Raw genomic sequence first — 89,229 nt, 5'->3', positions numbered from 1 at the left:
AACCCACACCCACGACGAATCCGTCGCGGCCTAACATCGCCCTCCGAAAATCCCAGGCCGATTCAATCTGCGTGTCTGGCTGCCCTACCTCACGGCGTTCATGGGCCACGACACGTACACCTCTACCGCGTACTACATCCATCTGCTGCCTGAACGCCTCGCCGCGACCGGACTCACTAGCGCGGCTGGCATCATTCCGGAGGTAACACCATGACCAAACACACCGACCACTTCTACCGCTATCTACGAGAGTGGTTCACGGTCTTCCTGCCCCACCAACGAGGGGCGAGCCTGCACACGATCATCGCGTTCCGCGACGCCTGGAACCTGCTGCTCCGCTACGTCACCGACACTCGCCAGATCCCCCTAGAGCAGATCACCTTTAGCGTCATAGACCGGGAGCTCGTCTCCGAGTTCCTCGACCACATGACGACCACGCGCGGATGGAGCGCGAGCACTCGCAATCAGCGACTCGCCTGCATCCGTTCGTTCTTCCGATACGCCGCTTCTGCAGAGCCAACCCTCGCCATGCACCTTGCCGCGGTCGCCATGATCCCGCAGAAGAAGCAGCGGGCGGGCACGGCGATCCGTTACCTGACAGCCGCGGCTGTCACAACGCTGCTCGCGACCCCCGACCCTCTCACACGGACCGGGCTCCGTGACCAGTTCTTCATGATCCTCATGTATGACCTTGCCGCTCGCGACGCGGAGATGCTCACCCTGACCGTCGGCGCTATCGACGCAAAAAGACGAACCGCTGAACTGATCGGAAAAGGTGCTAAGCCGCGAAGGCTCCCGATCACGGCAGAAACCGCGGAGCACTACCGTCGATACGCGGGGGCGTTCCACCCCGGCTCAGAACCAGGCGACCCACTCTTTTACACGACCCACAATCATCGCAAGACGCCCATGTCCGATGACAACGTCGCGCGCTTCCTGCACCAATACGCGGCCACGGCGCACCAGGCCAACGTCGAAGTGCCCGAGCGAGTTCATCCGCACATGCTCCGCCACTCCAGAGCGATGCACCTTTACCAAGCCGGGATGCCCCTCGAGATGCTCACCGAATGGCTCGGCCACGCTGACCCCGAGACGACGCTCATCTACGCCCACGCGGATACCGAGATGAAGCGCGACGCGCTGGCGAAGATCACCATCGACATCGGTACTGACCCAGCACGGATCCCCATCTGGCGCGACCGAGAGGACATCATCCAGCGACTCTGCGGACTCGCCAGCTGAAGGTGTTATCCCGATCTTCGGTCGTTGCGATATGCCGGCGCCCCCGCAACTGCCCGTCAGCACGCCGCAGGTCGACCGGAGATCGGCATAACCCAAGAATCGGAACAATCCACGCTATTCCGAGGTCGGAATAGCCTCGACCTGCACTACTTCATGGCCCACGACCACGGGCTCGACGAGGAGAAGGCCCGCGAGGTGCCGATCTGGCGCGAGTCCACCCGATTCACGCACCGGGAGCGGCTCGTGATGGAGTACGCCGAGGCGATGAGCCTGACGCCGCCCGCGGTCACCGATGAGCTCTCCGACGAGCTGCTCGCGGAGCTGGGCGCGCCGGCGCTGCTCGAGCTCGCCGCGAAGGTCGGCTACCTCAACGCGACCGCCCGGTCCAACATCGCCCTCGGGATCCACTCCGACGGCTTCGCGGACGCCTGCGGGCTCGCCCCCCTGGCGACACGGGGCGAGACCCGCGTAACGTCGCCGGCATGAGCGACGTGAGCCGGCCGGCGCCCGAGGATCCGTTCGTCACGCACCGCGGCCTGTTGTTCACGGTCGCCTACGAGATGCTCGGATCCGTGGCCGACGCCGAGGACGTGCTGCAGGAATCGTGGCTGCGCTGGTCCGCCGACGACCGCGGCGACGTGCTCGACCCGCGCGCCTATCTGGTGCGGATCGTCACGCGGCAGGCGCTCAACCAGCTGCGGACGGCCTCGCGCCGTCGCGAGCAGTACGTCGGCCCCTGGTTGCCGGATCCGCTGCGCACCACGCCGGACGTCGCGGACGACGTGGTGCTCGCCGAGAGCGTCTCACTCGCGATGCTGACCGTGCTCGAGACGCTCGGACCGACCGAACGCGCGGTGTTCGTGCTGCGCGAGGTGTTCGACGTCCCGTTCGACGAGATCGCCGACGCGGTGGGCAAGACGCCCGCGGCCGTGCGCCAGATCGCGCACCGCGCCCGCGATCACGTCGCCGCCCGGCGTCCGCGCGTCGAGGTCGACGCTTCCGAGCACGACCGCGTCGTACAGCGCTTCATCGCGGTCATGAACTCGGGCGACGTGCAGTCGCTCATGGACGTGCTCGCGCCCGACGTGGTGTCCGTGACCGACAGCGGCGGGCTCGTCCGGCACGCCGCCCGGCGCCCGCTGCACGGCGCCGAGCGCGTCGTGGCGTTCCTGCGGGGCAGCATCGCCAAGCTCGACACGGCTTTCGCCGTGAGACCTCTCCGGATCAACGGCACGCTCGGCGCGGGCATCGAGGTCGGCGGTGCGCTGATCGCAGCGGTCAGCTTCGCGGTCGAGGGCGGCCGCATCACGCAGGTGTTCTCGGTCGCCAATCCGGACAAGCTCTCGGGCCTCGACGCGGAGGCGCCGCTCGCCCGGTGAGCCCGTATTCCGGACCATTGCGCAGGGAGGCCTGGTCGTTCTGCAGGGTCAACCGGCCGAATCCATCCATGGCCCGCGCGTTTCCGGTGCGCAGGTGCTCGGGCGCTCGGTCTCTCCCTGCGGAACGTCCCGCGCTCCCTGCATAACGGCGCCGTCGCTCGGTGTCCCGGAAACACGAAAGCGCGGTCCCCTGGAACGGGAACCGCGCTTCGGCGACGGGCCGGATCAGGCGCCCTTCAGGCGCTCCGACAGGTAGGCGTCGAGCTCGGCGAGAGGCACGCGGGCCTGCGCCATGGTGTCGCGGTCGCGGACGGTCACGGCGTCGTCGTCGAGCGAGTCGAAGTCGATCGTGACGCAGAACGGCGTACCGATCTCGTCCTGGCGGCGGTAGCGACGGCCGATCGCGCCGGCGTCATCGAAGTCGATCGCCCAGTGCCCGCGCAGGTCGTCGGCGACCTTCCTCGCGAGCGGCGAGAGGCGCTCGTTGCGCGAGAGCGGCAGCACGGCCACCTTGACCGGGGCGAGGCGCGGGTCGAGCTTCAGCACGGTGCGCAGGTCGGTGCCGCCCTTGGCGTTCGGCACCTCCTCCTCGACGTAGGCGTCCACGAGGAACGCCATCATCGCCCGGGTCAGGCCGAACGAGGGCTCGATCACGTACGGGATGTACTTCTCGCCCGACGCCTGGTCGAAGTAGGTGAGCGACGAGCCGGATGCCTCGCTGTGGTTGGTGAGGTCGAAGTCGGTGCGGTTGGCGACGCCCATGAGCTCGCCCCACTCCTTGCCGGCGAACCCGAACCGGTACTCGACGTCGATCGTGCCCGCAGAGTAGTGCGCGCGGTCGTCCTCGGGGACGTCGTACTGGCGGATGTTCGCCGGATCGATGCCCAGGTCGATGAACCAGTCCCAGCACGCCTGCACCCAGTGCTCGAACCACTCCTGCGCCTCGGCGGGCGGCACGAAGTACTCGATCTCCATCTGCTCGAACTCGCGCGTCCGGAAGATGAAGTTGCCCGGAGTGATCTCGTTGCGGAACGCCTTGCCGACCTGGCCGATGCCGAACGGCGGCTTCTTGCGGCTCGCGGTGAGCACGTTCGAGAAGTTCACGAAGATGCCCTGCGCGGTCTCCGGGCGCAGGTAGTAGAGGCCGGATTCGTCGTCGACGACGCCGAGGTAGGTCTTCACCAGACCCGAGAACGCCTTCGGCTCGGTGTACTCGCCCTTGGTGCCGCAGTTCGGGCAGGGCACGTCGGCGAGGCCGTTCTCGGCCGCGCGGCCCTTGCGCGCCTCGAAGTCCTCGATGAGGGTGTCGGCGCGGAACCGCTTGTGGCACTGCAGGCACTCGACGAGCGGATCCGTGAACGTCGCGACGTGTCCGGATGCCTCCCACACGCGCTTCGGCAGGATGATCGACGAGTCGAGGCCGACCATGTCGCCGCGTCCGCGCACGAACGTCTGCCACCACTGCCGGCGGACGTTCTCCTTCAGCTCCGTGCCCAGGGGCCCGTAGTCCCAGGCCGAGCGGGAACCGCCGTAGATCTCACCCGCTTGGAAGACGAACCCGCGGTGGCGGGCGAGGGCGATGACCTTGTCGAGGCGGGACTGTTCGGCCACGGTGGCTCCAATGGTCGCGATGAAGCGGGGAATATCCCAGAAGTCAGCTCCGTGACAGAGTTTTGGGACAGGTCAATCCTATCGGCGCGGATCCAGCGGCGTAGGCAGGCGTCGTTCCTCGTTCGGGGAGCGATGTTCGTCGCGGATCCGGCGCGTCACGCGGGCGCGCGAACGGCGATGCCCGCGGAGGCTGAGGCGTCGGCGAGGCGATCGTCATACGTCCAGAGCTCTCCCGCGCCGACCGCGATCGCGGTGGCCAGATGGATCGCGTCAAGAGATCGGAGCGCCGGAGGGTCCGCCGAGCGCGCGAGCTCGATGACCACGTCAGTGATCGGCGCCACGGCCAGACCCTGCAGCGCATTCCGGTATGCCCTCGCGACGTCCCCCTGCAGTTCGTTCTCCCGACGTCGCAGCGCCCGACCCGCTTCCACGCGCGTCAGCGCCGACGTCACCAGCGTGCTGCCCTCTGCGACCGCACGCCCGAGCGAATCGAGGAGCTTCGCGGACTGTGCCTCGGGGAGCGTTCGCTTCACGACCGCGCTGGTGTCGAGATAGACGATCACCATCAGAACCGGTCCTCCCCACGGTCGATGAGCTCGACCACGGTCATGCCGTCGGGAAGCACGAGGGACGGCTCAACCCGGCGATACGGTTCGGCGGCAGGGATCACCCAGTCCGGCAGTCTCTGCTGCGTGTCTCGCGGAACCAGCCCGAGGTGCTCGTCCACGGCGCGGCGCAGGATCTCCTGCTGGCTGAGCCCGGTGCGCTCGGACTCGGCTTTCAGCGCCGCCGCCGCCTCGGGACGCAGCCTCAGATTCATCGCCATAGAGCCATGGTACCGCCGATACCCGACATTGGTACCACTACTGACTTTTATCTGGGAGTGACGATCCCGGTCTTTCCACGGCCTGCGCCGGCGCGGCATACCCTGGAATGATGAGCACCGCGCAGGAGACGACAGAGCATCGCGACCACGACACCGGATTCTTCGGGCAGCCGTGGGCGCTCGCCCACCTCTTCGGCGTCGAGATGTGGGAGCGGTTCAGCTTCTACGGCATGCAGGGGATCCTGCTCATCTACCTGTACTACTCCGTCAGCCACGGCGGTCTCGGCCTCCCGCAGGCGGTCGCGGGCGGAATCGTCGGCGCGTACGGCGGATCGGTGTACCTGTCCACCATTCTCGGCGCGTGGATCGCGGACCGGATCCTGGGATCCGAGCGGGTGCTGTTCTTCAGCGCCATCGTCATCATGGCGGGCCACGTGGCTCTCGCCGTGCTGCCCGGCGTCGCGGGCGTCGGCGTCGGCCTGGTGCTCGTCGCGATCGGATCCGGCGGTCTGAAGGCGAACGCGACCTCGGTCGTCGGCACGCTGTACTCCACGGAGGATCCCCGCCGCGATGCCGGATTCTCGCTGTTCTACCTCGGGATCAACCTCGGCGGGTTCTTCGGCCCGATCCTCACCGGCCTGCTGCAGAGCACGATCGGCTTCCACTTCGGCTTCGGACTCGCGGCCGTCGGAATGGCCGCAGGACTCGTGCAGTACTCGTTCGGGCGCCGCATGCTGCCGGCCGCGGCGAGCCGGGTCGCGAACCCGCTGCCGCGCAACCGCTATCTCACCGCCGGGATCATCGCGGTCGTCGCGATCCTGCTCCTCGTCGTGCTCGTGCTCACGGGCGTGATCCGCGCCGACAACCTGTCCACGATCGTGATCATCGCCGCCGCGGTCGCGGCGACCGCCTACTTCGCGGTGATCCTGACCAGTCGCCGCATCGACGCCACGGAGCGCTCCCGCGTCTGGGGATTCCTGCCGCTGTTCATCACGAGCGTCGCCTTCTGGTCGCTGTATCAGCAGCAGTTCACGGTGCTCACCGTGTATTCCGACACGCGTCTGGACCGCACGCTGTTCGGCTGGGAGATGCCCGTGTCGTGGGTGCAGTCGATCAACCCGGTCTTCATCATCGTGCTCTCCGGGGTGTTCGCCGCGCTCTGGACCAAGCTCGGGACCCGCCAGCCGTCCACACCGGTGAAGTTCGCGCTGGGTGCGATCGTGATGGGCGCCGCGTTCCTGCTGTTCCTGCCCTTCGCGAACGGCGCGCCGCACTCCACGCCGCTCCTTGCGATCGTCGGGATCCTGCTCGTGTTCACGATCGCCGAGCTGCTGCTGTCGCCGATCGGACTGTCGGTGGCCACCAAGCTCGCACCCACCGCGTTCCACACGCAGATGGTCGCGCTGTTCTTCTTGTCAGTCTCGCTGGGCACCGCGATCTCGGGCTGGCTGGTGCAGTTCTACGACCCGAAGAACGAGGTGCCCTACTTCTCGATCCTGGGCGGGATCGCGATCGTGGTCGGGCTCGGGCTGGCCCTGTCGGTCAAGCCCGTGCTCGGCCTGATGAAGGGCGTGCGCTGAGGCTGGCGCGCTGAGGCTGGTGCCGGCGCTTCTCGCGAGTGCACCGGATCTTGTCGAGTGCACGACCTGTTGACGTCAGCAACCCGTGCACTCGGCAGCAAGCCGTGCACCCGCGGTGAGCGGATGGATCAGCGTGGACCGATCAGCGTGGATGGATCAGCGTGGACGGATCAGCGCGTGAAGGTGCGGCCGTCGGGGTCGCCGACGCGCGGCGGGCGCAACTGGGGCGGGATCGGCCAGGCGAGCGTATAGCGCTGCGCCGGCGGACGCTGCATGTCGCCGAAGTCGTCGACCTTGACCGTGATCCGGCCCTCTCCCTCCGGCACGACCTCGACGATCTGCACCCGCAGCGGCTCTGCGGACTCGCCATCGAGGATCCACGGATCCGCGAGCCAGCCGATCCCGTGCTGCTCGAGCACCGCCTCCGCATCGAGCCATTCGATGCCGCCGGTGACCTCGCGGCCGAGCACGTCGACGGCGAGCCAGTCCTCGCCCTCGGGGCGGATCCAGCCCAGCAGCTCGCCATCATCCCGGCGATGCGGGGTCCAGTCTGCGGGGATCATCCGACGAGCCTAGCCGCGCACAGCTCTCGGTTCGGCTCCGGACTCGGTCCCCAGGGATGGAAACCGTCGCCCGCAGCGCCGCCGGAGCAGCGCGATCCATCCCCACGAGCTCCACGGCCGTCATCCGGCCGCCGCCGTGACGTCGAAGATGCCGTGGGCTCCGCGTTCGGCGTCGAGCATGTAGTGCGAGACGAACGGGTAGTGCCCGGCCTCGGGGAACGCCAGCTCCACGAACCCGCCCTGCGCGGGCTGCAGTCCGAGCGCCTGCGAGCCGGTGTCGGTCGCGTGATCGACGAGATACCGTCCCTCCGACCAGACCGTGTCGAACTGGCCGCCGACGATGTGGAACGAGCTCGCCCGTTCCACGCCCGCATCGAGCACCCACACGCGCACCCGCTCACCCACCACCGCGGTGAGCGGAGCATGGTCGTACTGGTTCGCGTAGCCGTTGAACACGACGAGGTCGGGCGTGCCCGCGACGAGCTTGGCCGTGTCCACGCTCCCGCCCTGGTGGTCGCCGAGGTAGTACTCGCCCTGCACCAGCACGTAGCTGCGCGCCACCGCGGCGAGGTCTTTCGGTTCCACGACCACGGCGCCGTACATCCCGCTCGCGATGTGCGCGCTCATCGGCATCGTCGAGCAGTGGTACATCCAGATGCCGGAGTGACCGGCCGTGAACCGGTAGGTGAGACTCTGCCCCGGCGCGATCGTGCGCATCGGCTCGTCGGGGGCGAGCTCGCCGGCGTGGAAGTCGATCGAGTGCCCCATGTCGCTGTGGTTGACGAGCGTCACCACGAACGTGTCGCCGACTCTGCCGTGCAGGACCGGGCCGGGAGCCGTGCCGTTGTACTCCCACAGCGTCTGCGTGACGCCCGGTGCGACCTCGACCGTGCGATCGGCCACCGTCATCGTGATGTGACGCGTGACGGGCCCGTTCGCCGGCTCCAGCGGCGGCAGTTCGGCGTCGTAGGGGTGGAATCCCGCCCCGGGAGCGGCACTGAGGTCGATGCCTGCGGATCCGGATCCGGTGTTCCCCGGCATCGCGCCCATCCCCGGCATGGATCCCGATGCGGAGGGCGCGGGCGCGGGCACGGATCCGGTCGCCACGACGGTGAGGGTCATGCCGGCCTGGCGGTGTCCGATGATCGAGCACCAGCCCTCGAGGTTGGCTGTGATGACGCCGACGTCGATGGTCTCGGATGCGCCGGGCGCGAGCCGGGTCCCCCCGGTGCCGTTCGCGAACACCAGGTCGTGCACCTGCCCGGTGTCGGTGTTGGTGAGCGCGATCTTCAGGTGGGTGCCCGCGGGCACCTCGATGCGGCTCGGGGTGAAGCGCATGTTCGCGGCGTGCACCGTCACCACCTTCACGGGTGCGTCGCCCGCCGCCGCAGGAACCGCGGACCAGCCGAGCGAGACCGGATCGAACGCCGCCGCGCCCGCGACGACCATGATCACGGCGATGAGGCCGGCGATCGCCTGCCCCGCCCGATGCCCGCGCGGACGCTCACCCTCCGGCTCGATCGGGCCCCGACCGGGTGCAGCGCCGTGACCGCCCGGTGCGGCGCCGCGTCGCTTGGCCCTGGCCTGCGCGCGCATCGCGGCGAACATGATCGGCAGGAAGGCCGCCGCCGCGACGAGATACAGCACCGACGCCGCCACGCGCATCACACTCGACACCGGCAGCACGCACACGAGCAGCGCGACGTTCGCGGCCGCGATCCGCAGGGATCCGGCACGATCGAACGCGGCCGTGCCGACCCGCACCGGCGTCGGTCCGCCGCCGAGTACGACGGGCACGAGATAGCTGAGCGCGCCGATCAGCACCTGCGCGGCGAAGCCGGCGGCGAGGAACGGGGCGACCGTGTCGAGCGCGTTCTGCACGGCCATCGAGCCCGCCATCGCCGCCGCCGCACCTGCGTGCTCGTGGGCCGCTGCGACGTGCGCGGGCAGGATCCCGGGGATGCTGCTCAGGATCGCAACGACCGTCAGAGTGACCAGGCACCCGGCCCACCACAGGAATCCGGCGGCGACCGACAGCGCGGCGAAGCTGCGTGGGGGCGAGACGCGCGCGGCCCGCCACAACGACACGGCGATGATGCCCAGGCCCGTCGCATACCCGAGCAGGCCGAGCGCGACGACGGGCATCAGACCGGCGGCCGCTCCGGCGGCGGCGATCAGCACGCCGCCCGCGAGCACCGGCAGCGCCCGTGCAGCACCGACCGGAGCATGGGCATCGGCTCTCGTGCGCAGGATCGTCGGCCACAGGGTGACCAGGGTGCCGGCGACGGTCAGACCGATCCAGCCGAACACGTTGAGCAGCGCGTGCGCGAGCACGAGGTCGTGGTCGGAGTGATCACGAGCGAGCCAGGCGCCGAGCGCGACGCCGACGGCGAGCATGGCCGCCGCGACGATGTAGTACCGGATCGTGCGCCCGAACAGGCCCGGCAGGCTGCCCCGCGCACGGAGCACCAGGCTCACGGCGTGCCAGAGGACCGCGACGATCAGCGCCGCCGCGCCGACGAGCGTCACCGGCCAGATCCCGAGCACCACGCCGAGCAGCACGGCGAGGGCCCCTGCGTTGCTCAGCGCGAGCCGCCACGACTGCGTGCGCCGGTCGGAGACGCTCGGCGCGGCACGCAGCAGCGCGAACGAGAAGTACTGGCTCCACACCAGGATCGCGTGGGTCACCGCGCCTAGGAGCAGCAGGTGCAGCATGAGCCAGCCGGCCACCGGCAGCGAGCGGTGTACGAGCACCACCGCGACCAGGATCAGCAGCCACAGCGCCGTCGGGATGTCGCGCAGCGCCCAGAACCCGCGGTTCGGCGCCCGATCCGCGCCGGCCGGCTGCTGCGGTCGCTCAGGAAGCAGCGTCGGCACGGTCGCCCCTCCTGGCCGCGACAGGCCCGGAGGCAGGCTGGGCACGCCCGGACGAGGTCTTCGCACGCGCACCGGGATCCTTCCGCCCAGAACCCCGCACCGCGCTGGCGATGGCAACGCCGACGAAGCCGAGCAACGCGATCTCGCCCAGCACGCCGCCGATCCGCCACGCCGCGGTGAGCCCCAGCGCGTCGCCGAGCCAGAGCCGGACGACGAGACTCAGCTGCAGCAGTGCCACCGGCACCCAGAAAGCCGGTCGGTACGGCAGGCGGATGTGCAGCACGGCGGGGAGGATCGTGGTGGCGTGCGCCATGATCATCGAGATCGTGTATCCGAGGAACACGGCGTGCGCGATCGCGTCGGAGGCCGCACTGCTGCGTGGCCAGCCGAACAGCAGCACGCCGGCGGCGATGGCCAGCCAGACGTAGCCGCACAGGATGCAGGCGGCCATGTACCGCGGGGCCCCGGTGGCACGGATCGTCCGCCGCGCGACGTCGTGCACGACCAGCCAGGCGACCAGCGCGAGCAGCGCGATGCCGAGCGCGATCGCTCCGAGATCTGGGAGGGCGACGCCGACGACGAGCGCGAGCGCCACCACCCAGGCGTGCATCAGCAGCCGCGTGCCGGCGCTCGGGCCCATCGTGATCCGCGCGAGCTCCACGCGCTCGGCGGCGATCGTCAGCACCACGAACGCGACCAGCCAGGGCAGGATCCGTTCCATCGAACCCTGGCCCAGCCAGATCACCGCGCCCGCGCAGCCGAGCGCGGCGCCCAGGAGCTGGGTGAGCAGCGGTGCGTCGTGCTGCCGCCGCCACAGCGGCACGTACACCAGGGTGAAGGCGGCCATGCCCACCGCCACCACGGCCTTCGCCGCGATCAGCGGGACGGCGTCGACGAGGAGGGCGACCACACCGACGCCGAGCAGGCCGGGCGCGAGGAAGCCGTACCAGCGACCGAGCGCCGTGGCGCGCTCGAGCGCGATCAGCGTGCCCACGAACCCGAACACCATGAGGGCGCCGTGCACCTGCGGCAGCCGTGCGCCGCTGACAGGCGCGGGCAGCCCGAGCAGCAGCAGCGCCGCGTCGAGTCCGGCCAGCAGCGCGAGGCCGGCGGGCAGGATCCAGATCAGCCTCCAGCCGGGACGCCGGGTGGCCCCAGCGGCCCGGCCGGTCCCCGCGCTCGCGGGCGTCGAGCGCGTCGCGGGCGTCGAGCGCGGGGCGGGCGTCGCGGGCGTCATGAGGCGCTCGGCAGCCGCAGCGTGCAGACCCCGGGCGAGGTGAACGGGAGCAGTTCACTTCCGCCCGGGGCGTCATGGGAGGAGAGGATCCCGTCGATCATCCCCTGGTGCACCGCGCACACGATCTCGGGGGTGCGCGTCGCGGCCTCGATGAGCGGGCACCGCCGCAGCAGCACCACGTCGCCGGTGTCATCCGGGTCGAATCCGTGCTCGCGCATCACCGTGATGACGGCCGCACGTCCGGTCTGTGCGTCAGCGGGGCCGATGCCCGCGGCGGGCTCGGTCGGCTCTGCCGTGTCGCGCGCGATCTCCGCACCCCAGGCGCGGCCCGCCTCCTCCGCGTCGCCTACAGGATCCGCTGCGCGGGCGACCATCGTCGCGAGGGCGGTCGCGAGGCCCGCGTAGACGCTGTCCCGGTCCGCGTGCGTGGCCCGCCACAGCCAGGCGGGTCGTCCGGGGTCGGTGCGCGGCTCGCGCTCGCGCCGCACGTAGCCGTCGGCGTGCAGGCGCTCGAGGTGCCCGCGCACGGTGTTCTCGTGCAGGCCGGTCGCGGCGACCAGCGCACCGATCGAGATCGGCGCGTGCTGCGCCTCGACCATGCGCAGCACGCGTTCGCGGGTCGCGGAGTGCACGCGTCCGCTGCTCGAGATCCGACGATCTGCGCCCGAAATCTTTTCCACGGGATCCAGTGTAATAAACTCTGAGGAAATCCGAGTACGGCAGACAGGGGCAGACCATGGCGAACATCGAGATCCACCGCACGCGCGACGAGGCCGCGGATCAGAACCCGACCGCGGGATGCACGTGCGGAGAAGCGGATGAGGAGCTGCCCGAGCTCGACGTGCAGACCATCCCGCACGCGATCCGGCACGCCGCCCTCTTCGGCGCCATCGACGGTCTGCGGCCGGGCGCCGGGCTGATCGTCTCCGCGACGCACGACCCGATCCCGCTGCTCACGCAGCTCGAGGCCCGCTCCGACGCGAACACCGCGACCTACCTCGACCGCGGCCCGGAGCGCTGGCGCATCCTCATCCGCCGCACGCGCTGATCCCGGGCGTCACCGGCCCCGGCGCGCTCCTGGGGCGTGAAGATGGAAAACGCCGCCCACACCGCACCCAAAGCAGCGTCTTCCATCCCCACGAAACCTCGACACCGGCCCAGAGATAGAAAACGCCGCCCAGACCACGCCCAGAGCAGCGAATTCCATCCCCACGCCCCGCCGCACCACCCCGCACGCACGAATGCCCGCCCCGATATCGGGACGGGCAGTCGCAGGATCCAGGATCCGGCGTCACCAGATCGTGACACGCTCCTCGGGTGCCAGCCACAGGCGATCCGACTCGGTCACGTCGAACGCCTCGTAGAAGGCGTCGATGTTGCGCAGGATCTGGTTGCAGCGGAACTCGTTCGGCGAGTGCGGATCGATCGTGAGCAGGCGGATCGTCTCGGCCTCGCGGCTCTTCTGCTGCCACACCTGCGCCCACGACAGCAGCAGTCGCTGCACGCCGGTGTAGCCGTCGATCTCCGGCGCGTCGGCCCCGCCGAGCGCGATCTCGTAGGCCTTGAGCGCGATGCCGAGACCGCCCAGATCGCCGATGTTCTCGCCGATCGTGAGGGCGCCGTTGACGTGGTGCTCGGGGCTCAGACCCTCCGGCACGAGCGCGTCGTACTGCGCGATGAGCGACGAGGTGCGCTTCTCGAACGCCTCCCGATCGGCGTCGGTCCACCAGTCCTGCAGGCGGCCGTCGCCGTCGTAGCGGCTGCCCTGGTCGTCGAATCCGTGCCCGATCTCGTGGCCGATCACGGATCCGATCCCGCCGTAGTTCGCCGCCGCATCGCGCGACGCGTCGAAGAACGGGTATTGCAGGATCGCCGCGGGGAACACGATCTCGTTCATGAGCGGGTTGTAGTAGGCGTTCACCATCTGCGGCGGCATGAACCACTCGTCGCGGTCGATCGGCTTGCCGACCTTGCCGATCGCGCGGTCGTGCTCGAACTGGGCGGCACGGCCGGCGTTGCCGATGAGGTCGTCGGCGTCGATCGCGACGGCGGAGTAGTCGCGCCACGTCTTCGGGTGGCCGATCTTGGGCGTGAACGCGTCGAGCTTCGCGAGAGCGCGCTCGCGGGTCTCCGGGCTCATCCACTCGAGCGTCGTGATCGACTGCCGGTACGCCTCGAGCAGGTGGGCGATCAGCTCGTCCATCGCGGCCTTGGCGGACGGCGGGTAGTGCCGCTCGACGTAGACCTTGCCGACCGCGTCGCCGAGCGATCCCTCGACCAGCGAGACGCCGCGCTTCCAGCGCTCGCGGATCGTGGGGACGCCGGTGAGCTCGGTGCCGTAGAACGAGAAGTTCTCGTCGATGATGTCGTCGGTGAGGTACGCGGCGAGGCCGTGCACGACCTTGGCCCGCAGCCAGGCCTTCCAGTCGTCCAGGCGCTCGGCCGTGAGCAGGGATCCCAGCCCCGAGAAGAAGCTCGGCTGGTAGGCGACGACCTCGGCGAAGGCCGCGGCACCCGCAGGGCCCGCGACCGCATCGCGCCACGGGGCGAGGTCGACGCCCGCGAGCGCCTGCAGCTCGTCCCAGCTCTTCAGGTTGTACGTCTTCACCGCGTCGCGGCTCTCCACGTTGTCCCAGTGCTGCGCGGCGATCTCGTGCTCGAGCGCGAAGGCTCGGTCGGCCTGCGCCCCGGCGTCCGCGACACCGGCGAGGCCGAGGATCCGCTCCAGGTGCGCGCGGTACGCGGTGCGGGTGCCCTCGAAGCTCTCCAGACGGTAATAGCTCTCGTCCGGGAGCGAGATGCCCGCCTGCACGACGAACGGCACGTAGCGCGCCGGGTTGCCCGGATCCGGCTCCACGAACACGCCGATCAGCGCCGCGATCCCCTGCCGGTCGAAGGATCCGACCGTCGCGAGGAACTCGGGGATCGACCCGATCGCATCGACGGCCGCGAGCGGGCCGGCCAGCGGGGCCGTGCCGTGCGCCGCGATGCGCTCGGTGTCCATGAAGCTTGAGAACAGGTCGCCGATCTTGCGCGCCTCGGTGCCGGGCTCGGCCGTCTGCGCCTCTTCGATGATGGCGCGGACGTCCTTCTCGGCCTGGTCGGCGAGCAGGTGGAAGGATCCCCAGCGCGCCTTGTCGGCGGGGATCTCGACCGTGCTGAGGAACGTGTGATTCACGTGCCGGTAGAGGTCGTCCTGGGGGCGGATCGCGGGGTCGAAGTCGCCGATGGCGAGCCCGGAAGGGAGAACGTCGGTCATGAGGATCAGCCTATGCGGCGGCGCCGACGCCCACGGCGTCCGGAGCCGCCCGAACTGAAGAACGGGACTCCGCGACGGTCAGGACTCGAGAAGGGCCTTCGCCTTGTCGAGGGCCGCCATCTCGCCGTCCATGCTCTTCTGCACCGGGCCGCCCATCAGCAGCTTCTTCACGCCGCCCAGCTCGACCGACAGGGAGAACCTCACCTGCGTGCCGCCCTCGCTCGCGGCGAAGTCGTAGCTGCCCGCCGGACGCACGGGGCCGGCGATCGTGGCGAACGCGTACCGCGTCGGCGCGGCGAGCTCCGTGATCCTGATGTCGGCGTCGATCGAGCGCCCGCCCGGGCCGGCGATCACCTGATGCACGGTGGCGCCCACGGCGGGAGCCCCCTCCGCGCTCATCTCCTTGACGCCGCTGCGCCATCTGAGGTCGTTGCGGGGATCGGTGAAGAACGCGAAGACCACGTCGAGCGGAGCGGCGATCTGGATCGTGCGGGAAGCGGAAGGCATGGGGCGATTATCCCGTGCGCGGCGGGTCGGCGACAGTCCCGCCCCGGAGACCCGCGGACCCGCGATTGCGCCGGACCGGATCCGAAACCGGGTGAACCGGAATATCGATCTGCCACTCAGCCCCTCGCGGTCTTAGGATGTGCAGTAGAGCGGCGTCTGGGGCGTCGCGGGATGGGGATCCCATGCGCGGAATGGGGCAGATGCTCGTGCTTTCGGGCGCGGCACGGGCCGAGGACGTGACGGCAGCGATCGGCGTGGTCGGAGACGGTGACGCGCTGTCGCCGTACCTGCTGCGCAAGGGCGTGATCAGCGAGGCGCAGCTCGCCGAGGCGGTGTCGATGAACACGGGCACCCCGTTCGTCGACCTGTCCGGCTATCCGCTGGACCCCGAGGTGATCGCCCTGGTGCCCGGCGCGCTCTGCCGGCGCTACCGGCTGCTGCCGCTGCGGCGGCATCGCGACCAGCTGACCGTCGCGATGCTGGATCCGACCGACATCATCGCCCTCGACGACATCGCGAGCCTGACCGACCTGCGCGTCTCGCCGGTCGTGGTCACGGGCGAGGCGCTGGATCAGGCGTTCGAGCGTTTCCTGCGCTCGGACGAAGAGCTCACTGACCTGTCCGAGCAGATCGGCGAGTCGTCGTCGAGCTCGACGGTCGTGTTCACGGAGCAGCTCGACGACCAGGATGCCGACGCACCGGTCGTGCGATTCGTGAACCTGCTGATCACCCAGGCGATCAACGACCGTGCGAGCGACATCCACATCGAGCCCGGCGAGCACCGGCTCACTGTGCGGTTCCGCATCGACGGCGTGCTGCATGAGATGCAGCGCGCCGACCGCAGCATCCAGGACGGCGTGATCTCACGGCTGAAGATCATGTCGTCGATCGACATCGCCGAGAAGCGCGTGCCGCAGGACGGCCGCATCTCGGTGCTGCACGAAGGACGCGGCGTCGATCTGCGCGTGGCGACCCTGCCGACGGTGTGGGGCGAGAAGATCGTCATGCGGATCCTGGACAACAGCGGCCAGATCATGGCCATGTCGGATCTGAAGTTCTCCGAGACAAACGCCGAGCGCTTCACCCAGGCGATCTCGCGCCCGCACGGGATGGTGCTGGTGACCGGGCCGACCGGATCCGGCAAGTCGACCACGCTGTACACGGCACTGCGCGCGGTTGCGAACCCGCGCGTGAACGTGATCACGGTCGAGGATCCGGTGGAGTACCGGATGACCGACATCAATCAGATCCAGGTCAACCCGCGCGCCGGGCTCACGTTCGCGACGGCGCTGCGGTCGATCCTGCGTGCGGATCCGGATGTCGTGCTGGTCGGCGAGATCCGCGACCGGGAGACCGCCCTGATCTCGATCGAGGCGGCGCTCACCGGGCACCTCGTGCTGTCGACGCTGCACACGAACAACGCGCCGAGCGCGCTCACCCGGCTCGTCGAGATCGGCACCGAGCCGTTCCTCGTCGCGACCGCGCTGACCGCCGTGGTCGCACAGCGGCTGGCCCGCCGGCTGTGCACGAAGTGCCGCCAGCCGATCGACGACGACAGCGCGATGCTCGAGGCCGTCGGCATGCCGGTCGACCTCATCCCCGGGGCGACCGTGTACCGCGCGGTGGGCTGCTCGGCGTGCTCGAACACGGGCTACCGCGGCCGGGTCGGGCTGCACGAGGCGATGGAGGCCACCGACCGGATCGAGCAGTCGTTGGTGGGGCGGGCCACCGGCGGCGAGCTGCGCGAGATCGCACTGGAGCAGGGCATGATCCCGCTGCGCGACGACGGCTGGGCGAAGGTCGCCCAGGGCATCACGACGATCGAAGAGGTGCTGCGCGTCTCGGTGTGAGAATCTCAGGTTCTCAATCGCGCGCCTGGTCATCTAGATCGTCAAATGCGAGCTCATTCTCCCGAGAGCGACCGCTGCTTACGATGCTTTCAGCGCGACCACGTCGGCTCGACTTCGCGGGGAATGCGGCGCCCTTCCCGTACGTGACGCTGGGCCCTCGCGTTGCTTCAGAGGTCTTCCTGAGTATCTGTCGCTCGACGAGATCCGCAAGAACTCGCGACGCACCGACCGTGTCAAGGTCAAGAAGGACACGCACCATCCGTGCGTTGATGACGCCCGTCTCGTTCACCAACTCGATGATCTTTCGATCAACTTGATCGGTCGTCCTCCGACGATAGGTCACCGCAGAGCCGAGCGCCGCGAGCGCCTCTTCCCGAAGCCGATATTTCGGGTGAGCGCGTCGCGCCGTTTCACGGGTCGGTTCGAGAAGGCGGATCTCCTCAGCGCTGAGGCGCGAAAGCACCGACTGCGCCTCCACGACCGCTGGCTTCTGAAGCAGCGGAGTCAGTTCCTCCGCACTCACAGTCCTCTGCGTCAGGAGCGTGAGGAGGATGACCATCGTGTCCGCGTCCACAGCCTCCTCCTGCGGCAGAGTCGCGACATATCTCGCCAGTGAGGTGTTCGGCGCGCCGCCGAGGAGGGTCACGTCGACCCGTGTGAAGTCCGCTGAGAACCGCGGTGGCTCGTGGCCGAGACGCGCCATCTCTGCGTACATCCGATCGACGCCGGATCCGGCGGTTTCAGCCAAGCCAAGTGTCCGCAGCGCCGCGGCGAGATTGGCGTTACGAGTTCGCGACGATGTTGTGAGGACGTTGTTCACGCTGACCCCGGGGACGAAGCCTCCGGGAGACGAAACTCTGAGCTGGGTCAGTGTGTGTTCGACCGCGATCCGTTCGGAACTGAAGTAGTCGCGGTGCATCACGCCGTTGATTACCGCTTCGCGGACCGCCGGTTCTGGAAGATCCGCGATGTGAAGCTGCTGACCCTTTCCGATTGATACGGGTGTCGTTTCGAGCCGCGCCCCAATCAGATCGAAGACTCGTTGAATAGCCACGACAAGTGGTCCCGTGAGCTGCTCATTCGCGGTCAGCTGGCCGGCGGGTGTTCGCCGATGAGTGTACGAGATCAGCACGGCGTGCTCGTATGCGCGCGTGACAAGCAATGCGCCGGCGTTCGTCAGAGTCTGATCTTCGAGCACCACCCCCAATGCCCGGAGGAGGTCCACATCCGTCGCCTCGGCGAGGCGTCGCTTCCCGAGGTCGATCGATCGCGCGAGCATCTCACGTGCCACCTGCATTGAGACCGGGTCAGCTTCGACGGCAGGGACCCCGCTCGGCTGAGCGCTCCAGTCTCTTCCTGTCTTCCGTGCGGTCACGGCTGCGATCCGCTCCGTAGACATCGGAAGACATCGATCGGCGACACGTTCGGTCGGAATCCTTCCGTTCGCACTGTGCACCTGCGTGCTGACCGGAATGGTGAGGACCAGCACCGTCCCCTGCATTGTCGTGCGCGTCTCGGCTTCGACGAGAAGCGGCGGCTGGGTGACTTCATAAATGCGGAGGCGTGTCTTCTCGGGGTCCAGATGGGTGCCGACGAACGCCGCAGCGCCTGTCTTCCTGTCATCGACGCCGACGACAAGATGACCGCCCGCCGCATTGGCCAGACACGCAGCCGCCTCTGCAATGTTCCCCAGGTCGTCCTTGACCGACCTGCCGTCTGTCTTGAACTCGAGGCATAGTGCTTCGCTGTCCGCTGCGGAATATGTGCCCTCCACGATCCGGGCGAAGACACGATCCAGTGCATCCACGACGACCTCCATTCGTGACGGCCTACTCTTCGAGTTTCTGAGGAGTTTTACTTCACCCTACACCGTGAAGGGTTACGCAAAACTTTCGGGAAACAACGAGCTGAGGACAGTCCCGTTCCGACAACGCAATGATCACGCCGAGGCCCGCGATCAGCGCGGGCTCGATGAGCGACGACAGCTGCTCGGTGGCGGTATGGGAGGCTGAACCCATGACCAACGTCACAAGCCGACTCGACCGGATCGCCGTGGATCCGGCGATCGTGCACGGCAAGCCGCGCATCCGCGGCAGCCGCGTCACTGTGCAAGTCATCCTCGAGCTTCTCGCCGCGGGCGAGACCATCGACGAGCTGCTCTCCGAGTACGACGAGTTGTCCCGCGAGGACATCCTGGCCGCGCTCGAGTATGCAGCGCATGTCGCCGGCGGAACCCAGGTTCTGTCGTTCGTCGCGTGAGCAGCAGACTGTCCCGGACAGGAGATCTCCTCCCGAACGCGAGCGGGAACGCGCGGAAGCGAGCAAGCGGGAACAGAACTGCCCGACCACCCCAGACGCTCAGTGCTGCTTCGCCAGGTCGCCGTACAGCGTGAAGATCGGCAGGTAGAGCGAGATCACCATGCCGCCGATGACCACGCCGAGGCCGACGATCAGCACGGGTTCGATCAACGACGACAGCTGCTCGGTGGCGGTCTCGACCTCGTCCTCGTAGAAGTCGGCGATGCTGCCGAGCATCTCGGCGAGCGTGCCCGACTCCTCGCCGACCGCGACCATCTGCGACACCATCGAGGGGAACACCTCGGCCGCCGCCAGCGGGGCGGCAAACGAGCGCCCGCCGCGGATCGACTCCTGGATGTCGCGCACGGTCTGCTCGATCTTCCAGTTGTTCGAGGCCTGCCCCACGATCGACAGCGCCTGGATGATCGGCACACCGGCGTCGAGCATCATCGACAGGTTGCGGGAGAACCGCGCCACCGCCATCTTGGTGAGCAGCTTGCCGAAGATGGGCAGCTTCAGCAGGAACGGATCCACGACCTTGCGGTACGCATCGGTGTAGCGGTTGCGCGCCCACCAGATCCACACGATGATCACGACGACCGCTAGCGCAGGCACGATCCAGACCATGTTCTCCGAGATCGTGATGAGGATCTGCGTCGGCAGCGGCAGCGTCGTGCCGAGCCCCTCGAACATCTTCTTGAACACGGGCACCACGAAGGTGAGCATCACGGTCACGCCCAGGATCGCGATGATCAGCACGACGAGCGGGTATGTCGTGGCAGCGCGGATCTTGGCGTGCAGATCGGCCTGCTTCTGGTAGGTCTCGGCGATCGAGTTCAGCGCCCTGCCGAGGAACCCGCCGGCCTCGCCCACGCGGATGATCGAGACCATGAGCGGAGGGAAAACCTGCGAATGCCGCGCCATCGAGGCGGACAGCGAGGATCCGGACTCCACATCGCTCTGCACGATGACGAGCACCTGCTGCAGCTTCTTGTCGTCGGCCTGCTCGGCCAGCACGGTGAGGGTGCGCAGCAGCGGCAGGCCGGCGTTGATGAGCGCGGCCATCTGCCGGGAGAAGATCGCGAGCGTCTTCGCCGACACTCCGCGACGCAGCGACGGCAGCGAGATCTCGCGATGCAGCCCCGTCTTCGCGACCGGTGCGACGTGCAGCGGGGTCAGCCCCTGCGCCTTGAGCTTGGCGGCGACCGTGCTGTCGCTCGAGGCGTCCATCGTGCCCTTGACGGTCTGCGCGGTGGCCGGGTCGAGGGCCTGGTATTCGTACTCCTGCACACCGGCCATCAGGATCCCCACTCCTCGAGTTGTGCGCCGCCCGCGAACGTCGACCAGGATTCGGCGTCGAGGTCGGCGGGCTGCACGTGCACGCCGTCGAGCGACTTCGGATCGACGGCGAAGGTGCGGGCGACGTGCGCGGCGATCAGCCCCTCGCCGACCAGCCGGCGCAGATCCTGGTCGAGCGTGTGCATGCCGAACGCTTGACCTGCCTGCATGGTCGAGTACAGCTGCGAAACCTGCCCCTCGCGGATCAGGTTGGCCACGGCCGGGGTGTTGATGAGCACCTCGGTGGCGATCGTGCGGCCGCCGGACTGCGCGCGTGGCAGCAGCGTCTGGCTGATGATGCCCTGCAGGGTGTCGCCGAGCTGGGTGCGGATCTGGTGCTGCTGGTCGGCGGGGAACACGTCGACGATGCGGTTCACCGACTTCGCCGCGCCCTGGGTGTGCAGCGTGGAGAGCACGAGGTGGCCGGTCTCCGCCGCGGACAGGGCGGTCGAGATGGATTCCGGATCGCGCAGCTCGCCGACCAGGATGACGTCGGGATCCTGCCGCAGCACCCGCCGCAGCGCCTCGGCGAAGGAGGCGGTGTCGCTGCCGACCTCGCGCTGGTGGATGAGCGCGCGGCGGCTGGTGTGGTGGAACTCGATCGGATCCTCGATGGTCACGACGTGCACGGGGCGGATCGAGTTGATGATGTCGACCATCGCGGTGAGCGTGGTCGACTTGCCGGATCCGGTCGGGCCGGTGAGCAGCACGAGTCCGCGCGGGCGCAGGGCGAGTTCGTGCGCGATCTCGGGAGCGCCGAGCTCTTCGAGTGTGAACACGCGGTCTGGGATGAAGCGCAGGGCCATCGCGATCTCGCCGAGCTGACGGAACACGTTCACGCGGAACCGGCCGACGCCCTCCGCGGCATGCGCGAGGTCGACCTCGTGCCGGGTCGCGAACTCCTCCCGCTGCGGATCGGTCATCAGGTCGTAGGCGGCCTGCTCGACCCAATCGGCGCTGAGCACCTCGGGATGACCGGGGATCGAGTGCAGGTCGCCGTCGACGCGCATGAGAGGTGCGGTGTCGGCGGTGATGTGCACGTCGGAGGCGCCGGACCGGGCGCCGACGGCGAGGATCCGGGTGAGCTCGACGGCGCTCATTTCGCCGCCGCCCCGCTGGTCGCGTCCGGACTCACGAACGCAAAGAGATCGATCTGGATCTTGGGACCACCCGGGTCGGGGTGGACCGTCACCTTGTCCACCGCGAGCAGGCGGTCGGATCCGCGCAACCCGTCCAGGAAAGCCTGCACCGCGGTCATGTCGGGTGCGGTCACGGCGATCGTGATCGGGATCTGCTGTCGACCGGACCCGGCTGAGCCCGGAACCGAAGTCGCCGACGTGCCAGCCCCACCCGCCTGAGAGGTCTGACCTGCAGCGTTCGTGGTGGCCTTGGCAGTGCTGTTCGCATCGGCGACAGGCCCCGAAGGGGCGGTGGGCTGTGGCGTCGGCTGCGGCGCGGGTTGCGCCTTCTTCTCGGCCGCGGCAGCAGGGCCGGCCGAGATCGGCGCGGTGCGCGCGACGAACGCGGTCAGATCACCGCGGACCGCGCTCGTGATCGTGACCCCGGCGGACTGCGCGGAACGTCCGATGATGTCGAACACCTCGTCGAGTCTCGGATCAGCGGGGATCTGTCCTCTCAGAGCCGCGACCGAGGCGTCGATCTCGCTCTTGCGCGCCTTCTGTTTCTGCAGCTCGGCGATCTGGTTCTCGTACGTGTGGTTGGTGGTCGTTGCGAGCGTGGTGGACTCCTGGGCGGCGAACGCCTGACCTGCTAGTGGCAGCACCCCGAACACCACGGCGAGCGCGACGACGGCGATCGACACCAGAGCGCCAAGCAGCGTGATCAACGACTTGGTCATTTGGTAGCCTCCTTGACGAAGCGGCCGGAGTAGACCGTCTGATCGAAAGTGATGTCGACGGTGTACGTGTAGCGGCCCGGCGTCGCCGAACTCCTCGCCGCGGCGCTGGCGTCAGCGGTAAGTATCCCGTCGACGTCGCGGAGCGCACGAGCGTAGGGGCCCAGGTCTACTGGGTTGGGGCTGTCGATGGTCAGCGTCCCTGTGAGTCCGACCGTCTTCTTCGCAGCGTCCTTGTCCAAGGTCGTCGCGCCCGGATCTGCCCCCGGGGTGAGGTCGAAACCGACCAGCGTTGTCCCAGCCGGCAGCACGCTGCGGGCCTTGTCGAGCACACTCGTCCAGGCCAGATCGGATCCCATGGCGTCCGCGCGGAAGTTCTGCAGCTCACTCTCGGTCGCGAGCGCCTTGCTCACCTCTGATAGTGCGCCAATCTGCCCGATCAAGGTGATGGACCGCGCTTGCTCTGCCGCCGCATTTTGCTCGGCGTACAGCTTCCACGCGTACGTGGCTCCGACGAGTACCACCGCGAGCAGCACGGCGAGCAGGCAGATGCGCACCCAGACAGCGGACAGGGCTTCCCGCTCACGTCGCTCGATCTCGGAGGGGGGCAGCAGATCGACCCGGGGCGGACCACCCGGGGTCACGGCGGCGATGCGTGCCATCAGCGGTCCTTTCCGAGGGCGAGGCCGAGAGTGCTCACGAGGTTCAGTGCGAGTTCCCCTGAGGGTTCCGGAACCCGGGACGGCATCAGGTTGTTGACACCGAGCGAGTGCACCGGCATTTCGACGGCCTCGGCTAACCCGGAGGCGACTCCGTCGACCGCGGAACCCGCGCCGCACAGCAGCACCTGCTCGATCGGCGTGGCGTCCGGCCTATTCAGGTAGAACGCGAGCGTGCTCCGCATGCGGCTGATCACATCGGCGACGGGACGCTGACCGACGTCGCTGCGCAGTGAACCGTGTGGCACTATGCCGGCCGCTCCGATCGGGTCGTCCAAGCCGATCCTGGTCGGATCCACCGTGCCCGCGGCGACGAAGGTGCCGTCACCTGCACCAGCCGGCGCGACCATCTGCGCGTTCCGACGGCGTACTGCCGCAGTCTCCAGGTCCACCGGGGTGATCCGGACAAATTCGGGAATCCCTTCCCGCAGGATCACGATCTGGGTCGTGTGGTCGCCGATGTGAATCACGGCGGTGGTCCCGGTCGGGGCCACCCGAGCCGACGCCCTGGCGAGGCCAAAGGCGGCGAGATCGACCCCATCGATGCGAATCTTCGCCCGCGAGAAGGCGGCGATCATCGCCTCGACGGTGTCAGACACCGCGGCCACCAGCAGCCCGTGTAGCTGATCTCCCTGCTGCGAGGTGGGATAGAAGTCAAGCACTGCCTGCGCGACCGGCACAGGCAGGAGGTCCTGCACCTGGAACGGCAACGCCTGACGCAGCAGATCGGGGGCCATCGCATTTGTCGTATGTTCGCGCACCAGCACACGCCGACTGGCGATGCCGAGCGTGGCCGACTTGGCTCGGATCTTGGCCGTACTCCAGAGCTGGCGGATCGCAACCGCGACGGCTCCCTCGTCGAGCACTTCGGAGTCGTGAGACGCGTCAGGGGGCAACGGGACTTCACCATAGGCGAGCACCTGCGGCTGTTTCTCGACGCTCACCTCGACCGCGCGCACGCTCTCCTCAGTGATCTCGACCCCCACGTGACTCTTCGCCATGCTTCTTCTCCCCTGAAGTTCTTCTCTGGTCCCTGAGCCTGTCGAAGGGACTCAGCTAAGTCCCAGCATTCCGACATACCAACGACCGATCGGCTCACCCGCTGCGATCCCAGCCCAAGCCCCTGCGATCATCCAGGGACCGAACGGGATCGCGGTCTTGCGTTTCGCTCGGCGCAACAGGATCAGCACGACTCCGAACACCCCGCCGAGCACAAAGGCAGCGAAGGCACCGACAGCGAGCGTCGCCCAGCCGACCCACCCGAGGTAGAGCCCGACCAGGGCTGCGAGCTTCACGTCTCCCCCGCCCATCCCGCGCTGCGCGACGAGGCGCACGATGAAGTAGAAGGCGTACAGGATCACAGCCCCAGCGACAGCACGCAGCAGCGTCGGCCATGCGGTCGCTGAGCCTGTCGAAGCGCCCACCGCTGCAGCCGCCGCGAACAACACGATCCCCACCGCGATGCTCGGCAAAACGATCACGTTCGGGAGGCGCTTCGTGTCGAGATCGATGAGCGTGAGCACGATCGACACCGCGGCAAAGTACAGGAACGCGACAAGCGCAAGCCAGAACGCCGGATCCGCCCCTGCGCCCACAACGGGGTCGTTCGAGCGAAGCGAGACGAAACGCGGCGATCCGACCGACGACCCCTGTCGAAGCACCCACACCGTCACCAGCACGAACACGACCCCTGTGATCGCCTCGACGAGCGGGTACCGGGCGCTGATCGGAGCACGGCAGTGCGCGCATCTCCCACGCAAAGCCAGCCACGAGACGACCGGCACGTTCTGCCACCACCGGATCGGAGAATCGCAGTTCGGGCACCGGCTCTCCCGCATCAGCGAGATACCCGCCGGAACCCGATAGGCGACGACGTTGAGGAAGGATCCGATGATCAGGCCGTAGAGGCCCGCCAGCGTGAGCAGCAGGGCAATCATCCCGTCTCCCCCTGCGAGACGAGGGTGGGCGGAAGGATGGTGGTGCTAGACGACGCCGGATTGCTGACGGAGTTGGCCACCTTGCATCCGAGGTCGATAACGGGCGTCCACGACATGGGCGTGCAGGTGAAATCCGGGTGCACCCAGTGCGCGCTGCCGTCGTTGTTCGCGTAGAACTGACCCTTGAAGATCAGGCCGTTCTGCGAGGGATTGTTGAGCCCGCACGGGGTGTAGAACATCATCCGCGCCTGTAGCGGCGTCGAAGACCCCGGCAAGCTGAGGGTGTCGCTAGCCGATCCGGATCCGCACGTGGGCGCGGAGTCGTTGAGGTTCCCATCCGCATGAATGAAGAACAACTGCGGCGCGTTGGACAGATCGGCGAGGGAACTCGAAGTGAGAGCCCCCGTGACATTGAGCGTCATTGCCGAACCTGCCGCAATCAGGAAGACGGCGTCGTACGCGAGAGCGGCGGGTCCGATGGTGATGGTCACCGGTCCCGTGCAAGTGCTGAAGTCGATGCCAATACGGGTGTTTGGCGCGGCGGGCGCAACCGTCAGCGAGCCGCTGACGTCCGACCCGTTGCACGGTCCGGTCTGCCATTGGATGTTCCCACCCCACGCGGCTCGGGAGGTGCCCAGATTGCGCCACGTGGTCATCGTGATCACCGTGGCCAGCGTCGGGTTGGTCCGGCTTGTTCCGGGTGTCGCGGCAGGCGTTCCGCACAGCGCGGCGTTCGCCGCGGGACTGGGCGAACTAGCACACATCGAAACCGATGGCTTGGGGACGGCGCCGCCGGAATAGCTCTGCCCCGTTGCATACCCACCGAGGATGGTCGGCTGCGATCCAAGGGTAAAAGTGCGATCTGCATAGGCGAAACCGCTCGCGGGGTTGGACGTATCACCGAGCGAGAAGTGGTTCGCGGTGAGTTTCACATTACCTGCGGTGACGAGATTGCCTTTCACCGTCGCACCGCTTCCGCCCGTAGCCGTGATGTCGCCCGACGCGTAGACACTGCCGTTGACAGTGCAGTCTGCGCTCAGATCGACGGTGCCGTTCGGTACCCACAGATCGCCGTTGATGGTCGAGTGCGAGTTGCAGGCATAGGGCCCGTTGCGAATGACGAGGTCGCCCGTGTAGTTCGACTGGGTCGCGAGGAACGACCCGTCGAAGTACGACATCGTGCCGCCGGGCGAGTTCGTGATCGACACAGGACGCTGATAGGTGGACACGATCGTCGTCTGCGAGCCGTCCGCGCCCTTTCCGCTAGCAGTGATCTGGATCGTCGCATTGGCCGATGCGCTCAAGCATGCGTCGGTGAGATGTCCGGCATCGGGGCCTACGATGGCGCTCACGGAGAAGTAGAACGGCGCCGCCGCCGCATCGGCGATCGACTTTGTGCACGGATGGGCGACGATTGTGGCGAGCATCTGATCGCGACCGGACTCCGCCGCGACGAACGCCTGCGTCGTGCTCTTGTTGCTGGCGTTGCTCTGGATCGTGAACATTACGGCGGCCGCGACCAGCGCGGCTGAAATGAACCCGACGAGCATGACGACCAGGACTGCGACCAGCGCGGCTCCGCGGTCGTCATCGTCGCGGTCGCGGGCATCGAGGAAACTGCGGACTACCAGCATGGCGCCAGGCTCCCCGCTGCAGCGTTGCGCATATACGCGGTGCCGGTGAAGCGGACGGGTGCGGCCGCGACGGTGCCACTGTCCGACTTGCTGAGCGCACTAAAAGTGTAAGTAACTGTGTTCCCGCTCTTCACGAAGAATGGCGCACCGGACTGCGCGATGTTCTTCTGCCAGATCGGCCAGCCCGACGCCGCGGCCGGAGCCGCGGTCACCGTCATGTGGGCGCCGTCTGCCAGGAGCGAGAACGCCTGGCATTGTCTGTTGCCCCCGAGTGAACTGTCCACGCGCAGAGTCGAGCCATCGGCCGACACATCGAATGCGACGGCGTTGCGCATCGCGCGCTCGATCTCGGATGAAACGAGCTGGCCGCTGGTGGTTGCCTGACTCTGCGTGCGCACGGCCTCCTCCGACTTCCAAGTGTTGACGAAAATCGTGGCGATAACGGTGCCAAGGATTCCGAGAATGATAACCACCACAATCAGTTCGATGAGCGAGAGTCCGTCGTCACCTCGGTCTACGTTCATGGGACGGTCACCGGGTTGGGCGGAATCATCACTAGCGCATCGGCAGTCGCGAGCGTCACCGATCCCTGCAGCGCTGTTATGTGGAGCGACACTACAGACCCGGCGGAGCAGGACCCGATCGTCGCCTGCGTAGTGAAGGTCTGTCCCCGCCCGTCCGCGAACGATCGAGGTATTGCGGACGTGCCAACGATCGACCCTATGGTCCCGCAGACCGGGTTCTGCCGCACTTGGTCGACAAGGCCATTCACCTGGCGGGTGGCGGTCGCGACTGTCGACTGCTGGGCCGAGTATCGCAACCCGTTCATCAGCGCGGGCAGGAGCGCCAGCGCGATAATGCCCAACAGGAACATCGCGATGACGACCTCGACGAGGCCGAATCCTTCATCATTACGTGTGCGCACGAACGGCCCTTCGGCTGGGCTGGGAGATACGGCGGGGATCCGCCTCACCGGATCCCCGCCGTATGGTGTAAGACGCTAGTTACAACCTGACCCGTCCGCCTTCGCGGCCGGACCGGCAGTGAACGACTTGGTGAATCCCGTCGCCGTGACGCAGACGTCTGTCACGCTCGTCCCCTTGGTAAGAGCGGTTGTGATGTCGCCGGATCCACCAGATGCCGCCGCCGTTGTGGCCGAGGCAACGGTTCCTCCGGGCGCTGCGAATGCGACGGCCGCTGCCGTCGCTCCGTTCGCGGCAGCTGCCTTAAGGGCATTGTCTTGGGCCTGCGACTGGATGTTCGCAAAGATCGGAATGGCGATCGCCACGAGAATCCCGAGGATCACCACCACGATGATCAGCTCGATGAGTGAGAATCCGGCTTCTTCGCCGTTCTCGCGTGCTTGCCTGCGCGCATCGATGGCGCGACGAATATTGAGCATTGATAGTCCCCATTTCAGAGAGTCGTTTCGGGTAAAACGCGCTCTGTGAACCGGCGCATGCCCTGCGCCCAAAATGCCGGGTAGTCCCGGTCCCCAGATCCGGAAGAAGGATCGTCCCATGACCCTTGATTCCTGGGAACAGGATGGACCCAATCGGGGCTCAGCGCAAGAGATTGATGGAAACCACTATTTCGGGATACTGATCGCGGCGGGGAGGGGCGCGTTTCGTCTCGCTCCTCGCTCCGCTCGGGGCTCGCTCAACGACCCCGATTAGGGGGTCCCTTCGACAGGCTCAGGGACCGGAGGGCTCAGGGACCGGGGGCTCAGGGACCGGGAGCTCAGGGACCGGGGGCGGCCGGACCTGCGGGCAGCTCCACCTTCAGGCAGAAGCCGGCGTCGGTGTGCTCGGCGAAGACGTCGCCGCCGTGGGCTCGGACGAGGCCGCGGGCGATCGCCAGGCCGAGGCCGGCGCCCGAGGCGACCGCGTCGGCACCCGATCCGCCACGGGACGGATCCGCACGCCAGCCCACCTCGAACATGCGGTCCAGATCCTCGACGGCCACGCCGCTGCCGTGGTCGAGCACGGCGAGCACGAGCCGGTGCGGAGCCGGCGACTCGGCGAACACGAGCACCTCGGATCCCTCCGGCGCATGCCGCACGGCGTTGCTGAGCAGGTTGACGATCACCCGGGTGAGCTGATGCGGATCCGCCCACAGCATGTGCCCCTCGATGCCCTGCTGCACGATCCGCACGCGGTGCCCGCCCGCCGCCGCGATGACGTCCGACACGGCGTCGGAGACGATGTCGAGCAGGTCGACCTGCTCGGTGCGCAGCCGCAGCGAGCCCGACGTGATCCTCGACAGCTCGAACAGGTCGTCGACCATCCGGCTCATCGTCTCGATCTGCGCGCGCACCTGCCCTGGCAGCTCCGCCGGATCCGCCAGCCCCGCCTCGGCCGACTCGGCGAGAGCGCGGATCGCCGTGAGCGGGGTGCGCAGGTCGTGCGACATCCACGCCAGGAACCGCCGCCGGTCGGAGTCGGCCCGCTCCAGCTCGGCCCGCGCCTCGCTGAGCCGGGCGGACACCTCGGCGAGCTCGGCCGACAGCTCGTCGAACTCGCGCCAGCCGCTGCGACCGCCGTCCACGACGTCGCCCTCGCCGACCCTTCGCACGGCGGTCGACAGCTTCTGCACCGACGCCCGCGCAGCGCGCGCGGTGACCCACGCGGTCGCCAGCGCGCACAGCAGCGCCGCGCCGAGCACCCAGACCAGCACCGTGAAGTCGTGCACAGACAGGTACATCTCGCCCGAGATCGCGAGCACGCCCGTCGCCAGCGCGAGCACTGACGCGACCCCCACGACGACGAGCCGGAACGTGAGCCCCGCCCGGCGGGCACGGCGCAGCACGAGCACGGCGACGACGGCCACGACCGCCGCGCAGCCGAGCGCGGTGAGCACGATGAGCAGCACGTCCAGCGCGCCGAGGGGCATCATGAGCGCGCCTCGCGGTGCCGCAGAGGGATGCGGATCCGGGCGTTCATGAGCCGGATCCGTCGGCCGAGAACCGGTACCCCGCACCCCACTCGGTCAGCAGGTGCCGCGGGCTGCGCGGATCCTGCTCGATCTTCTCGCGCAGCCGGCGCACGTGCACGGTGACGGTCGACGCCTCGCCGAACGACCAGCCCCACACCTCGCGCAGGATGTCGTCACGCGAGAGCACCTCGCCGTCGTGCTGCACGAGATGCGCGAGCAGCTCGTACTCGCGGGCCGCCAGCACCACCTCCTCCTCGCGCACGCGCACCCTGCGGCGGGCCGGATCCAGCCGGAAGTCGCCTTTCGCGATCTCCCGCGTGGGCGCGGCCGCCGCCCGGGAACGACGCAGCAGCGCCCCCACCCGCAGCAGCAGCTCGCGCAGCGCGAACGGCTTCACCAGGTAGTCGTCGGCGCCGGTCTCGAGCCCCTCGATCCGCTGCTCAACCTCGCCCAGCGCAGTCAGCATGATGATCGGCACGGCGGAGCGCGCTCGCGCGTCGCGCGCCAGCTCGTCGCCGCTGAGGCCGGGCAGCATCCGGTCGACGATGAGCAGGTCGGGCGGATCCGCCTGCACGGCGCGCTGGGCGGAGACCCCGTCGCCGAACCCCTCGACGAAATACCCGTTGGCGCCGAGGTAACGCTCGACGGCCGCACGCACGGTCGGGTCGTCCTCGACGATCACGATCCGCGGCTCGGGCTCCTCCATGGTCCGAGGCTAGCCCCGCCGGGCCGGGCGGATCCGCGATCCTTACGGCCTCGAAAGAACTCCCCCGCCCGGATCCGCGCCGACTTAGCGTCGCCTTGTCCTCGAAACCTGTTGGCGGGATCCCCGCCAGGAATGGAGCAATCATGCGCAAGATCGCACTCGTCCCCGTCGCTGTCCTCACTCTGGGCCTTGCGCTCGCGGGGTGCAGCTCGACCCCGGCGGCGTTGCCGTCCTCGCCCGACAAGATGGCATCCTCGTCATCGATGCCGTCGTCGTCGCCGATGAGCTCGGACATGCAGAAGACCGGCACGTTCATGGGTCTCAACGGCAAGAACGTGAAGGGCACCGTGACCATCTCGGGATCCGACCTGAAGCTCACCGGATTCTCGTCCGACGAGGGCCCCGACCTGCACGTCTACCTGACCACGGGCACCGACGAGGCCGCCGTCTCGGCCGGCAAGGAGATCAGCACGGTGGTCTTCAACCAGGACACGCAGTCGTTCATGCTGAGCGGCGTCGACGCGTCGATGTACACCGATGTCGTGATCCACTGCGACAAGGCCAAGGCGGTGTTCGGGGCCGCCCCGTTGTCATGAGCGCGGCGAGCGTGGTGCTCGGCGCTCCCTCTCAGGCCCTGGCCGGCGGTACGCGGCGCGGGCTCCTGGTCGCGGCGCTTCTGGGCGGCGCGGCCAGGATCGCGGCCGGCGTGCTGTGGCTGGCGGAAGGATTCCTGAAGTACCGCGCAGGATTCGGATCCGCCGACATCCTGCTGGTCGCGCAGAGCACGGCGGGCAACAGCCGGGTGCCGTTCTTCTTCCGGCCGCTGGGCGCGCTCATGCAGGCCGCGCCCGCGCTGTTCGGGATCGCGATCCCGTTGCTCGAGGTGACGCTCGGGGTGCTGCTCGTACTCGGACTCGGACGCGTGCTGACCCCCCTGATCGCACTCGGATCCATCGCCACGCTGATGCTGTACTGGTCGTCGGATCAGCTCATCGCGCAGTACCCGATCCTGGTGCTGCTCTCGGGAGTGGTGCTGGCGCTTCCGGGGTCGGGGCGGATCGGGGTGGCGTGGTTGTGGGGGAGGCGGGGCGGTCGGGCGGGCCGGGCCCGGGAATAAGCTTCGGGGTTCGGGTTCGGGTTCGCCCGCGGGGCCTCGGGATCCCGCGGGCTCAGTCCCGGCGGAACCAGCGGCGGCGGGGAGGGCGGGGAGGATCCGCCGACGCTGCGGCGCTCGCCCGGCGCTCGTGCCAGGCCTCGATCTCGGCGTCCAGGTCACGCGGGCGGGTCACCACCGGCGGGCCGCCGAGCAGCTGGCGGCGCGCCTCGATCACGCGGCGGTTGAAGTCCTCCAGCACCGCACGCACGTCGCTCTCCCGCGGGATCGCGTCGAGCTGCGCGTCGAGCTCGCGATCCTCCACCCGCAGCAGGAGCGCGGGCGGTCCGAGTCCGGTCAGGTTCTCGCGCTCGATCTTCTGGCGGATCCACCAGTCCGGGTCGTGATGATCGCCGAGGCCCGGGATCGGCTTGCCCGCCCCGGGAAGATCGTCGAACTGCCCCTGCCGCATCGCGACCTGGATCGCGGTCTCTACGATCGCGGGCATCGACTCGGCGTTGAGCATGGCGGGCGGGGTGCGTGCGGGCTCGCTGTGTTCGGTCATCGCGATCCCTCCCGTTCGAGCCATTTCAGCTTACGCACGGAGGCCTGAGCGCGCGATCGGCGGGTGGAGAACGCGGGCGCTTTCGTCCTCCACAGGGCACGATCTCAGCGAGTTATCCACAGTTCGGATATTTAGGCTGATCTGGCGTTCGAATGTCGGTGGCCCCCTGTTGAATGGGGGTATGGCGACGATCACGAACGACCTCCTGGAGCGGCTCGACCTGCTGCTCCAAGAGGCGTGCGCGTCGAGCGAGATGGAGACCTCGTTCGACGGCTCGAGCGCGCCCGACCTGGTGCGGCTGATGCTGACGGCGGGGCAGGTGCAGCGGCGGCTCGACGCCATCGTCGCGGTCACGACCGGTGCCGTGCAGGATCGGGATCATCGGCTCTCCGACGAGCGGGTGTCGACGGCTGCCGGGTGCCGTGACGTCACGGAACTGCTCCGGCGCGCATTGCGCGTCGACACCGGCACCGCCCGACGGTACGTGCATGCGGCACGAGCCGTGCACCGCGACGTGCAGCTCAGCACCGGCGAGCCGCTGCCCGCGAAGTTCGAGGCGATGAGGGCGGCCCTGCGCGACGGGGTCGTGTCGGTCACCGGGCTTCTCGCCGCCGTCGGTCCGGTGGAGCGCGCCGGGAACCGGATCGGATCCGCCGAGCGTGAGGCGGTCGACCGGATCCTCGCCGATGCCGCCCGCGGTCTCGATCAGGCCGACGAGCAGGGCCGCCCCGGTCCGGCTCCCTCCACCGACGAACTCGCCGACATCGCCCGCGCCCTCATGCTCGTCCTCGATCCCGACGGCGCCGAACCGGACGACGATGCTGCGGATCGCGGTCGCTCCTTCCGGATCGGGCGGCTCAACCGCGGGCTGCATCCGGTATCCGGCGGGCTGCTGCCCGAGGTGGCCGGGCAGCTGCAGCGGCTGCTCGACGCTCTGAACAACCCCGCGGCCTCCGGCTCTCCGTCCATGACGGGGAAGGTCGCGTTCGGCCCCGACGACGGGGAGGTGGGTTCTCCCGACGAGGGCCGGGAGCCCGACGACGGCGTGGAGCCGGGCGATCCCGACGCGCTCCCGGATCCGGAGGACTTCCGCACGCCGGCCCAGCGCAACCACGACAACCTCGCCGCGATCCTCGGCGTCGCCGCCGCATCCGGGGGCATGCCCGAGCTCGGCGGTGCCGCCCCGACCCTCGTCGTGTCCGTGAGCGCCGAAGACTACGCCGTGGGAACCGGGCGAGCCGTGATCGAGGGCACTCGCGACGACGTCCCGCTCGGTGTCGCGCGGCATATCGCCTGCGCGGGCGGGATCCAGCGGGTCCTGTTCGACGAGCACGGCCAGATCGTCTCCATCGGCACCACTGCCCGCATCTTCAACGCCGCCCAGCGCCGCGCGATCACCCTCCGCGACCGGGAATGCGTGATCCCCGGCTGCCACATCCCGGCCACCTGGTGCGAGCTGCATCACGTGCGGGAGTGGGCCGACGGCGGGCCGACGCACACGAGCAACGGCGTTGCGCTGTGTTGGAATCACCATCGCACTCTGGAGACATCGGGCTGGCACATCCGCATGCGCCAGGGCGTGCCCGAGATCCGCGGACCGCACTGGTGGGATCCGTACGCCCGCTGGCACCGCCCGAGAACGCATGCGGGGGCCGGGCACGGCGCCCGCCGGATGCTCGCCGACGCCCTCGCTCCGCCGGGCGGGTAGGACGGGGCGGTGCCGCGACCGCGCTGTGTCGTCGGCCGCCCGTAGGCTCGTGGAGTGCCCCCACCGACACCGAACCCGATGCCGAGCGGGACGCCGCGCCCGAATCCGGCACCGACGCTGAATCGCGAGATCCTGCGGCTCGCGGTCCCGGCGCTGGGCGCGCTCGTGGCCGAGCCGGCCTTCCTCATGGTCGACGCGGCACTCGTCGGGCACCTCGGCACGGTTCCGCTGGCCGGGCTCGGGATCGCGTCCGCGATCCTGCAGACCATCGTCGGGCTGATGATCTTCCTCGCCTACTCGACCACCCCTGCGGTCGCGCGGAGGTTCGGCGCCGGCGAACACGGCGACGCCGTCTCCGTGGGGATCGACGGGATGTGGCTCGCACTCGGGCTCGGAGCCGTGCTCGCGGTCGCCGGATCCTTCCTCACCCCGGTCGTGATCCCGCTGTTCGGCGCGAGCGAGGCGGTCGCCGCGCAGACCAGCGCCTATCTGGTGCCGTCGATGTGGGGACTGCCCGCCATGCTCGTCGTCTACGCGGCGACCGGGCTGCTGCGCGGCATGCAGGACACGGTGACCCCGCTGTGGATCGCCGGGGCCGGCTTCGCCGCGAACGCCCTGCTGAACGCCCTGTTCATCTACGGCTTCGGCTGGGGCATCGGCGGATCGGCGTCCGGCACGGTCGTCGCGCAGTGGGCCATGGTCGCGGCCTACGTGCTCGTGATCGGCCGCCTCGCGCGGCGGCATGAGGCGTCCGTCAGCCCCGAGCTGTCCGGGATCCGCGGATCCGCCCGCTCCGGCGGCTGGCTGTTCCTGCGCACCGTGAGCCTGCGCGTCGCACTGCTCGCGACCGTCGGCGTCGCGACCGGGATCGGCACCCGCGAGCTGGCGGGCTGGCAGGTCGTGTTCACGGTGTTCTCGGCGGCCGCGTTCGCACTCGACGCGCTCGCGATCGCCGCACAGGCGCTGATCGGCAAGAGTCTGGGAGCTGCGGATCCGCGCAGCGCGCGGCACGTGCTCGCCCGCACGGTCGCGTGGGGCGCGTGGTTCGGCGTGATCGTCGGTGTGCTCATCGCCGTGCTCTCCGGCGTGGTCGGCCTCGCCTTCACGGGCGATCCGGCCCTCGCCGCACTGATCCAGCCCGCCCTCATCGTGCTCGCGGTCGCGCAGCCGATCGCCGGGGTGGTGTTCGTGCTCGACGGCGTGCTGATGGGCGCCGGCGACGCCCGCTACCTCGCCCTCGCAGGCGGGCTGAACCTCGTGCCGTTCCTGCCCGCGCTGGCGATCATCGCCGCGACCGGCGTGAGCGGTGTCGCCGGTCTGATCTGGCTCGCGGTCGCGTTCTTCGGCGTCTATCTGTGCGCGCGGCTTGCGACGCTCGGCCTGCGAGTGCGCACCGGGCGCTGGCTGAGCGTCGAGGTCTGAGCCCGGATTCTCTTGGGGTGGAATCCTGGACCGATCCGAGCGACACTGGAGAGGTGCTGACCATGAACGAACCGCAGGTGTGGACGCTGATCGGCGTGTTCGCGGCCGGGATGTTCGGCATGATCACGGTGGTGTCCACGATGTTCGTGCGCGTGCTGCGATCCGAGATCCAGGCACTTCGCGTCGAACTCGTCGGCGAGATCCGCACGATCGATCGCGACGTGAACGCCCTGATGAAGCACACGTTCGGCATCGATCGGGACTGATCGCCGCAGAGCAGGCTCCCGCTCAGCCCGCGTACCTCCGGCACCACTCGTACATGATCACGGCCGCCGCCGCGCTCGCGTTGATCGACCGGGTGGATCCGTATTGCGTGATCTCGACGTGACCCGCGGCTGCGGCGAGCGCCTCCGCGGAGAGGCCGGGGCCCTCCTGCCCGAACAGCAGCACGCACCGCTCCGGCAGCTCGGCGCGCTCCACCGGCACCGCGCCGTCGACGTTGTCGACCGCGATGATCGGGATCCCCTCGGCCGCCGCCCACGCCGCGAACTCCTGCACCGTCTCGTGGTGCACAACGTGCTGGTAGCGATCCGTCACCATGGCCCCGCGCCTGTTCCAGCGCCGCCGGCCCACGATGTGCACGGTGTCGGCGAGGAACGCGTTCGCGCTGCGCACGATCGAGCCGATGTTCATGTCGTGCTGCCAGTTCTCGATCGCGACATGGAACGCGTGCCGCCGGGTGTCGAGCTCGGCGATGATCGCGTCCATCCGCCAGTACCGGTACCGGTCGATCACGTTGCGGGTGTCGCCGTGCGCGAGCAGCTCGGGGTCGTAGTGCTCCTCGGTCGGCCACTCGCCTTCCCACGGGCCGACGCCATGCGGGACGGTCTCCGCGGACGTTGTCGACTCGTTCTCGGGCACCGGATCCTGCATCCCGCCAGCGTAACGGGCCGGTTCTGACAGAGACGGCGTTTTGTCTCGCTCCTCGCTGCGCTCGGTGCTCGCTCAACGACCCCAAGGGGGAAAAGGGAGATTTCGGTCGGCCGAAAAAAGGAGTAGGTTTTCGGTGTGCCTAAAACCTCCGTGACGGTCGCTCCTGCGGGCCCCGTCGCGCCCGCGTCCGCCCGCGGCGCCGCGCTGCTCGGCCCCGCACTGGTCGCGGGCGTCGCGTACGTGGATCCGGGCAACGTCGCCAGCAACATGACGGCCGGCGCCGGTTACGGCTACCTGCTGGTGTGGGTGGTCGTGGTGGCGAACGTGATCGCCTGGCTGGTGCAGTACCTGTCCGCCAAACTCGGCGTGGTGACGGGGCGCAGCCTGCCCGAGCTGCTCGGCGACCGTTTGCAGCATCGCGGCGCGCGCCGCGCGTTCTGGCTGCAGGCCGAGCTCGTCGCGATGGCCACCGACATCGCCGAGGTGATCGGCGGCGCGGTCGCGCTGCAGCTGCTGTTCGGGATCCCGCTGCTGCTGGGCGGGCTGATCACCGGCGCCGTCTCGATGGTGCTGCTGGCGGTGCAGGGCAGGCGTGGTGCGCGGCCGTTCGAGTTCGTCGTGATCGGCCTGCTCGCGGTCGTCACCGTGGGCTTCCTCGCCGGGCTCTTCGTCGGCCCGCCGGATCCGTCGGCCGCCCTCGGCGGACTCCTGCCGCGCTTCACCGACTCCGGATCCGTGCTGCTCGCCACCTCGATCCTCGGCGCGACGATCATGCCGCACGCGATCTACGCGCACTCCGCCCTCGCCCGGGATCGCTTCGGATCCGCCCCGATCCACCCCGGCGGCGACCCGGAGCCGCGCACCCGCACTCCGATCTCCCGTCTGCTCACGGCCACGCGGTGGGACGTCACGCTCGCGATGATCATCGCCGGCGCCGTGAACCTGGGGATGCTGCTGCTCGCCGCGTCCACCCTGCCCGGGGTCGCCGGCACCGACTCGCTCGAGGGCGCGCATGCCGCGATCAGCGCGCAGCTCGGCCCGCTCATCGGCACCCTGTTCGCGGTCGGCCTGCTCGCCTCGGGCCTCGCGTCCACCGCGGTCGGCGCCTACGCCGGCGCCGAGATCATGCACGGGCTGCTCCGGGTGCGGATCGCGATGCCCGTGCGCCGCCTGGTCACGCTGATCCCGGCGCTGCTCATCCTCGGGCTCGGCGCCGACCCGACGTTCGCGCTCGTGCTGAGCCAGGTGGTGCTGTCGTTCGGGATCCCGTTCGCGCTCATCCCCCTCGTCGCGCTCACCGCCCAGCGCCGCACGCTCGGCCGGCACGCGAACAGGCCGTGGACGACGATCGCCGGCATCGTCGCCGCCGCACTGCTCGTCGTCCTGAACGCTGTGCTGCTCTGGCTGCTGCTGACCGGATCCTGAGCGGGATCAACCTTCCCGGGGATCATCGGCAGGCCCCTGTGTCGACACTCCGGTATCGGTCGAATCCTCCGTCGACGTCGCCGCCCGCGCGATCTTGTGCAGCTCGATGATCATCGCCAGCTGGCGGCGATTGATCTCCAGCAGGATCTCGATGTCCTCCTTGGCCGCGATGTTGGTGTCGAAGTCGTGCTTCGCGAGCGCCGCCGCGATCGCGTCCTGGCGCTTCGCCGCGATGAGCAGGATCGCCCCCTGCATGCCCGCGAGCATGCTGAGGAACAGGTTGAGCAGGATGAACGGATACTTGTCCCAGGTCGCGCCCTGGATGGAGTTCAGGATCCACCAGACCGCCATGAACACGACGAACCCGCCGACGAAACCCCAGCTGCCCATCAGGTTGCGCATGCGGTCGGCGGATCGCTCGCCGACGCTGAGGCTCTCGTGGGCCTGCTGATGCCAGGTGCTCGTGGGCACGGGTCGGGCACTCCCTGCCGGCAGGCTCGCGAGATACGCATCGAGGTCGTCGGTCGCCATGGGATCCTCCTCGTTCGGTGCCGCGCACACGGCCGAGACCTGCACGGCGATACCTCAGTGTCCTGCCAGGGATCCCGTCGTCCTCGCGACGCGCGGGGATGACGCCCCGACAGATGCCCCCACAGAGCGCACAGCGGCCGCGGGTAGGCTCGAGGCATGGCCCGATCCCGCCGCCCGTCCGCCGCGCAGCGCGCCGCCGAGAAGGCCGAAGCGCAGGCTGCCGCCCGCCGAGCGGTGCGCATCTGCTCCTGGGCGTCGCTCGTCACCGCGGCGCTCGGGATCCTCCTGCTCGCCATGCCGAAGCTGCTCCCGGTCGGCAGCCCGTGGGTGCAGCTCGTGCTCGGCGCGCTCACCCTGATCCTGTCGTTCCGCGCCAGGGCCATCGGCATGCGCGGCGTCGAGGGGTTCGACGGACGCCTCTCGCTCGTGGGAGCGCTGGCCGGTTTCGTGATCATGTTCTTCGCCGGTCAGGCCGCCTTCTCGGTGCTCTCGGCGCTCAGCCACTGACCGGCCGCGGATAGGCTGGATCCGTGGCATCCCCCGCAGCCGACGATTACCTGAAGACGGTGTACGCCCACACCGAGTGGCAGCCGGCGCCGATCACCCCGTCGCAGCTGGCGGCCAAGCTCGGCATCGCCCCCTCCAGCGTGACCGAGATGGTGAAGAAGCTCGCCGCCTCGGGCCTCGTCTCGCACGTCCCGTACGGAGCCGTGCGCCTCACCGACGCCGGCGAGAAGCGCGCGCTCGCGATGGTGCGCCGGCACCGCCTCATCGAGACCTGGCTGGTACGCGAGTTCGATTACGCCTGGGACGAGGTGCACGACGAGGCCGAGGTTCTCGAGCACACCATCAGCGACCGGCTGCTGGAGGGGATCGACGCCCGGCTCGGACGCCCCCGATACGACCCGCACGGCGACGCGATCCCGGACGCCTCAGGATCCGTGACCCGAGAGCCGTTCGTGCTGCTCGCCGACGCGGCCCCCGGCCACACCGGCCGCGTGCTGCGCGTCGACGACCGGGATCCCGAGCTCCTGCGCGCCCTGGAGGCCGCCGGCCTGGGGATCGGCGGCGAGGTCGCCGTGCTCGCGGACGGAGTGCGGATCGCCGGCGCCGACGTCGAGCTGCCGGCGGGCGCCGCCGAGGTGGTCTGGCTTTCAGCCTGAGCACCCGACCCGACATCCGCCGACAACATGCGACATCCGCCGGCAACCTCGCGGCTCTAGGCTGTGCGCATGGCACAACGCGACGACATCGAATGCTGGCTGACCGACATGGACGGCGTGCTGGTGCATGAGAACGACGCCATCCCCGGGGCGGCCGAGCTGCTCGCCGGCTGGGAGAGCAACGGGATCCCGTACCTCGTGCTCACGAACAACTCGATCTTCACCGCGCGCGATCTGTCCGCACGCCTGCGCACCAGCGGCCTGAACGTGCCGGAGGATCGGATCTGGACCTCCGCGCTCGCCACCGCCGACTTCCTGAAGCAGCAGCTTCCCGGCGGAAGCGCATTCGTGATCGGCGAGGCCGGCATCCTCACGGCGCTGCACGAAGCCGGGTTCATCATGACCGAGACGAACCCCGACTTCGTCGTCGTCGGCGAGACCCGCAACTACTCCTTCGAGGCGATCACGAAGGCGATCCGCCTGATCAACGACGGCGCGCGGTTCATCGTCACCAACCCCGACGCCACCGGACCCAGCGCCGACGGCCCGCTGCCGGCGACCGGCGCCATCGCCGCCCTCATCACGAAGGCGACCGGCAAGGATCCGTACGTCGTGGGCAAGCCGAACCCGATGATGTTCCGCTCGGCGCTGAACAAGATCGGCGCGCACTCGAAGCGCACCGGCATGATCGGCGACCGGATGGACACCGACGTCATCGCGGGCATCGAGGCGGGGCTGCACACGGTCCTCGTGCTCACCGGCATCAGCGACACCGCCGAAATCGAGAAGTATCCGTTCCGGCCCGACGAGGTCGTGCAGTCGGTGGCCGACCTGCTGCCCCGCATCACCGACACCATCAGGACGATCCCACAGGACTGACCGTGGGCGCACTCGACGACGGCGAGCGGGTCGCGGCGGCCGACGCGGCCGCCTGGCGCGCCTGGCTCCGCGAGAACCACGCCAGGTCGAAGGGCGCCTGGCTGGTGCGCCCCCGCCCCGGCAACGACGACGTGCACATCGGCTACGAGGAGGCGATCCTGCAGGCGCTGTGCTTCGGCTGGATCGACGGTCCCGTGCGCAGCTTCGACGAACGGACCGGCGGCCTGTGGTTCGCCCCGCGCCGCGCGTCGAGCGGCTGGGCCGCGACGAACAAGGTCAGGATCGCGCAGCTTCAGGAGGCGGGACTGCTGGAGGCCGCGGGGTTCCGCGCGATCGAGCTGGCCCAGGCGAACGGCGCATGGACGGTGCTGGACGGGCCGGAGGCGGGGATCGAGCCCGACGACCTCAGCGCCGCGCTGGACGCCTCGCCCGCCGGCCGCGCCGGGTGGGACGCCTTCCCGCCCTCGGCGAAGAAGGTCGGCCTGACCCAGATCGCGATGGCGAAGCGCGCCGAGACGCGGGCGGCGCGGATCGCCAAGATCGTCGCGGACGCGGCGGAGGGGAAGAGACCATGACCTCGAATCCGATCATCTGGGTCGCCTTCGTCATCGTCCTCGGGACGCTCGCCGTGTGGATCGTCCAGCTGGTGCGCGCCCGCCGCGGGGGCGGCGGCGATGGCGATGGCGGCGCGGGCCGTGGCGCGTGGTGGGAAGGCCCGTGGGACGAGGACAAGCCCGACCGCTGAGCACCCGTGCGCTGGCCCCGGGCCGCCCTGGCTATCGGCTCAGCGCAGCACGAGCGCGGCAGCGCCGATGAGCGGACCCTCGTCGCCGAGCCCCGAACGCACCACCCGCGTGCGGCGGGAGTAGTCGTGCTGCGCAGTCGCGGTGAGCGCGGCCTGCACGAGGTCGATGTAGTCGTCGGAGACGCGGGAGAAGCCGCCCCCGATCGCGACCACCTCGAGGTCGACCAGGGTCGAGGCGTCGGCGAGGGCTGCGCCCACCGTCTGCGCGGAGCGTTCGATCGCGGCGCGCGCGATCCGATCCCCCGCCTGCGCGTCGCGCGCGAGATCCTCGCCGCGCTCGCCCGTCCAGCCCTGCGTGCGCGCCCAGGCGACGCTCGCCGGACCCGACGCGACCTGCTCGACCGTGAGGTCGGGGGTGGCGTGCACCTGGCCGAGGTGCCCGGCGTTGCCCGAGGCTCCCGGCATGTACCGTCCGCCGATCACGAAGCCGCCGCCCACGCCCGTGGACACCACGATCGACAGCGAGGTCTCGGCACCCTGAGTGGCGCCGAGCCAGGATTCGGCGAGCGCCAGACAGCCGCCGTCATGCGCGAACACGGTCTCGACCTCGGCGCCACGCACCGCCGATGCCGACTCCCGCACGGCGCCGCGCAGGTCGAATCCGCGCGCCTCGGGCATGTTCACGGGGACGATGGTGCCGTGCTCGCGGTCGATCGGCCCCGCGCTGCCGACGCCGGCGCCGACCAGCTCGTCATCGGCTCCGAGTCCGGCGAGGGCGTGCGCGACGACCGCGTCGATCGCGGCGCGCATCGAGTCGAAGGTCGCGGCAGGTCCGGTGTCGCGGCGGCTGCGGGTGCCGTCCACGACGGTCCCGTCCGCCCGCACCAGGGCAGCCTCGAGCTTGGTGCCGCCCACATCGACGGCGAGGGCGACCTGGCGGTCGGCGGATCCGGTCGCAGCCGTGCCTGCCGCGGTCACTGCGGGTCGAGTCCGAGGTCGGCGAGGTCGATCGCGGCGAGCCACTGCAGGCCCTCGGCCTCGATCGCGACCTGCGCGCCCGTCTTGCGGTCGACGATCGAGATCACCGCGACCGGCTCGGCGCCCGCCTTGCGCAGCACCTCGACGGCCTTCAGCGGGGAGCCGCCGGTGGTGGAGGTGTCCTCGACGACGACGACGCGCTTGCCCGCGACCTCCGCGCCCTCGATCTGACGACCGCGACCGTGGTCCTTGGGCTCCTTGCGCACGACGAAGGCGTCGACCGGGCGTCCGGCGCGCACCGACTCGTGCAGCACGGCGTTGGCGATCGGATCCGCGCCCAGGGTGAGCCCGCCGACGGCCTCGATGCCGTCCAGGCCCTGGAGCAGGTCGAGCACGATGCGGCCGATCGCGGGTGCCGCCCGGTGGTCGAGCGTGAGTTTGCGCATGTCGACGTAGTACGTCGCCTTCTTGCCGCTGGACAGCGTGAAGTCGCCGTGGAACACCGCCTCGTCCTTGATGAGGGCGATGAGCGCCTGGCGGTCGGCTTCGAGTTCGGGGGTGCTGAGCGTCACGCGTCAAGTCTAGGGCGGCGGATCCGGATCCCGAGGGCGCCTCTGGCCCGGGGAACCGGGCGGTGCGAGACTGGTGCGCGACGAAGGAGGATCCCCATGCTCGACCTCGATCCGTACGCCGCCCTCGCCCGGCTCAAGCCGGTGCCGCCGCTGGAGCTGTCCAGCCCCGACTTCGACGCCGGCGGGCCGCTGCCCGCGTGGGCGTGGTCCGAGTCGCGCGGAGGCGACGACCGCTCCCCCGGGCTGGTGTGGGGCGAGCCGCCCGCGGGCACGAAGAGCTTCGCGCTGAGCGTGTTCGATCCGGACGCGCCGACCGGATCCGGCTTCTGGCACTGGGCCGTCGCGAACATCCCGGCCGACGTGCGCTCCCTGCCCGCCGGCGCGGGCGACGGCGAGAGCGGATCGCTGCCGGCCGCCGCGATCACGCTACCGAACGAGGCCCGGCTGCAGCGGTACATCGGCGCCGCACCCCCCGCGGGCACCGGCGTGCACCGGTACTTCATCACGGTCGATGCGCTGGACATCGAGGAGATTGACCTGGACGGCGACGAGACGCCCGCCTATCTCGGCTTCAACAGGCATTTCCACGTGCTGGCGCGGGGGATCCTGATCGGCACCGGAGACCCGGAGGACCGCTGAGCCCGACCGGATCCGGATCCCGCTCGATCAAGTTCTTTCAAGATGTGGAATTTGCGCTTCACATCATGATAATCTCGACGTCGAGAGACTTTCCTGTCAGGAGACGCCGATGCCCACCCACCGCCAGACCGTAGCGATCACCTACGAGACAGCGGCACGTGCCGTGGCTCTCGCCATGGAGATCGGCCGGCAGCACGGGGTGATCGCCGTGGTCGCTGTCGCCGATCCCTCGATGACGCTGATCGCCTACGGCATGGCCGACGGCGCGACCCCGCACAGCGCGGAGACGAGCCGGCGCAAGGCCGCGACGGCCGCATCGACCCGGCGCCGCACCGCGCAGATCCCGGAAGCACTCGCCGCCGCCCTGCCGCTCGGCACGGGCGGCATCCTGACCACGATCGACGGGGGCGTGCCGATCTTCTTCGGCGAGCTCCTCGTCGGTGGGCTCGGCGTCGCGGGCGGCAGCCCCGCGCAGGACGCCGAGATCGCACTCGAGACCCTGAAGCGCCTCGGCGCCCGCACTGAAGGAATGCAGCTATGACCTCGTACCTCTCCCGCGCAGACCTGTCGGTCGCCGTGCCGATCGTCGAGTTCGCCGAAGAGTCGCTGACCGAATCCGGGCGCGACGCCACGGCGTTCTGGGCGGGCGTGAGCGAGATCGTGCACGACCTCGGGCCGCGCAACGCCGCGCTGCTCGCGCGGCGGGCCGAGCTGCAGGAGAGGATCGATGACTTCCACCGCCAGCACCCCGGCCAGCCCGACCCCGCCGCGTATCGCGCGTTCCTCACCGAGATCGGCTACCTGGTCCCGGTGCCGGAGAACGTGCAGGTCACCACCGAGGGCGTCGACCCGGAGATCGCCACGATGGCCGGCCCGCAGCTCGTCGTGCCGCTGCTGAACGCGCGCTTCGCGCTCAACGCCGCGAACGCGCGCTGGGGATCGCTCTACGACGCGCTGTACGGCACCGACGCGATCGAGCGCACCGGCGACCTCGCGCCGGGCGCCGCGTTCAACCCGGCCCGCGGTGCAGCCGTCCTCTCGTTCGGCCGCGAGGTGCTCGACGAGATCGCGCCGCTGGACGCGGGATCGCATCGCGACGCCACCGGCTATCGCGTCGACGCCTCGGGACTGGTGGTCTCGACCGCGACGGGAGACCGCCGCCTCGCCGATCCCGCCCGCTTCGTCGGCTACACCGGAGAGGCCGAGGCCCCGGCCACCGTGCTGCTCGTGCAGCACGGCCTGCACGCCGAGATCCTGATCGACCACGGCGGCGCGATCGGGCGCACCGACGCCGCGGGCGTGCAGGACATCATCCTGGAATCCGCCCTCACCGCGATCCTCGACCTGGAGGACTCGGTCGCCGCCGTCGACGCCGACGACAAGGCGCTCGGCTACCGCAACTGGCGCGGCTTCATGGACGGCACCCTCACCGAGACGGTGACCAAGGGCGGGCGCACCTTCACCCGCGCCCTGGCCGAAGACCGCACCTACCGCACCGCCGACGGCGGCGAGATCACCCTGCCAGGCCGCGCCGTGCTGTTCATCCGCAACGTCGGGCACCTGATGCGCTCCGACGCCGTGCTCGACCGCGACGGCCAGCCCATCTTCGAGGGGATCCTCGACGCGATCATGACCGCGGTCGGCTTCCTGCCGGAGCTCGAGGGCCCCACCGCCGGACGCAACTCGCGCACCGGATCCCTGTACATCGTGAAGCCGAAGATGCACGGCCCGGAGGAGGTCGCCTTCGCGGCCGACCTGTTCGGCCGCGTGGAAGAGGTCCTCGGCCTGCCCGCCCGCACGCTCAAGTTCGGGATCATGGACGAGGAGCGCCGCACGTCGGCGAACCTGGCCGCATCCATCGCCGCGGGATCCGATCGCGTCGTGTTCATCAACACCGGATTCCTGGACCGCACCGGCGACGAGATCCACACCTCGCTGCACGCCGGCCCGTTCCTGCCGAAGGCGGGGATCAAGGCGCAGCCGTTCATGCAGGCGTACGAGGATCGCAACGTCGCGATCGGCCTGGCCAGCGGACTCAGCGGGCGCGCGCAGATCGGCAAGGGCATGTGGGCCGAGCCCGACCTGATGCACGCCATGCTCGAGAAGAAGATCGTGCACCCGCTCTCGGGGGCGTCGACGGCGTGGGTGCCGTCGCCGACCGCCGCGACCCTGCACGCACTGCACTACCACCAGGTCGACGCGTTCGCGGTGCGGGAGACTCTGCCGCCCGTCTCCCCCGACGCGCTGAACACGCTGCTCGTGCCGCCGCTCGCGGATCCGTCGGCTCTGACGGCCGAGATCGTCGCCGCAGAGATCGACAACAACGTGCAGTCGATCCTCGGCTACGTCGTGCGCTGGATCGACCAGGGCATCGGCGTCTCGAAGGTTCCGGACATCCACGGCGTCGGCCTCATGGAGGACCGCGCCACCCTGCGCATCTCGAGCCAGCTGCTCGCCAACTGGCTGCAGCACGGCGTGATCACCGAGGCACAGGTCGACGACAGCCTGCGCCGCCTGGCCGTGGTCGTGGACGAGCAGAACGCTGGCGATCCGAACTACGAGCCGCTCGCGTTCGCGGAGGGATCCGCCCCCGGCATCGCGTACACCGCGGCCCGCCGTCTGATCACGGAGGGGGCGACGCAGCCGAGCGGATACACCGAGCCGCTGCTGCACGGCCTGCGCCGCGAGAAGAAGGCCGAGCAGGCCGCCCGGGGCTTGACCCCCGGGGCCTGACCCCCGCCACCACCACCGAGTCGTCCCCGCCAGCGGAGCCTATAGGGTGCGCTGGCGGGGACGACGCGGTGTTTCCCCGCGCCTCAGCGCACGGACGGTCTCACCTCGACCCACCGCGGGGCGGGCGCGGACGCCATCGCGTGCAGGTGGACCGACCGCCAGATCCGCTCGAACCGGTCCGGGTCGATCTCACGTCGGCGATACGCGAGGCTCGCGGCCTGGATCGTGTCGGCGAGCGCGTCGAGGCGCCGCCGCCCACTCGCCTGCTCGTCGTCCTCGCCGAGCAGCGGGGTGCACGACCACACGGTCGCCGCCGCGTGTCGTGTCGGCCCCGACCGTACCGCGAGGAGGATCCCGAGCGGGATCACCAGCACCGCGAGCACCAGGGCGGACGGCAGCAGCGGCAGCCCCGCGGCGGAGAGTCCGATCCAGGCGATCAGCGCCGTGCCGCCCGCGATCGGCGGGTAGACGCGCGACAGGTCGGCCCGGCGACGGTCGTGCTCAGACGCATCGGGCGAGTAGATGACGAGCACGCTCGAGACCACGCCGTAGCGGCCGACGCTGCGCGACAGGTATCCCCAGTGCGGGCGGGGGCGGCGGAGCACCGGGTGGGACGGCGCGCGCCCCGGCGCCGCTGTTCGCTGAACGATGACCATGGATCCACGCGCCGAGCTGGGCGCAGTGTCGCCGCCCGCCCGTAGGCTGGATCCATGCGCCTGGCCACCTGGAACGTCAACTCCATCCGCACCCGCGTCGCCCGCACCGTCGAGTTCGCCGTGCGCGAGGACATCGACGTGCTCGCGATGCAGGAGATCAAGTGCAAGCCCGAGCAGTTCCCGTACGCGCCGTTCGAGGAGGCCGGGTACCACGTCGAGGCGCACGGCCTGAATCAGTGGAACGGCGTCGCGATCGCGAGCCGCGAGCCGATGACCGATGTGCGCACCTCCTTCGACAGCATGCCCGGCTTCGCGAAGGGCCATGAGGGTCCCGATGCGCCGCTCGAGGCCAGGGCGCTCGGCGCGATCGTGAACGGCGTGCGCGTGTGGAGCCTGTACGTGCCGAACGGCCGCTCGCTCGACGACCCGCATCTGGCGTACAAGCTGCACTGGCTCGAGGCGCTGCGCACCGCGACCGCCGCCGAGCTCGCCGCCTCCCCCGGCCTGCCCCTCGCCCTCGTCGGCGACTTCAACATCATCCCGTTCGACCGCGACAACGGGGATCCCGACATCGTCGTCGGAAAGTCGACGCACGTCTCCCCCGAGGAGCGTGCAGCGTTCTTCGCGCTCGAGTCCGCGGGTGTGCACGACGTGGTGCGGCCGCTGCTGCCCGAGGGGTACACCTACTGGGACTATCAGCGCCTGAAGTTCCCGCGCAACGAGGGCGTCCGGATCGACTTCGTGCTCGGATCCTCCGCCCTCGCCGACGCCGTGAAGGGCGCCTCCATCCACCGCAACGAGCGCAAGGGCGAGCAGCCCAGCGACCACGTGCCTGTGGTCGTCGACCTCGAGCTCGCGGGGGCGGAGGAAGACGACGACCTGCCGATGATCTTCGCGTGAGCGCGGACGACCGGATCCGCCTCATCGCGACCGATCTCGACGGCACCCTGCTCGATCCGTCCGGCCACGTCAGCACCCGCACCCGCGCCGCACTCGACGCGGCCCGCGCCGCCGGGATCCTCGTCATCCCGGTGACCGCCCGCCAGCCGATCGGTCTGCGCGAGATCGCCGCGGAGGCCGGTTTCGACGGCTGGGCGCTGTGCGGCAACGGCGCGTACGGCATCCACCTGCGCACCCGCGAGCAGCTGTTCGCCTCCGAGATCGCGGTGCCGGTGCAGCAGCGCATCGCGCGTGAACTGGGAGAGCGGATCTCCGGCCTGCTGTTCGCGAGCGTGCGCGAGGCGGGGGAGGTCTTCGTCGCGCAGGACGGATACGCCGCCCTCGCGGCCCACGGCGATCACAAGCGGGATCCGGAGACGATGGGCGCCGTGCCGCTGGCCGAGGTCGTGGCGACACCGAGTCTGAAGCTCGTGATCCGGCACTCCACGATCGCGCCGCCCGATCTGTTCGCGGTGCTGGCCACGCTCGATCAGGACGGGTTCGCGGCGACGCTGTCCGGCGCCCCGTTCGTCGAGGTGATGGCCGCGGGCGTCTCGAAGGCGACCGGGCTGGCCCAGCTGTGCGCGCGGCTCGGGATCGAACGGTCCGAGGTGCTCGCGTTCGGCGACGCCCTCAACGACGTCGAGATGCTGCGCTGGGCCGGCCGCGGAGTAGCGATGGCGAACGCCGAACCCGAAGCCCTCGCCGCCGCGGACGTAGTGACGGGCTCGAACGCCGAGGACGGCGCGGCGATCGTGCTGGAGCGGTTGCTGGCGGGCTGAGGCGGCGTCCGCCCCTCGTCACATCGTCCCGGTCGTGGGCTCTCCCGGCAGCGGGGCGTAGCGCAGCAGCAGCGTTCCGCCGTCGCCCGACTCGGCGTGCACCAGCCGCAGGTTGGCCGGACGCACCCCGTCGGGGAACACCTTCTTGCCCTGGCCGAGCACGATCGGGTACACCCAGAGCTGCAGCTCGTCGTAGAGCTGCTCGGAGAGCAGGGTCTGCACGAAGTCGACGCTGCCGATGACGTGCACGTCCTGATGCTGCTCGCGCATCGCGGCGATCTCGGCGGGCAGATCCGCGCCGATCCTGGTGCTGCCCTGCCAGCCGAGCTCGATCCCGGCGTCACGCGAGGCCACGTACTTCGGCACCCGGTCGAACAGCTGGCCGATGAAGCCCTCGGGGCCCGTCGTGTGCTCCGGCCAGTACCCGGCGAAGATGTCGTAGGTGCGCCGGCCCAGTATGAGCGCGTCGAGCGTGTCCATACCCGCGGTGACCGAGCGCATCACCGCCTCGCTGGGCAGGGTCGCCTGCCACCCGCCGAAACGGAAGCCGTCCGACGTGTCCTCCTCTGGTCCGCCCGGAGCCTGAGCGACGCCGTCCAGCGTCGTGAACAGGTCGATGATGATGCGGCCGGTCATGATGCACTCCTTCGTGTTGCGGTTCGTGTTGGTGGTGCGGTTCGTGTTGGTGGTGCGGTTCGTGTGCGTGCTGCGGTCCCCCGTCCCGGCCACCCCACCCGCGAGACTGCAACTGGGCGGCGAGACTGCGTCGTATTGCTGCATTCTCGCCGCCTAGTTGCAGTCTCGCGGTCATGGTAATCCGATCGGCTCCAGGGACTCCAGGATGGCCGGAGCCGGGATCGGGGCGATGTGGAACGTGCGGGCGAAGGCGTCCAGGATCCGCTCCTCGCCGCGGACGACCGCCACGACGTCCTGCGCGATCGCCTCGGCCGGGGTGACCGCGCCGGCGATCAGGCGCCGGATGCCGGGGCCGGCGACGACGACCGCCTCCGGCTCGCCGGGCGGCAGCGCGCCGCCGACGGGGGGCGCGGGCGGGGCGAGCTGCGCCACGGTCAACACGCCCGCGTCGACGATCACCCGCAGCGCCACATCGCCGACGTGCAGCTCGATGTCGAAGCGGTCGCCGGATCCGGACTGGAACGACGTGCGCAGCGCCATCGTGAGCGAGTCGGGCGTCACGACGTCGCCCTCATCCGGATCGCCCATCGCCTGGAACCCCCAGCGCCCGAGCGCCAGCACGATCGGCTCGAGCGCCTGCCCGTATGGCGTGAGCTCGTACACGAGACCGCAGTTGCGCATCGGGACCCGGCGCACCACCCCGGCCTCCTGCAGCTGCGTGAGCCGGGAGGACAGGATGTTCGTCGGGATCCTTGGCAGGCCCTGCTTCAGGTCGGTGTACCGGCGCGGGCCCACGAGCAGATCGCGGACGATGAGCAGAGCCCAGCGCTCCCCGATCAGCTCGACGGCCGTCGTGACGCCGCAGTATTGGCCGTAGCTCCGGGCGGCCATGTCAGGACAGCTTCCGCATCAGGCCTCTGCCGCCTGCGCGGCCATGTACGCCTCCGGGCCTTGCTCGACGGCGGCGGGCTCCATGAACAGGAAGCCGAGCGAGTTGCCGTCCGGGTCGTCCAGGTCGCGCGAGTACATGAAGCCGTAGTCCTGCGCGGGCTTGGGCTCGGTGCCGCCCGCGGCGATCCCCTTGGCGATGATCGCATCGACGTCCTCGCGGGAGTCGCGGCTGAACGCGACCGAGACCTGCAGCGAGGCGTTCGGATCGGCGATCGGCTTGTCGGTGAACGTCGAGAAGAACTCGCGTGTGATCACCATGAAGTAGACGTTGTCGTCCCAGACGACGCAGGCGCCGTTCTCGTCGGTGAACTGCGGATTGATCTCGCAGCCGAGCGCGGTGTAGAAGGCCTTGGCGCGCTCGAGGTCTGTGGTGGGCAGGTTGACGAAGACGTTGGTCACGATGACTCCTCTGTCGATGGGCCCCCTCGTCGGGTCCGCTGAGACTAGCTTGCAAAAAACAAGGACGCTTGTCAATAGCAAGTTGAAGGAATCGGATCCGTCCCGCGGGGGATGCCCGGCCGGATCCGTCCGCCCTACGGTGGAGGCATGCCGTTCACCCGCACGCCCACGCCGCGCGAGCTCCGCCAGGACGTGTTCCTTGCCGGGGCTCTGCTCGTGGGCGGGATCCTCAGCGCCGGGCTCTCGTCGATCGCGAAGGTCTACGGATCCCAGCAGGCCGAGCTGTGGACGGCGATCCCCTACCTGCTGGTGATCGCCGCATCGCTCGCCGTGCGCCGGCGCTGGCCCGCCGCGGCCGCGATCGTCGTCTCGCTCAGTTATGTCATCGCCGTCACGGTGCGGGTGCCGGAGATCTACGTCGGCAACATCGCGATGTTCATCGCCTTGTACACGGTCGGCGCGTGGATGCACTCGCGCCGCGGCGCCTTCCTGGTGCGCGCCGGGATCATCTTCGTGATGGCCGTGTGGCTGATCATCGTGATGTACCGCGACGCGATCGACCAGGCCGCGAAGGCCGACGTCGCCGCGGGGGCCTTCTCGCCCTATGTGGCGTTCATGATGCTGCAGGTGCTGCTGAACGTGCTGTACTTCGGTGGCGCCTACTACTTCGGCGAGCGCAGCTGGAGCGCGGCTGCTGAACGCACCGCCCTCGAGCAGCGCACCGCCGAGCTGGAGCACGAGCGCGAGCTCAGCGCCGCGCAGGCCGTCGCGCTCGACCGGGTCAGGATCGCCCGCGAGCTGCACGACGTCGTCGCGCACCATGTGTCGGTCATGGGCGTGCAGGCGGGGGCCGCCCGGATCATGATCCCGGAGGATCCGCGGGCCGCGACCGCGATCGTCGCCGGCATCGAGACGTCGGCACGCGAGGCGATCCACGACTTCCGTCAGCTGCTGGACACCCTGCGCGCACCCGGTGACGGAGCGGACGAGGCGTCGACCGTCGGCGTCGACGACATCGCGGGGCTCGTCGAGGCGTCGTCGGCGGCGGGCCTGCCCGCGCGGCTGCACGTGGTCGGCGATCCGATTCCGGTGCCGAGGCTCACCGCCGTCAACCTCTACCGGATCGCTCAGGAGGCGCTCACCAACGCCCGTCGGCACGCAGGCCCGGGGGCGGAGGCGGACGTGCGGATCCGGTTCTCGCACGGTCACGACGGTCGCCGCGCGGTCGAGCTCGAGGTCGTGAACTCGGGCCGGATCGTGCCCGTCCCCCGCCCGGGGCTCGGTCAGCTCGGCATGCGGGAGCGCGCCACCGCCTCCGGCGGCACGATCGAGCTCGTGCCGCGCGCGGCCGGCGGATTCCGGGTGCGTGCCACGCTGCCGGTGGATGCCGGGGGCGACGCGTGACCGGCCCGATCCGCGTGCTGCTCGTCGACGATCACGCGCTGCTCCGCGCCGGATTCCGCACCATCCTCGACCTGCAGCCGGACATCACGGTCGTCGGCGAGGCGGCGAACGGCGCCGAGGCGGTCGCGCTCGCCGGATCCCTGCTCCCCGACGTCATCACGATGGATGTGCAGATGCCGGGCGTCGACGGACTCGAGGCGACCCGTCGGATCCGGGCGGACGAGCGGATCCGCGCATCCGTGGCGATCGTGACGACGTTCGACCGCGACGACTACCTGTTCGAGGCGCTGGACGCGGGCGCCAGCGGGTTCCTGCTGAAGAACGCCGGCCCCGAGGAGCTCGTCGCGGCCGTCCGCGCCCTGGCCGCGGGCGACGGCATGCTCGCCCCCGAGGTGACGCGCCGGGTGCTGCGGCGGTTCGTCGACGCGCCGACGCCGGCGGAGCGCCACGCGCCCGCTACCGCGCTGCCCCGCGCCGCGCTGCCCGAGCCTCTCACCGACCGCGAGGCCGAGGTGCTGCGCCTGGTCGCCGAGGCCTGGAGCAACGCCGAGATCGCCACCGAGCTGTTCATCGGCGAGGCGACCGTCAAGACGCACGTGTCCCGGATCCTGCAGAAGCTCGGCGCCCGCGACCGCGTGCAGGCCGTCGTGCTCGCGCACCGGCTCGGGCTGGCCTGACGCCGGGGCCGGCGCACGACGCGAAGACGGTGTAAGGCGTTATCTGTTTCGCCTTACATATGGCGGGTTCTGCAGGCCGACGGTAAATTTGTCTGCACGGAGGGGAGTTGCCATGGCGATCGCGACGATGACCAGCAAGGGGCAGTTCACGATGCCCAAGGAGGTGCGGGACGACCTCGGCCTCAGCCCGGGCGACAAGGTGCTGTTCGTGGTGCTCCCGGGCAGACGTGCCGCCATCGTGCCGCGCAATCGCCGGCTCAGCGCTCTCGCCGGGGTGCTGCACGACCCGAACCGGAAGACGATCACGATCGATGAGATGAACGACGCGATCGCCGACGGTGCGGCGGAGAGCGGGATGCGCGGGATCGCGCCGTGAACCGGCTCGGCCTGACGGACGGGCTCGTCGGCATCGATACGAATGTCATCCTGCGGTACCTGATCCGCGACGACGAAGCACAGTTCGCCGCAGCAGCCGAGGTGCTCGAGGCCTGCACTCCCGACAAACCCGGCTTCCTCACCGCCGTGAACCTGGCCGAGATCTACTGGGTCCTGCAGCGCAGCTACCGACTGTCGCGCGAAGCCTCCCTCAGCATGATCCGCCGCCTCCTCGAGGTCGAGACGCTCGAATTCGACGACAGCGAAGGAATCGTTCAGGCAGTGGAGCTCGCCGAGAACGGCGCGGACTTCGCGGACGCCCTGATCCATGCGACCTACCTGCAGTTCGGTGTCAGCGAAGCCGTCACCTTCGACCGCGCCGCTGCTCGACGCCTGGGCTGGCGGCTGCTGGAGGGGTGACGACGGATCGCCGCCTCCCGCGACGCGGATCACCCCCGCAGGCGTGCAGCACGTCGGCGGACCGATACCCTCTACCCCATGTCCGACTCCGCGCGCCCACCCGGATCCCGCACGTCCTCATCACTGCCCGGACCGCTGTCCCGCCCGATCCTGGCCGGGGTCGTCACCGCGCTGGTCGGGTTCACGAGCTCCTTCGCCGTCGTGCTCACCGGACTCGTCGCCGTCGGCGCGTCGCACGCCCAGGCCGCGAGCGGACTGCTCGCGCTCAGCCTCACGATGGGCGTCGCGTGCATCGTGCTGGCCTGGCGGTATCGCATGCCGATCACGTCGGCCTGGTCCACGCCGGGTGCGGCGCTGCTGGCCGGATCCGGCGGAGCGGCGGGAGCGGGCACGGCGGTCGACGGCGGCTGGCCCGCGGCGGTCGGTGCGTTCCTGGTCGTCGCCGCGCTGATCCTGCTCACCGCGCTCGTGCCGCAGATCGGATCCCTCATCGCGGCGATTCCGCCCTCGATCGCGCAGGCGATGCTCGCCGGCGTGCTGCTGCCGCTCTGCCTCGCTCCCGTCATCGGGCTCGCGAAGAACCCGTGGGGCGTGATCCCGGTCGTGCTGACCTGGCTCGTGTTCGCCCGGCTCGCGCCGCGCTGGGCGGTGCCGCTGGCGTTCGTCACCGCGACCGTCGTGATCGTCGCGGGACTCGTGACGGGAGGCGCGTCGACGGGATCCGGACTGGATCCGGCGACCCTGCTCCCGCATCTGGAACTCACCCTGCCGACGTTCACGCTCGGCTCGCTCGTCGGGATCGCCCTGCCCCTGTTCATCGTCACGATGGCCTCACAGAACGTGCCCGGCATCGCCGTGATGCGCAGCTTCGGCTACGAGGTGCCCTGGCGTCCCGCGATGCTCGTGACCGGGATCGGCACGGCCCTCGGCGCCCCCGCCGGCGGGCACGCGATCAACCTCGCGGCGATCAGCGCCGCCCTCGCGGCCGCGCCCGATGCGGAGCCGGATCCGAAGCGCCGCTGGATCGCCGGAGTGTCGACGGGCGTGTCGTACCTCGTGCTCGGCGGCTTCTCGGCGGCGTTCGCCGCCCTCGTCGTGCTCGCCCCGGCCTCGGTCATCCCCGCGGTCGCGGGCCTTGCCCTGTTCGGCGCGTTCGGATCCGCAGTGCAGCAGGCGATCGACGACCCCGGCGAGCGCACCCCGGCCGTCGTCACCTTCCTCGTCGCCGCGAGCGGCGTGGCGTTCTGGGGCGTGAGCGCCGCGTTCTGGGCGTTGCTGGCCGGCCTGCTCGTGCGCGGCGTGCTGCACCTCGGGCGGCGGTGAGCGACGGCACCCGGTGCAGCCCGGCGCAAGGATCCACCCTGCGGGGGATGTTCCCGCGGCTCCCGGCTCAATAGCGTGGGAGGCATGCGATGCGCTGAGCGAACGGAGTGAGTCGAAGTGACCACAGGCCTTCTCGATCTGACGGGCGTCACCAAGAGCTACGGCTCGCGGCGGGTGCTCGACGACGTCTCGTTCCGGGTCGCGCCCGGCCGGCTCACCGGCTTCGTCGGCGGCAACGGGGCGGGCAAGACCACGACCATGCGGATCGTGCTCGGGGTGCTCGCCTCGGACGGCGGATCCGTGCAGCTCGACGGGCGCGCGGTCACCGACGCCGACCGGCGGCACTTCGGCTACATGCCGGAGGAGCGCGGGCTGTACCCGAAGATGAAGGTGCTCGAGCAGGTCACCTACCTCGCCCGGCTGCACGGGTTCAGCAAGGGCGATGCCGCCGCCCGCGGCGAGGCGCTGCTGACCGAGCTCGGACTCGGCGAGCGCCTGCACGACGCCATCGAGGCGCTCTCGCTCGGCAATCAGCAGCGGGCGCAGATCGCCGCCGCGCTGGTGCACGACCCGGAGGTGCTCATCCTCGACGAGCCGTTCTCGGGCCTGGACCCGCTCGCGGTCGACGTGGTCGCCGGGGTGCTGCAGGCGCGTGCCGCGCAGGGCTGCTCGATCCTGTTCTCCTCGCACCAGCTCGATGTCGTCGAGCGGCTCTGCGACGATCTCGTCATCATCGCCGGCGGCACGATCCGGGCGTCCGGATCCCGCGAGGATCTGCGCGCCCGGCACGCAAGCCCGCGCTATGAACTCGTCTCGGATGCGGACGCCGGCTGGATCCGCTCCGAGCCGGGTGTCTCGGTCGTCGATTTCGAGGGCGGGACGGCGGTGTTCGATGCGGACTCGGCCGATGATGCGCAGCGGATCCTGCGCACCGCGCTCGGCCACGGTCCCGTGCGCTCCTTCGCCCCGCAGCACCCCTCTCTCGCCCAGATCTTCAAGGAGGTCATCCAGTGAGCGCCACCCGCCTTACCCCTGGGACCCGCGATACCCGTACGACGCCGTCGAGCGCGAGCGGACTCTCGGCCGGCAGCGGGGTCTTCCTCGTCGCCGAACGCGAGATCGGATCGAAGCTGCGCAGCAAGGTGTTCCTGATCTCGACCGGGATCCTGCTGCTGATCGCCCTCGCCGGTGTGCTCATCGGCGGGTTCATGAGCAAGAACACGTCCGAGACGAAGATCGCGGTGACGTCGGAGACGGCGCAGATCGTGCACGGCCTGCCCGGCCTCGCCCTCACCGAGACGGCCGATGCGACCGCCGCCGAGAAGCTCGTCCGTGCGGGCACGGTCGAGGCCGCGCTCATCCCGGCGCCGGGCGACAACGCCTTCGGTTACACGGTCGTCGCCCTGCACAGTGCGCCGAGCAGCCTGCAGGGCCTGCTCGCGAAGACGCCGAAGGTCACGATCCTCGAGCCCGAGAAGACCAATCCGGTGCTGCGGTACCTGGTCGCGATCGGCTTCGGCGTCGTGTTCCTGATGGCCGCGTCGACATTCGGGGCGACGATGGCGCAGAGCGTCGTGGAGGAGAAGCAGACCCGGGTCGTCGAGCTGCTGCTCGCCGCGATCCCCGCCCGCGTGCTGCTGGCGGGCAAGATCCTCGGGAACACGGTGCTGGCGATGGCGCAGATCCTGCTGCTGGCCGCGATCGCCGTGGTCGGGCTGATCGTGACGGGGCAGAACGGGGTGCTGGCGGGGCTCGGCGCTCCCCTGGTCTGGTTCGCGGTGTTCTTCCTGTTCGGGTTCGTGCTGCTGGCCTCGCTGTTCGCCGCGGCGGCCGCGATGGTGTCGCGGCAGGAGGACATCGGATCCACCACGATGCCGATCACGATGCTGGTGATGCTCCCGTACTTCCTGGTGATCTTCTTCAACGACAACCCCGTGGTGATGACGGTGCTGTCGTACGTGCCGTTCTCCGCCCCGGTCGGGATGCCGGTGCGCCTGTTCGTGGGCGACGCACAGTGGTGGGAGCCGCTGGTATCGCTCGCGATCCTGCTCGTCTCGTGCGTGATCGCGATCCTGGTGGCGGCGAAGATCTACGAGAACTCGCTGCTGCGCATGGGAGCGCGCGTCTCGCTGCGGGAGGCCCTGCGCGGCTGAGGCGGTCGGCGGATGGGGAGGGCTGACCGGGTTACGGAATCGGGAATCGAGTTACGGTTCGGGGAATATTCATACGCATGGATGGTTAAGATCTCCGTGCGGACGATGAGGTCCGGGTAGCCGAATTGGATTCGAAAGGTCCCCTCCTCATGAGCATTCCCGCCCTCGACCGCACCGCGGTCACCGATGCCCCGATCCTCGACGTGCTCGCCGAGCGCTGGAGCACCCGCATCTTCGACGCCGAGGCGACGATCGACGAGGCCGCGCTGACCAGCGCGCTCGAGGCGGCCCGCTGGGCGCCGACCGCCGCGAACACCCAGCCATGGCGCGCGATCGTGGCCCGTCGCGGCTCCGCGGCGCACGCGAAGATCGTCTCGGCCCTGATGGGCTTCAACGCCTCCTGGGCCGGCGACGCCGCCGTGCTCGTCGTGTTCGTGGCAGAGACCACCCGCGACGGCAAGCCGATGACCTGGGCCCTGTACGACACCGGTCAGGCCGCCGCGCACTTCACCGTGCAGGCGCACGCGAACGGCCTGTCCACCCACCAGATGGGCGGATTCGACCGCGACGCGATCGCCGCAGCGTTCGAGCTGAGCGCGGACTTCACCCCGATCTCGGTCATGGCCGTCGGCGAGCTGGGCGACATCCGCACCGCGTCCGACGAGATGCAGCAGCGTGAGAACGCCCCCCGCGAGCGCCGTCCGATCGCGGAGACCGTGATCGTCAACGACTGATCCGAGCATCCCGCTCGATCTGCGAGTCGTCCCCGTCAGCGCACCCCAGAGGCGTCGCTGACGGGGACGACTCGCATAGGGGGAACCCTCAGCGACGGTGGTGGTGGCCCGCGGCGAGCGCGTCGGCGGCCCGCACCAGAGACAGGTGCGAGAACGCCTGCGGGGTGTTGCCGACCTGGCAATGCCCGATCGGGTCGTACTCCTCGCTCAGCAGGCCCACGTCGTTGCGCAGGGCGACGAGCCGGTCCATCAACGCGCGCGCCTCGTCCGCGCGCCCGGCCACGGCGTACTGCTCGACCAGCCAGAACGAGCACGCCAGGAACGGGTGCTCGGTGCCGCTCAGCCCGTCCACACCCGTCGCGATCCGGTACCGCATGAGCAGCCCGTCGCGCATGAGGGTCTGCTCGATCCGCTGTACGGTCGCGAGCATGCGCGGATCGTCCGGCGCACAATAGCCCGTACGCGGGATGAGCAGCAGCGCCGCATCGACCTCGTCGGTGCCGTCGTGCTGCACGAAGCACCCGTCGCGCACCCCGCGTTCGTCGATCTCTGCGCGCAGCCGATCCCGCAGATCCCGCCAGCGTTGCACGGGCCCGCTCTCGCCGTCCTCCTCGACGGCGCGCACACCGCGATCGAACGCCGCCCACAGCATCACCCGCGAGTGCGTGAAGAAGCGCGGCTCCCCGCGGATCTCCCACATCCCGTTGTCGGGGCGCGCCAGCTGCTGCTCGGCATGGTGCAGCAGCATGCGCTGCAGGGACCAGGATCGCAGCGACTCGGCGAGCCCCGCACGGCGGGCGGCGGCGAGCGTGACCATCACCTCGCCGATCACGTCGGCCTGGTACTGCCGGGCTGCGCCGTTCCCGATCCGCACCGGGGCGGATCCTGCATAGCCGGGAAGCGACGGCATCTCGCGTTCGACGAGGTCGCGCTCGCCGGCCAGCCCGTACATGATCTGCAGGTCGGCCGGATCCCCGGCCACGGCCCGCAGCAGCCAGTCCCGCCACGCGAGCGCCTCCGCGCCGAGCCCGTGCGAGAGCAGCGCCTCGAGCGTGAGCGCGGCGTCGCGCAGCCACACGTAGCGGTAGTCCCAGTTGCGCTCGCCGCCGAAGTCCTCGGGCAGCGAGGTGGTCGCCGCGGCCGCGACGCCGCCGGTCTCCCGGTTGGTGAGCGCGCGCAGGATCAGCTTCGACCGCCGCACCGCGTCCCGGTACGGGCCGTGCTCGCGCATGCGATCCGCCCATGCGACCCACCACTCCCGCGTGAGGCGCTCCGCGGCGTCGAGGTCGAGCGGATCCGGTGTCGGCCGGTACGACGGGAACCAGGTGAGCGTCAGCGCCGCGCTCTCGCCCGCCCCCACGGAGACCGTGCCGGTGTGGCTGTGCCCCTGCGCATGCAGCGCGGCGCCGCGGATCACGAGCGCATCCGGGCCCGCGATCGCGGTCAGCTCGGGCTCGTGCGCGCTGCCGGTCTGGTGCACCCACGGCACGGCCCTCGCGTAGTCGAACCGCATCCGCAGCCGCTGCGCGAACGCCACCGTGCCGCTGATCCCGCTGATCTGCCGGATCAGTCCGGTGCGCTCGGCGCCGGCCGATCCGTCGGGCTGGATCGGCATCCACTCCCGCACCTCGGCGACGCCGTCGGCGGCCTCCCAGCGGGTGACCAGGGTGAAGGTGTCGCCGTCGTAGCGTCGGGTCGCGGTCGCGTCCGGATCGGCGGGGCGGAGGCTCCAGTGGCCCTGCTCGATGTCGCCGAGAAGCGCCCCGAACAGCGAGGGCGAGTCCAGGCGCGGTGCGCAGAACCAGTCGACGCTCCCGTCGCGGGAGACGAGCGCGGCGGTGCGCCCGTCGCTCAGCAGGGCGTAGTCCTCGATCGGAACGGTCATGTCGGAAGTCTCGCACCGGATCCGCCGGACGCGGCCTATCGTGGGCACATGACCACTCCGACGACGCTGCTCATCCTCGGCGCTTCCGGCGACCTCACCTCCCGCCTCCTCCTCCCCGCGATCGCGCAGCTGCTGCAGCGGCAGCCGGATCGCGAACTCCTGCTGCACGGCGCAGGATCCGACGACTGGGACGACGCGCACTGGCAGCAGGCCGTGCACACCGCGTTCGCGACGGTCCACGCCGAGGACGAGGTCGCTCGCATCGCCGGGACGACCTACACGAAGGCCGATGTCACCGACCACGATGCGCTCGCCGGTCTGCTCGCGGGCATCGAAGGATCCCTCGTCATCTACTTCGCCCTGCCGCCCGCGGTCGCACACGCCGCCTGCGAGCAGCTCGTCGACATCGCACTGCCGGAGAACACGGTGCTCGCGCTGGAGAAGCCGTTCGGCAACGATGAGCAGAGCGCCGCCGCCCTGAACCAGCTGGTCACCCGGATCGTGCCGGAGACGCAGATCTTCCGGGTCGACCACTTCCTGGGCCGGTCCACGATCCTGAACATCATGGGCGTGCGCTTCGCGAACCGGCTCGTCGAGCCCGTCTGGTCGGCCGATCACGTGCAGTCCGTGCTGGTGCGCTACGACGAGGAGCTCGCGCTCGAGAACCGCGCGCGCTACTACGACAAGGCCGGGGCCCTCGTCGACATGATCCAGAGCCACCTGCTGCAGGTGCTCGCGATCCTCGCCATGGAGCAGCCCGCCGACCTCGACGAGATCGACCTGCGCGACGCGATGGCCGCGGCCCTGCGCGCCACCCGGATCGTCGGCGACGACCCCGCCGCCTCGACCCGCCGGGCGCGATACACCGCCGGAACCAGCGACGATCGGCCCGTGCCCGCCTACGCGGATGAGCAGGGCGTGGATCCGTCGCGCGGCACCGAGACCCTCGCCGAGATCACCTGCGAGGTGCAGACCGCACGCTGGGCCGGGGTCCCGTTCACGCTGCGCAGCGGCAAGGCGCTCACCGACCGCCGCGCCGAGATCGTGGTGACGTTCCGGCCGGTGCGGCACATCCCCGGTGGCCTCACCGGCACCCCGGCCGACGGGGGCGTGCTGCGCTTCATCCTCGGCCCCGACCAGATCGACCTCGAACTGAACGTGAACGGCGGCGACGACCCGTTCGCGCTGCGCCGGGAGGTGCTGTCGACGCCGCTCGGCAAGGGCACGCTGCTGGCCTACACCGAGGTGCTCAGCGAGATCCTGGACGGCGATGTCGCCCTGTCGGTGCGGGCCGACGCCGCCGAGGAGTGCTGGCGAATCATCCAGCCCGCCCGCGACGCCTGGCGCGCCGACACGGTGCCGATGCAGGAGTACCCGGCAGGATCCCTCGGGCCGGCGGGCTGGGCGACCTCGGCCTGAGCCCCGCCCGGCGTCGTTGCCGCCGCCTGTCGGGGTCGTTGGGCGAGCGAAGCGAGACGAATCGCCGCGTTCCCCGCGAGCGACCGCCACCCGGGGCGCCGTCAGCCATGCCGTGCGAGCAGGCGCCGTGCGGCCGCGCTGTGCTGGGCGATGAGCTGCGGCACGTCCAGCCCGACGATCTGCCCGTCGACGACCCGCCACGCGCCGCCGACCATGACCCGGTCGGCGCGCTCGGCGCCGCACAGCAGCAGCGCGGCGAGCGGATCATGGCTGCCGGAGAAGCGCAGCTCGTCGAGCGTGAACATCGCCAGATCCGCCTGCCTGCCCGCCGCGAGCACGCCGATGTCGCTGCGACCCAGCGCCCGGGCGGAACCCTGGGTCGCCCAGTTCAGCGCGCGCTCGGGGGTCACCGCCGCGGCGCCGTAACGCAGGCGCTGCAGGTAGAGGGCCTGGCGCACCTCCATCATCATGTTGGATCCGTCGTTCGACGCGGATCCGTCCACCCCCAGCCCGACAGGCACGCCCGCCGCCTCGAGTTCGACGGCGCGGGCGATGCCGCTCGCGAGGCGCATGTTCGAGGTCGCGCAGTGCGAGACGGCGGTGCCGGCGGCGCCGAGGCGGGCGATCTCGGCGTCGTCGAAGTGGATGCCGTGCGCGAGCCAGGTGCGATCACTCAGCCAGCCAACGCTCTCCAGGTAGTCGACGGTGCGCAGGCCGAACATCTCCCGGCAGAAGTCCTCCTCGTCGATGGTCTCGGCGAGGTGGGTGTGCAGGCGCACGTCGAGCCGTTCGGCGAGGGCGGCGGTGTCGCGCATGACGCCGGTGGTGACCGAGAACGGCGAGCACGGCGCGAGGCCGATCTGCACGAAGGCTCCCTCGCCGCGCTCGTGATACCTGCCGACCAGGCGCTCGCTGTCGGCGAGGATCACGTCCGGATCCTGCACGGTGCTCTGCGGAGGCAGGCCGCCGTCCTTCTCGCCGAGGGACATGGATCCGCGGGTCAGCGTGGCGCGCATGCCCAGTCGCTTCACGACGTCGATCTGCACGTCGATCCCGTCCTCCAGCCCGTCCGGGAACAGGTAATGGTGGTCGGCGGCGGTGGTGCAGCCGCTCAGCAGCAGTTCGGCGAGCGCGGCGGTCGTCGCGAGCTCGAGGTCGCGGGGCGTGAGCCCGGCCCAGACCCCGTAGAGGCCTTTCAGCCACGGGAACAGCTCGGCGCTGACGACGGGGGTCCAGGCCCGGGTGAGCGTCTGATAGAAGTGGTGGTGCGTGTTGATCAGGCCGGGGATGACGACGTGCCGCGACGCGTCGAAGACCTCGTCGACGGGCAGGGACGGGGATCCTCCGGCGGGCACGGCCTCGAGGATCCGGCTGCCGGCGACGACGAGGCCGCCGCGGGCGTCGGCGGTGTCCCCGGTGTGGATCCCGAGCGGATTCTTCAGCCAGACGGTGCGGGTGGATTCGGACATTGAGCGGACTCCCTCGTTCGACGTGCGGAGCCGAACGTCGGCCCCGTGGGGGCCAGCTCAGTGATGACCTGTCTGCTGATCCAGGTGCGCCTCCGGCGAGGAAGGCTCTCCCAGATCTACCACGAGCTCCGCCGCGGGGTCAATGAGTTTCTGCATGTCGGACGTTCGCTTCCGCAATCCGGACGGGGGGCTGCGGGCTACGGGCGGCGTTCACGGGGCGAGGACGTCGTCGAGCCAGTCCAGCACGCGCCGGTTGAGCAGCGAGCGGTTCATCATCTCGCAGTGCATCCCCGCACCCTCCGCGGCGGCGAAATCGATCACCGTCGTGTGGACCCCGGCGGCGTCCAGCGCTACGGCGAAGGCACCCACCCCCGCGGCCAACGGATCGTTCTCCGCCCGCGTCAGCAGCACCGGGCAGCGGATCCGGTCGAGCCGGTCGCGCAGCGTGAACTCCGCGGTCCGACGGAGGAAGCTGCGCAGATCCGTCACGCCGTTCGCCCAGAACCCGCGCTGCACGACCGACCAGCGCAGCCGGCGGTCCCCCTCGATGACCGCCATGAGTCGCGCTGCGGCTGCGTCGTCGAGGTTCAGCGGATCTCGCGCCTCGTCCTCGGTCGCCCCCAGCAGACGGAGGAATCCGCCGAGTCCGGCACCCAGATCGGCCTGCCCGGGATCCGCGATGCACGCGACGACGCGCGGATCCCCGGATGCCGCACGCGGGGCGAGGTGGCCGCCGAGGCTCCAGCCGCTCACGACGATGCGATCCTCGTCGACGATCGCCTGATCGGCGACGTGATCGATCACCGCCGACACGACCCTCTCGAAGTCCGGCCGCAACGGGATGCCCTGTTCGTACAGCGTCGAGCCCTGACCCGGACCCTCGAAGATGAGGCAGTGGTAGCCGCGTCGGCCGGCGGCCACACCCGAGGCGAAGTACAGATCGGCGGCGGTCGCATCGTATCCGTTGACGAGCACGATCAGCGGCCGCCTCTCGTTCTCGCAGCCCTCGGCCGGCAGCAGATACGACCGCATCACGGCGTCTTCGAACGGGATGTCGAAGGCGAGCGCGGGCGTGGATCGCAGGGCCAGGCCCGCCTCGAACGCCGCCCGCGCTCGGCGATGCGTGACGAGCAGGCGCGGATCCACCGGGGTCCCGAACAGCGGACGGTTCGCCGTCGCGTAGGCGACGCTCGCGCGCAGGTATCCCTCCGAGGCGGAGGCCCGATGCCCGGCGCCCGCCGCGGTGTCCGCCTCCGCCACCAGCCGGTCGCCGAGCCCAACGAACGCCTGATGGAACGCGTCGTCCCCGCCGTCGCCGACCTCCGCAGCCACGGCCGCGATCTCGCCGACCTCTCCCCCGCCGAAGGGCGCGTAGCCGAGCATCCACGTGCCGAAGCCTTCTTGGAACTCGCTTGCGAACATCCTCCCCGGTCGGCTCACGCGAGTCACCAGCCGAGGGCCTTGACGAGCCCCGCGAAGACGGCCGGCGCCGGTGCCGCCCCGGTCTTGGCGTCGCCGATGTCGCTGTTCACCAGCACCACGAGCGTCGCGTCGTGGTCGTAGCTGTGGTAGACCGACGTGGTGTAGCCGGGGATGTCGCCGTCGTGGCCCCACCACCCGTTCCGGTTGCCGATGCCGATGCCGTAGCCGGCCGTCGCGCTGTTCGGCGGCGGCGAGGTCAGGATCGAGTCTCGCCGCACCTGCTGCATCGCGGGGGTCAGCACCTTGTCGCCGGTGGCGAGGGCGTGCGCCCACTTCGTCATGTCGTCGAGCGTCGAGACGACCTGTCCCGCCGAAGCGGCGAACGTCGGGTTGAAGTGCGTGGCGTCTCTCGGGGTGTTCCCCGTCGCGCCCTGCAGCGTGGCCCCGGCGAGGTACGGCGCCGGGAGGTCGGTGCCGGACGGATAGGACGACTGGGTCATCCCGAGCGGTGTGAAGATGCGCTTCTGGAACACCTCGGCGAGCGGCTGGCCGGTGACCTTCTCGATGAACTGACCCAGCGCGACGTAGTTCGAATTCGAGTACTGCCAGCCCTGGCCCGGTGCGAAGCTCGGCGGCAGCGTCCGCACCGCGTCGAGCAGCTGCGCAGGAGTCCATGGATCCTGCGGGGAGGTGAGATACCGATCCGTCACCTGCTGATCCAGCGTGTAGGACGGGATGCCGCTGGTCATGTCGGCCACCTGCCGGAGCGTTGCGTCCGGGTTCGGAAGGTCCGGCACATACTTCGAGATCGGGTCGTCGAGCGAGACCTTGCCCTCGCCGACCAGCTGCAGCAGGATCGTCGCGGTCATGGTCTTGGTGAGGCTGCCGATCCGGGTGTGGTCTCCGGATCCGGGCTTGGTCGTTCCCCCCGCGGCCGTGGCGCCGGCGGATCCGGTCCACTCGCCCTCCGGAGTGATGACGCGGGCGATCACCCCGGGGAACCCCAGCGCCGAACGCGCATCGTTCAACACGGCCTGAAGCGCCTGCGACTGGCTCGCCGAGAGCGCGGTGACGGTCGGGCTCGCGGTGGCCGGCGGCGCGCTTCCCGTCCCGGAGCAGGCGCTCAGCGCGGCGACGCCGAGCGCCAGCGCCGCCATCACCGCGACGATGCGGCCGCTCTTCGTCATCGACATCACGTGCGCCTTCCCCAGACGTCCCCCTGCCGATCCCCACATTAGTCAGGTGCACCTCTAACCCGCGAGACTGCATTTGGGCGGCGAGACTGCGGCGTATTGCTGCAGTCTCGCCGCCCAGTTGCAGTCTCGCGGTCAGAGAGGGCGCTCGCGGGGCGAGCCCGGTCAGTGGGCGGGGTGCGCCACGGTGACCTCGTTGCCGTCGCGGTCGACGATCTTGCCGTCGACGATCGAGTCGCCGTCCTCGAAGGCGTCGAGGTACGCGACGGGGATGCTGCGGGTGGGCGCCGACACGAACGCGTTCTTGCGCTTCGCGCTGCCGAGGTGGTTGAACAGCAGGTTGAGCAGGATCGCCACGACCGCGGCCGAGCTGATCCCGGAGTGGAAGATCGTCACGAACCAGTCCGGCATCTGCGCGTAGATCGTCGGCACGGCGATGGGCAGCATGCCGACCGCGATCGAGGTGGCCACGATGACGAGGTTCATGTTGTCCCTGTACTCGACCCGGGCGAGCGTGCGGATGCCCGAGGCCGCGACCGATCCGAACAGCACGAGGCCGGCGCCGCCGAGGACCGGCGAGGGGATCGCGCCGACGACGCGGCCCAGCACGGGCAGCAGACCGAGGATCACGAGCACGCCACCGCCGGCGGTGACCACGAACCGGCTCTTGACCCCCGTGATCGCGACCAGGCCGACGTTCTGCGCGAAGGCGGACTGCGTGAACGTCCCGAAGATCGGCGAGACGGCGCTCGAGAGCATGTCGGCGCGCAGCCCCGCCGCGATCCGCTTCGAGTCGACCTTGGTGCCCACGATCTCGCTCACGGCGAGGATGTCGGCGGTGGTCTCGGTCAGGGTCACGAGGATCACGATGAACATCGAGATGATGCCGGCGATCGGGAACGTCGGCAGGCCGAAGCCGAAGATCTGCGGGAGGGCGAAGATGTCGCCATCCAGCACCTTGCTGAAGTCGGCCTTGCCGAGGAAGACGGCGACGATCGTGCCAATCACGATCGAGAGCAGGATCGCCAGGCGCGAGATGGCGCCGACCGGGATCTTGCTGAGCACCAGCACGATCACGAGGGTGACGCCGGCGAGCATCAGGTTCTCCGGGGATCCGCCCTTGGCCGCATCGCTGCCCTCGCCGGTGCCCATGATCCAGCCGGCGGCGACCGGGAGCAGGCTGAGGCCGATGGTGGTGATCACGGTCCCGGTCACGACCGGGGGGAAGAACCGGATGACCGTCGCGAACACCGGGGCGATGAGCAGCCCGATGACCGAGGCCGCGATCACGGATCCGAACACCGCCGGAAGGCCGCCGCCGCTCGTGACGATCGCGGCCATGGTGGCCACACCCGCGAACGAGACGCCCTGCACGAGGGGCAGCTGGGATCCGAAGAACGGGATGCCCACGGTCTGCAGGATGGTGGCCAGGCCCCCCATGAACAGGCACGCCGCGATGAGCACGCCGATCTGGTCGGGCTTGAGGCCGGCGATCTGTCCGATGATGAGCGGCGGTGCGATGATGCCGCCGTACATCGTGAGCACGTGCTGGATGCCGTAGCCGATGGTGGCGCCCAGGGGCAGGCGTTCGTCCTCCGGGCGTGCCGGAGCCTTCTTCGCGGCTGTGGTCTTGCTCGTCATTTCGACCTCTTCGTCGGGGCGGCCCACCGGGCGGCGGTGAGCGGATGGTCCAGGGTCTCCGGCTCTGGAGACACCCTCAGGGTATTCACCCGCGGATCCCGAGTCAAGGATTTTTCCGAATCTCGGACTGTTGATTCCGCATTGCGGATATCAAAGGGATGCAGAAGGCGCCTCCCCGAGCCCTGGGGCCGGGTGAGGCGCCGTGTCCTGCAGCCTGGCGGTGCGATCCGCGAGCGGAAACGTCAGTCCTCGAGCAGCTCCGCCTCGATCACGCCGTCGTCCGCGGCGCCACCCTGGTCGCCACCCGCGGCCGCCATCGGGCCGTCGCTGGTGAGCACGAGGCCGGATCCGTCCGCCGACGCGTCCACCCGCACCAGGTCGCCGTCGCGCACCCGGCCCGACAGCAGCGCCGTCGCGAGCTTGTTCTGCACCTCGTTCTGGATGAGCCGGCGCAGCGGACGCGCCCCGAACACCGGGTCGTAGCCGCGCTCGGCGAGCCAGGCGCGGGCGTCGGGCGTGACCGCGAGGGTCAGCCGGCGCTCGGACAGGCGGCGCTGCAGCTGGTCGATCGTGAGCTCGACGATCTGCGCGAGGTCGTCCTCGGTGAGCGCGGCGAACATCACGATGTCATCGAGACGGTTGATGAACTCGGGCTTGAACGCCTGCCGCACGAGCGCCATCACGGCGTCGCGCTTGTCGTCGGGCGACAGCGTCGGGTCGATCAGGATCGGGGATCCGATGTTGCTGGTGAGGATCAGGATCACGTTCGAGAAGTCGACCGTGCGGCCCTGGCCATCGGTCAGCCGGCCGTCGTCCATGACCTGCAGCAGCACGTCGAACACCTCAGGGTGCGCCTTCTCGACCTCGTCGAGCAGCACGACGCTGTACGGGCGCCGGCGCACAGCCTCGGTGAGCTGACCGCCCTGCTCGTAGCCGACGTAACCCGGAGAGGCGCCGACGAGCCGCGAGACGGAGTGCTTCTCGCCGTACTCCGACATGTCGATGCGGATCATCGCGTGCTCGTCGTCGAAGAGGAACTCGGCGAGCGCCTTGGCCAGTTCGGTCTTGCCGACGCCGGTGGGACCGAGGAACAGGAACGATCCGGTCGGGCGGCCCGGGTCGCTGATCCCCGCGCGGGAGCGGCGCACCGCGTCGGAGACGGCCGCGACCGCCTCCTTCTGCCCGATCAGCCGCTTGCCGAGCTCGCGCTCGAGGTGCAGCAGCCGCTCGGATTCGCCCTGCAGGAGCCGCCCGACCGGGATCCCGGTCCATGCGGCGATGACGCCCGCGATGTCCTCGTCGGTGACCTGCTCGTTCACCATGCGGGGCTCGTCGCTGGCCGCATCGGCCTGCCGCTCGGCCTCGGCGAGCTGATCCTGCAGCTGCTTGATCGTCTCGTACTCGAGTTTGGAGGCCTTCACGTAGTCGGCGTCGCGGAGGGCACGGTCGCGCTCGGTGACGGCCTCGTCAAGGCGCTTCTTCAGGTCGCCGACCCGGTTCAGACCGCCGCGCTCGCGCTCCCAGCGCGCCTCGAGGTCCTTCAGCTCGGCCGCGGCACCCGCCATCTGCTCGCGCAGCTTCACCAGGCGCTCCTTCGAGGCGTCGTCCTTCTCCTTCTTCAGCGCGAGCTCTTCGAGCCGCATCCGGTCGACCGCTCTCTTCAACTGGTCGATCTCGACGGGGCTGGAGTCGATCTCCATCTTGAGGCGGCTCATGGCCTCATCGATCAGGTCGATGGCCTTGTCCGGCAGCTGCCGGCTCGGGATGTACCGGTTCGACAGGGCTGCGGCGGCGACCAGGGCGGCATCGTTGATGGTCACGCCGTGGTGCGCCTCGTAACGCCCCTTGAGGCCGCGCAGGATCGCGATCGTGTCCTCGACGGACGGCTCGCCGACGTACACCTGCTGGAACCGGCGCTCCAGCGCCGCGTCCTTCTCGATGAACTCGCGGTACTCGTTGAGGGTGGTCGCGCCGATGAGGCGCAGCTCGCCCCGCGCGAGCATGGGCTTGAGCATGTTGGACGCGGCGACGGATCCCTCGCCCCCGCCGGCGCCCATGAGCACGTGCAGCTCGTCGATGAAGGTGATCACGCGCCCGTCGGACTCGGTGATCTCCTTGAGCACGCTCTTCAGGCGCTCCTCGAACTGGCCGCGGTACATGGCGCCGGCGACGAGGGCGGAGATGTCGAGTGTGATCAGCTCCTTGTCCTTGAGCGACTCGGCCACGTCCCCCGCGACGATGCGCTGCGCGAGGCCCTCGACGACGGCGGTCTTGCCGACGCCGGGCTCGCCGATCAGCACCGGGTTGTTCTTGGTGCGCCGGGTCAGCACCTGACTCACCCGGCGGATCTCCGCATCCCGTCCGATGACGGGGTCGAGCTTGCCCTGCCGGGCACGGTCGGTGAGGTTGATGCCGAACTGCTCGAGCGCGCTCTGCTGCTCGTCCTGCTGTGCCGATTGAGGGGTGGCCATGCGTCCTCCTGGGATCTCCTTCAGATCAAAGTTGAGTTGATTGGACTCAAGTTTACCGAAGGTGCCGTCAGGAGGCAAGAGGGGCTCCGATGGCGCCCCTCACCTCAGCCGATCAGTCGGCCTCCACCATGCCGCGGCGCAGCAGCCGCCCGCGCGGCGTCTCGAAGTCGATCGCCTCCCCGTGCAGATAAGTTCGGCGCACCCGGCCCGCCAGCGCCTTGCCGTTATAGGGCGTGAGCGGGTTCTTGTGATAGAGCTTGGTGACGTCGACGACATAGGCGTCGTCGGCGGCGAAGATCGAGAAGTCCGCATCGTATCCGGGGGCGATCCGCCCCTTGCCGGTGAGGCCCGCGAACTGGGCGGGCCGCTCGCTCATCCAGTTCACGACCGTCTCCAGCGACAGGCCGCGCTTGCGAGCCTCCGTCCAGATCAGCGAGAGCCCCAGCTGCAGGGAGGCCACCCCGCCCCAGGCCACGGCGAAGTCGCCGTTCTCCAGGTCCTTGAGATCGAGGGTGGACGGAGAGTGGTCGGAGACGATGAAGTCGATCGTGCCGTCCTCCAGGCCCTGCCACAGCTGCTCGCGGTTTCCGGCCTCGCGGATCGGCGGGCAGCACTTGAAGGCCGTGGCGCCGAGCGGGATCTCCTCGCTGGTGAGCGTGAGGTAATGCGGGCAGGTCTCCACCGTCAGCTTCAGCCCGTCGCGCTTCGCGCTGCGCAGCATAGGAAGGGCGTCCGACGAGGACAGGTGCAGGATGTGGGCGCGTCCGCCGGTCCAGCGCGCCCGCTCGATGACCTCGGCGATCGCGAGATTCTCGGCGCCGCGCGGGCGGGAGGCGAGGAACTTGGCGTAGTCGTCGCCGTCCGGCTGCGGAGCGCGATCGATCGCGCGGGAGTCCTCTGCGTGCACGATCATGACCGAGTCGAAGTTCGCGAGCTCGCGCATGTCGGCCTCGAGCTCGTCCGGGTCCAGCGGGGGGAACTCGTCCACCCCGGAGTGCAGCAGGAAGCTCTTGAAGCCGAACACCCCGGCGTCGTGCAGGGGCCGCAGATCGGCGATGTTGCCGGGGATCGCGCCGCCCCAGAACCCCACATCGACGTGGGTCTGACCGCGCGCCGCCTCGCGCTTCACGTTCAGTGCCTCGACGTTGACCGTCGGCGGGATGCTGTTCAGGGGCATGTCGACGATGGTCGTCACTCCGCCCGCCGCCGCGGCGCGCGTGGCCGAGGCGAAGCCCTCCCACTCGGTGCGGCCGGGCTCGTTCACGTGCACGTGCGTGTCCACGAGTCCGGGGATGAGCGTCTCGTCGTCGGCGAGCTCGACGATCTCGGCGCCCGCGAGGTTGTTCCCCAGCGGCTGCATCGCCACGATCCGCCCGCCGCGCACGCCCACCTCGCGCGGACGGACCCCCGCCGAGGTCAGCACGCGCTCGCCGCGGATGACGAGGTCGTAGTGCTCGCCGGTCGGATCCAGCGACAGGCTCTCGTCGTTCATCTCAGTCTCCTGCGACATGTCGAGGACCCCTTTCTGCCGGCGGCTCCGCCGGCGTTCATGATCATTGTTGCGTCTGTTCGAGTCTGCGCCGGATTCAGCGGGTCGTCATCGGGAAGCCGGTGATCCGCTTCGGGCGGGGAGGCGCGTAGGTGCGCACCTTGGAGGTGGTGAGCCCCAGGCGCACCAGGCTCTCGGCGACCTGAACCGCCGCCTGCACGCCGTCCACCACGGGTACGCCGCAGAGTTCGACGACCCGGTCCTTGAGCTCGGCCATCCCTCCGCAGCCGAGCACGATGACCTCCGCGCGATCGGTCTCGACGGCCCGCTGCGCCTCCCGGGCGATCGCCTCGATCGCGCGTTCCGGATCCGATTCCAGCTCCAGCACGCCGAGCCCGGACGAGCGCACGGATGCGCACCGGTCGTGCAGGCCGGCCAGGATCAATCGATCCTCGATGAGCGGGACGGTGCGGTCGAGCGTCGTGACGACGGAGTACGAGCGTCCGAGGTACATCGCGGTGGAGGCGGCGGCCTCGGTGATGTCCACCACGGGCACCGTGAGCAGCTCCTGCAGGCCCTCCCGGCCGTGCTCGCCGTAGCCGGCCTGGATCACGGCGTCGTAGTCGTCCTCGTATCGCACGACCTTGTCCATCACGGCGATCGCCGCCAGGTAGCTCTCGAAGTTGCCCTCGCAGCTCTCGGCGCCGAAGTCGGGGGTGATGCCGATGATCTCGGTGCCGGGTGACGCAGCCGACCTCGCGGCCTCCGCGATCCCCGCGGTCATGGTCTCGGTGGTGTTGACGTTCGCGACGAGAATGCGCATGGTCGAGTGCTTCCTTTCCTCAGTGCGAGGCCTGGACGGCGATCTCGGCGCCGTCGACGTCGTGGAACGGCCCGCGCCGGTCGGCGATGATCGCGTAGATGATGGCGGCGGATCCCGCGGCCACGAACCAGGAGAAGTCGCTCACGGCGTGGAACACCGGCAGGAACGTGAACAGCAGCGACAGGGCGCCGGAGATGATCAAGGCGATCACGGCTCGCGGGTTGAAACCCCTCTTGTACGCATACTCCCCTACCGGCGAGTCCGAGTAGAGCTGCGGCACGTTGATGCGCTGCTTCTTGATCAGCCAGTAGTCGACCATGATGATGCCGAACAGCGGGCCGAGCAGAGCCCCGAGTCCGCCGAGGAACACGCCGATCACGACCGGCGCGTTGTACATGTTCCACGGCGTGATCGCGATGCCGATCACGGCGGAGATGAGCGCGGCGCGCCGGAAGTTCAGGTGCCGCGGGAACAGGTTGTTCAGCGCGTAGGTCGGGGCAACGAAGTTCGCCATCAGGTTGACCGCGATGGTCAGCGCGATGAGTGCGAGCGAGGCCAGCACGAGCAGGAAAGTGTTCGGGATCGCCTCTACGACCTCGGACGGCGAGGTGATCAGCTTGCCGTTGAGGCTGAAGCTTCCGCCGGTGAGCACCACGACGATGACGCCGAAGAACAGCATGTTGATGGGGATGCCCCAGAAGTTGCCCTTCAGGATGGCCTTGCGCGAGCGGGCCCCGCGGGTGAAGTCGCAGAAGTTCAGCACGAAGGTGCCGTAGATCGACACCCATAGCGAGGCGGCGCCGAGCATCTTGAGCCAGCTGTCCGCTCCGGCGGCCGCCGCAGTCGGCGCCCAGTCGACCCGGAAGCCGGACTGCACGAGCACCCAGACCGCGAGGATGACGAAGGTCGCGAGGATGATCGGGCCGGCGAAGGCCTCGTACTTGCGGATCATCTCCATGCCGTAGCTGACGATGATCACCTGGATGATCCACAGCGCGACGAACGTGATCCATCCCAGCGGCGACAGCCCGAGGAAGGATCCGGTCTGCAGACCCTTCAGGCCCGGGGCGATCGCGATCAGCACAACCTGCAGCACCTGCGAGGCCAGATAGGTCTGGATGCCGAACCATGCGACGGCGACGCCGCCGCGCAGCAGCGCGGGGATCTGCGCGCCGTGCACGCCGAACGCGATCCTACTCATCACGGGGAAGGGCACGCCGGTCTTCTCGCCCATGAACCCGGACAGGCTCAGCAGGAGGAAGAGGAACAGCGCGCCGAATCCGAGGGCGCCGAGGATCTGCCCACCGGACAGCCCCAGGGAGAACAGGCCGATCGCGAAGGCGTAGTTGCCGAGGCTGTGCACGTCGTTCGCCCACAGGGTGAAGATGCTGTACGCGCTCCAGTGCCGGCTCGCGCGATCCGTCGGGGCGAGGTCGTTGTTGTAGAGGCGGGGGCTGATGCCCGCCTGCACCGCGAACGTCGCCGATGGCGCTTCCTCGAGACCCTCGGATGCCCGACTCGGGACATGCACGTAGTCGTTGGATGTCATTGTGATTTGAACCCCTCTCGACGGCGCCAGTGCCGTCGACACTCGATTTCACAATCCGGAAGAATGATTTCGGATAGAGAGATTTCACCACAGGAGAACGGGTCTTGTCAACGGGTTTCCGCTGATCGGCGGTGAGATCCCAGGTAGGGCAAAAGGCTCGAGCGCACGACGAAACGGCCCCGCAGGATCGTCGCATCCGGGGGCCGTGCTAGCGGACGATGTCGCCGACCTCGACGCCGATGCGGCGGCCCACTTCGGTGAGCAGTGCGACCGCCTCGGCCATGCTGCGGGCCGGATCCGGCTCGAGCTCGGAGAGCGCGTAGACGCGCGCGAACCCCGCGGACGCGGCCGCATCCGCGCTGAGCGTGGAGCGCCCGCACACGGCGATCACGGGGACGCCGGCCGCACGCGCGGCCGCGGCGACGCCGAGCGGCGTCTTGCCGCCCAGGCTCTGGTCGTCGAGACTGCCCTCGCCCGTGATGACGAGGTCGGCGCCGCGGAGGCGCTCGGCGAGGCCGGTGAGGCGCTGCACGACCTCGACCCCGGGTTCGCGGTGCGCGCCGAGCGCGGCCAGCGCCGCGTAGCCGACACCGCCGGCGGCGCCCGCACCGGGCAGGTCGGCCGCCGCCCGGATGCCGGGCTGCTGCTCGAGCAGCCCGGCGAAGCGCGCGAGACCCGCGTCGAGCGTCGCCACGTCATCCGGGCTCGCGCCCTTCTGCGGTCCGAACACGGCGGCGGCCCCCCGGCGGCCGAGCAGAGGATTGTCGACGTCGCTCGCGAGCACGACCTCGGTCGCCGGCAGACGCGGATCCCGCCCCTCCACCTCGACGGTCGCGAGGGATCCCAGGGCCCCGCCACCCCCTGGCAGCTCCCGCCCGGCGGCGTCCCGGAGCACGACCCCGAGCGCCTGCAGCATGCCGGCGCCGCCGTCGGTGTTCGCACTGCCGCCGACCCCCAGCGCGATGTGCGTGCAGCCGCGATCCAGCGCCGCGAGGATCAGCTCTCCGGTCCCCCTGCTGGTGGCGCCGAGCGCGTCCCTCACCCCGCCGGGCAGTGCGTCCAGACCGCTCGCGGCGGCCATCTCGATGATCGCCTGATCCCCGCGCACCGCGAAGCGTGCCTCGACCGGCTCGCCAGTGGGCCCGGTGACGGTCGCGGTGACCGGCGTGAAGCCCGCGGCGAGCGCGGCATCGACCGTGCCCTCCCCGCCGTCCGCGACGGGGACCGCGTCGATGACGGTCCCCGGTGCGGAGGCCAGGATCCCCTCCGCGAGCGCGGCGGCGACCTCAGGGCCCGTGGCCGAACCCTTGAACTTGTCGGAGGCGATCAGGATGCGCATGGTGAGAATGCTACGGCTCAGTCGAGCAGCGCGTAGACGGCCTCGGGCGCGTCGGCGGGCGATGCGGCGAGGTCCTCGAACTCGTTCATGGTGTCGAGATCCGCGCCCATCGCGATGTTGGTCACGCGCTCGAGGATCACCTCGACGACGACCGGCACCTGGAACTCGTCACGCAGGCGCTCGGCCTCGGCGAAGCCGGCCGCGAGGTCCTCGGGACGCTCGACCCGGATCGCCTTGCAGCCCAGGCCCTCTGCCACCTTGACGTGGTCGACGCCGTAGCCGGTCGCGATCGACGACGAGTCCTGCGGGGTGTTGATGTTGTCGAAGGCCAGCGAGACCTCGTAGTCCATCTCGAACGCGCGCTGCGACTGACGAATCAGGCCCAGGTAGCTGTTGTTCACCACGACGTGGATGTACGGCAGCTTGTGCTGCGCACCCACGGCGAGCTCCTCGATCATGAACTGGAAGTCGTAGTCGCCGCTCAGCGCGACCACCGACTGGCCCGGCTTGCCGCGCACGACACCGAGGGCGGCGGGCAGCGTCCAGCCCAGCGGGCCGGCCTGGCCGGCGTTGATCCACTGGCGGGGTCCATACACGTGCAGCAGCTGCGCGCCGGCGATCTGGCTGAGGCCGATCGTGGTCACGTACGTGGTGTCGTGGCCGAACGCGGTCAGCATCTCCTGATAGACGCGGTGCGGCTTCATCGGCACGGTGTCGAAGTTCGTCTTGCGCTGCAGGCGCGCCTTGCGGTCGCGGCATTCCTCGGCCCACGCGTTGTAGTCGGGCAGCGTGGCCACGCGGTCGCGCGCCGCCTCGAGCAGGGCGTCGATGAACGCGCCGGCGTCGGAGACCACACCGTAGTCGGGCGCGAACACGCGGCCGATCTGGGTGGGCTCGATGTCGACGTGCACGAAGGTGCGGCCCTTGCGGTACGTGTCCAGGCCGCCGGTGTGCCGGTTGGCCCAGCGGTTGCCGATCCCGAGCACGAAGTCGCTCTCCAGGAAGCTCGCGTTGCCGTAGCGCTGCGAGGTCTGGATCCCGACCAGGCCCGCGGCGAGCGGGTGGTCGTCGCCGATCGCGCCCCAGCCCATCAGGGTCGGGAACACGGGCACGCCCAGGGTCTCGGCGAGCTCGACGAGCTTGGCGGAGGCGCCGGAGTTCACGACCCCGCCGCCGGCGACGATCGCCGGGTGCGCGGACGAGGTGAGCATGTCGAGCACCTTCTCCGCCTGCGCGCGGGTCGCGGCGGGCCGGGCCACCGGCAGCGGCTCGTAGGTGTCGATGTCGAACTCGATCTCGGTCAGCTGCACATCGAAGGGCAGGTCGATGAGCACCGGACCGGGGCGCCCGGAGCGCATGATCTGGAAGGCCGACTGGAAGACGCCGGGGACCTGCGCGCCCTCGAGCACCGTCTTGGTGAACTTCGTGACGGGCTTCGCGATCGCCGCGATGTCGACGGCCTGGAAGTCCTCCTTGTCGAGCTTCGCGACCGGCGCCTGGCCGGTGATGCACAGCATCGGGATGGAGTCGGCGATCGCGGCGTACAGGCCCGTGATCATGTCGGTGCCGGCGGGGCCGGAGGTGCCCAGGCACACGCCGATGCGGCCGTCGCCGGTGCGGCTGTAGCCGTCGGCCATGTGGCTGGCGCCCTCGACGTGGCGGGCCAGGGTGTGCCGCACGCCGCCGTTCTGGCGCATCGCGGCATAGAGCGGGTTGATGGCGGCGCCGGGGAGGCCGAAGGTCTCGGTGGCGCCCTCCTTGATCAGGATCTGGACGATGGCGTCTACTGCGCGCATGCGGGTCATGAGATCTTCCTTAGGTCTGATGGGGGTCGTTGGGCGAGGACGGCGGAGCCGACCGAGACGAAACGCGGCGTTTCGTCTCGCTTCGCTCGCTCAACGACCCCAGAAAAGCGTGGGATCAGTTCTTGCCGGAGAGTTCGGCGGTGAGCTTGAACAGGCCGGAGTGGTCCAGCCCGCCGTCGCCGCGGGCGACGAGCGCGTTCACGAGCTGTGCGACCGCGGCGCCGAGCGGGACGGTGACCCCGACCGAGCGTGCAGCCGACGTGACGATGCCCAGATCCTTGTTGTGGAGGGCGAGACGGAAGCCGGGCGCGAAGTCGCGGTTCAGCATCTTCTGGCCCTTCTGGTCGAGGACCTTGGATCCGGCGAGTCCCCCGCCGAGCACCTTCAGCGCGGCGTCGGTGTCGACGCCGAACGCTTCGAGGAAGACGACGGCCTCGGCGAGCGCCTGGATGTTGACGGCGACGATGAGCTGGTTGGCGGCCTTGACGGTCTGGCCGGCGCCGGCGGGCCCGACGTGCACGATGGTCTTGCCGATCGCGTTCAGGACGGGCTCCGCCGTCGCGAAGTCGTCCGCGGATCCGCCGACCATGATCGAGAGGACCGCGTCGATCGCGCCCTGCTCGCCTCCGGAGACGGGGGCGTCGACGACGCCCAGCCCGGCGGCCACGGCCTCCGCGGCGAGCTCCTTCGCCACGTCGGGGCGGATCGAGGAGTTGTCGATCCAGAGCGCGCCGGCCTTGGCGTGCGCGAAGACGCCGTCCGGGCCCTGCACGACGCCGGCGACATCCGGGGAGTCGGGGACCATCGTGATGATGACGTCGGCGTCCTTCACGGCGTCGGCGATGCTGCTGGCGCCGGTGCCGCCGGCAGCGACGAGGGTGTCGATGGCGCCCTGGCTGCGATTGAAGCCTGCGACGTCGTAGCCGGCGGCGACGAGGTTCTTCGCCATGGGCAGGCCCATGATGCCGAGGCCGATGAATGCGATGCGGGTCATGTCGTCGCTCCTTAGCGAGAGAGGTTCAGGCCTGCGCGGCCGCGGTGCTGGTCCAGGCGAAGGGATCCGCCTGGGTGGCCTTGTACTCCAGGCCGATGACGCCGGCGTAGCCGCCGTCCTGGGCATCGGCGATCCACTGCGCGAGCGGCAGGTCGCCGGTGCCGGGCTCGCCGCGGCCGGGGGCGTCGGCGATCTGGATGTGGCCGAACTCGGCGGCGTGCTCTGCGATCACCGCGGGGACGTCGTCGCCGTTGACGGCGAGGTGGTAGAAGTCGGCGAGCAGGCGGACGTTCTCGACGCCCTCCTCCGCCTTCACGCGCTCGATGATCGCCAGCGCGTCGGCGGCGGTCTTCAGCGGGTAGGTCTCCATGCCCGAGACCGGCTCGAGCAGTACGATCCCGCCGAGCGCGGCGACCGCGCGTCCCGCCGCGGCGAGGTTCGTCACGGCCAGGTCATCCTGCGCCTGCGGGTCGATGCCGTCGATCCTGTTGCCGTAGAGGGCGTTGAAGGCCTGGGTGCCGAGGCGACGGCCGATCTCGACGACCACCGCGGTGTTGGCCGCGAACTCGTCCTCGCGGCCGATCCAGCTCACCAGGCCGCGATCACCGGCGGGCATGTCCCCGGCGAAGAAGTTCAGGCCGGTCAGCTGCACGTCGGCGTCCTGGATCGCGGCGACGAACGCGTCGACCTCGTCCTGCGCGGGCACGGCCACGGCGAAGGGCCACCAGAACTCCACGGCGTCGAACCCGGCAGCCTTCGCGGCGGCCGGACGCTCCAGGATCGGCAGCTCGGTCAGCAGGATCGAGGCGTTGACGGTGTAGCTCATGAGATCGTCCTTGATTTCGGATTGTGGAAGAAGATTTCCTTGTAATGAAAGAGTACGGGGATCGTGCCCCTTCTGTCAACGCTCAGGCCCCGATTCGCCTCCATGAAGTTTCACGATGTGAATAAAGAATCTTCTATTGCGGAAGATTTGGATCCGGCGGTACAGTCCTAGAGCGCCTCGTCCGACGAGGCGTCCAGACTCAACTCGATGACGAGCAAGAGAGGTCTCCCACCATGTCATCCCCCGTTTCCCCCGATTCCGTCGACTCCGCGTCCGGGAACGGAACCACGATCCCCCGAACAGGGTTGATCGTCCCCCGAGCCGGAAAGATCGGCTGGGTGCGCTGGTCGATCGGCTTCCTGTTGTTCTTCGCGGTGCTGATCAACTACATCGACCGCAGTTCGATGTCGGTCGCGGAACATGACATGCGGATCGAGTTCGGCCTCACCGAGGGCCAGATCGGCATCATCCTGGGCAGCTTCGGCTGGACCTACGCCCTCATGCAGATCCCGATGGGGATGCTGTTGGACAAGATCGGCATCAAGTGGGTGATGCGCGCGGCGACCATCCTCTGGACGATCTCCTGCTTCCTCACCGCCGCGATCAGCGGCATGGGCCTGCTGCTCGTCGCGCGACTGATCCTCGGCTTCGCCGAAGCGCCGATCTTCCCCGGTGCCATGAAGACCACCGGCTACTGGTTCCCGCGTTCTGAGCGCGGCATGGCCACGGTGATCTTCGACAGCGGCCAGCGGCTGTCCAACGTGATCGGCTTCCCGATCGTCGGCGCCGCGGTCGCGCTGTTCGGGTGGCGCGGCGCTTTCATCACCATCGGCGTGCTCAGCCTCCTGTACACGGTCGTCTTCTTCTTCCGCTACCGCGATCCGAAGGAGATGAACCGCAGGGGCAAGCTGAGCGACGCCGAGCTGAACCACATCCTCGCCGGTGGCGCGCAGCACGAGGACGCGCCGAAGCCGAACCCGCTCGCCAACCTCGGCTACATCCTGCGTCAGCGCAAGGTGTGGGGCATGTCGCTCGGCCTGGGCTGCGCCGGCTACGTGCAGTGGATGCTGCTCACCTGGCTGCCCGGCTTCCTGCAGTCCCAGATGCACATGGACGTGGCGAAGTCCGGTCTGATCACGGCGGTGCCCTGGCTGTTCGCCGTGATCGTGCAGTACGCCCTGCCGGGTTACTGGCTGGATCGTCTGATCCGGCACGGCAGGTCGAGCACGGCGGTCCGTCGGGCGTTCATCATCGGCGGCATGCTGCTCGCGACCACGATCGCCGGCACGGCGTTCACCCACGACCTGTTCTGGTCGCTCGTGTGGATCACGCTGGGCACGACCGGGATCACGATCGCGTTCAGCGTGACGAACTCCCTCCCCGCGCTCATAGCCCCGGAAGGCTCCGTGGGAGCGACAGGAGCCGTCATGAACACGGTGAACAACATCATCGGCACGACCGCTCCGATCGTCACCGGATTCATCGTGCAGTTCACCGGCAGCTTCGCCTGGGCGTTCATCGTCGCAGGAATCATGCTGGTCATCGGCATCTTCTTCTACACCGTGGTGCTCGGCCGGATCGAACCGATCCCGAGCGCCGAGGAGCGAGCGGCCATCGGAGCGTCATCCCGGGCATGACGAGGCCCTGACACGCGAGAACGCCGCCCACGAGTGGGCGGCGTTCTCGCGTGCTGCTGACGGATCCCGGTCAGGTCAGCCGGATCTGCCGGTTCATGTCCTTGTACAGCAGGTAGCGGAAGTCCTCGGGGCCGCCCGCGTAGCAGGCCTGCGGGCAGAACGCGCGCAACAGCATGTAGTCGCCCGCCTCGCACTCCACCCAGTCGTCATTGAGGCGGTAGACCGCCTTGCCCTGCAGCACGAACAGGCCGTGCTCCATGACGTGCGTCTCGGCAAAGGGGATGGATCCGCCCGGCTTGAAGGTGACGATGTTCACCTGCATGTCGTGCGCAATGTCGCTCGCGTCCGAGAAGCGCGTGGTGGCCCACACGTCATCGGTGTCCGGCATCGAGACCGGAGCGATGTCCTTGTCGCTCGTGACGAACGACGCGGGTGCGTCGACGCCGTCCAGCCACTCGTAGGCCTTGCGGATCCAGTGGAAGCTGGTGATCTCGGATCCCTCGTTGGCGAGCGACCAGGTCGCGCCCGGGGCGAGGAAGGCGTAGCCGCCCTCCTCGAGCACGTGGGTCTCGCCCTCGAGCGTCAGGGTGAGCTTCCCCGTCGTGACGAAGACGACGCCTTCGACGCCGGCCTCGACCTCGGGTTTCGCCGCCGCGCCACCCGGCGCGATCTCGACGATCAGCTGCGAGAACGTGGTCGCCGAGCTCGGGGTCGGGCGGGCGATGATCCACGCGCGCGTGTTCGTGAAACCGGGCAGGCTGCTCGTCACGATGTCGCGCATCACGCCCTTCGGGATGAACGTGTACGCGAGCTTGACGACGGCGCGGTCGGTGAGCAGCTCGGTCTGCGGGGGCAGCCCGCCGGCGGGGGTGTAGTAGGACATCAGGCCTCCTTGGTGGCGAGAGTCGGGGCGAGGTTCGGAGCGACAGTCGGGGCGAGTTTCGGGTGGGCGAGGCGGACGAGCTCCGCGGGTTCGGATCCGGTCGCGGCGCGCACCTCCTCGGTAGTGAGGGCGCCGCACTCCAGCCCGCGCACGACGAACCGCGCGAGGGCCCGGGCCGTCGCCGGCTCGTCCATGATCGTGGCGTCGCTGCCGTGCAGATAGTTGTCCAGGCGCTTCGCGGCGGCGGCGAAGCCCTCGCGATAGAACGCGTAGGTGGCCAGGTACCGGGTCGGCAGCTGCGTGGCGTGCAGATCCCAGCCCTGGTAGTAGCCGCGCTCGAGCGAGCGCCGTACCAAGCGCGCGTGCAGCTGCCAGGCCTCGCGCACGTGATCCGGATCGCCGACGGGGATCACGTTCGTGGATCCGTCCGAGATCCGCACCCCGGTCTCGGCGACGGCGACCTGCATCACCTGCTTGGCGAAGTCGGCCGCGGGGTGCTCCATGGACTGATAGGCCGCGGCGATCTGCAGCGAGGCGCTGTAGTCGTACGTGCCGTAGTGCAGTGCGGAGATGCGCCCGTCTGCGCGATGCAGCAGGGTCGCGACCGGAACGGATCCGTCCGCGGCGACGATCAGCTGCGGCGTCTCCATCTGCACCTCGAACCGCAGCCGGCCCGCGGGCAGCCCGAGGCGCTCCTCGAACAGCTCGCAGAGCGCGACCATCGCCTCGACCTGCGCGACCGTGGTGACCTTCGGCAGCGTCAGGACCAGTCCGTCCGGCAGCGGGCCGGCGGCCGCGAGCGTGGTCAGGAACAGATCGAGCGTGCGGATCCCGCGCCGGCGCGTGGGCGCCTCGAAGCACTTGAACCGGATCCCGATGAACGGCGGGGCGAGGTCGGCGGCGACCGCTGCGGCCACCCGCTCGGCGGTGAGGACCGCGTCCGCGTCCTCCTCCTCGTCCGGCCGGGCGCCGTAGCCGTCCTCGAAGTCGAGCCGCAGATCCTCGATCGGCTCGGCGACCAGCTTCGCGTCCACGAGTGGCGCGAGCTCGTCGGCGAGGGGGCCGAGGCCGACCGCCTGCGCGAGGGCGACGGTGCCGCCGAACGCGGCGACCGCCTCGGCAGCCGCGGCGCCGAACGCTGCCGGCAGGTCGGGCCGGAACCTGTCGGCCGGCACGTACAGCGTGTGCACGGGCTGCCGGCTGCCGTCGTCGCCCGGGTACCGGGTGGCGAGCAGCGTGTCGGTGCCGGCGAGACGGGTGTCGATGTCGGCGAGGTCGGCCTCGCCCAGGGTGCCTGCGGCCATAAGGCTCACTCCTTGCTCGACGCGGTGGACTCGACCACGCGCACGATCGCCTCGGCGACCGCACCGGCCACCAGCGGATCGAACACGCTCGGGATGATGAAGCTCGCGTTGAGCTCGTCATCGCCGACACGGTTCGCGATCGCCTCGGCGGCTGCGACCAGCATAGGCGGGGTGATGTCCGACACGCCCGCGTCCAGGAGGCCCCGGAAGAAGCCGGGGAAGGCGAGCACGTTGTTGATCTGGTTCGGGAAGTCGCTGCGGCCGGTGGCGACGATCGCGGCGTGCTTCGAGGCGATGATCGGATCCACCTCGGGGGTCGGGTTCGCCATCGCGAACACGATCGCGTCGTCTGCCATGGCGGCGATGTCGGACTCGTCCAGGATGTCCGGGGCGCTCACGCCGATGAACACGTCGGCGTCGACGATCGCCTCCTTCAGGCTGCCCTGGAAGCCGCGGGGGTTGGTGGTCGCGGCGAGCTCGGTGCGGTGCGCGTCGGCGTACTCCTCGCCGCGGTGGATCGCGCCGTTGCGACCGCAGGCGACGACGTCAACGGCCCCCTCGGCGCGCAGCAGCTGCACGATCGCGTTGCCGGCGGCGCCGACGCCCGAGACGACGATCCGCACCTCGTCGATCGACTTGCCGACCACCCGGAGCGCGTTGCGGAGCGCGGCGAGCGTCACGATCGCGGTGCCGTGCTGGTCGTCGTGGAAGACCGGGATGTCGAGCTCCTCACGCAGGCGAGCCTCGATCTCGAAGCAGCGCGGAGCCGCGATGTCCTCGAGGTTCACGCCGCCGTAGACCGGGGCGATGGCCTTGACGATCGAGATGATCTCCTCGGTGTCCTTCGTGTCCAGGCAGACCGGCCAGGCGTCGACGTTCGCGAACTGCTTGAACAGCGCAGCCTTGCCCTCCATCACTGGCAGCGCGGCCTCGGGCCCGATGTCGCCGAGGCCGAGCACGGCGGTGCCGTCGGTCACGACGGCGATCGTGTTGCGCTTGATCGTGAGGTTGCGCGCCTTGCTCTTGTCCTCGGCGATGGCCATGCAGACCCGCGCGACGCCCGGCGTGTAGGCCCGGGACAGGTCGTCGCGGTTGCGCAGCGGCACGCTCGGAACGACCTCGAGCTTGCCGCCGAGGTGCATCAGGAACGTGCGGTCGCTGACCTGGCGTACGGTGACGCCCTCGAGCGCCTCGACCGCGTCGCGCACCTGGTCGGCGTGCTGCTCGCCCGTCGTGTTGCACGTCAGGTCGACGACGATCGTGGTCGGGTGCGATTCCACCACGTCGAGCGCGGTGATCGCGGCGCCGGCGGCGGCGGCCGCCGCGGCCAGCTCGCTGGTGACGCTGACGTTGGACGGCGCGTCGATCCGCAGCGTGATCGAGTTCCCGGGGCCCGGATTCGCCATGTTTCCTCCTCATCGAGGCGTCCGGGCGAAAGAGCTCGGGCGCGGGGGTGCAGTTCTGAAGTCTCAATACAATACTTTCGTATTGTGGATACTATTATCTCTATCGTGGAAGTTTTGCGCAACACGGTCTTCGAATCTCCTCGAAGTTCCGGAGCGCGGCTCTCGCATGATGGAATATCCACGACGACGGGAGCCGCAATGGCAGAGAATCTGAAGACCACCAAGGCCGCAGGATCGGGCGTGCAGTCGGTCGAGCGCGTGTTCGAGCTGCTCGAACTCGTGACCGACGCCGGCGGCGAAGTGACCCTCAGCGAGCTCTCCGCGTCGACGGATCTCCCGCTTCCCACGATCCACCGGCTGCTGCGCACGCTCGTCACGCTCGGCTACGCCCGTCAGCTGCCGAACCGGCGCTACGCGCTCGGCCCGCGGCTGATCCGGATCGGCGAGGGTGCGTCCCGCCAGTTCGGCGCGCTCGCCCGCCCGCAGCTGAAGGGCCTGGTCGACGCCCTCGGCGAGAGCGCGAACATGGCCGTGCTCGACGGCGACATGGTCGTCTACGTCGCGCAGGTGCCATCGCAGCACTCGATGCGGATGTTCACCGAGGTCGGCCGTCGCGCGAACGTGCACGACACCGGTGTCGGGAAGGCGATCCTGGCCCAGCTCGACAACGACACCGTGCGCGGCATCGTGGGCCGCACCGGAATGTCCACCCCGACCTCCTTCAGCATCGGCAACGTCGACGACCTGCTCGCCGAACTCGACCGGATCCGCGAGCGCGGCTACTCGATCGACGAGCAGGAGCAGGAGATCGGCGTGCGCTGCTACGCCATGGCTGTGCCGAACGCGCCGACCCCGACCGCCGTGTCGGTGTCCGGCCCGATCGCCCGCGTCACCGAGGAGTTCGCCGAGCGCGCCGTGCCCCGCCTGCGCGAGGCGGCCACCGCCATCGCCGCCGACCTCGCGGCGTAGATCCCCCCGGACCCCGGACCCCGGCCCCCGGGGATGGAAAGCGCTGTTCCCGACCTCGTGCGAGCAGCGAAATGCATCTCCGAGCTCGACGGCCGACATCGCGGGGATGGAAAACGTCACCCTCGCGTCCATGGGAGAGGCGCTTTCCATCCCCGTGCCCGGAGCCCGGAGCCCGACCCCGAGCCTGACCCCGGGACAACCGCGGCTTCGGGACGGTCATCCCATCCGTGCGGCGATGGCCCGACGGATCCGATCCAGGAGCGCGTCGGCGCCTTCTGCAAGGTCGAGCTGGGTGATCCGGATCACCAGCCATCCGCGATCCTCGAGCTCGCGCTGTCGCTGGATGTCTCTCCGCCACTGCGCCGCGTCGGTGCGATGTCCGTCGCCCTCGTACTCGATGGCGATCTTCCACGCGGGGTAGGCCAGATCGACCCGCGCGATGAGCCGCCGCGCGTCGCGGACTTCATGCTGGACCACGGGCTCCAGAAGCCCCGCGCCGAGGATGAGCAGACGCGTCTCGGTCTCCTTCGGGGATTCGACGCGATCACGTGCCAGCGACAGCGCCTCCTGGATCTGCCGACGCCCCGGGAACCGCGCCCACTGGCGAAGACGCTCTTCGATCTCATCGCGGCGGATCAGCGGACGGTCCGGGAGCAGATTCGGATAGTTGTCTGCGGTGGTGAGCAGGGCGTCGATCAGCACCACGGCCTCGTCGACGCTCAACTCGTCTGCGCAGCTGAAGACCGCGGCGATCGGATCCACGACGGGGAGCGATCCGATCCGCCACGTCGTCGCGCGGCCCTCGAGCAGTCGGCGTCCGCGGATCCCTGCGGTCTTCGGCGGCGTCGCGTCGCGCGGCACAGCGACCTCGAGTGGCTCCTCGCTCGTCCAGCGCCGTGGATGCGGGAGGCCCCAGACGCGCACGGCCGTGCTCCCGACGAACCGCTGCCGCGGCTTCAGGCGTCGCGCGCCACACGCGACGAGCCCGGCGAACGTCGCGGGTGGCTCCGGCGAGCGGACACCGCGGAACGGCCGATGCAGATCACCCGCATCGGCCCGCCCGCGCTTGATCCCGGCCGCGGCTGCTTCGCGGAGCGTGAACACATCGCCCAATGTCGACGGGAGCGGAATCCTGTGGCGCATCCCCCGATGATCCCCGGGGACCGACATGCGCGGGGCCCCCACCGCGGGATCCGTGGAGTCCGCTACACAGCCGGCACCTGTGGAGGGGCAACGGGTCCGACTCAGGGATGGAAACCGCTGCTCCCCGACACGCGAGAGCGGCGAAATCCATCCCCGCGCCCGCCGCCGGCCGACTCAGGGATGGAAACCGTCGCCCCCGCGTCGACGGAAGCGGCGTTTTCCATCCCCGGCCCAAAAAGCCGCCGGCAAGACCGTCGCTCAACGACCGGCCCCACCCGCTACTCCGCGTCGGTGCCGCTCGTGCCGGCGTTGACGTCGAGCAGGCGGTAGCGCTCCGCGGCCTGACTCGGGATCGAGGGGTCGATCTCCCCCCGTGCCGCGAGCAGCTGCAGCGTGCGCACCACGACGCTCGGACCGTCGATCTTGAAGTACCGGCGGGCGGCGGCGCGGGTGTCGGAGAAGCCGAAGCCGTCGGCGCCCAGGCTCGCCCAGTCGTTCGGGACGAACTGACGGATCTGGTCGGGCAGATCCTTCGCGTAGTCGCTCACGGCGACGATCGGCCCCGTCGAGGAGGCGAGCTGCCGCCGCACGAACGGCACCCGCGCGCCGCGTCCGAGGAACTCATCCTCCTCCGCGGCGACCGCATCGCGGCGCAGCTCGGTCCACGAGGTGACCGACCAGACATCGGCCTGCACCCCCCAATCCGAGGCGAGCAGCCGCTGCGCCTCCTGCGCCCAGGTCACGCCGATGCCCGAGGCGAGCAGGTGCGCGCGCGGCGCCTCGACGGGCGCGATCCGGTGGATCCCGCCCAGGATCCCTGCCACGTCGACATCTTCGGGCTCCGCCGGCTGCACGATCGGCTCGTTGTAGACCATGAGGTTGTAGATGTGGTTGCGGTCGGTCGAGTCCGCGCCGTACATGCGCTCGATGCCGGCGCGCACGATGTGGCCGATCTCGTAGCCGAACGCCGGATCGTAGGTGACCACGGCCGCGTTCGTCGCCGCGAGCAGTGGCGAGTGCCCGTCGGCGTGCTGCAGGCCCTCGCCGGTCAGCGTGGTGCGCCCCGCGGTCGCCGAGATCAGGAAGCCGCGCGCCATCTGGTCGGCCGCCGCCCAGAGCGAATCGCCGGTGCGCTGGAATCCGAACATCGAGTAGAACACGTACACCGGGATCAGCGGGACGCCGTGCGTCGCATAGGCGGTGCCGGCGGCGGTGAACACGGCGATGGATCCCGCCTCGTTGATGCCGACATGCAGGATCTGCCCCGCGGTCGATTCCTTGTACGAGAGCACGATGTCGCGGTCCACGGCCAGATAGTTCTGCCCGTGCGGGTTGTAGATCTTCGCGGTCGGGAAGAATGCGTCCATGCCGAACGTGCGCGCCTCGTCGGGGATGATCGGGACGATGCGCTTCCCGAACGCGGGGTCGCGCATGAGGTCCTTGAGCACCCGCACGAACGCCATGGTCGTCGCGGCCTGCTGCTTGCCGGATCCGCGCGCCGCCACCTCGTAGGCCTTCGGGTCGGGCAGGGCGATCTCACCCGAGGCGTTCGGGCGACGCTCCGGGAGGTACCCGCCGAGGGCGCGGCGGCGCTCCTGCAGGTACCGGATCTCGGGGGCGTCGACGCCCGGGTGGTAATACGGCGGCTCGTACGGGTTCGCCTCGAGCTCGGCGTCGCTGATCGGCACGCGCAGGTGATCGCGGAAGTCCTTGAGGTCCTGCAGCGTGAGCTTCTTCATCTGGTGCGTCGCGTTGCGCGCCTCGAAGCGCGGGCCCAAGCCGTAGCCCTTCACGGTCTTGACCAGGATGACCGTGGGCTTGCCGTTGTGCTCCAACGACTTCGCGTACGCCGCGAACACCTTGTGGTAGTCGTGGCCACCGCGCTTGAGACCCCAGATCTGCTCGTCGGTGAGATGCTCGGCGAGCGCGAGCGCACGCGGATCCTGCCCGAAGAAGTGCTCCCGGATGAACGCGCCCGACTCGGCCTTGTACGTCTGGTAGTCGCCGTCGCGGGTGGTGTTCATCACGTTCAGCAGCGCGCCGGAGGTGTCGCGGGCGAGCAGGTCGTCCCATTCCCGTCCCCAGACGACCTTGATGACGTTCCAGCCCGCGCCGCGGAAGAACCCCTCGAGCTCCTGGATGATCTTGCCGTTGCCGCGCACCGGCCCGTCCAGGCGCTGCAGATTGCAGTTCACGACGAACGTGAGGTTGTCGAGGCCGTCGTTGGCGGCGAGCTGCAGCAGGCCGCGGCTCTCCGGCTCATCCATCTCGCCGTCGCCGAGGAACGCCCAGACATGCTGGTCGCTGGTGTCCTTGAGCCCGCGGCCCTGCAGGTAGCGGTTCGACTGGGCCTGGTAGATCGCGTTCATCGGGCCGATGCCCATCGACACGGTCGGGAACTCCCAGAACTCCGGCATGAGCCGCGGATGCGGGTAAGAGCTCAGGGCGTGCCCCTCGCGGGAGCGCTCCTGGCGGAAACCGTCGAGGTCCTCCGCGCTGAGGCGTCCCTCCATGAACGCGCGAGCGTACATGCCCGGCGAGGCGTGCCCCTGGAAGTAGACCTGGTCGCCGCCGCCGGGGTGATCCTTGCCGCGGAAGAAGTGGTTGAAGCCGACCTCGTACAGGGTCGCGGCACCCGCATAGGTGGAGATGTGCCCGCCGACGCCGATGCCGGGACGCTGCGCGCGGTGCACCAGGATCGCGGCGTTCCAGCGCATCCAGGCACGGTAGCGGCGCTCGAGGTCCTCATCGCCGGGGTAGACCGGCTCGTCGGACACCGGGATCGTGTTGACGTAGTCCGTGGTCGTGCTCGGCTCGGGGGCGTAACCGGCACGGGCCGCGAGCGATCGCACGATGTGCTCGCCGCGCTCGGCGCCGCGCCGGGCGACGAGCACATCGAGCGACTCGAGCCATTCGGCGGTCTCTTCGGGATCGTGATCCAGGGTGTCGGATCCGGCGGCGGAGCTGCTCTGTTCGTGCATCTTCGGCCTTTCTGTGAGATGTTATGGGGCTGCCGGTTCGGCAGCGGGACTGAGGCGTGAGGAGAGACGATGAGCGGACGCGTCGCGGTGGTGACCGGAGCGGGCTCCGGGATCGGGCGCGCCGTGGCGCGGGCGATGCTGGCCGCGGGCTACCGGGTGGCGCTGGCCGGGCGGCGCGAGGACGCGCTGCGCGAGACGGCGTCCGACCATGCCGACGCCCTCGTCGTGCCGACGGACGTGACCGTCGAGGCCGACGTGGACGCCCTGTTCGATCGGGTGCTCGGCGAATGGGGTCGGGTGGACGTGCTGTTCAACAACGCCGGCACGTTCGGTCCTACCGCCTCCGCCGCCGACATCACCGTCGCGGACTGGGAGCGGACGCTCTCCGTGAACGTCACCGGGGCGCTGCTGTGCGCACGCGGGGCCATGCGCACGATGCGGGAGCAGCACCCGCAGGGCGGCCGGATCATCAACAACGGATCCATCTCCGCCCAAGTGCCGCGCCCGCTGTCCGTCGCGTACGCGGTCAGCAAGCACGCGATCACCGGGCTGACGAAGTCGATCGACCTGGACGGCCGGCCGTACCGGATCTCGTGCGGGCAGATCGACATCGGCAACACCCGCACCGAGATCATGGACGAGCTCGGAGTCGGAGCCGGCGCGCTGCAGGCCGACGGCACCCGCCGCATCGAGCCCACCTTCGACGTCGAGGCCGCGGCCCGCACCGTGCTGCTCATGGCCGACCTGCCGCTCGAGGCCAACATCACCGCACTCACGATCGCGGCGAGCGGGATGCCCTTCGGCGGTCGGGGCTGATAGGACGCGGATGTTCCGCGGCACGGGACCTCCTCGTCCAGCGGGCGTGCCGGTCGGTCCGAGACACCCTGTAGTCATGTCTCTCGAATTGCGGAAGAACTATTTCAGTATGTGTAATTCTAGTGTGACCTTCGAAGGCGTTGTTGTCAAGGAAGCGACCGGGGATCGCCGGCTGTCGAGGGCAGAGAAGATGCGGGGCCCGGCGAACCGGACCCCGCATCTGTCTGACCTCTCGGCGAGACCGGCTCAGCAGAAGCCGGCGATGCCGCTCCACGACCAGTGGTCGGTGTCGGCGCCCTCGCGCAGGAACGCCGCCTCGATCAGGCCGTACGGGCGATCCGCGGCGAAGAACACCTCGTTGGGGTTCTCCAGGCCGAACGGCGACAGGTCCACGACGAAGTGGTGGCTGTTCGGGGTGGAGAAGCGGATCTCGTCGATCTCGGGGTGCGCCTCGAGCACGGCCTGCGCCATGTCGTAAAGCGTGTTCTGCAGGGCGTAGGAGTAGTTCTTCGTGAAGCTCGCGAGCAGCACGCGGCGCACATCGGCATAGACCTCGTTGAAGTCGATGTCGTTGCGGT

Annotated in this window: 85 protein-coding genes (1 of these 85 cut by a window edge); 35 read left to right on the top strand and 50 right to left on the bottom strand. The window is 69.6% G+C overall.

Translation table 11 applies throughout. The features are described 5' to 3' along the window. The first annotated feature begins 210 nt into the window (after positions 1 to 210). The 3 genes from ABD882_RS03585 to ABD882_RS03575 all read left to right on the top strand — a co-directional run bounded on the left by ABD882_RS03585 (position 211) and on the right by ABD882_RS03575 (position 2,621). On the top strand, positions 211 to 1,242 hold the full coding sequence (locus ABD882_RS03585) for a tyrosine-type recombinase/integrase (protein WP_345184425.1): 1,032 nt from the start codon (positions 211 to 213) through the stop codon (positions 1,240 to 1,242). Positions 1,243 to 1,395: 153 nt separating this feature from the next. After that, positions 1,396 to 1,728 (top strand): carboxymuconolactone decarboxylase family protein, encoded by a 333-nt coding sequence (locus tag ABD882_RS03580; protein ID WP_345184423.1) that lies wholly within the window; start codon positions 1,396 to 1,398, stop codon positions 1,726 to 1,728. Then, positions 1,725 to 2,621, top strand: a complete 897-nt coding sequence (locus tag ABD882_RS03575) for an RNA polymerase sigma-70 factor (protein WP_345184421.1) — start codon at positions 1,725 to 1,727, stop codon at positions 2,619 to 2,621. Before ABD882_RS03580 ends, ABD882_RS03575 begins: the two co-directional genes overlap by 4 nt. Positions 2,622 to 2,846: 225 nt before the next feature. On the opposite strand, the gene ABD882_RS03570 is transcribed toward ABD882_RS03575, so the two are convergent. From ABD882_RS03570 to ABD882_RS03560, 3 genes are all read right to left on the bottom strand, one after another. Next, positions 2,847 to 4,232 (bottom strand): glycine--tRNA ligase, encoded by a 1,386-nt coding sequence (locus ABD882_RS03570; RefSeq protein ID WP_345184419.1) that lies wholly within the window; start codon positions 4,230 to 4,232, stop codon positions 2,847 to 2,849. A 155-nt stretch (positions 4,233 to 4,387) separates the two neighbouring features. Beyond that, on the bottom strand, positions 4,388 to 4,798 hold the full coding sequence (locus tag ABD882_RS03565) for a type II toxin-antitoxin system VapC family toxin (protein WP_345184417.1): 411 nt from the start codon (positions 4,796 to 4,798) through the stop codon (positions 4,388 to 4,390). Next, on the bottom strand, positions 4,798 to 5,058 hold the full coding sequence (locus ABD882_RS03560) for a ribbon-helix-helix protein, CopG family (protein WP_345184415.1): 261 nt from the start codon (positions 5,056 to 5,058) through the stop codon (positions 4,798 to 4,800). Before ABD882_RS03560 ends, ABD882_RS03565 begins: the two co-directional genes overlap by 1 nt. Positions 5,059 to 5,165: 107 nt before the next feature. Between ABD882_RS03560 and ABD882_RS03555 the strand changes: the two genes are divergently transcribed. Further along, on the top strand, positions 5,166 to 6,638 hold the full coding sequence (locus tag ABD882_RS03555; RefSeq protein WP_425563317.1) for a peptide MFS transporter: 1,473 nt from the start codon (positions 5,166 to 5,168) through the stop codon (positions 6,636 to 6,638). 170 nt (positions 6,639 to 6,808) lie between these two features. Here the strand turns inward: ABD882_RS03555 and ABD882_RS03550 are convergent, their stop codons facing one another. The 4 genes from ABD882_RS03550 to ABD882_RS03535 form a co-directional block, all read right to left on the bottom strand. After that, positions 6,809 to 7,201 (bottom strand): hypothetical protein, encoded by a 393-nt coding sequence (locus ABD882_RS03550; RefSeq protein WP_345184410.1) that lies wholly within the window; start codon positions 7,199 to 7,201, stop codon positions 6,809 to 6,811. A 120-nt stretch (positions 7,202 to 7,321) separates the two neighbouring features. Further along, positions 7,322 to 10,078 carry a multicopper oxidase domain-containing protein gene (locus ABD882_RS03545; RefSeq protein WP_345184408.1) on the bottom strand — a complete coding sequence of 919 codons (2,757 nt, stop codon included), beginning with the start codon at positions 10,076 to 10,078 and terminating at the stop codon, positions 7,322 to 7,324. Continuing rightward, positions 10,059 to 11,315, bottom strand: a complete 1,257-nt coding sequence (locus ABD882_RS03540; protein WP_345184406.1) for a hypothetical protein — start codon at positions 11,313 to 11,315, stop codon at positions 10,059 to 10,061. The genes ABD882_RS03545 and ABD882_RS03540 overlap by 20 nt, the downstream gene beginning before the upstream one ends. Next, positions 11,312 to 11,995, bottom strand: coding sequence for a helix-turn-helix transcriptional regulator (locus ABD882_RS03535; protein ID WP_345184404.1), 684 nt, complete (start codon positions 11,993 to 11,995; stop codon positions 11,312 to 11,314). The genes ABD882_RS03540 and ABD882_RS03535 overlap by 4 nt, the downstream gene beginning before the upstream one ends. A gap of 56 nt (positions 11,996 to 12,051) precedes the next feature. Here ABD882_RS03535 and ABD882_RS03530 point away from each other — a divergent pair, with 56 nt between their 5' ends. After that, on the top strand, positions 12,052 to 12,363 hold the full coding sequence (locus ABD882_RS03530) for a DUF2249 domain-containing protein (RefSeq protein ID WP_345184402.1): 312 nt from the start codon (positions 12,052 to 12,054) through the stop codon (positions 12,361 to 12,363). A 243-nt stretch (positions 12,364 to 12,606) separates the two neighbouring features. Here ABD882_RS03530 and ABD882_RS03525 read toward each other — a convergent pair whose 3' ends face one another. Then, the gene (locus tag ABD882_RS03525) at positions 12,607 to 14,574 is read right to left on the bottom strand and encodes a M13 family metallopeptidase (RefSeq protein WP_345184401.1); all 1,968 of its coding nucleotides are present in this window, start codon (positions 14,572 to 14,574) and stop codon (positions 12,607 to 12,609) included. A gap of 78 nt (positions 14,575 to 14,652) precedes the next feature. After that, entirely contained in the window at positions 14,653 to 15,081 is a 429-nt protein-coding gene (locus tag ABD882_RS03520) for an SRPBCC family protein (protein ID WP_345184399.1), read from the bottom strand. 182 nt (positions 15,082 to 15,263) lie between these two features. Between ABD882_RS03520 and ABD882_RS03515 the strand changes: the two genes are divergently transcribed. Then, a complete protein-coding gene (locus ABD882_RS03515) occupies positions 15,264 to 16,931 on the top strand; it encodes a GspE/PulE family protein (protein ID WP_425563316.1) in 1,668 nt (555 codons plus the stop codon). Between the two features lie 13 nt (positions 16,932 to 16,944). Here ABD882_RS03515 and ABD882_RS03510 read toward each other — a convergent pair whose 3' ends face one another. Then, positions 16,945 to 18,750: an ATP-binding protein gene (locus tag ABD882_RS03510; protein ID WP_345184395.1), complete on the bottom strand. Its 1,806-nt coding sequence runs from the start codon at positions 18,748 to 18,750 to the stop codon at positions 16,945 to 16,947. Positions 18,751 to 18,947: 197 nt separating this feature from the next. Between ABD882_RS03510 and ABD882_RS03505 the strand changes: the two genes are divergently transcribed. Beyond that, positions 18,948 to 19,190: a DUF433 domain-containing protein gene (locus ABD882_RS03505; RefSeq protein ID WP_345184393.1), complete on the top strand. Its 243-nt coding sequence runs from the start codon at positions 18,948 to 18,950 to the stop codon at positions 19,188 to 19,190. A 99-nt stretch (positions 19,191 to 19,289) separates the two neighbouring features. Here the strand turns inward: ABD882_RS03505 and ABD882_RS03500 are convergent, their stop codons facing one another. The 12 genes from ABD882_RS03500 to ABD882_RS03445 all read right to left on the bottom strand — a co-directional run bounded on the left by ABD882_RS03500 (position 19,290) and on the right by ABD882_RS03445 (position 30,352). Then, a complete protein-coding gene (locus ABD882_RS03500; RefSeq protein WP_345184391.1) occupies positions 19,290 to 20,528 on the bottom strand; it encodes a type II secretion system F family protein in 1,239 nt (412 codons plus the stop codon). After that, positions 20,528 to 21,667, bottom strand: coding sequence for a type IV pilus twitching motility protein PilT (locus ABD882_RS03495; protein WP_345184388.1), 1,140 nt, complete (start codon positions 21,665 to 21,667; stop codon positions 20,528 to 20,530). Before ABD882_RS03495 ends, ABD882_RS03500 begins: the two co-directional genes overlap by 1 nt. Then, positions 21,664 to 22,425, bottom strand: a complete 762-nt coding sequence (locus ABD882_RS03490) for a GspMb/PilO family protein (RefSeq protein ID WP_345184386.1) — start codon at positions 22,423 to 22,425, stop codon at positions 21,664 to 21,666. Before ABD882_RS03490 ends, ABD882_RS03495 begins: the two co-directional genes overlap by 4 nt. Continuing rightward, positions 22,422 to 23,084, bottom strand: a complete 663-nt coding sequence (locus ABD882_RS03485) for a hypothetical protein (protein WP_345184384.1) — start codon at positions 23,082 to 23,084, stop codon at positions 22,422 to 22,424. The genes ABD882_RS03490 and ABD882_RS03485 overlap by 4 nt, the downstream gene beginning before the upstream one ends. Continuing rightward, positions 23,084 to 24,142 carry a pilus assembly protein PilM gene (pilM, locus tag ABD882_RS03480; protein ID WP_345184382.1) on the bottom strand — a complete coding sequence of 353 codons (1,059 nt, stop codon included), beginning with the start codon at positions 24,140 to 24,142 and terminating at the stop codon, positions 23,084 to 23,086. Before pilM ends, ABD882_RS03485 begins: the two co-directional genes overlap by 1 nt. A gap of 51 nt (positions 24,143 to 24,193) precedes the next feature. Further along, entirely contained in the window at positions 24,194 to 25,078 is an 885-nt protein-coding gene (locus ABD882_RS03475; RefSeq protein ID WP_345184380.1) for a prepilin peptidase, read from the bottom strand. Continuing rightward, on the bottom strand, positions 25,075 to 26,712 hold the full coding sequence (locus ABD882_RS03470) for a hypothetical protein (RefSeq protein ID WP_345184379.1): 1,638 nt from the start codon (positions 26,710 to 26,712) through the stop codon (positions 25,075 to 25,077). The genes ABD882_RS03475 and ABD882_RS03470 overlap by 4 nt, the downstream gene beginning before the upstream one ends. Then, on the bottom strand, positions 26,703 to 27,236 hold the full coding sequence (locus ABD882_RS03465; RefSeq protein WP_345184376.1) for a PilW family protein: 534 nt from the start codon (positions 27,234 to 27,236) through the stop codon (positions 26,703 to 26,705). Before ABD882_RS03465 ends, ABD882_RS03470 begins: the two co-directional genes overlap by 10 nt. Further along, positions 27,233 to 27,637, bottom strand: a complete 405-nt coding sequence (locus ABD882_RS03460) for a type IV pilus modification PilV family protein (RefSeq protein WP_345184375.1) — start codon at positions 27,635 to 27,637, stop codon at positions 27,233 to 27,235. Before ABD882_RS03460 ends, ABD882_RS03465 begins: the two co-directional genes overlap by 4 nt. A 75-nt stretch (positions 27,638 to 27,712) precedes the next feature. Next, positions 27,713 to 28,114, bottom strand: a complete 402-nt coding sequence (locus ABD882_RS03455; protein WP_345184374.1) for a type IV pilin protein — start codon at positions 28,112 to 28,114, stop codon at positions 27,713 to 27,715. Positions 28,115 to 28,452: 338 nt separating this feature from the next. Further along, entirely contained in the window at positions 28,453 to 29,607 is a 1,155-nt protein-coding gene (locus ABD882_RS03450) for a sensor histidine kinase (RefSeq protein WP_345184373.1), read from the bottom strand. A 43-nt stretch (positions 29,608 to 29,650) separates the two neighbouring features. Beyond that, positions 29,651 to 30,352, bottom strand: coding sequence for a response regulator transcription factor (locus ABD882_RS03445; protein ID WP_345184371.1), 702 nt, complete (start codon positions 30,350 to 30,352; stop codon positions 29,651 to 29,653). A gap of 143 nt (positions 30,353 to 30,495) precedes the next feature. Between ABD882_RS03445 and ABD882_RS03440 the strand changes: the two genes are divergently transcribed. Both ABD882_RS03440 and ABD882_RS03435 read left to right on the top strand, forming a co-directional pair. Continuing rightward, positions 30,496 to 30,948, top strand: coding sequence for a DM13 domain-containing protein (locus ABD882_RS03440; RefSeq protein WP_345184369.1), 453 nt, complete (start codon positions 30,496 to 30,498; stop codon positions 30,946 to 30,948). Next, the gene (locus ABD882_RS03435; RefSeq protein WP_345184368.1) at positions 30,945 to 31,469 is read left to right on the top strand and encodes a hypothetical protein; all 525 of its coding nucleotides are present in this window, start codon (positions 30,945 to 30,947) and stop codon (positions 31,467 to 31,469) included. Before ABD882_RS03440 ends, ABD882_RS03435 begins: the two co-directional genes overlap by 4 nt. A gap of 52 nt (positions 31,470 to 31,521) precedes the next feature. Here ABD882_RS03435 and ABD882_RS03430 read toward each other — a convergent pair whose 3' ends face one another. Then, positions 31,522 to 31,971, bottom strand: a complete 450-nt coding sequence (locus ABD882_RS03430) for a DnaJ family domain-containing protein (protein WP_345184444.1) — start codon at positions 31,969 to 31,971, stop codon at positions 31,522 to 31,524. Between the two features lie 220 nt (positions 31,972 to 32,191). On the opposite strand from ABD882_RS03430, the gene ABD882_RS03425 reads away from it, so the two are divergent. The 3 genes from ABD882_RS03425 (at position 32,192) to ABD882_RS03415 (ending at position 35,406) form a co-directional block, all read left to right on the top strand. Further along, a complete protein-coding gene (locus tag ABD882_RS03425) occupies positions 32,192 to 33,718 on the top strand; it encodes an HNH endonuclease signature motif containing protein (protein ID WP_345184366.1) in 1,527 nt (508 codons plus the stop codon). 78 nt (positions 33,719 to 33,796) lie between these two features. Continuing rightward, complete coding sequence (locus ABD882_RS03420) at positions 33,797 to 35,140, top strand: MATE family efflux transporter (RefSeq protein WP_345184442.1); 1,344 nt, start codon at positions 33,797 to 33,799, stop codon at positions 35,138 to 35,140. A gap of 62 nt (positions 35,141 to 35,202) precedes the next feature. Continuing rightward, on the top strand, positions 35,203 to 35,406 hold the full coding sequence (locus ABD882_RS03415) for a hypothetical protein (protein ID WP_345184365.1): 204 nt from the start codon (positions 35,203 to 35,205) through the stop codon (positions 35,404 to 35,406). Between the two features lie 22 nt (positions 35,407 to 35,428). On the opposite strand, the gene ABD882_RS03410 is transcribed toward ABD882_RS03415, so the two are convergent. Continuing rightward, positions 35,429 to 36,073 (bottom strand): TrmH family RNA methyltransferase, encoded by a 645-nt coding sequence (locus ABD882_RS03410; protein WP_345184364.1) that lies wholly within the window; start codon positions 36,071 to 36,073, stop codon positions 35,429 to 35,431. A 135-nt stretch (positions 36,074 to 36,208) separates the two neighbouring features. Between ABD882_RS03410 and ABD882_RS03405 the strand changes: the two genes are divergently transcribed. Continuing rightward, on the top strand, positions 36,209 to 37,498 hold the full coding sequence (locus tag ABD882_RS03405) for an Nramp family divalent metal transporter (protein WP_425563315.1): 1,290 nt from the start codon (positions 36,209 to 36,211) through the stop codon (positions 37,496 to 37,498). 6 nt (positions 37,499 to 37,504) lie between these two features. Here ABD882_RS03405 and ABD882_RS03400 read toward each other — a convergent pair whose 3' ends face one another. Beyond that, positions 37,505 to 38,029 (bottom strand): DUF1003 domain-containing protein, encoded by a 525-nt coding sequence (locus tag ABD882_RS03400; RefSeq protein WP_345184362.1) that lies wholly within the window; start codon positions 38,027 to 38,029, stop codon positions 37,505 to 37,507. 156 nt (positions 38,030 to 38,185) lie between these two features. On the opposite strand from ABD882_RS03400, the gene ABD882_RS03395 reads away from it, so the two are divergent. From ABD882_RS03395 to ABD882_RS03375, 5 genes are all read left to right on the top strand, one after another. Continuing rightward, positions 38,186 to 38,536, top strand: a complete 351-nt coding sequence (locus ABD882_RS03395; RefSeq protein ID WP_345184360.1) for a hypothetical protein — start codon at positions 38,186 to 38,188, stop codon at positions 38,534 to 38,536. A gap of 23 nt (positions 38,537 to 38,559) precedes the next feature. Further along, complete coding sequence (locus tag ABD882_RS03390) at positions 38,560 to 39,192, top strand: metal-dependent transcriptional regulator (protein ID WP_345184358.1); 633 nt, start codon at positions 38,560 to 38,562, stop codon at positions 39,190 to 39,192. Positions 39,193 to 39,261: 69 nt separating this feature from the next. Next, a complete protein-coding gene (locus ABD882_RS03385) occupies positions 39,262 to 40,071 on the top strand; it encodes an HAD-IIA family hydrolase (RefSeq protein WP_345184356.1) in 810 nt (269 codons plus the stop codon). Between the two features lie 2 nt (positions 40,072 to 40,073). Continuing rightward, positions 40,074 to 40,646 (top strand): YdeI/OmpD-associated family protein, encoded by a 573-nt coding sequence (locus tag ABD882_RS03380; RefSeq protein ID WP_345184355.1) that lies wholly within the window; start codon positions 40,074 to 40,076, stop codon positions 40,644 to 40,646. Continuing rightward, on the top strand, positions 40,643 to 40,816 hold the full coding sequence (locus ABD882_RS03375) for a hypothetical protein (protein WP_345184354.1): 174 nt from the start codon (positions 40,643 to 40,645) through the stop codon (positions 40,814 to 40,816). Before ABD882_RS03380 ends, ABD882_RS03375 begins: the two co-directional genes overlap by 4 nt. A 39-nt stretch (positions 40,817 to 40,855) precedes the next feature. On the opposite strand, the gene ABD882_RS03370 is transcribed toward ABD882_RS03375, so the two are convergent. Both ABD882_RS03370 and pyrE read right to left on the bottom strand, forming a co-directional pair. Next, positions 40,856 to 41,794 carry an ROK family protein gene (locus ABD882_RS03370; RefSeq protein ID WP_345184351.1) on the bottom strand — a complete coding sequence of 313 codons (939 nt, stop codon included), beginning with the start codon at positions 41,792 to 41,794 and terminating at the stop codon, positions 40,856 to 40,858. After that, the gene (pyrE, locus tag ABD882_RS03365; protein ID WP_345184349.1) at positions 41,791 to 42,366 is read right to left on the bottom strand and encodes an orotate phosphoribosyltransferase; all 576 of its coding nucleotides are present in this window, start codon (positions 42,364 to 42,366) and stop codon (positions 41,791 to 41,793) included. The genes ABD882_RS03370 and pyrE overlap by 4 nt, the downstream gene beginning before the upstream one ends. A 96-nt stretch (positions 42,367 to 42,462) precedes the next feature. Here pyrE and ABD882_RS03360 point away from each other — a divergent pair, with 96 nt between their 5' ends. The 3 genes from ABD882_RS03360 (at position 42,463) to ABD882_RS03350 (ending at position 45,738) form a co-directional block, all read left to right on the top strand. After that, a complete protein-coding gene (locus tag ABD882_RS03360) occupies positions 42,463 to 43,005 on the top strand; it encodes a YbhB/YbcL family Raf kinase inhibitor-like protein (protein ID WP_345184348.1) in 543 nt (180 codons plus the stop codon). Between the two features lie 109 nt (positions 43,006 to 43,114). After that, on the top strand, positions 43,115 to 43,546 hold the full coding sequence (locus ABD882_RS03355) for a GlcG/HbpS family heme-binding protein (protein WP_345184346.1): 432 nt from the start codon (positions 43,115 to 43,117) through the stop codon (positions 43,544 to 43,546). Continuing rightward, positions 43,543 to 45,738 carry a malate synthase G gene (locus ABD882_RS03350; protein ID WP_345184345.1) on the top strand — a complete coding sequence of 732 codons (2,196 nt, stop codon included), beginning with the start codon at positions 43,543 to 43,545 and terminating at the stop codon, positions 45,736 to 45,738. Before ABD882_RS03355 ends, ABD882_RS03350 begins: the two co-directional genes overlap by 4 nt. A gap of 83 nt (positions 45,739 to 45,821) precedes the next feature. Here ABD882_RS03350 and ABD882_RS03345 read toward each other — a convergent pair whose 3' ends face one another. Further along, positions 45,822 to 46,394: a DUF6611 family protein gene (locus tag ABD882_RS03345; protein ID WP_345184343.1), complete on the bottom strand. Its 573-nt coding sequence runs from the start codon at positions 46,392 to 46,394 to the stop codon at positions 45,822 to 45,824. Between the two features lie 54 nt (positions 46,395 to 46,448). Between ABD882_RS03345 and ABD882_RS03340 the strand changes: the two genes are divergently transcribed. Both ABD882_RS03340 and ABD882_RS03335 read left to right on the top strand, forming a co-directional pair. Further along, the gene (locus tag ABD882_RS03340; RefSeq protein WP_345184341.1) at positions 46,449 to 47,294 is read left to right on the top strand and encodes an exodeoxyribonuclease III; all 846 of its coding nucleotides are present in this window, start codon (positions 46,449 to 46,451) and stop codon (positions 47,292 to 47,294) included. Beyond that, a complete protein-coding gene (locus ABD882_RS03335) occupies positions 47,291 to 48,115 on the top strand; it encodes an HAD family hydrolase (RefSeq protein ID WP_345184340.1) in 825 nt (274 codons plus the stop codon). Before ABD882_RS03340 ends, ABD882_RS03335 begins: the two co-directional genes overlap by 4 nt. Before the next feature lie 18 nt (positions 48,116 to 48,133). On the opposite strand, the gene ABD882_RS03330 is transcribed toward ABD882_RS03335, so the two are convergent. The 3 genes from ABD882_RS03330 to ABD882_RS03320 form a co-directional block, all read right to left on the bottom strand. Beyond that, positions 48,134 to 48,844, bottom strand: coding sequence for a dihydrofolate reductase family protein (locus tag ABD882_RS03330; protein ID WP_345184338.1), 711 nt, complete (start codon positions 48,842 to 48,844; stop codon positions 48,134 to 48,136). Positions 48,845 to 48,922: 78 nt separating this feature from the next. Continuing rightward, positions 48,923 to 49,642 carry a winged helix-turn-helix transcriptional regulator gene (locus ABD882_RS03325; protein WP_345184337.1) on the bottom strand — a complete coding sequence of 240 codons (720 nt, stop codon included), beginning with the start codon at positions 49,640 to 49,642 and terminating at the stop codon, positions 48,923 to 48,925. Between the two features lie 18 nt (positions 49,643 to 49,660). After that, on the bottom strand, positions 49,661 to 50,101 hold the full coding sequence (locus tag ABD882_RS03320) for a VOC family protein (protein ID WP_345184335.1): 441 nt from the start codon (positions 50,099 to 50,101) through the stop codon (positions 49,661 to 49,663). 147 nt (positions 50,102 to 50,248) lie between these two features. Between ABD882_RS03320 and ABD882_RS03315 the strand changes: the two genes are divergently transcribed. The 8 genes from ABD882_RS03315 to ABD882_RS03280 all read left to right on the top strand — a co-directional run bounded on the left by ABD882_RS03315 (position 50,249) and on the right by ABD882_RS03280 (position 57,187). Continuing rightward, entirely contained in the window at positions 50,249 to 51,505 is a 1,257-nt protein-coding gene (locus tag ABD882_RS03315; RefSeq protein WP_345184334.1) for a sensor histidine kinase, read from the top strand. Further along, complete coding sequence (locus ABD882_RS03310; protein ID WP_345184332.1) at positions 51,502 to 52,182, top strand: response regulator; 681 nt, start codon at positions 51,502 to 51,504, stop codon at positions 52,180 to 52,182. Before ABD882_RS03315 ends, ABD882_RS03310 begins: the two co-directional genes overlap by 4 nt. Before the next feature lie 112 nt (positions 52,183 to 52,294). Continuing rightward, positions 52,295 to 52,558, top strand: a complete 264-nt coding sequence (locus tag ABD882_RS03305) for an AbrB/MazE/SpoVT family DNA-binding domain-containing protein (RefSeq protein WP_345184330.1) — start codon at positions 52,295 to 52,297, stop codon at positions 52,556 to 52,558. Continuing rightward, complete coding sequence (locus tag ABD882_RS03300; protein ID WP_345184328.1) at positions 52,555 to 52,977, top strand: type II toxin-antitoxin system VapC family toxin; 423 nt, start codon at positions 52,555 to 52,557, stop codon at positions 52,975 to 52,977. The genes ABD882_RS03305 and ABD882_RS03300 overlap by 4 nt, the downstream gene beginning before the upstream one ends. Positions 52,978 to 53,055: 78 nt before the next feature. After that, positions 53,056 to 54,300, top strand: a complete 1,245-nt coding sequence (locus ABD882_RS03295) for a benzoate/H(+) symporter BenE family transporter (RefSeq protein ID WP_345184326.1) — start codon at positions 53,056 to 53,058, stop codon at positions 54,298 to 54,300. A gap of 117 nt (positions 54,301 to 54,417) precedes the next feature. Next, entirely contained in the window at positions 54,418 to 55,314 is an 897-nt protein-coding gene (locus ABD882_RS03290; RefSeq protein ID WP_345184324.1) for an ABC transporter ATP-binding protein, read from the top strand. Next, entirely contained in the window at positions 55,311 to 56,453 is a 1,143-nt protein-coding gene (locus ABD882_RS03285; RefSeq protein WP_345184321.1) for an ABC transporter permease, read from the top strand. Before ABD882_RS03290 ends, ABD882_RS03285 begins: the two co-directional genes overlap by 4 nt. Before the next feature lie 149 nt (positions 56,454 to 56,602). Then, positions 56,603 to 57,187: a nitroreductase family protein gene (locus ABD882_RS03280; protein WP_345184319.1), complete on the top strand. Its 585-nt coding sequence runs from the start codon at positions 56,603 to 56,605 to the stop codon at positions 57,185 to 57,187. 88 nt (positions 57,188 to 57,275) lie between these two features. Here ABD882_RS03280 and ABD882_RS03275 read toward each other — a convergent pair whose 3' ends face one another. Then, on the bottom strand, positions 57,276 to 59,072 hold the full coding sequence (locus ABD882_RS03275; RefSeq protein WP_345184317.1) for a glycoside hydrolase family 15 protein: 1,797 nt from the start codon (positions 59,070 to 59,072) through the stop codon (positions 57,276 to 57,278). Positions 59,073 to 59,120: 48 nt separating this feature from the next. On the opposite strand from ABD882_RS03275, the gene ABD882_RS03270 reads away from it, so the two are divergent. Next, a complete protein-coding gene (locus tag ABD882_RS03270; protein ID WP_345184316.1) occupies positions 59,121 to 60,491 on the top strand; it encodes a glucose-6-phosphate dehydrogenase in 1,371 nt (456 codons plus the stop codon). 101 nt (positions 60,492 to 60,592) lie between these two features. Here ABD882_RS03270 and ABD882_RS03265 read toward each other — a convergent pair whose 3' ends face one another. From ABD882_RS03265 to ABD882_RS03210, 12 genes are all read right to left on the bottom strand, one after another. Then, positions 60,593 to 61,960 carry an 8-oxoguanine deaminase gene (locus ABD882_RS03265; protein WP_345184314.1) on the bottom strand — a complete coding sequence of 456 codons (1,368 nt, stop codon included), beginning with the start codon at positions 61,958 to 61,960 and terminating at the stop codon, positions 60,593 to 60,595. Positions 61,961 to 62,170: 210 nt separating this feature from the next. Next, positions 62,171 to 63,382, bottom strand: a complete 1,212-nt coding sequence (locus ABD882_RS03260; RefSeq protein ID WP_345184311.1) for an alpha/beta hydrolase family protein — start codon at positions 63,380 to 63,382, stop codon at positions 62,171 to 62,173. A gap of 23 nt (positions 63,383 to 63,405) precedes the next feature. Then, positions 63,406 to 64,575, bottom strand: coding sequence for a serine hydrolase domain-containing protein (locus ABD882_RS03255; protein WP_345184309.1), 1,170 nt, complete (start codon positions 64,573 to 64,575; stop codon positions 63,406 to 63,408). A 165-nt stretch (positions 64,576 to 64,740) separates the two neighbouring features. After that, positions 64,741 to 66,216 (bottom strand): nucleobase:cation symporter-2 family protein, encoded by a 1,476-nt coding sequence (locus tag ABD882_RS03250; protein WP_345184307.1) that lies wholly within the window; start codon positions 66,214 to 66,216, stop codon positions 64,741 to 64,743. Between the two features lie 242 nt (positions 66,217 to 66,458). Beyond that, positions 66,459 to 68,687 (bottom strand): ATP-dependent Clp protease ATP-binding subunit, encoded by a 2,229-nt coding sequence (locus ABD882_RS03245; protein ID WP_345184305.1) that lies wholly within the window; start codon positions 68,685 to 68,687, stop codon positions 66,459 to 66,461. Between the two features lie 112 nt (positions 68,688 to 68,799). After that, positions 68,800 to 70,179 (bottom strand): allantoinase AllB, encoded by a 1,380-nt coding sequence (gene allB, locus ABD882_RS03240; protein WP_345184303.1) that lies wholly within the window; start codon positions 70,177 to 70,179, stop codon positions 68,800 to 68,802. Positions 70,180 to 70,273: 94 nt separating this feature from the next. Then, positions 70,274 to 70,999, bottom strand: a complete 726-nt coding sequence (locus tag ABD882_RS03235) for an aspartate/glutamate racemase family protein (protein ID WP_345184301.1) — start codon at positions 70,997 to 70,999, stop codon at positions 70,274 to 70,276. Between the two features lie 19 nt (positions 71,000 to 71,018). Beyond that, on the bottom strand, positions 71,019 to 72,548 hold the full coding sequence (locus ABD882_RS03230; protein WP_345184299.1) for an NCS1 family nucleobase:cation symporter-1: 1,530 nt from the start codon (positions 72,546 to 72,548) through the stop codon (positions 71,019 to 71,021). Positions 72,549 to 72,756: 208 nt separating this feature from the next. Next, a complete protein-coding gene (locus ABD882_RS03225) occupies positions 72,757 to 73,887 on the bottom strand; it encodes a glycerate kinase (protein WP_345184296.1) in 1,131 nt (376 codons plus the stop codon). A gap of 17 nt (positions 73,888 to 73,904) precedes the next feature. Then, positions 73,905 to 75,692: a glyoxylate carboligase gene (gene gcl, locus ABD882_RS03220; RefSeq protein WP_345184294.1), complete on the bottom strand. Its 1,788-nt coding sequence runs from the start codon at positions 75,690 to 75,692 to the stop codon at positions 73,905 to 73,907. 115 nt (positions 75,693 to 75,807) lie between these two features. Continuing rightward, entirely contained in the window at positions 75,808 to 76,686 is an 879-nt protein-coding gene (locus ABD882_RS03215; protein WP_345184292.1) for a 2-hydroxy-3-oxopropionate reductase, read from the bottom strand. Positions 76,687 to 76,711: 25 nt separating this feature from the next. Next, positions 76,712 to 77,512: a hydroxypyruvate isomerase family protein gene (locus tag ABD882_RS03210; protein WP_345184289.1), complete on the bottom strand. Its 801-nt coding sequence runs from the start codon at positions 77,510 to 77,512 to the stop codon at positions 76,712 to 76,714. A 305-nt stretch (positions 77,513 to 77,817) separates the two neighbouring features. Between ABD882_RS03210 and ABD882_RS03205 the strand changes: the two genes are divergently transcribed. Further along, the gene (locus tag ABD882_RS03205; protein WP_345184287.1) at positions 77,818 to 79,149 is read left to right on the top strand and encodes an MFS transporter; all 1,332 of its coding nucleotides are present in this window, start codon (positions 77,818 to 77,820) and stop codon (positions 79,147 to 79,149) included. Positions 79,150 to 79,219: 70 nt separating this feature from the next. Here the strand turns inward: ABD882_RS03205 and ABD882_RS03200 are convergent, their stop codons facing one another. From ABD882_RS03200 to ABD882_RS03190, 3 genes are read right to left on the bottom strand one after another with little or no spacing between them, the layout of a single operon-like run. After that, a complete protein-coding gene (locus ABD882_RS03200) occupies positions 79,220 to 80,035 on the bottom strand; it encodes a bifunctional allantoicase/(S)-ureidoglycine aminohydrolase (RefSeq protein ID WP_345184439.1) in 816 nt (271 codons plus the stop codon). Further along, positions 80,032 to 81,336: a DUF6986 family protein gene (locus ABD882_RS03195; RefSeq protein WP_345184285.1), complete on the bottom strand. Its 1,305-nt coding sequence runs from the start codon at positions 81,334 to 81,336 to the stop codon at positions 80,032 to 80,034. The genes ABD882_RS03200 and ABD882_RS03195 overlap by 4 nt, the downstream gene beginning before the upstream one ends. A 5-nt stretch (positions 81,337 to 81,341) precedes the next feature. Further along, positions 81,342 to 82,742 (bottom strand): NAD-dependent malic enzyme, encoded by a 1,401-nt coding sequence (locus tag ABD882_RS03190; RefSeq protein WP_345184283.1) that lies wholly within the window; start codon positions 82,740 to 82,742, stop codon positions 81,342 to 81,344. A gap of 198 nt (positions 82,743 to 82,940) precedes the next feature. Here ABD882_RS03190 and ABD882_RS03185 point away from each other — a divergent pair, with 198 nt between their 5' ends. Next, positions 82,941 to 83,711 (top strand): IclR family transcriptional regulator, encoded by a 771-nt coding sequence (locus tag ABD882_RS03185; RefSeq protein ID WP_345184280.1) that lies wholly within the window; start codon positions 82,941 to 82,943, stop codon positions 83,709 to 83,711. Positions 83,712 to 83,927: 216 nt separating this feature from the next. Here the strand turns inward: ABD882_RS03185 and ABD882_RS03180 are convergent, their stop codons facing one another. Together ABD882_RS03180 and aceE are read right to left on the bottom strand one after the other, a co-directional pair. Continuing rightward, positions 83,928 to 84,854, bottom strand: coding sequence for an endonuclease domain-containing protein (locus ABD882_RS03180; protein ID WP_345184278.1), 927 nt, complete (start codon positions 84,852 to 84,854; stop codon positions 83,928 to 83,930). A 278-nt stretch (positions 84,855 to 85,132) separates the two neighbouring features. Continuing rightward, positions 85,133 to 87,835, bottom strand: coding sequence for a pyruvate dehydrogenase (acetyl-transferring), homodimeric type (aceE, locus tag ABD882_RS03175; RefSeq protein WP_345184276.1), 2,703 nt, complete (start codon positions 87,833 to 87,835; stop codon positions 85,133 to 85,135). A 69-nt stretch (positions 87,836 to 87,904) separates the two neighbouring features. Here aceE and ABD882_RS03170 point away from each other — a divergent pair, with 69 nt between their 5' ends. Further along, on the top strand, positions 87,905 to 88,651 hold the full coding sequence (locus ABD882_RS03170) for an SDR family oxidoreductase (protein ID WP_345184274.1): 747 nt from the start codon (positions 87,905 to 87,907) through the stop codon (positions 88,649 to 88,651). 246 nt (positions 88,652 to 88,897) lie between these two features. Here the strand turns inward: ABD882_RS03170 and pucL are convergent, their stop codons facing one another. Continuing rightward, on the bottom strand, positions 88,898 to 89,229 hold the 3' end of the coding sequence (gene pucL, locus ABD882_RS03165) for a factor-independent urate hydroxylase (protein WP_345184272.1). 562 nt of this gene lie beyond the right edge of the window; only the last 332 of its 894 coding nucleotides appear in the window; its start codon lies off the right edge, out of view — the gene reads right to left on this strand; it ends in the stop codon at positions 88,898 to 88,900.

This window comes from Microbacterium panaciterrae (assembly GCF_039541635.1).
GTDB lineage: Bacteria > Actinomycetota > Actinomycetes > Actinomycetales > Microbacteriaceae > Microbacterium > Microbacterium panaciterrae.
Note: the sequence above shows the minus strand (reverse complement) of the source record. Positions and strands in the feature narration are given on the sequence as shown.

Bases quoted from the DNA above. Each gene is read 5' to 3' on its own strand.
- ABD882_RS03585 (WP_345184425.1), top strand. From the start codon at position 211: ATGACCAAACACACCGACCACTTCTACCGCTATCTACGAGAGTGGTTC.
- ABD882_RS03580 (WP_345184423.1), top strand. From the start codon at position 1,396: ATGGCCCACGACCACGGGCTCGACGAGGAGAAGGCCCGCGAGGTGCCG.
- ABD882_RS03575 (WP_345184421.1), top strand. From the start codon at position 1,725: ATGAGCGACGTGAGCCGGCCGGCGCCCGAGGATCCGTTCGTCACGCAC.
- ABD882_RS03565 (WP_345184417.1), bottom strand. From the start codon at position 4,798: ATGGTGATCGTCTATCTCGACACCAGCGCGGTCGTGAAGCGAACGCTC.
- ABD882_RS03560 (WP_345184415.1), bottom strand. From the start codon at position 5,058: ATGGCGATGAATCTGAGGCTGCGTCCCGAGGCGGCGGCGGCGCTGAAA.
- ABD882_RS03555 (WP_425563317.1), top strand. From the start codon at position 5,166: ATGATGAGCACCGCGCAGGAGACGACAGAGCATCGCGACCACGACACC.
- ABD882_RS03550 (WP_345184410.1), bottom strand. From the start codon at position 7,201: ATGATCCCCGCAGACTGGACCCCGCATCGCCGGGATGATGGCGAGCTG.
- ABD882_RS03540 (WP_345184406.1), bottom strand. From the start codon at position 11,315: ATGACGCCCGCGACGCCCGCCCCGCGCTCGACGCCCGCGACGCGCTCG.
- ABD882_RS03530 (WP_345184402.1), top strand. From the start codon at position 12,052: ATGGCGAACATCGAGATCCACCGCACGCGCGACGAGGCCGCGGATCAG.
- ABD882_RS03525 (WP_345184401.1), bottom strand. From the start codon at position 14,574: ATGACCGACGTTCTCCCTTCCGGGCTCGCCATCGGCGACTTCGACCCC.
- ABD882_RS03520 (WP_345184399.1), bottom strand. From the start codon at position 15,081: ATGCCTTCCGCTTCCCGCACGATCCAGATCGCCGCTCCGCTCGACGTG.
- ABD882_RS03515 (WP_425563316.1), top strand. From the start codon at position 15,264: ATGCGCGGAATGGGGCAGATGCTCGTGCTTTCGGGCGCGGCACGGGCC.
- ABD882_RS03510 (WP_345184395.1), bottom strand. From the start codon at position 18,750: ATGGAGGTCGTCGTGGATGCACTGGATCGTGTCTTCGCCCGGATCGTG.
- ABD882_RS03505 (WP_345184393.1), top strand. From the start codon at position 18,948: ATGACCAACGTCACAAGCCGACTCGACCGGATCGCCGTGGATCCGGCG.
- ABD882_RS03500 (WP_345184391.1), bottom strand. From the start codon at position 20,528: ATGGCCGGTGTGCAGGAGTACGAATACCAGGCCCTCGACCCGGCCACC.
- ABD882_RS03495 (WP_345184388.1), bottom strand. From the start codon at position 21,667: ATGAGCGCCGTCGAGCTCACCCGGATCCTCGCCGTCGGCGCCCGGTCC.
- ABD882_RS03490 (WP_345184386.1), bottom strand. From the start codon at position 22,425: ATGACCAAGTCGTTGATCACGCTGCTTGGCGCTCTGGTGTCGATCGCC.
- ABD882_RS03485 (WP_345184384.1), bottom strand. From the start codon at position 23,084: ATGGCACGCATCGCCGCCGTGACCCCGGGTGGTCCGCCCCGGGTCGAT.
- pilM (WP_345184382.1), bottom strand. From the start codon at position 24,142: ATGGCGAAGAGTCACGTGGGGGTCGAGATCACTGAGGAGAGCGTGCGC.
- ABD882_RS03475 (WP_345184380.1), bottom strand. From the start codon at position 25,078: ATGATTGCCCTGCTGCTCACGCTGGCGGGCCTCTACGGCCTGATCATC.
- ABD882_RS03470 (WP_345184379.1), bottom strand. From the start codon at position 26,712: ATGCTGGTAGTCCGCAGTTTCCTCGATGCCCGCGACCGCGACGATGAC.
- ABD882_RS03465 (WP_345184376.1), bottom strand. From the start codon at position 27,236: ATGAACGTAGACCGAGGTGACGACGGACTCTCGCTCATCGAACTGATT.
- ABD882_RS03455 (WP_345184374.1), bottom strand. From the start codon at position 28,114: ATGCTCAATATTCGTCGCGCCATCGATGCGCGCAGGCAAGCACGCGAG.
- ABD882_RS03450 (WP_345184373.1), bottom strand. From the start codon at position 29,607: ATGATGCCCCTCGGCGCGCTGGACGTGCTGCTCATCGTGCTCACCGCG.
- ABD882_RS03445 (WP_345184371.1), bottom strand. From the start codon at position 30,352: ATGGAGGAGCCCGAGCCGCGGATCGTGATCGTCGAGGACGACCCGACC.
- ABD882_RS03440 (WP_345184369.1), top strand. From the start codon at position 30,496: ATGCGCAAGATCGCACTCGTCCCCGTCGCTGTCCTCACTCTGGGCCTT.
- ABD882_RS03435 (WP_345184368.1), top strand. From the start codon at position 30,945: ATGAGCGCGGCGAGCGTGGTGCTCGGCGCTCCCTCTCAGGCCCTGGCC.
- ABD882_RS03430 (WP_345184444.1), bottom strand. From the start codon at position 31,971: ATGCTCAACGCCGAGTCGATGCCCGCGATCGTAGAGACCGCGATCCAG.
- ABD882_RS03425 (WP_345184366.1), top strand. From the start codon at position 32,192: ATGGCGACGATCACGAACGACCTCCTGGAGCGGCTCGACCTGCTGCTC.
- ABD882_RS03420 (WP_345184442.1), top strand. From the start codon at position 33,797: ATGCCGAGCGGGACGCCGCGCCCGAATCCGGCACCGACGCTGAATCGC.
- ABD882_RS03415 (WP_345184365.1), top strand. From the start codon at position 35,203: ATGAACGAACCGCAGGTGTGGACGCTGATCGGCGTGTTCGCGGCCGGG.
- ABD882_RS03410 (WP_345184364.1), bottom strand. From the start codon at position 36,073: ATGCAGGATCCGGTGCCCGAGAACGAGTCGACAACGTCCGCGGAGACC.
- ABD882_RS03400 (WP_345184362.1), bottom strand. From the start codon at position 38,029: ATGGCGACCGACGACCTCGATGCGTATCTCGCGAGCCTGCCGGCAGGG.
- ABD882_RS03395 (WP_345184360.1), top strand. From the start codon at position 38,186: ATGGCCCGATCCCGCCGCCCGTCCGCCGCGCAGCGCGCCGCCGAGAAG.
- ABD882_RS03385 (WP_345184356.1), top strand. From the start codon at position 39,262: ATGGCACAACGCGACGACATCGAATGCTGGCTGACCGACATGGACGGC.
- ABD882_RS03375 (WP_345184354.1), top strand. From the start codon at position 40,643: ATGACCTCGAATCCGATCATCTGGGTCGCCTTCGTCATCGTCCTCGGG.
- ABD882_RS03360 (WP_345184348.1), top strand. From the start codon at position 42,463: ATGCTCGACCTCGATCCGTACGCCGCCCTCGCCCGGCTCAAGCCGGTG.
- ABD882_RS03355 (WP_345184346.1), top strand. From the start codon at position 43,115: ATGCCCACCCACCGCCAGACCGTAGCGATCACCTACGAGACAGCGGCA.
- ABD882_RS03350 (WP_345184345.1), top strand. From the start codon at position 43,543: ATGACCTCGTACCTCTCCCGCGCAGACCTGTCGGTCGCCGTGCCGATC.
- ABD882_RS03345 (WP_345184343.1), bottom strand. From the start codon at position 46,394: ATGGTCATCGTTCAGCGAACAGCGGCGCCGGGGCGCGCGCCGTCCCAC.
- ABD882_RS03340 (WP_345184341.1), top strand. From the start codon at position 46,449: ATGCGCCTGGCCACCTGGAACGTCAACTCCATCCGCACCCGCGTCGCC.
- ABD882_RS03325 (WP_345184337.1), bottom strand. From the start codon at position 49,642: ATGGCCGCCCGGAGCTACGGCCAATACTGCGGCGTCACGACGGCCGTC.
- ABD882_RS03315 (WP_345184334.1), top strand. From the start codon at position 50,249: ATGCCGTTCACCCGCACGCCCACGCCGCGCGAGCTCCGCCAGGACGTG.
- ABD882_RS03305 (WP_345184330.1), top strand. From the start codon at position 52,295: ATGGCGATCGCGACGATGACCAGCAAGGGGCAGTTCACGATGCCCAAG.
- ABD882_RS03295 (WP_345184326.1), top strand. From the start codon at position 53,056: ATGTCCGACTCCGCGCGCCCACCCGGATCCCGCACGTCCTCATCACTG.
- ABD882_RS03280 (WP_345184319.1), top strand. From the start codon at position 56,603: ATGAGCATTCCCGCCCTCGACCGCACCGCGGTCACCGATGCCCCGATC.
- ABD882_RS03275 (WP_345184317.1), bottom strand. From the start codon at position 59,072: ATGACCGTTCCGATCGAGGACTACGCCCTGCTGAGCGACGGGCGCACC.
- ABD882_RS03270 (WP_345184316.1), top strand. From the start codon at position 59,121: ATGACCACTCCGACGACGCTGCTCATCCTCGGCGCTTCCGGCGACCTC.
- ABD882_RS03265 (WP_345184314.1), bottom strand. From the start codon at position 61,960: ATGTCCGAATCCACCCGCACCGTCTGGCTGAAGAATCCGCTCGGGATC.
- ABD882_RS03260 (WP_345184311.1), bottom strand. From the start codon at position 63,382: ATGTTCGCAAGCGAGTTCCAAGAAGGCTTCGGCACGTGGATGCTCGGC.
- ABD882_RS03255 (WP_345184309.1), bottom strand. From the start codon at position 64,575: ATGTCGATGACGAAGAGCGGCCGCATCGTCGCGGTGATGGCGGCGCTG.
- ABD882_RS03250 (WP_345184307.1), bottom strand. From the start codon at position 66,216: ATGACGAGCAAGACCACAGCCGCGAAGAAGGCTCCGGCACGCCCGGAG.
- ABD882_RS03245 (WP_345184305.1), bottom strand. From the start codon at position 68,687: ATGGCCACCCCTCAATCGGCACAGCAGGACGAGCAGCAGAGCGCGCTC.
- allB (WP_345184303.1), bottom strand. From the start codon at position 70,179: ATGAACGACGAGAGCCTGTCGCTGGATCCGACCGGCGAGCACTACGAC.
- ABD882_RS03235 (WP_345184301.1), bottom strand. From the start codon at position 70,999: ATGCGCATTCTCGTCGCGAACGTCAACACCACCGAGACCATGACCGCG.
- ABD882_RS03230 (WP_345184299.1), bottom strand. From the start codon at position 72,548: ATGACATCCAACGACTACGTGCATGTCCCGAGTCGGGCATCCGAGGGT.
- ABD882_RS03225 (WP_345184296.1), bottom strand. From the start codon at position 73,887: ATGCGCATCCTGATCGCCTCCGACAAGTTCAAGGGTTCGGCCACGGGC.
- gcl (WP_345184294.1), bottom strand. From the start codon at position 75,692: ATGACCCGCATGCGCGCAGTAGACGCCATCGTCCAGATCCTGATCAAG.
- ABD882_RS03215 (WP_345184292.1), bottom strand. From the start codon at position 76,686: ATGACCCGCATCGCATTCATCGGCCTCGGCATCATGGGCCTGCCCATG.
- ABD882_RS03210 (WP_345184289.1), bottom strand. From the start codon at position 77,512: ATGAGCTACACCGTCAACGCCTCGATCCTGCTGACCGAGCTGCCGATC.
- ABD882_RS03195 (WP_345184285.1), bottom strand. From the start codon at position 81,336: ATGGCCGCAGGCACCCTGGGCGAGGCCGACCTCGCCGACATCGACACC.
- ABD882_RS03190 (WP_345184283.1), bottom strand. From the start codon at position 82,742: ATGGCGAATCCGGGCCCCGGGAACTCGATCACGCTGCGGATCGACGCG.
- ABD882_RS03185 (WP_345184280.1), top strand. From the start codon at position 82,941: ATGGCAGAGAATCTGAAGACCACCAAGGCCGCAGGATCGGGCGTGCAG.
- ABD882_RS03180 (WP_345184278.1), bottom strand. From the start codon at position 84,854: ATGCGCCACAGGATTCCGCTCCCGTCGACATTGGGCGATGTGTTCACG.
- aceE (WP_345184276.1), bottom strand. From the start codon at position 87,835: ATGCACGAACAGAGCAGCTCCGCCGCCGGATCCGACACCCTGGATCAC.
- ABD882_RS03170 (WP_345184274.1), top strand. From the start codon at position 87,905: ATGAGCGGACGCGTCGCGGTGGTGACCGGAGCGGGCTCCGGGATCGGG.